The sequence below is a fragment of the Mesorhizobium sp. C432A genome (assembly GCF_030323145.1).
In the GTDB taxonomy this organism is placed as follows: Bacteria; Pseudomonadota; Alphaproteobacteria; order Rhizobiales; family Rhizobiaceae; genus Mesorhizobium.
Window position 1 is genome coordinate 2,922,530 of the sequence record NZ_CP100470.1, and the last position, 111,999, is coordinate 3,034,528.

General features: G+C 60.5%; 113 protein-coding genes and 1 pseudogene (2 of these 114 only partly in view). 44 read left to right on the forward strand and 70 right to left on the reverse strand.

Features of this window, described 5'->3' with window-relative positions; translation table 11 throughout:
* The 7 genes in view from NLY33_RS14145 to NLY33_RS14175 are tightly spaced (at most 14 nt apart) and all read right to left on the reverse strand, a layout consistent with a single transcriptional unit that may run on beyond the window.
* Positions 1-755, reverse strand: partial view of a glycosyltransferase gene (locus NLY33_RS14145; protein WP_023704590.1) — the 5' portion only. Its footprint begins 403 nt before the window's first position; 755 of the gene's 1,158 nt are visible here — the first part of the coding sequence; the start codon lies at positions 753-755; its stop codon lies beyond the left edge, outside the window.
* Positions 756-762: 7 nt separating this feature from the next.
* Positions 763-1,695, reverse strand: coding sequence for a glycoside hydrolase 5 family protein (locus tag NLY33_RS14150; protein ID WP_023704591.1), 933 nt, complete (start codon positions 1,693-1,695; stop codon positions 763-765).
* Positions 1,688-2,449 (reverse strand): TIGR04290 family methyltransferase, encoded by a 762-nt coding sequence (locus NLY33_RS14155; RefSeq protein ID WP_023667975.1) that lies wholly within the window; start codon positions 2,447-2,449, stop codon positions 1,688-1,690. Before NLY33_RS14155 ends, NLY33_RS14150 begins: the two co-directional genes overlap by 8 nt.
* 3 nt (positions 2,450-2,452) lie before the next feature.
* Positions 2,453-3,256, reverse strand: a complete 804-nt coding sequence (locus NLY33_RS14160; RefSeq protein WP_023704592.1) for a sugar phosphate nucleotidyltransferase — start codon at positions 3,254-3,256, stop codon at positions 2,453-2,455.
* Positions 3,256-4,356: a CgeB family protein gene (locus NLY33_RS14165; RefSeq protein WP_023699986.1), complete on the reverse strand. Its 1,101-nt coding sequence runs from the start codon at positions 4,354-4,356 to the stop codon at positions 3,256-3,258. Before NLY33_RS14165 ends, NLY33_RS14160 begins: the two co-directional genes overlap by 1 nt.
* Positions 4,357-4,370: 14 nt before the next feature.
* Complete coding sequence (locus NLY33_RS14170) at positions 4,371-4,967, reverse strand: histidine phosphatase family protein (RefSeq protein ID WP_023667978.1); 597 nt, start codon at positions 4,965-4,967, stop codon at positions 4,371-4,373.
* Positions 4,964-6,067 (reverse strand): inositol-3-phosphate synthase, encoded by a 1,104-nt coding sequence (locus tag NLY33_RS14175; RefSeq protein WP_023681094.1) that lies wholly within the window; start codon positions 6,065-6,067, stop codon positions 4,964-4,966. The genes NLY33_RS14170 and NLY33_RS14175 overlap by 4 nt, the downstream gene beginning before the upstream one ends.
* A gap of 85 nt (positions 6,068-6,152) precedes the next feature.
* Between NLY33_RS14175 and NLY33_RS14180 the strand changes: the two genes are divergently transcribed.
* A complete protein-coding gene (locus tag NLY33_RS14180) occupies positions 6,153-7,967 on the forward strand; it encodes a hypothetical protein (RefSeq protein ID WP_245260966.1) in 1,815 nt (604 codons plus the stop codon).
* 8 nt (positions 7,968-7,975) lie between these two features.
* On the opposite strand, the gene NLY33_RS14185 is transcribed toward NLY33_RS14180, so the two are convergent.
* From NLY33_RS14185 to NLY33_RS14225, 9 genes are all read right to left on the reverse strand, one after another.
* Positions 7,976-8,161, reverse strand: coding sequence for a hypothetical protein (locus tag NLY33_RS14185; protein WP_023667982.1), 186 nt, complete (start codon positions 8,159-8,161; stop codon positions 7,976-7,978).
* Between the two features lie 94 nt (positions 8,162-8,255).
* Positions 8,256-9,296 carry a UDP-glucuronic acid decarboxylase family protein gene (locus tag NLY33_RS14190; RefSeq protein ID WP_023681096.1) on the reverse strand — a complete coding sequence of 347 codons (1,041 nt, stop codon included), beginning with the start codon at positions 9,294-9,296 and terminating at the stop codon, positions 8,256-8,258.
* Positions 9,297-9,319: 23 nt separating this feature from the next.
* Complete coding sequence (locus tag NLY33_RS14195) at positions 9,320-10,423, reverse strand: CgeB family protein (RefSeq protein WP_023667984.1); 1,104 nt, start codon at positions 10,421-10,423, stop codon at positions 9,320-9,322.
* On the reverse strand, positions 10,420-11,514 hold the full coding sequence (locus tag NLY33_RS14200; RefSeq protein WP_023667985.1) for a CgeB family protein: 1,095 nt from the start codon (positions 11,512-11,514) through the stop codon (positions 10,420-10,422). The genes NLY33_RS14195 and NLY33_RS14200 overlap by 4 nt, the downstream gene beginning before the upstream one ends.
* Positions 11,511-12,641, reverse strand: a complete 1,131-nt coding sequence (locus tag NLY33_RS14205; RefSeq protein WP_023704594.1) for a CgeB family protein — start codon at positions 12,639-12,641, stop codon at positions 11,511-11,513. The genes NLY33_RS14200 and NLY33_RS14205 overlap by 4 nt, the downstream gene beginning before the upstream one ends.
* A gap of 2 nt (positions 12,642-12,643) precedes the next feature.
* Positions 12,644-13,744 (reverse strand): glycosyltransferase family 4 protein, encoded by a 1,101-nt coding sequence (locus NLY33_RS14210; protein WP_023704595.1) that lies wholly within the window; start codon positions 13,742-13,744, stop codon positions 12,644-12,646.
* Positions 13,729-15,021, reverse strand: a complete 1,293-nt coding sequence (locus NLY33_RS14215) for a TIGR04295 family B12-binding domain-containing radical SAM protein (protein ID WP_023704596.1) — start codon at positions 15,019-15,021, stop codon at positions 13,729-13,731. The genes NLY33_RS14210 and NLY33_RS14215 overlap by 16 nt, the downstream gene beginning before the upstream one ends.
* Positions 15,018-16,091 (reverse strand): GDP-mannose 4,6-dehydratase, encoded by a 1,074-nt coding sequence (locus NLY33_RS14220; RefSeq protein WP_023667989.1) that lies wholly within the window; start codon positions 16,089-16,091, stop codon positions 15,018-15,020. Before NLY33_RS14220 ends, NLY33_RS14215 begins: the two co-directional genes overlap by 4 nt.
* Entirely contained in the window at positions 16,088-17,194 is a 1,107-nt protein-coding gene (locus NLY33_RS14225) for an NAD-dependent epimerase/dehydratase family protein (protein ID WP_023707693.1), read from the reverse strand. The genes NLY33_RS14220 and NLY33_RS14225 overlap by 4 nt, the downstream gene beginning before the upstream one ends.
* A 216-nt stretch (positions 17,195-17,410) precedes the next feature.
* On the opposite strand from NLY33_RS14225, the gene NLY33_RS14230 reads away from it, so the two are divergent.
* Positions 17,411-17,686 carry a hypothetical protein gene (locus NLY33_RS14230; RefSeq protein WP_023667991.1) on the forward strand — a complete coding sequence of 92 codons (276 nt, stop codon included), beginning with the start codon at positions 17,411-17,413 and terminating at the stop codon, positions 17,684-17,686.
* 215 nt (positions 17,687-17,901) lie between these two features.
* Here the strand turns inward: NLY33_RS14230 and NLY33_RS14235 are convergent, their stop codons facing one another.
* From NLY33_RS14235 to NLY33_RS14250, 4 genes are all read right to left on the reverse strand, one after another.
* Positions 17,902-18,228: a low affinity iron permease family protein gene (locus tag NLY33_RS14235; RefSeq protein WP_023681103.1), complete on the reverse strand. Its 327-nt coding sequence runs from the start codon at positions 18,226-18,228 to the stop codon at positions 17,902-17,904.
* Positions 18,229-18,338: 110 nt separating this feature from the next.
* Positions 18,339-18,821, reverse strand: coding sequence for a DUF2269 family protein (locus tag NLY33_RS14240; RefSeq protein WP_023691442.1), 483 nt, complete (start codon positions 18,819-18,821; stop codon positions 18,339-18,341).
* A complete protein-coding gene (locus NLY33_RS14245; protein WP_023709601.1) occupies positions 18,821-20,107 on the reverse strand; it encodes an SDR family oxidoreductase in 1,287 nt (428 codons plus the stop codon). The genes NLY33_RS14240 and NLY33_RS14245 overlap by 1 nt, the downstream gene beginning before the upstream one ends.
* Before the next feature lie 165 nt (positions 20,108-20,272).
* The gene (locus tag NLY33_RS14250; RefSeq protein WP_031200197.1) at positions 20,273-21,229 is read right to left on the reverse strand and encodes an NAD(P)/FAD-dependent oxidoreductase; all 957 of its coding nucleotides are present in this window, start codon (positions 21,227-21,229) and stop codon (positions 20,273-20,275) included.
* Positions 21,230-21,416: 187 nt separating this feature from the next.
* On the opposite strand from NLY33_RS14250, the gene NLY33_RS14255 reads away from it, so the two are divergent.
* The 8 genes from NLY33_RS14255 to NLY33_RS14290 all read left to right on the forward strand — a co-directional run bounded on the left by NLY33_RS14255 (position 21,417) and on the right by NLY33_RS14290 (position 28,045).
* Positions 21,417-21,758, forward strand: coding sequence for a DUF768 domain-containing protein (locus tag NLY33_RS14255; protein ID WP_023667997.1), 342 nt, complete (start codon positions 21,417-21,419; stop codon positions 21,756-21,758).
* 156 nt (positions 21,759-21,914) lie between these two features.
* A complete protein-coding gene (locus NLY33_RS14260) occupies positions 21,915-22,949 on the forward strand; it encodes an ABC transporter substrate-binding protein (RefSeq protein WP_031195827.1) in 1,035 nt (344 codons plus the stop codon).
* 76 nt (positions 22,950-23,025) lie between these two features.
* Positions 23,026-23,727: an ABC transporter permease gene (locus tag NLY33_RS14265; protein ID WP_286439853.1), complete on the forward strand. Its 702-nt coding sequence runs from the start codon at positions 23,026-23,028 to the stop codon at positions 23,725-23,727.
* Entirely contained in the window at positions 23,727-24,398 is a 672-nt protein-coding gene (locus NLY33_RS14270) for an ABC transporter ATP-binding protein (RefSeq protein ID WP_031195825.1), read from the forward strand. The genes NLY33_RS14265 and NLY33_RS14270 overlap by 1 nt, the downstream gene beginning before the upstream one ends.
* On the forward strand, positions 24,395-25,570 hold the full coding sequence (locus NLY33_RS14275; protein WP_023704602.1) for a lanthanide ABC transporter ABC transporter substrate-binding protein PedA1: 1,176 nt from the start codon (positions 24,395-24,397) through the stop codon (positions 25,568-25,570). Before NLY33_RS14270 ends, NLY33_RS14275 begins: the two co-directional genes overlap by 4 nt.
* Positions 25,558-26,520, forward strand: a complete 963-nt coding sequence (locus NLY33_RS14280) for a PQQ-dependent catabolism-associated beta-propeller protein (RefSeq protein ID WP_023704603.1) — start codon at positions 25,558-25,560, stop codon at positions 26,518-26,520. The genes NLY33_RS14275 and NLY33_RS14280 overlap by 13 nt, the downstream gene beginning before the upstream one ends.
* Positions 26,517-27,242 (forward strand): lanthanide ABC transporter ATP-binding protein PedB/LutE, encoded by a 726-nt coding sequence (locus NLY33_RS14285; protein WP_023704604.1) that lies wholly within the window; start codon positions 26,517-26,519, stop codon positions 27,240-27,242. The genes NLY33_RS14280 and NLY33_RS14285 overlap by 4 nt, the downstream gene beginning before the upstream one ends.
* Positions 27,239-28,045 (forward strand): lanthanide ABC transporter permease protein PedC, encoded by an 807-nt coding sequence (locus NLY33_RS14290; RefSeq protein WP_023691435.1) that lies wholly within the window; start codon positions 27,239-27,241, stop codon positions 28,043-28,045. The genes NLY33_RS14285 and NLY33_RS14290 overlap by 4 nt, the downstream gene beginning before the upstream one ends.
* A gap of 1 nt (position 28,046) precedes the next feature.
* Here NLY33_RS14290 and NLY33_RS14295 read toward each other — a convergent pair whose 3' ends face one another.
* From NLY33_RS14295 to NLY33_RS14355, 13 genes and pseudogenes are all read right to left on the reverse strand, one after another.
* Entirely contained in the window at positions 28,047-28,463 is a 417-nt protein-coding gene (locus NLY33_RS14295) for a c-type cytochrome (protein WP_023704605.1), read from the reverse strand.
* Complete coding sequence (locus NLY33_RS14300; RefSeq protein WP_023704606.1) at positions 28,444-29,322, reverse strand: cytochrome c oxidase assembly protein; 879 nt, start codon at positions 29,320-29,322, stop codon at positions 28,444-28,446. Before NLY33_RS14300 ends, NLY33_RS14295 begins: the two co-directional genes overlap by 20 nt.
* Positions 29,319-29,660 (reverse strand): hypothetical protein, encoded by a 342-nt coding sequence (locus NLY33_RS14305; protein WP_023687807.1) that lies wholly within the window; start codon positions 29,658-29,660, stop codon positions 29,319-29,321. The genes NLY33_RS14300 and NLY33_RS14305 overlap by 4 nt, the downstream gene beginning before the upstream one ends.
* Complete coding sequence (locus tag NLY33_RS14310; RefSeq protein WP_023704607.1) at positions 29,660-30,265, reverse strand: cytochrome c oxidase subunit 3; 606 nt, start codon at positions 30,263-30,265, stop codon at positions 29,660-29,662. The genes NLY33_RS14305 and NLY33_RS14310 overlap by 1 nt, the downstream gene beginning before the upstream one ends.
* The gene (gene ctaD, locus NLY33_RS14315) at positions 30,262-32,232 is read right to left on the reverse strand and encodes a cytochrome c oxidase subunit I (protein ID WP_023704608.1); all 1,971 of its coding nucleotides are present in this window, start codon (positions 32,230-32,232) and stop codon (positions 30,262-30,264) included. The genes NLY33_RS14310 and ctaD overlap by 4 nt, the downstream gene beginning before the upstream one ends.
* Entirely contained in the window at positions 32,229-33,242 is a 1,014-nt protein-coding gene (coxB, locus tag NLY33_RS14320; protein WP_023668010.1) for a cytochrome c oxidase subunit II, read from the reverse strand. Before coxB ends, ctaD begins: the two co-directional genes overlap by 4 nt.
* Complete coding sequence (locus NLY33_RS14325; protein ID WP_023681119.1) at positions 33,239-33,772, reverse strand: c-type cytochrome; 534 nt, start codon at positions 33,770-33,772, stop codon at positions 33,239-33,241. Before NLY33_RS14325 ends, coxB begins: the two co-directional genes overlap by 4 nt.
* A complete protein-coding gene (locus tag NLY33_RS14330) occupies positions 33,769-34,638 on the reverse strand; it encodes a substrate-binding domain-containing protein (protein ID WP_023704609.1) in 870 nt (289 codons plus the stop codon). Before NLY33_RS14330 ends, NLY33_RS14325 begins: the two co-directional genes overlap by 4 nt.
* Positions 34,619-36,496, reverse strand: coding sequence for a methanol/ethanol family PQQ-dependent dehydrogenase (locus tag NLY33_RS14335; RefSeq protein WP_023704610.1), 1,878 nt, complete (start codon positions 36,494-36,496; stop codon positions 34,619-34,621). Before NLY33_RS14335 ends, NLY33_RS14330 begins: the two co-directional genes overlap by 20 nt.
* Positions 36,493-37,275: a heme-binding protein gene (locus tag NLY33_RS14340; RefSeq protein ID WP_031195823.1), complete on the reverse strand. Its 783-nt coding sequence runs from the start codon at positions 37,273-37,275 to the stop codon at positions 36,493-36,495. The genes NLY33_RS14335 and NLY33_RS14340 overlap by 4 nt, the downstream gene beginning before the upstream one ends.
* A gap of 273 nt (positions 37,276-37,548) precedes the next feature.
* Positions 37,549-38,598 (reverse strand): chemotaxis protein CheB, encoded by a 1,050-nt coding sequence (locus tag NLY33_RS14345; RefSeq protein ID WP_023704611.1) that lies wholly within the window; start codon positions 38,596-38,598, stop codon positions 37,549-37,551.
* A 141-nt stretch (positions 38,599-38,739) separates the two neighbouring features.
* A complete protein-coding gene (locus NLY33_RS14350) occupies positions 38,740-39,708 on the reverse strand; it encodes a manganese catalase family protein (RefSeq protein ID WP_023681124.1) in 969 nt (322 codons plus the stop codon).
* A gap of 367 nt (positions 39,709-40,075) precedes the next feature.
* Positions 40,076-43,227, reverse strand: a pseudogene (locus NLY33_RS14355) (GAF domain-containing protein).
* A gap of 218 nt (positions 43,228-43,445) precedes the next feature.
* On the opposite strand from NLY33_RS14355, the gene NLY33_RS14360 reads away from it, so the two are divergent.
* The 4 genes from NLY33_RS14360 (at position 43,446) to NLY33_RS14375 (ending at position 46,074) form a co-directional block, all read left to right on the forward strand.
* Positions 43,446-43,700, forward strand: a complete 255-nt coding sequence (locus NLY33_RS14360; protein WP_023681126.1) for a hypothetical protein — start codon at positions 43,446-43,448, stop codon at positions 43,698-43,700.
* 128 nt (positions 43,701-43,828) lie between these two features.
* Positions 43,829-44,887 (forward strand): alpha/beta fold hydrolase, encoded by a 1,059-nt coding sequence (locus tag NLY33_RS14365; protein ID WP_023704614.1) that lies wholly within the window; start codon positions 43,829-43,831, stop codon positions 44,885-44,887.
* Between the two features lie 20 nt (positions 44,888-44,907).
* A complete protein-coding gene (locus NLY33_RS14370) occupies positions 44,908-45,438 on the forward strand; it encodes a DUF1003 domain-containing protein (RefSeq protein ID WP_032995687.1) in 531 nt (176 codons plus the stop codon).
* A 243-nt stretch (positions 45,439-45,681) separates the two neighbouring features.
* Positions 45,682-46,074 (forward strand): response regulator, encoded by a 393-nt coding sequence (locus NLY33_RS14375; protein WP_023700015.1) that lies wholly within the window; start codon positions 45,682-45,684, stop codon positions 46,072-46,074.
* 186 nt (positions 46,075-46,260) lie between these two features.
* Here NLY33_RS14375 and NLY33_RS14380 read toward each other — a convergent pair whose 3' ends face one another.
* From NLY33_RS14380 to NLY33_RS14390, 3 genes are all read right to left on the reverse strand, one after another.
* Complete coding sequence (locus NLY33_RS14380) at positions 46,261-46,437, reverse strand: hypothetical protein (RefSeq protein ID WP_023700016.1); 177 nt, start codon at positions 46,435-46,437, stop codon at positions 46,261-46,263.
* A 192-nt stretch (positions 46,438-46,629) separates the two neighbouring features.
* Positions 46,630-46,866, reverse strand: coding sequence for a DUF6894 family protein (locus tag NLY33_RS14385; RefSeq protein ID WP_023668023.1), 237 nt, complete (start codon positions 46,864-46,866; stop codon positions 46,630-46,632).
* Positions 46,867-46,885: 19 nt separating this feature from the next.
* Complete coding sequence (locus tag NLY33_RS14390; protein ID WP_245260969.1) at positions 46,886-47,725, reverse strand: Crp/Fnr family transcriptional regulator; 840 nt, start codon at positions 47,723-47,725, stop codon at positions 46,886-46,888.
* Between the two features lie 268 nt (positions 47,726-47,993).
* Between NLY33_RS14390 and NLY33_RS14395 the strand changes: the two genes are divergently transcribed.
* Positions 47,994-51,365 (forward strand): DEAD/DEAH box helicase, encoded by a 3,372-nt coding sequence (locus NLY33_RS14395; protein ID WP_050590861.1) that lies wholly within the window; start codon positions 47,994-47,996, stop codon positions 51,363-51,365.
* Positions 51,366-51,435: 70 nt separating this feature from the next.
* On the opposite strand, the gene cyoD is transcribed toward NLY33_RS14395, so the two are convergent.
* The 5 genes from cyoD to NLY33_RS14420 all read right to left on the reverse strand — a co-directional run bounded on the left by cyoD (position 51,436) and on the right by NLY33_RS14420 (position 56,580).
* A complete protein-coding gene (cyoD, locus tag NLY33_RS14400) occupies positions 51,436-51,846 on the reverse strand; it encodes a cytochrome o ubiquinol oxidase subunit IV (RefSeq protein ID WP_023668026.1) in 411 nt (136 codons plus the stop codon).
* The gene (locus tag NLY33_RS14405) at positions 51,843-52,529 is read right to left on the reverse strand and encodes a cytochrome (ubi)quinol oxidase subunit III (RefSeq protein WP_023681134.1); all 687 of its coding nucleotides are present in this window, start codon (positions 52,527-52,529) and stop codon (positions 51,843-51,845) included. Before NLY33_RS14405 ends, cyoD begins: the two co-directional genes overlap by 4 nt.
* Positions 52,526-54,526: a cytochrome o ubiquinol oxidase subunit I gene (gene cyoB, locus NLY33_RS14410; protein ID WP_023704618.1), complete on the reverse strand. Its 2,001-nt coding sequence runs from the start codon at positions 54,524-54,526 to the stop codon at positions 52,526-52,528. Before cyoB ends, NLY33_RS14405 begins: the two co-directional genes overlap by 4 nt.
* A gap of 2 nt (positions 54,527-54,528) precedes the next feature.
* Complete coding sequence (gene cyoA / locus NLY33_RS14415) at positions 54,529-55,458, reverse strand: ubiquinol oxidase subunit II (RefSeq protein ID WP_245260970.1); 930 nt, start codon at positions 55,456-55,458, stop codon at positions 54,529-54,531.
* Between the two features lie 231 nt (positions 55,459-55,689).
* The gene (locus NLY33_RS14420) at positions 55,690-56,580 is read right to left on the reverse strand and encodes an MBL fold metallo-hydrolase (protein WP_023668030.1); all 891 of its coding nucleotides are present in this window, start codon (positions 56,578-56,580) and stop codon (positions 55,690-55,692) included.
* 299 nt (positions 56,581-56,879) lie between these two features.
* Here NLY33_RS14420 and NLY33_RS14425 point away from each other — a divergent pair, with 299 nt between their 5' ends.
* Complete coding sequence (locus tag NLY33_RS14425) at positions 56,880-58,037, forward strand: hypothetical protein (RefSeq protein ID WP_023704619.1); 1,158 nt, start codon at positions 56,880-56,882, stop codon at positions 58,035-58,037.
* A gap of 69 nt (positions 58,038-58,106) precedes the next feature.
* On the opposite strand, the gene NLY33_RS14430 is transcribed toward NLY33_RS14425, so the two are convergent.
* Genes NLY33_RS14430 through NLY33_RS14440 form a run of 3 tightly spaced genes read right to left on the reverse strand, consistent with a single transcriptional unit; the run spans position 58,107 to position 60,993 of the window.
* A complete protein-coding gene (locus NLY33_RS14430; protein WP_023704620.1) occupies positions 58,107-58,628 on the reverse strand; it encodes a ferritin-like domain-containing protein in 522 nt (173 codons plus the stop codon).
* Between the two features lie 47 nt (positions 58,629-58,675).
* Positions 58,676-59,818, reverse strand: a complete 1,143-nt coding sequence (gene glf, locus NLY33_RS14435; protein ID WP_023696341.1) for a UDP-galactopyranose mutase — start codon at positions 59,816-59,818, stop codon at positions 58,676-58,678.
* A 2-nt stretch (positions 59,819-59,820) separates the two neighbouring features.
* Positions 59,821-60,993: a glycosyltransferase family protein gene (locus NLY33_RS14440; protein WP_023704621.1), complete on the reverse strand. Its 1,173-nt coding sequence runs from the start codon at positions 60,991-60,993 to the stop codon at positions 59,821-59,823.
* Between the two features lie 353 nt (positions 60,994-61,346).
* On the opposite strand from NLY33_RS14440, the gene NLY33_RS14445 reads away from it, so the two are divergent.
* The gene (locus tag NLY33_RS14445; RefSeq protein ID WP_023668035.1) at positions 61,347-62,264 is read left to right on the forward strand and encodes a glycoside hydrolase family protein; all 918 of its coding nucleotides are present in this window, start codon (positions 61,347-61,349) and stop codon (positions 62,262-62,264) included.
* A gap of 290 nt (positions 62,265-62,554) precedes the next feature.
* Here the strand turns inward: NLY33_RS14445 and NLY33_RS14450 are convergent, their stop codons facing one another.
* Complete coding sequence (locus NLY33_RS14450; protein ID WP_155929678.1) at positions 62,555-62,857, reverse strand: hypothetical protein; 303 nt, start codon at positions 62,855-62,857, stop codon at positions 62,555-62,557.
* 17 nt (positions 62,858-62,874) lie between these two features.
* Between NLY33_RS14450 and NLY33_RS14455 the strand changes: the two genes are divergently transcribed.
* Positions 62,875-63,384, forward strand: a complete 510-nt coding sequence (locus NLY33_RS14455) for a pyridoxamine 5'-phosphate oxidase family protein (RefSeq protein WP_023704622.1) — start codon at positions 62,875-62,877, stop codon at positions 63,382-63,384.
* A 40-nt stretch (positions 63,385-63,424) separates the two neighbouring features.
* Entirely contained in the window at positions 63,425-64,024 is a 600-nt protein-coding gene (locus tag NLY33_RS14460) for a cupin (protein ID WP_023704623.1), read from the forward strand.
* Between the two features lie 100 nt (positions 64,025-64,124).
* On the opposite strand, the gene NLY33_RS14465 is transcribed toward NLY33_RS14460, so the two are convergent.
* The 6 genes from NLY33_RS14465 to NLY33_RS14490 all read right to left on the reverse strand — a co-directional run bounded on the left by NLY33_RS14465 (position 64,125) and on the right by NLY33_RS14490 (position 66,917).
* Complete coding sequence (locus NLY33_RS14465; RefSeq protein ID WP_023687830.1) at positions 64,125-64,421, reverse strand: SemiSWEET family sugar transporter; 297 nt, start codon at positions 64,419-64,421, stop codon at positions 64,125-64,127.
* Positions 64,422-64,436: 15 nt separating this feature from the next.
* Positions 64,437-65,003: a hypothetical protein gene (locus NLY33_RS14470; protein ID WP_023707697.1), complete on the reverse strand. Its 567-nt coding sequence runs from the start codon at positions 65,001-65,003 to the stop codon at positions 64,437-64,439.
* Between the two features lie 113 nt (positions 65,004-65,116).
* Entirely contained in the window at positions 65,117-65,893 is a 777-nt protein-coding gene (xth, locus tag NLY33_RS14475; RefSeq protein ID WP_023704625.1) for an exodeoxyribonuclease III, read from the reverse strand.
* Between the two features lie 68 nt (positions 65,894-65,961).
* A complete protein-coding gene (locus NLY33_RS14480; RefSeq protein WP_245259911.1) occupies positions 65,962-66,174 on the reverse strand; it encodes a hypothetical protein in 213 nt (70 codons plus the stop codon).
* The gene (locus tag NLY33_RS14485) at positions 66,171-66,326 is read right to left on the reverse strand and encodes a hypothetical protein (RefSeq protein WP_155923545.1); all 156 of its coding nucleotides are present in this window, start codon (positions 66,324-66,326) and stop codon (positions 66,171-66,173) included. Before NLY33_RS14485 ends, NLY33_RS14480 begins: the two co-directional genes overlap by 4 nt.
* A 63-nt stretch (positions 66,327-66,389) precedes the next feature.
* The gene (locus tag NLY33_RS14490; protein ID WP_023704627.1) at positions 66,390-66,917 is read right to left on the reverse strand and encodes a YciE/YciF ferroxidase family protein; all 528 of its coding nucleotides are present in this window, start codon (positions 66,915-66,917) and stop codon (positions 66,390-66,392) included.
* Positions 66,918-67,340: 423 nt separating this feature from the next.
* Here NLY33_RS14490 and NLY33_RS14495 point away from each other — a divergent pair, with 423 nt between their 5' ends.
* The gene (locus tag NLY33_RS14495) at positions 67,341-68,741 is read left to right on the forward strand and encodes a phospholipase D family protein (RefSeq protein ID WP_023704628.1); all 1,401 of its coding nucleotides are present in this window, start codon (positions 67,341-67,343) and stop codon (positions 68,739-68,741) included.
* A gap of 91 nt (positions 68,742-68,832) precedes the next feature.
* Here NLY33_RS14495 and NLY33_RS14500 read toward each other — a convergent pair whose 3' ends face one another.
* Positions 68,833-69,129, reverse strand: a complete 297-nt coding sequence (locus NLY33_RS14500) for a hypothetical protein (RefSeq protein ID WP_023704629.1) — start codon at positions 69,127-69,129, stop codon at positions 68,833-68,835.
* A gap of 73 nt (positions 69,130-69,202) precedes the next feature.
* Positions 69,203-70,195: a YihY/virulence factor BrkB family protein gene (locus NLY33_RS14505; RefSeq protein ID WP_023681152.1), complete on the reverse strand. Its 993-nt coding sequence runs from the start codon at positions 70,193-70,195 to the stop codon at positions 69,203-69,205.
* A 414-nt stretch (positions 70,196-70,609) separates the two neighbouring features.
* Between NLY33_RS14505 and NLY33_RS14510 the strand changes: the two genes are divergently transcribed.
* Together NLY33_RS14510 and ligD are read left to right on the forward strand one after the other, a co-directional pair.
* Complete coding sequence (locus NLY33_RS14510) at positions 70,610-70,903, forward strand: hypothetical protein (RefSeq protein WP_023687836.1); 294 nt, start codon at positions 70,610-70,612, stop codon at positions 70,901-70,903.
* A 165-nt stretch (positions 70,904-71,068) separates the two neighbouring features.
* Positions 71,069-73,711 carry a DNA ligase D gene (gene ligD, locus NLY33_RS14515; RefSeq protein WP_023687837.1) on the forward strand — a complete coding sequence of 881 codons (2,643 nt, stop codon included), beginning with the start codon at positions 71,069-71,071 and terminating at the stop codon, positions 73,709-73,711.
* Here the strand turns inward: ligD and NLY33_RS14520 are convergent.
* Positions 73,691-74,575 (reverse strand): alpha/beta fold hydrolase, encoded by an 885-nt coding sequence (locus tag NLY33_RS14520; RefSeq protein WP_023707698.1) that lies wholly within the window; start codon positions 74,573-74,575, stop codon positions 73,691-73,693. The genes ligD and NLY33_RS14520 overlap by 21 nt on opposite strands.
* A gap of 182 nt (positions 74,576-74,757) precedes the next feature.
* Positions 74,758-75,228 carry a GFA family protein gene (locus NLY33_RS14525; protein WP_023707699.1) on the reverse strand — a complete coding sequence of 157 codons (471 nt, stop codon included), beginning with the start codon at positions 75,226-75,228 and terminating at the stop codon, positions 74,758-74,760.
* Between the two features lie 192 nt (positions 75,229-75,420).
* On the opposite strand from NLY33_RS14525, the gene NLY33_RS14530 reads away from it, so the two are divergent.
* Positions 75,421-75,645, forward strand: a complete 225-nt coding sequence (locus NLY33_RS14530; RefSeq protein ID WP_023687840.1) for a hypothetical protein — start codon at positions 75,421-75,423, stop codon at positions 75,643-75,645.
* 286 nt (positions 75,646-75,931) lie between these two features.
* Positions 75,932-77,425 (forward strand): alpha,alpha-trehalose-phosphate synthase (UDP-forming), encoded by a 1,494-nt coding sequence (locus NLY33_RS14535; RefSeq protein WP_023704631.1) that lies wholly within the window; start codon positions 75,932-75,934, stop codon positions 77,423-77,425.
* A gap of 548 nt (positions 77,426-77,973) precedes the next feature.
* Here the strand turns inward: NLY33_RS14535 and NLY33_RS14540 are convergent.
* Positions 77,974-78,150 carry a hypothetical protein gene (locus NLY33_RS14540; RefSeq protein WP_023707700.1) on the reverse strand — a complete coding sequence of 59 codons (177 nt, stop codon included), beginning with the start codon at positions 78,148-78,150 and terminating at the stop codon, positions 77,974-77,976.
* Positions 78,151-78,174: 24 nt separating this feature from the next.
* Between NLY33_RS14540 and NLY33_RS14545 the strand changes: the two genes are divergently transcribed.
* Complete coding sequence (locus NLY33_RS14545) at positions 78,175-78,438, forward strand: hypothetical protein (RefSeq protein WP_023681159.1); 264 nt, start codon at positions 78,175-78,177, stop codon at positions 78,436-78,438.
* A 223-nt stretch (positions 78,439-78,661) separates the two neighbouring features.
* On the opposite strand, the gene NLY33_RS14550 is transcribed toward NLY33_RS14545, so the two are convergent.
* On the reverse strand, positions 78,662-78,952 hold the full coding sequence (locus tag NLY33_RS14550) for a hypothetical protein (protein ID WP_031197822.1): 291 nt from the start codon (positions 78,950-78,952) through the stop codon (positions 78,662-78,664).
* Between the two features lie 2 nt (positions 78,953-78,954).
* A complete protein-coding gene (locus NLY33_RS14555; protein ID WP_050588792.1) occupies positions 78,955-79,509 on the reverse strand; it encodes a response regulator in 555 nt (184 codons plus the stop codon).
* A gap of 158 nt (positions 79,510-79,667) precedes the next feature.
* On the opposite strand from NLY33_RS14555, the gene NLY33_RS14560 reads away from it, so the two are divergent.
* Together NLY33_RS14560 and NLY33_RS14565 are read left to right on the forward strand one after the other, a co-directional pair.
* Complete coding sequence (locus NLY33_RS14560) at positions 79,668-82,781, forward strand: CheR family methyltransferase (RefSeq protein ID WP_023704632.1); 3,114 nt, start codon at positions 79,668-79,670, stop codon at positions 82,779-82,781.
* Positions 82,778-83,194, forward strand: coding sequence for a response regulator (locus NLY33_RS14565; protein WP_023668061.1), 417 nt, complete (start codon positions 82,778-82,780; stop codon positions 83,192-83,194). Before NLY33_RS14560 ends, NLY33_RS14565 begins: the two co-directional genes overlap by 4 nt.
* Before the next feature lie 180 nt (positions 83,195-83,374).
* On the opposite strand, the gene NLY33_RS14570 is transcribed toward NLY33_RS14565, so the two are convergent.
* From NLY33_RS14570 to NLY33_RS14580, 3 genes are all read right to left on the reverse strand, one after another.
* Entirely contained in the window at positions 83,375-83,620 is a 246-nt protein-coding gene (locus NLY33_RS14570; protein ID WP_023687844.1) for a hypothetical protein, read from the reverse strand.
* 168 nt (positions 83,621-83,788) lie between these two features.
* Positions 83,789-84,472 carry an SDR family oxidoreductase gene (locus NLY33_RS14575; protein WP_280804108.1) on the reverse strand — a complete coding sequence of 228 codons (684 nt, stop codon included), beginning with the start codon at positions 84,470-84,472 and terminating at the stop codon, positions 83,789-83,791.
* Between the two features lie 250 nt (positions 84,473-84,722).
* Entirely contained in the window at positions 84,723-85,511 is a 789-nt protein-coding gene (locus NLY33_RS14580; protein WP_023704634.1) for an SDR family NAD(P)-dependent oxidoreductase, read from the reverse strand.
* Between the two features lie 532 nt (positions 85,512-86,043).
* Here NLY33_RS14580 and NLY33_RS14585 point away from each other — a divergent pair.
* Genes NLY33_RS14585 through NLY33_RS14600 form a run of 4 tightly spaced genes read left to right on the forward strand, consistent with a single transcriptional unit; the run spans position 86,044 to position 88,416 of the window.
* Positions 86,044-86,505, forward strand: a complete 462-nt coding sequence (locus NLY33_RS14585; RefSeq protein WP_245260972.1) for a hypothetical protein — start codon at positions 86,044-86,046, stop codon at positions 86,503-86,505.
* On the forward strand, positions 86,502-87,722 hold the full coding sequence (locus NLY33_RS14590; protein WP_023668066.1) for an NRAMP family divalent metal transporter: 1,221 nt from the start codon (positions 86,502-86,504) through the stop codon (positions 87,720-87,722). The genes NLY33_RS14585 and NLY33_RS14590 overlap by 4 nt, the downstream gene beginning before the upstream one ends.
* On the forward strand, positions 87,719-88,081 hold the full coding sequence (locus NLY33_RS14595) for a hypothetical protein (protein WP_245260609.1): 363 nt from the start codon (positions 87,719-87,721) through the stop codon (positions 88,079-88,081). Before NLY33_RS14590 ends, NLY33_RS14595 begins: the two co-directional genes overlap by 4 nt.
* Positions 88,081-88,416 carry a hypothetical protein gene (locus NLY33_RS14600; protein ID WP_286438738.1) on the forward strand — a complete coding sequence of 112 codons (336 nt, stop codon included), beginning with the start codon at positions 88,081-88,083 and terminating at the stop codon, positions 88,414-88,416. The genes NLY33_RS14595 and NLY33_RS14600 overlap by 1 nt, the downstream gene beginning before the upstream one ends.
* A 79-nt stretch (positions 88,417-88,495) precedes the next feature.
* On the opposite strand, the gene NLY33_RS14605 is transcribed toward NLY33_RS14600, so the two are convergent.
* Positions 88,496-88,666 (reverse strand): GNAT family N-acetyltransferase, encoded by a 171-nt coding sequence (locus NLY33_RS14605; protein ID WP_245260973.1) that lies wholly within the window; start codon positions 88,664-88,666, stop codon positions 88,496-88,498.
* 605 nt (positions 88,667-89,271) lie between these two features.
* Between NLY33_RS14605 and NLY33_RS14610 the strand changes: the two genes are divergently transcribed.
* The 5 genes from NLY33_RS14610 (at position 89,272) to NLY33_RS14630 (ending at position 93,109) form a co-directional block, all read left to right on the forward strand.
* The gene (locus tag NLY33_RS14610) at positions 89,272-89,592 is read left to right on the forward strand and encodes a hypothetical protein (RefSeq protein ID WP_031195797.1); all 321 of its coding nucleotides are present in this window, start codon (positions 89,272-89,274) and stop codon (positions 89,590-89,592) included.
* Between the two features lie 635 nt (positions 89,593-90,227).
* Positions 90,228-90,638, forward strand: a complete 411-nt coding sequence (locus NLY33_RS14615) for a DUF427 domain-containing protein (RefSeq protein ID WP_023704637.1) — start codon at positions 90,228-90,230, stop codon at positions 90,636-90,638.
* A 40-nt stretch (positions 90,639-90,678) separates the two neighbouring features.
* The gene (locus NLY33_RS14620) at positions 90,679-91,098 is read left to right on the forward strand and encodes an HD domain-containing protein (RefSeq protein ID WP_023704638.1); all 420 of its coding nucleotides are present in this window, start codon (positions 90,679-90,681) and stop codon (positions 91,096-91,098) included.
* Between the two features lie 330 nt (positions 91,099-91,428).
* Positions 91,429-91,935 carry a YciE/YciF ferroxidase family protein gene (locus NLY33_RS14625; protein WP_023668075.1) on the forward strand — a complete coding sequence of 169 codons (507 nt, stop codon included), beginning with the start codon at positions 91,429-91,431 and terminating at the stop codon, positions 91,933-91,935.
* A 127-nt stretch (positions 91,936-92,062) separates the two neighbouring features.
* Positions 92,063-93,109 carry an ATP-dependent DNA ligase gene (locus NLY33_RS14630; protein ID WP_023815880.1) on the forward strand — a complete coding sequence of 349 codons (1,047 nt, stop codon included), beginning with the start codon at positions 92,063-92,065 and terminating at the stop codon, positions 93,107-93,109.
* Positions 93,110-93,763: 654 nt separating this feature from the next.
* Here NLY33_RS14630 and ku read toward each other — a convergent pair.
* The gene (gene ku / locus NLY33_RS14635) at positions 93,764-94,753 is read right to left on the reverse strand and encodes a non-homologous end joining protein Ku (RefSeq protein ID WP_488473719.1); all 990 of its coding nucleotides are present in this window, start codon (positions 94,751-94,753) and stop codon (positions 93,764-93,766) included.
* A gap of 25 nt (positions 94,754-94,778) precedes the next feature.
* On the opposite strand from ku, the gene NLY33_RS14640 reads away from it, so the two are divergent.
* From NLY33_RS14640 to NLY33_RS14660, 6 genes are all read left to right on the forward strand, one after another.
* A complete protein-coding gene (locus NLY33_RS14640) occupies positions 94,779-95,288 on the forward strand; it encodes a DUF6894 family protein (protein WP_023696312.1) in 510 nt (169 codons plus the stop codon).
* Positions 95,289-95,311: 23 nt separating this feature from the next.
* Complete coding sequence (locus NLY33_RS14645) at positions 95,312-95,932, forward strand: cysteine hydrolase family protein (protein ID WP_023687850.1); 621 nt, start codon at positions 95,312-95,314, stop codon at positions 95,930-95,932.
* Positions 95,933-96,228: 296 nt separating this feature from the next.
* Positions 96,229-96,426, forward strand: coding sequence for a hypothetical protein (locus NLY33_RS29495; protein ID WP_156932536.1), 198 nt, complete (start codon positions 96,229-96,231; stop codon positions 96,424-96,426).
* 143 nt (positions 96,427-96,569) lie between these two features.
* Entirely contained in the window at positions 96,570-96,923 is a 354-nt protein-coding gene (locus tag NLY33_RS29500) for a response regulator (RefSeq protein ID WP_352447368.1), read from the forward strand.
* A 164-nt stretch (positions 96,924-97,087) separates the two neighbouring features.
* Positions 97,088-102,799, forward strand: coding sequence for a HAMP domain-containing protein (locus NLY33_RS14655; protein ID WP_031195793.1), 5,712 nt, complete (start codon positions 97,088-97,090; stop codon positions 102,797-102,799).
* Between the two features lie 10 nt (positions 102,800-102,809).
* Positions 102,810-104,885, forward strand: coding sequence for a PAS domain-containing hybrid sensor histidine kinase/response regulator (locus tag NLY33_RS14660; RefSeq protein WP_023704642.1), 2,076 nt, complete (start codon positions 102,810-102,812; stop codon positions 104,883-104,885).
* Positions 104,886-104,969: 84 nt separating this feature from the next.
* On the opposite strand, the gene NLY33_RS14665 is transcribed toward NLY33_RS14660, so the two are convergent.
* From NLY33_RS14665 to NLY33_RS14695, 7 genes are all read right to left on the reverse strand, one after another.
* Complete coding sequence (locus tag NLY33_RS14665; RefSeq protein WP_081839719.1) at positions 104,970-105,398, reverse strand: GFA family protein; 429 nt, start codon at positions 105,396-105,398, stop codon at positions 104,970-104,972.
* Entirely contained in the window at positions 105,391-105,567 is a 177-nt protein-coding gene (locus NLY33_RS14670; protein WP_023704643.1) for a PCC domain-containing protein, read from the reverse strand. Before NLY33_RS14670 ends, NLY33_RS14665 begins: the two co-directional genes overlap by 8 nt.
* Before the next feature lie 26 nt (positions 105,568-105,593).
* Entirely contained in the window at positions 105,594-105,911 is a 318-nt protein-coding gene (locus NLY33_RS14675; protein ID WP_023704644.1) for a hypothetical protein, read from the reverse strand.
* A gap of 269 nt (positions 105,912-106,180) precedes the next feature.
* The gene (locus NLY33_RS14680) at positions 106,181-107,152 is read right to left on the reverse strand and encodes an SDR family oxidoreductase (RefSeq protein ID WP_023668089.1); all 972 of its coding nucleotides are present in this window, start codon (positions 107,150-107,152) and stop codon (positions 106,181-106,183) included.
* Positions 107,153-107,335: 183 nt separating this feature from the next.
* A complete protein-coding gene (locus NLY33_RS14685; protein WP_023704645.1) occupies positions 107,336-107,977 on the reverse strand; it encodes a hypothetical protein in 642 nt (213 codons plus the stop codon).
* Between the two features lie 455 nt (positions 107,978-108,432).
* On the reverse strand, positions 108,433-109,413 hold the full coding sequence (ftsZ, locus tag NLY33_RS14690) for a cell division protein FtsZ (protein WP_023702103.1): 981 nt from the start codon (positions 109,411-109,413) through the stop codon (positions 108,433-108,435).
* A 318-nt stretch (positions 109,414-109,731) separates the two neighbouring features.
* On the reverse strand, positions 109,732-110,601 hold the full coding sequence (locus tag NLY33_RS14695; protein WP_023668092.1) for a LysR family transcriptional regulator: 870 nt from the start codon (positions 110,599-110,601) through the stop codon (positions 109,732-109,734).
* A 235-nt stretch (positions 110,602-110,836) separates the two neighbouring features.
* On the opposite strand from NLY33_RS14695, the gene NLY33_RS29505 reads away from it, so the two are divergent.
* Together NLY33_RS29505 and NLY33_RS14700 are read left to right on the forward strand one after the other, a co-directional pair.
* Positions 110,837-110,992, forward strand: coding sequence for a YjiS-like domain-containing protein (locus NLY33_RS29505; protein ID WP_023681184.1), 156 nt, complete (start codon positions 110,837-110,839; stop codon positions 110,990-110,992).
* Positions 110,993-111,133: 141 nt separating this feature from the next.
* Positions 111,134-111,999, forward strand: the 5' portion of a protein-coding gene (locus NLY33_RS14700) for a DUF930 domain-containing protein (RefSeq protein WP_023681185.1). The gene runs 205 nt beyond the window's last position; 866 of the gene's 1,071 nt are visible here — the first part of the coding sequence; its start codon is at positions 111,134-111,136; its stop codon lies off the right edge, out of view.

The window sequence follows — 111,999 nt, forward strand, 5'->3', positions numbered from 1 at the left end:
ACCTCGTCGCGAAAGTAGCGCGTATGTGTTTCGTAAGGATAGACCTTGCCGCCGATGACCAGGGGCACGCCCGCCTGTTTGGCCGCGTCCAGGGCCAGGTGAATGCCCTTTTCCGGGCAGACCCGGCTGAGAACCAGGGCAAAGTCTCGCTTCGGCTGCACCAGGCTCAGTGCTTCGATGTCAACGCCGTTGGGAATCGGCGCCACCAGTCTGGCCCCTGGTGGCGCCGTTTGCTGCTGGGTGGGCGAGACCGCATGGAGCCACAGGTCGTCGCGCGTCGGTCGCAGAGCCTCGGCCGGATACCAGTCCAAGGGCAGGTGGAGGCTCACCAGGGTCGGACCATCGTCGGGCAGATAGGCATGAAAATCGATGCCGTGCAGATGAACCACATCGATCGGCCATCGGGCGCGGGCAGCGGCGATCGCTTTGCGATGAGCCTGCTGCGCGCGGCTCTTCGCCGCCTCGTCGAGCACGCCGTTTTCAGCCGGTATTTCCACAAGGGTACCGCTCGCGCTGGAGCCGCGGCAGCCAATGACGATAGAGCGGTGGCCGGCGCGAACCAGCTCCCGATCGAGCATCGACAGAACCTGTTCGGCACCGCCGACAGCATCGGGTCCGACGGGTGCGAGAGGGTAGGCGACATTGAGGACAGTGAGCGCCGCGGCTGGTTGCGCCTCAGTCCCGTATGCCGCACCACCTGTCGATGATGCCGCTAATTCGTCCAATGTGTCAGGCGTCTGATGCATTGGCAGCATGACACTTTCACGCTGCCGAGGCCCGCCGCGTCGGGAGCGAAGCGGACGTCATGCCGGGCGCATAGCGGCGGATCATGGTTGCGCAGAATTCCGCGAACTCCTCCGGCGCCAGTGGCGGGCTGGTGTGGTGGGGCATCATTCCCCGATGCTGCGGTGTAAAGCAAAAGGTGACCGTCACGTCGAAATCGGCGAGTGCCTCCATCTGCCGGTCGAACCAGTCCAGCGCGTTCGGCCGGAAGCTGTCTGCCCAGGAAAGCCCCGTGCGCATATTGGTGACGCCCAGCCGCTTCATCCAGGCGACGGCATTGTCCAGCCGGGGGTCCTCGAAATGAAACCACTGCACCAGCCCCATTGCGGGCGTGTAGCGCAGGAACTCCTCCAGCGCAGGTTTTGGCGTACCGTCCTGGCGCAGCAGCCCCATGTGGAAATGTCGATAGTAAGAAGAGCCCTCCGCCTCGCGATGCCGCGTCGTTGCTTCCCATTCGCGCGGAAGATCGTAGAGGCTGTACCACTGGATGCGTGGTGCGTTGCCAATCAGCAACTCAGCGGTGCGCTTGAGCCCCCAAACCTGGATTTCTTCCGCGCCGAAGGTCGATACGCCGACTTCGCTGACCCAGATGGGAAGGTTGGTGACGGTCGCGATCTCGCCAATCTTCTGTGGCCATTCGTGGATCTGCCACAGGTTCCAGTCGAGCGGAAAGCCGTGCACGGCGACGGCATCGACATGGTCCAGCACGCCGAATTCCTTCATGCGGGTGATAAAGCCCGGATCTATCGGCGAGATGCCACCGAGTACTTTCGTCAAAGACGGGTTCTCCGACGCGATTGCGTCAGCCGACAAGATCGCCATCCTGGCAAAGCGGCTCCAATCGGGATCGAGCTCTGGGTCCCAATGCGATTTGTTGTTGGGCTCGTTCCAGATCATGGCGGCTTCAATCATGGAGCTGTCCTTTCGAGGGGTAGATGGCGCCGCCGCCGGCCGGGTCCCCGGCTGCGCGGCAGAAATAGACCTCCTGCTCGGGGTGTAAAACGATCTCGAAACCGGCGCTGCGCAGCATCGCTTCGGTGCAGGCGCGGTTTGGAATCCACCAGTTGGTGGGATCGTCGGCATAGCGGTGCTCGATAAAATGCAGCTTGGGAAACTGCGGCTGGTCGAACAGGTCATGCGTCCAGAAATGATAGTTTTCTTCCAACTCGGGCAGATCCGCGCTGCCGCGCTGCATGGACTGGAAGATCATCAGGTCACGGGCGACATGTTCGCGGATCAGGTCGAGCGCGAGCAAGGGGTGGCGCAAATGGTAAAGCACCCCCATGAACAGCACGACATCGAACGTCTCGCGCAGCGAGCCGACGTCGTAGACCGAAAGCTTCTGGAATTCGATCTCGCAATCGGCAACCTCGGCGGCAAAGCGAGCCTGCGCCAGGTAGGCGTCATCGAAATCGATGCCGAGGACACGGTCAGCACCTCGCCGTTTCATCTCGATGGAGTAAAATCCTGCATTGCAGCCGATATCGAGTACGGCCTTGCCCCTCAGATCAGCGGGAATGGCATTGGCAAATTTGCGCCATTTGATCAGCGGGTAGTTGCCCAGAAAATGGTTGGGAGCGGTTTGGACGCCGGCAAGTTCCATGTTGTGGAACCATGGGCCGAGCGCATCGATGCGGCGGCGGATTTCGGCATGGGAATGCAGCATGGCTCAGGCTCCTTCGCCAGGAACGACGGGTACATGCGACTGCGCGCCGGGCATGATCATGGTGGGCCGGCGCTGCGCGGATGAGGCGTCGTTTTCAAGCAACCGCAGAGCTGTTCGATAGCCGTTGAAAGTGCCGACATCGACATAGTCCGACCCAGCCCTGACACCAAAAGCTGTACCGCCGGCCGCAATATAGGCGTTGACCAATGTGCCGATATATTCGTCACTGCGCTCGCGCTCACGCCAGAGTGCCGCAAGCTGATGCAGGATATGGCCCGGCATCTTGAACGCACCCCAAACCCAGTTCGTGGTGGCATCCTGTCGTTTGACCTGGATTTCGATCACGCGCTCGTGGACGTCGGTGACGACGGCGTCGAAGAATTCCGGCTGATCCACCGGGAAAAGCAGAAATGAGAGCTGATCGTCGGGCAAATGGCGGAAACCGTCCTCGGGAAACCAGATCGTATCGGGAAGGCCGACCAGGACGACCTCGTCGGGCGCGACGAGGGGCGCCGCCCGGAAGATCGCATCGCACAGACCGACGGGGTTCGGCTGCACCACGAAGAGAGCCGCCGCGTCACCGTAGCCGGCGGCGTAGTATTCAAGGATGTCGGATTTGCCCGATCCGATGATGAAGCAAATCTTGTCGACGCCGGCCTGCACCATGCGCCGTACCAGATACTCGCTCACGGCGCATGGACGCTCGGTCTGTCCATCGATCCGGCTACCGACCGGCAGCAGCTCTTTCGAGAAGCCGAGCGGCTGAATGCGGCTGCCGCGCCCGGCAGCGGGTACGATGCCCAACATCAGACCGCTTCCCTCATCGGTTCGCCGGGAGATCTTTGAAAGGCCTCGTTCAGGATGCGATCCAGTTCCGCCGCGCGCCGTGCGGAAGTGTGTTCGCCCAAGACCCGGTCGCGGGCACGCCTTCGAATGCCGTCGAGCTCGCGCTCCGGCAATCGCAATGCGGCGACCACATCATCGGTGTCATGCGCCAACAAGATTTCGCGGCCGGGTTCGAAAAATTCGGCCAGGCCCGGCCATGCATCGGTGACGATGGCAGCCCCACACGCGGCCGCTTCGAAGAGCCGTCCCGACGGGCACCAGCCCTTTTGCGCCATCGCCTCTCGGGTGACGTTCAGTGTCAGGCGAGATGATGAGAAGAAAGCCGGATGGTCGGCTGGCGGAAGATGCCTGACAAAGAAGATGTTGTCGCTCCATGGGAATTCCTGCGGATATTGCGCGCCGCCAATGATGAAGCGGTGGTCAGGCAGGCGCGCGGCCGGGCGGACCAGCAGCTTTTCGACGCCGGCCTGGCGATCCGCCGCGTAAGTTCCGAGATAGGACAGATCACCGGCGAATTCGGCCCGCTTCTCTGCCGGCCGGTGTTGGTCGGGATCGACATGCCCATAGAGAGGTACCACGTGACGCGCGCCTAAAACCGACTTAAGCGCCTCGATCGCAGAGCCGCCGGTGTAACTCAAAACGAGGTCGAAATCCGCAAGACCCTCAGGTCCGAAATAGGGCGGACGCTCGCCTTGCTCGATGCGGGCAAGCGTGACCGGAGTGTCGAGATCGTAGAAGACACGCAATCCGCGACCTGTCTGCTGCGCCAGCCGTGAGGCCTCCACGGCGTCGGCACAGTAGGAGGTAACGACGACGACATCCGCTTGCTTCATTGCCCGCTCCGCAACGCGACGGATGTCTTCCCAGTCCGGATAAATGACGACGTTGCCGCCATCGAGCCGATCGAGATCACGCGTCCCGGCATAGTAGGGGGTATCGCGTTCGAAGAAGGTGATGGACCATCCCAGCCGACCCAGGGCGCGGATCAGTCCGCGCCAGAGCGTGGCATGGCCGTTGCCCCATGATGATGTAACGGTGAGACCGAAAATGACCATCTGCATCCGGAAAGTCCTCGTCAGGCAGCTTCGTTCATTCGCAGGAGCTTGGAGCCCCAGTCACCCGACACGATCGTCGTGATCGAGGCTGGATCGATGTCGAAGCGGAAGCAGTCGCCGACCGGCAAGCCAAGCACCTTGCAGACGGCGGCCTTGATGACGTCGGCGTGGCTGACCAGGGCGACACACTGGTTCGGATGCCGCTCGCGCACTGCGTTCATCAGTGCGACGATCCGCTCCTGGACATCCAGCATGGTCTCGCCGCTCGGTGTCCTGGCCTCCTGCCGCTGGTCGTTCCACGCCCGCCAGCCGGCATCGCCATTCAACTCGTCGAAAGTCTTTCCCGACCAATCGCCGAAATCGATCTCGTCGAGTTCGGCGCAGATCGCGATTTCGCCGACGCCGCAGGCAAGCGCGATCGGCACGGCCGTCTCTTGCGTACGCTCACGCGGGCTGCACAAGATGGCTTCAATCGGCTCCCGGGCCATGCGGCCACCAAGATGCGCGGCCTGCGCCTTCCCAGCCTCGCCAAGGCAAACGCCGTCCATCCGTCCTGCAAGATAGGAGCCGACATTGTCGTGCGCTGCATGACGGATCAAAAAGAACGTTGTCGTCATTCCGCGGCATCCAGCAAAGGCTCGTCCTTGCCGGCGATGAAAGCGAGCGTGCGCTGCCGCGCTTCGGCGTCGGTGAACTGTTCGGGAGGCGACTTCATGAAATAGCTGCAGGGGCCGGTCAGTGCTCCCGCTATGCCGCGATCGAGCGCAAGCTTGGCGCAGCGTATCGCATCGATCACCACGCCGGCTGAATTTGGAGAATCCCAGACTTCCAGCTTGAGCTCGGCGTTGAGCGGCACGCCGCCGAAGGTCGTCCCTTCCACCCGGATATAGGCCCATTTGCGATCGGTCAGCCACGGTACGTGGTCGCTGGGTCCGACATGAATATTGCCCGGCTCCAGGGGAACATCGAACTGGCTGGCCACGGACTGGGTCTTGGAAATCTTCTTTGATTCCAGCCGCTCGCGTTCCAGCATGTTGAGGAAGTCGGTGTTGCCGCCGAAATTCAGCTGATAAGTGCGATCGATGCGCACACCGCGCTCGCGGAAGAGATTTGCCAGCAGGCGGTGAACGATGGTCGCCCCGACCTGGCTCTTGATATCATCGCCGACCAGCGGCAGCCCTCGCTGCTCGAAGCGCCGGCGCCATTCCGGACGTGAGGCGATGAAAACGGGTATGCAGTTGACGAAGGCGCAGCCGGCCTCAAGCGCGCATTCGGCGTAGAAGCGCGTCGCCTCCTCGGAGCCCACCGGCAGGTAAGAGACCAGCACGTCGGCGCCGCTGTTGCGCAGGATTTCGCTGACGTCGGCAACCGGCTCCGGCGCCTCCTCGATTTCGTCGCGCAAGTATTTTCCGATGCCGTCAAGTGTCGGTCCGCGCTCGACGCGAACGCCGTTTGCCGCCGCATCGGCAAAGCGGAACGTGTTGTTCGGGGCGGCGTAGATTGCTTCAGCGACGTCGAGGCCAACCTTGCTCCTGGCGACGTCGAATGCGCAGACAATCTCGATGTCGTCGACATGGTAGCCGCCGAGGTCGGCATGCATCAGCCCTGGGATTGGTTCGTTGCTCTTTGCGTGACGATAATAAGAGAGGCCCTGCACCAGGGAGGATGCGCAATTGCCGACCCCGACGATACCGACACGAACCTTTTTCGATCCCACGAAACTGCCGCCCTATGCTGTTCAAAGGTAAGTTCCTGCCGCCGAACCACCAGCGTGCCGGAATGTTCCTTGGCCTGCCGAAAAATTGCGCAAGACAGCATGGATCGAAGCAGCGCTCGCTGCGTTGCCGCAAGGCAAAGCATTGGAAAACCGATCGATGATCGTTTACGGCGACCAGAAGCGGAGGCAGAGCGCAGAACGGCTTCGCGAAGCTGCCAGCGAGATTGCTCAAAGTCTGGACCGCATGGCTCGTGGCCTCCGACGCCATGCCGCGTTGGTCGGGCTATTCATCAGCGTATCGGAACTGGTTCGCGCGCTTGCCGATGTCGATTTCGAGACCAGCGGCATCGACATCTTTTCGCCGCGGCAACAGCAAGGCGCGAGATTGCTGGTTGGTCTTGCGGCCGAGGTGGCGAAGTCGTGGCGAAGCGGTTTCGCCGTGGGCGGTGGCATCGACCCAGGACTTCTCCAACTGCTGGACGGGTTGGATTGCGAGGCTGAGGTTCTGACCGGTTCTGCCGAGGGTTACGCGCATTACGCGCTTTATCCCGAAAGCTATTTGGGAGCGGCGCAGGAGTCAGGTCTCGATGCGAACACATGCGTGATCGGCATCCGCAGCATCGGCCTGGGGCTTGCCGCCATAGTGGCTGCCGCGATTGGCGCGCCGGCGCCGTTCAGCGTTCGTCCGGTCGGCCATCCTTTCCGCAGGCACATCAATGCCGATCCGCGCTCGATCGCTTCCTGGAAGAACAATCCATCGGCATGCTTCGCCGTTGTAGACGAGGGTCCCGGTCTGTCCGGCAGTTCGATGCACGCCGTCGTCGCGTGGCTGCGGGAACTGGGTATTGGTATGGACCGCATTCACCTGTTTCCCAGCCATCCTGGCGACCCGGGCATCGAAGCGTCACGGGAGGCCAGGGAGACATGGTCGCGCTGTCCGAAACATGTGGCGACGGCGCTCGAATGCACCTTCCCCGAAAGCTCGAACATTCCCACGCTGCGCGACTGGGTGGCCGAGGCGGTCGGCAGCCCCGAATTACGCCTGACCGAACTGTCTGGTGGCGAATGGAGGAGCGTCCACTACGTCGACGAAAAGCATTGGCCGCCGAGCCCGCGCGGCATCGAGCGGCGTAAATTCCTGGCGTCCGCGGGGTGTGGTCGCTGGCTCGTCAAATTCGCCGGCCTCGGCGAAACCGGACGGCGTAAGAGACGAGCCGCGGAAATGTTGGGGAAAGCCGGGTTGGGATCGCAAGTGGTCGGGCTTTGCCACGGCTTTCTGGTCGAACGGTGGATTGACGGCACCACGATGGACCAGGCGCCGCTGCCCAGAGGAAGGCTGGTCGCGGAGTTGACGCGCTATCTAACCTGGCGGGCGCTCAATCTCCGAACCTGCGAACCGGGTGCATCATTGCTCGCACTCGCGGAAATGGCTGCTTCCAATACATCTGAAGCCCTGGGCGAGAACCGAGCGGCGACGTTGCGCGGTTGGCTCTCGAAAAAAACCCCTGCGTATGTTCTGCAGCGGGTGGAAATCGACGGAAAGCTTCACGCGTGGGAGTTTCTCGTTTGTGCCGACGGCACGGTGCTCAAGACAGATGCCGTCGACCATTGCCGGGCACACGATTTGATTGGCTGCCAGCCGATAGAGTGGGACATTGCCGGCGCCCGTGTCGAATATGGACTATCCGACAGCGATGTGACGACATTGGTCGAGGGGATGGGGCTCGATATTGACAATGGCCACATCGATTTTTTCGAACCCTGCTATTTGGCGTTCCAAATCGGGCTCTGGAGCACGGCTGCGCAATCCGAAAATGGCCAGGAAAAAGCAAGGCTGGCCGCGACCGCAGACCGATACAGGGCGGGGCTGATACGATTCCTGGACGAATCTCAGGTGTAGCGTTTCGATCAATCCAGCCTTCGTAGCATGTCTGCTTCCTGCTCGAGAATAGCGGCCACTTCCTCGCGCTGCAGATGCGTCATCATCAGGCTGACGCAGCACTCGAGATAGGTGATCGAGGAGCGCCGCAGATAGGCAGCCGCCTCGCGTTCGGCAATCTTGTCGACATCCTTCGCGGGTCGCTTGGGTTGCATGAGGATGATCCTCCGTATCGGGTCCCTCCCGCCAAACTACAAGGTTGGATGGATGTTCCGCACGATCTCCGGGCAGGTCCGGCCGCGGCCCACGTCATGCAGGAAGGTTCTGCAGCCCGCCTGCGGGTCTCCTTTTGGCAAGGCCTGTCATCTGATCGCCGATGCCGGTGCCTTCGAGCGCCGCGAAATAATCGATCGTCAGCTTGAGCCCTTCGTTGAGCGGCACTCTCGGCGACCAGCCGAGCAGCGTTTTCGCACGCGAAATATCAGGCTGCCTGCGCCGAGGATCGTCTTGCGGCAGGGGCAGAAATTTCAGATCCGACTTGGTGCCGGTCATCGCCTTCACCAATGCCGCCAGTCGCACGATGGTGAATTCTCCGGGATTGCCCAGATTGACCGGCTTGCCCGGATTGGGGTCGATGTTCATCAGGCGCATCAATCCATCAATCAAGTCGGAGACATAGCAGAAGGATCGCGTTTGCTGGCCGTCGCCGAATATCGTCAGCGGACGCTTCTCGAGCGCCTGCATGATCAAATTCGAGACGATGCGACCGTCGGCCGGATCCATTCTCGGACCGTAGGTGTTGAAGATGCGCGCCACGCGGACGTCGGCCTTGCCGGCTCTTAGATAGTCGAAGCAAAGCGTTTCGGCGGTGCGCTTGCCCTCGTCGTAGCAGGCGCGTGGGCCGGTGCAGTTCACATGACCGACATAATCCTCCCTTTGCGGGTGTTGTTCCGGATCGCCATACACTTCGCTCGTCGAGGCCTGCAGCAGTCGCGCGTCATTGCGGACAGCGAGTTCGAGCAGGTTGAGGGTTCCGATCACGCAGGTACGCGTGGTGTGTATCGGGTCGGCCTGATAACGCGGCGGTGAGGCGGCGCAGGCCAGGTTGAAGATGTGATCCACGGGCTCGCCGAGATCCAGTGGCCGGCAGATGTCCTGCTCGATCAACCGGAAACCCGGCCGGTCCATGATCGAGATGATGTTTTCCATGCGCCCGGTCAGAAAATTGTCGACGCAGATCACGCGCCAGCCGTTGCGGAGCAATACTTCGCAAAGATGCGAACCGAGGAAACCCGCGCCGCCGGCAACAAGCACCGTCTTTGCCCTGTGCGCCTTTCTTGTCTGTCGCATCGCTGTTTTCTCCTGTCTGCCGTTCATGCTGCACTTCCAATGTCGAGATCGAGGGCCGTCGCCCTTGGTTGGGTCAGCGCCGCCACGAATTCGCGAGCCCTGGCCCCACCGGTGTGGGAAGCGAGGACGAGTTTGCGAGCCCGGCCGGCCATGGCCAGGCGTGCGCGCTCGGACTCGCCAACGAGGATATCGATGACTTCGTCCGTCTCCGCGGCGGTGTGGATCGCCGATGCGGGAAAGAAGCTGTCGAGCCCTGGCCAGCGGTCGCTGACGATGGGCGTGCCGCAAGCCGCCGCTTCGAACAGGCGCACGCTGGGCGACCATCCTGCGGTGATCATGGAACTGCGTGTGACATTCAGCGTGTAGCGCTGACGGCTATAGAACGCGGCGTGATCGGCTGGCGGCAAATGTTCGATGCGTTCGACATTGTCCGGCCAGATGATGTCGGATGGATATTGGGAGCCGGCCACGACGAAACGGAGGTTCGGCATATGCCGTGCGGGCTCGAGCAGCAGAGCGTTCAGCGTTGTCTGCCGGTCCATGCTGTAGGTGCCGAGATAGCCGAGATCCCAGCGGATCGGATCTCCTGTCGGGTGATGCCGTTCCGGATCGACCGAACAATAGAGAGGTTCGGCATGGCGCGCGCCGAAGTCTTGCGCCAGATGGCTGAGCGTTGGTCCGCCGGTGAAGGAGAAATAGACATCGAAATACGGAATTTGCCGCGAACTCAGATAATCGCAATCGTCGGCTGAAAGCTTGGCCAGGGTCACCGGGGTGTCGATGTCGTAAAAGCAGAGCTGCCCCTTGCAAAGCGAGGCGACGATGTCGATGACCTGGCGTCCTTCTGGAACAAAGGATCCGATGACGATGATGTCGGCCTGCTCCAGGCACTGTGCGTAGTCGCGTTGCAGCTCCGCAGTGGTTTCGTAGTAGCGCAAGGCGCAGAACTCCGGTTCGCGCAGATCGCGGTGATTGGCGTACCATGGCACGTTGCGCTCCAGAAAAGTCACGTGGTGACCGAGTCCGTGCAAGCCTTTCAAAAGACCTCGAAAAGTGGTGGCGTGACCGTTTCCCCACGATGAGGACAGCGACAGGCCGAGAAAGACGATGTCCAGTTTCTTGGTCATTCCGCTGCCTCCACGGCCCCGTGCTCGAAATGACGTTTGAAGACGGCATCCGCCACATCCGCCCGAAGCGCGTAGGTATGGTCCGCCAGCACGCGGTGAAGTGCGGCTTGGCCGATTGCCTTGGCCCGACCGGGGGTCAGCGAGCGCATTATTTCGGCGACATCGCCGCCGTCACGCGCGACCAGGATCTCCTCGCCTGGTTTCAGGAACAGTTCCACGCCCAGCCATGCATCCGTGATGAGACAGGCGCCGGCGCCAGCCGCCTCGAACACTCGCGTGGCCGGTGAAAAACCGTTGGCGGCCATGCTGTCGCGGCTGATGTTCAACACGGCTTTTGGGGTGACATTGAAGGCGTTGTGATCGCGGGTGCCGACATGGCCGAGCCAGCCTACATTGGTGGGGAGCGGCTTGTCGCCCCAACCCGAGCCTCCGAGCAGGAAACGCTGTTTCGGCAGCTGGCTGGCGGGATCGAGGAAAAACGACTCGACACGCGCTTCACGGTCCGGCAGCCGGTTTCCGAGGAACGCCAGGTCGCAGGCAAAACGCGCTTTGCTGGCGACCGGATGGTGCGTTTCGGGATCGAGCGCATTGTAGATGGGCACGCACTCCTTGGCGCCCATGGCACGATAGGCCCAGACAACGGGATCGCCGCCACCATAGGTCAGCACGAGGTCGATCTCCTGCAGTGCACGATGGAGCGGGTGGTCCGGCTCGTCGCGCAACTGGGCAAGCGTGGCTGGCGCATCCACGTCCCAGAATACGACAAGCGCGTCGCTGCGGGCGTGGTCGAGAACGGCGCGAAGCAGCGCCTCGTCTTCGAAACCGACGCCGCTCGCCTTGACGACGATGTCGGCGCCGGCGGCACGTGCCGCGACCTGCATCAGCGCATGCTGGGTCGCCTCATAAACGACGACAGTGCACCAGTCGGGAGCTTCGATGTCGCGGTTCTTCTGCCGGTCGTAGACATCGGGTTCGTAGAACGTGATCTCGTAACCCAATTGCGAAAGTGCCTTGAGCAAACCGCGATAGTACGTCGCGGCACCGTTCCAGTAGGACGACAAAAGGCTCGATCCATAGAATGCGATCTTCATGCGACGGCTTCCTTTGCGGCTGTCGGGACGGCGGTGTGTCGGTTCGCGCATTGCGTGAGCACGCCGAGCAACTCGTCGACGCGGTGGCGGCAGGTGTGCCGCGAGCGGATGGTCTCGAGACCCGAGGTCACCAGGGAGGCCGCAAAGTCCTCGTCGGACAACACCGTCCGAAGCTGTTGCCGCATTTGCGAGCCATTCTCGGCAAACAGGAAGTCGACACCGGGCCTGAAAAGCTGCTCGACATCGGACCATGGCGCTGAAATCAGCGGAATGCCGCAGGCGAGTGCCTCGAACATGCGGATCGTCGGGATTCCGGGCAACCTCTCGCGATAGGGGCGCCGTGGAACGTGAACGGTGACACGATGCGCGGCGAAGGCCTTCGGCACGTCGGCATTGGCGATCCACCCCTCATAGCGCAGTCCTGCGGTGGCCAGATCCGCAAGTGCGGTCTTGGGGTAGCGTACGCCGTGAACAGCGGCATCAAGGCCGAGATCGTGCACCGGCTCGATCAGAAACTCCTTGAGTTCGGCGGTCCGCTCATCATCGCCCCAGTTGCCGATCCAGACCAGATCGGAGGTGGGGTGGATCTCCGGGTGCGGCTTGAACAGGCGATCGTCGGCGGCTTCATGCCAGGTGAAGACGCGCTTGCCCCAGCCGGCGCGCAGATAGCTCTCGCGCAAGGTTTCGCCAAAGGCGAGAACGCCGTCATAGTGCTCCAGCCGGAGCGCCGAGAGTGCCTCGGTCGCCGACACGGCCCGGTGGTGAGTGTCGTGAAAAAGAAGGATGAAGTTGCCGCCGGCGGCCCGGGCACGGCCAACACGTGCGACAAGCTCCGGATCCGTCCACTCATGAACGATCACAACGTCGGCCTCGGCGATCCAGGCTTCATGATCAAATCCGGCATCGTAGGTCACCGGCATCAGTTCGGGGAAATCCTTGCGGAAGCGTTCGATGGCGAACGACCCCTTCTCAGCCAGCAGATTCGACCGGCTCCAGCCATCCGCCGGCTCCAGCGCAATCGCCTGATGCCGGCGCTGGACCAGCTCTCGCATGACGCCGCGCAGGAAATGGGCATTGCCATGGTTCCAGTCGGAAACGACCGAATGGGTGTAGAACACAAAGCGCATGATCAGCGCTCCGCCATCGCTAAGGCCGCTTTGTCGTAGACGCCGCGCATGGCCGCTGTCTGCTTTGTCAGCCTAAACCTGCGGCTGCGTCGGACGGCTGCCTGGCCAAGCTCTCGCCGGAGCTCGGCATCGCAGGAGAGACGGTTGAGGCAGGCAGCGAGATCGTGCGGATCGCGCGCGTCAAAGAATATCGCGGCCCCGTCCCATAGTTCGCGATAGGTGGCGATATCGGAAAGCACCAGGGGCGTAGCCGACATGGCGGCTTCCAGCGCGGCCAGGCCGAATGGCTCGTAGAGCGATGGCGATACGAAAACGCCGGCGCGAGCCATCAACGAACGCACCTCGTCGGACGGCACTGCTCCCAGAGGAACAGCATGGCTGAAGCTGACATGCTCGCCGTTTGGGCCGTTCGTCGACCCGGCGGCAAACAGAGGCCATCGCGTCAGGGACGCCGCCTGGTCGACCACCGCGGCATTTTTGCCCTCGTCCCACCAGCGGGCAGCAGCGAACACGAGCGGTTGATGCTTTTCGGCCTTCGGCAGAGGACGGGCACCATTTGTGACCACACTCAAGCGCGCGATCGGGCCGTAGCAGGTCTCTAGCATGTCGGCATGGCTGCGGCTCGGCGCGATGACCGCGTCGGCCCGATCCATGCCGCGTCTGTTGCGCTCCTTCTGCCAGGCCCATGCCCCATCCGCCGCCTGTCCTCTGACCGCATGGAACCAGGTCGTCACGCAGGAATGGGAGACCACCACGACCGGGCATGGCGCGTCGAATCCCGCCGCCTGCGAAGGCGCGTTGAAATGGACAAGGTCGATGGCGTGGTCGCGCATGGGCGCATGCAACTCCCGAGGCAGCGCGTCGAGATCACCGCCGTTCCGGGTCATCCAATCCGGCGGCGTGTTGAGCCAGATCAGCTTCGCGAAAGCCTCCGCCTCGTCGGCCTGCTGCCTGGACGGTGGCGGACCGAGGCCGGCAAGCACCACGCTATCGCCGCCGTTGACAAGTTCCCTGGCCAGGTCGAGCGCATAGCGCCACACGCCGCCCACGGCGTCGACCGTCATCAGGATGCGCCGCGAGCGCGGCGTCAGTGTCCGCAACATGTCGCCTCCAGTTCCGCCAGCGGACGCGGGCGCCTTTCCTGGATGTCGCTGAACTTCTGGAATGATGCGAGATAGTGATCATGGGCGCGCTCCCAGGCGAGGTCGTCGGGTTCGCCCCAAAGCTCGCGATAGCTTGGCGAACTCGGATATGGATAAAGCGGTACGGGTTCATTGGCCCACACGCCGTTGTCGATGAGGTGCGTTCGCCAGTAGTCCACAAGGGCAGGGTCATCCTCGACGACGCCGATCAGATTGGCCTGTACGAACGGAACGTGACGCCTGGCATTGACGAGCAGCGCGGCAAGTTCCTCGGTACCCAGCCGGCAGCGTTTCGCCAGCATCGCACGACCTTCCACGGTCAGGCTTTCGAGGCCGGCCTCGATGGAGACGCAGCCAGCCGCACCGAGCAGTTCCAGCAGCTCGGGTTTCCAAAGGTCGATGCGGGTCTGCACACCGAACTTCACGTCGCGATCGATCAACGCTTCCAGCAGCGCTTTTTGCGGCAGGAAGATTTCATCGATGAAATAAATGTAGCCGACGCCCTGGGCAATCAGCCCATCGATTTCCGCTATGACCGCCTCGTGGTTGCGGCGGCGATAGGCATCGCGGAAATCGATCTTGGCGCAGAAGCTGCAATTGTAGGGACAACCGCGCGATGCTTCGACCTCCGCGCCGAACCCAACCTGATTGTCATCGAACCTGTGATGGTGATGCGAATGGGCAGCGATCCAGTCTGATGGCCATTGGAGTGGCGGATGATCGACAAACGAGCTGGCGTGGACGCCGCCGGTCAAAACCACCTTGGCCTCGCGCAGGTAAGCGGTCGAGGGCACCGCGCTCCAGTCGTCACGCCGGGCAAGTTCCGCGACGATTTCCTCGCATTCGCCGCGCACAACAATGTCGACGCCAAGCTTGCGCAAGGTTGGCGCGGGCGTAGCCGAGCCATGCGGCCCGGCCGCGACTGTGCGTCCACCGCGCCCGGCGAGACGGTTGAGGAAATCGGCCGGCACGCGCAACTCGGGTGGTGCGCAGCGCCAGAACAGATAAGTCGGGGCGGTACTGACGACCGTCATTGCAGGCGCGAAATCAGCCACACGCTCGGAGAGGTCCGAGTTGTCGAGCTTCTGCAATTGCCCATCCAGCATCAACACCTCATGGCCGGCTGTTTCGAGCAGGGATTTCGAATAGCCGAGTTCCAGCGGGAGATGTGGTTGGCGGCAGCCGAAATAAATGCTGTCGTCATAGGTCCAGAACGGGTTTACCAGGGCAATTTTCATGCGACGTACCTCACGACTTCGGGGCGAGGCTGGAGCCGGTGTTGTTGCAGCCAGTCTGCGAGATCGCGAATGCCTTCGCGCCATGAAACACGAGCTTTCCAGCCAAGCATCGCTTTGATCTTGCGGGTGTCGGCGACGAAGAAGGGCTGATCGCCGGTGCGTTCGCCATCATGGCGGATCGAAAGCTCACGGCCGGTCAAGCTACGGATCTCGCCCAACAGCATGCGCAGGCTGATCGCATTATCGGGGCCGCCGCCAAGATTGAATGCCTGTCCTTTGGTCGTCTCGATACGATCGAGCGTGGCCCTGTAGGCGGCGACCGCATCGGAGACATGCAGTATGTCGCGCACTTGTCTGCCGTCGCCGTAAATGGTGATTGGACGTCCCGTCAGCGCACTCAGCAGGAAGTGCGCGACCCAGCCTTGATCCTCGGTTCCGAACTGGCGCGGCCCGTAAATGCAGCTCATCCGCAGCACCGCCGTCGGCATGCCGTAGGATTTGGCATAGTCGAGCACATATTGGTCCGCCGCGCCTTTGGAGCAGCCATAGGGCGTGCAGAAATCCAGGCCGTGGGTCTCGTCGATGCCATTCGCTTGGATGATGCCGTCGCAAGGCAGGTAACGATCGCCGTCCTCGCGCACCGCGACGTCGGGCAGGCTGCCATAGACCTTGTTGGTGCTGGCGAAGACCACCGGAACAAACTCACTGCTCAGCCGCGCCGCCTCGAGGACATTGAACGTTCCTCGAAGGTTGATGTCGAAATCCTCGTCCGGTTGGACCAGGCTCGTTGTGACGGCGGTTTGCGCGGCCAGGTGGAAGATCGCCTTGGAACTCCTCAGAACGGGCGCAAGCGCGTTGGCGTCGCGCACGTCAATCGTTTCGACCATGAGGCGGCTTCCGTGTTTCTGCGCCAGCCATTCAAGGTTCTGTTCGACGCCGGGGCGGCTGAGATTGTCGATCACCAGCACCGGCTCGCCATCCGACAACAGGCTGTCGGCCAGGTTCGATCCTATGAAGCCGCTGCCGCCGACAATGGCGACGGGCGCGTCGCGTCGATTGCGCGTATTCATGACACCAGCCCACGTTCTTCAAGCTCGCGTTTCATGTCGGCGCCGCGGTCGATGGCGGACGAGTTGCGCACCCAGGAAACGAAATCGGCGAGCGAATTCTCCAGTTGTTGCCTCGGCTCGAAACCGAGCAGCTCACGGGCCTTGGAAATATCGGCGAAGCAGTTGCGGATATCCCCGGAGCGCGCCTTGCCGAGCAACTCTGGCGAGCGGTCCGGCGTTCCCATGGCCTCGGCAAGTACCCGCGCGACGTCGCTGATAGCATAGGCTCGGCCGCTGCCGATGTTGATGACGTGACCCCTTGCCTGGCGTTGCTGCAGCGCAAGACGAAAGGCGCGGGCGACGTCATCCACATGGACGAAATCGCGTTTCTGTTCGCCATCCTCGAAGATCATTGGACGTTGGCCGTTGGCGAGACGCGAAGCAAAATTGGCCAACACGCCGGTATAGGGGTTCGATAACGCCTGGCCGGCGCCGAAGACGTTGAACAGGCGCAGCGCGACCGCATCGATGCCATAGGCTTCGCCGAAGATCAGCACGGCGCGTTCCTGGGCGTATTTCGTCAGTGCATAGATAGAGGCGAGATCGACCGGCTTTTCCTCGTCCGTCGGCAGGGGGGAGAGGGGTTCGCCTTCCGGCGACAGCGGATTCCACTGTCCGTTTTTGACGTCGCTCGCCTTGCGCCGGGCATTGTCGATGCGCCGGCCGTCCGATGTAGCATAGAGGCCCTCGCCATAGACACTCATCGATGAGGCGACGACAATGCGCTCGACCGGGTGTTTGATCAGCGCCTCGAGCAGCGTCGCGGTGCCGAGATCGTTGGTGCCGACATAGCGCGCGATCTCGTACATCGACTGTCCGACGCCGACTTCCGCGGCCAGATGAATGACCGCGTCAACGCCTTCCAGCGCCTTGGCGACCGCCTCCCGGTCCCGAATGTCGCCCTTGATCAGCTCGGCCCCGGCGGGAAGGGCGACTGTTTCGCCTGCGTGCACCTGCTCCAGCAGCACATCCAAAATGCGAACCGAATAATCCTGCTCGATGAGTTCCTGGGCGACATGCCGGCCAATGAAGCCGCAGCCCCCTGTAACCAATATCCGTTTCACGACCACTCCTCAGACAGGTAATCTTGGCGACCCGAACTTTTCGGCAAAAGGTTTGTTCCCTTGGCTTCAACAAAGTTCCTTTGGCCGGCTTCGTTCGGAAGCAGCCACATCGCGCTCGCCGCGCCGTGCCGGAACATTGCCGCCCTTGTGCTGTTAGGACGCCGGCAGCCCGACGATGCCCGATGTTGGCAACGCCGATGATCAAAGGAGATTTCAATGTCCCAGTCGCAAACGACCACCAATCACGACGAAATCCGCAAATGGGCCGAGGAGCGGGATGGACGGCCGGCAGTGGTTCGCACCAAAGGGGCGGGCGGCATCCTGCGGATCGACTTCGGCAAACCCGAGGAAGCATTCGAGCCGGTCGAATGGGACGAGTTCTTCCGCATATTCGACGAGAACGATCTGGCCTTTCTTTACCAGTCCAAGACTGGTGACGGACAAACCAGCCGTTTCAACAAGTTCGTCGAGCGCAACCAGAAAGGCGAATGACGCACTTCGAGCCGGCCGATTTGCCTGACCTGGTTCTCGGGCAAATTTTTCTGGATGCAGTGGAACAATAGAGGGCTCCGATCCTTCGGTCGCTGAACCACAGCCGCAGCAAGGATCGAAGGCCTGGGCCTGAGCGCAGGAGGCGGCGGGGCTGGATAGGCGTCAAAAGCTGGAAACCCGCTACTCGTCCTGCCGTGAAACCAAAACGCCGCTCATCAGTCGTCCTGCTGCCTGCGGTGGCGGTGTTTTTCGATTTCCTCGGGCTCTTCATCGTCGATCCGCGTGATGTTCGAGGCATTGTGGTCTGATCGCAGGATCTCATCCAGTTTGGCGTGAATGGCCTGAGTGTCGCGGTGCTCGGCACGCTGGATGAACAGCGTCATGGCCCACGTAAACAAGGTAGCCGCTCCATGCCAGTCCAGGGTTTGTCGCTCGAAGATCATCCAAAGGATTGCGTAGACCAACAGGATCAGGAATGCCGCGGGGCGGGAGGTTAATGTGCCGATTGAAGTAAGCACGCCGGTGACGGGATGATTGGCCATGCGAAAGAACTCGCGGCAGTGACCGTGGTTCCCGACCGCAGTGCATCGCGCCGGCACGAGCCAGCTAGGCGCGACGAATGAATTCACGGCGCAGTGCTTGCCGATCGCAGCTACAACGATGACCACTCGATTGCCGGGCGCGCAATCATCAGCCAGAAAATGGCGAGCACGGCGCCGAAAGCTGGGAAGCCGAAGACAAACCAGCGTCTGAACAGCTGATGGTAGCGCTCGGGAGGAGGTTGGTTGGAGAGTGCGGCCTGTGTGGCTAGATTCCGCATCTCGATCTGCATCCACACGACAGGCAGCCAGAACAGGCCCGTTAAGATGTAGAGCAGGATCGAGAGAACGATCCATCCTTCGGACAGCGAATACCCCGCAACCCTAGCGAGGCCCAGTCCGGTCAGAGGTTGTGCGACAACGGCCGTAGCCGTGAACAGGAAATCAGCCAGCACGACAATTCGGGCGACAGCTGCGATCGTCGCGGCATTCCCGGTCCGGTGTGCCAAAAGCATGAAAAAAGCAATGCCGGCACCAGTTCCGAGCAGCACAGCAGCGCCGATCACGTGCAGGTATTTAAGCACGAAGTACGTCATCAGCGTTCCTCCAGAATGGCCAGCGCTGCAAAATGCAGAACGAGGATCGGGAGGATTTTGATCAACGGCCCGAGTGGCTCAAGCCAAAGATCCGGCCGCAGAATGCTCCCAGCGATCGCATAGAAAAGCGATACCGCGATTGCGCCGAAAAGACCAAGCCGGCTGGTTGGGCGACAGGCGATAAGCGCCCCGACGGCGATGTCAGCCAGCGCGCCGGCGACTACCGCCGGTTCGGCCAAGGGGCCGGCAGCAGTGCCAATCAGCAAGTCAACTCCGCTGCGCCAGCCGGCGGTGAGGGAAATGATGCCGGTCATGATCCAGAAGAGCGGCAAGACGACAAAGAGCGCCGGCTTGACAAAGTAAAGACCGGCGAACCATCGCTCCTGCACGGTCGCAGGATTTAAACGCAGTGCAGATGCAAGACTTGATGGTTGAATGCCGGTCGCCGTCATCCACGGCTGGGGATCGCCGACAGCGCCACGGGCAATCTCTTTTGCTGCATTGCTGCGCATCGGCGGGCGCCAGCCCAGCTGAGCCGCGGCATCCCCGAACCTGTACAAGATAGCTGCGGCCCAATTCGGCAAGATGAACTCCCGAGCACTGCTCCATCCGAACCAGCGGCGATAGCGACCCACGACCTCGCTCATCGAAAGTGCCTCGGGCCCAGCCAGGTCCAGCTTGAGGTGCGATGGGCTGCCGGGTTTGAGGAAGAACAGGACGGTGGAGATCACGTCATCGAGTTGGACGACTTGGAGACGGCCCGTGTCGGGCATCAACGGCAAGAGCGGCAACGCCGCGAGGCCGCGAAAAAGTGCACTTGCGCCGAAGGCCGGCCTTCCCAGCACTACGGAGGGGCGCAGGATGACCCAGTCAAGGCTACGTGCCATCAGTGCCTCATCGCCGGCGAGCTTGCTGGCGGAAAAGGCGGACGGCTGCTGGCGATCGACCCCGATGGCAGAAAAGTGGATCACCTTGTTCACACCTGCGTGCTCACACGCGGTGAAGAGAGCCGAGGCGCCGGTAGAATGGACATGCCGGGTGTTTTCCCGGGCACTATCCTGCAGGACGCCGGCACAGTTTACGACGGCGTCCACACCGGCGAGGTAGGGGGTCCAGTCCTGAGGTCGCAAGCCCCGCGCCATATCCACGGAAACGGTTTGGATCTCCGGGTGGACGCCAGTGTCTGCGTGGTGAAGCACGCGAACCACTTCATGACTCTCGCCGGCCAAACGCGCGCAAAGCGCGGCTCCAATCAGACCTGACGCGCCGGTGACGAGAATTTTCATTCCTTCCTCCAGCCGTTCGCCAGCGCGTGCCCGTCCATCAACCCAGCGGCTGCGCCTGGGAGAACTCTAGCAAAGCCGAAGCCGGTAGTCTCACGCCGGGTGGAACAGGTTCCGGGCATCAACGCAGCCAAAGATGAGCCGGTAGGGTGCGTTCGCATCTGTAGGTCAACTTCGCCGGAATTTCGTCGCCGGCTCGGCGCAATCGCGGAGGTCGTTATGAATGTGAGTTGCAGCCTTGGCGGCGTCTCCGAACGCAACAGCAATTTGATTGAGCCCCTCGGCCACGTCGCCAATGGCATAGAGTCCTGGCGTTGAAGTCTCAAGGTGTCGGTTGACCAGGACATAGCCTTCTGCGTCACAGTTAGCCCCCAGAGCAACCGCGAGTTCGGAGCGTACGTCGCTGCCCATCGAAGGGTACACCACATCGATGTTGCGCATCGGGGCGCCCTCGGCCATGACGACATCGAACCCGGTTCGTCGAGGGATCAGGTCATCGACAGCGTCCCAGATTTCAACTCCGCCTGCCAAGGCGGCGCCGCGGGCAGCTTCGGAAACATCATCCTGGTTATTGGCGAGCAAGGCGACCTGACTGCCATATCCCTTCAGGAACAGAGCCTCCCTGACGGCGAGATGCTCCGGACCAACAACGCCGATGCGGCTACCCCGGGCCTCATATGCATCGCAAACCGGGCACAGTCTGACAATGCCGGTTGCGATCGCCTCCTCCAGTCTTTCAATGGGAGGTGCCTTGTCCACAATGCCCGTTGCCAGAATCACGCGCCTTGCTTGGACAATCCCGCAGGTGGTCGTCAGGACAAAAAAACCCTCGCGTTTTTCGGCGTGGCCTACGCAACCATGGACAAGGCTCGCGCCGTACAGCTGTGCCTGGGCTCGTAGGCGGCCGAGCAGTTCTTCCCCGCTGATGCCGTCGGGGAAGCCGGGACAGTTGCGGGATTTTGGGATGAGCTTGGCACGCGCATGCCCCGCATCGAGCGAGATCACCGAACGCAGAAACCTGGCTAAATACATGGCTGCAGCGAGCCCCGCGGGGCCGCCGCCGACGATGGCAACGTCAAAAACTTGTTCGCCCGAAAAACTTGGTTCGCCCGAAAAGCTTGGCATAGGGCCTAACTTCAACTCAACAAGCTTGTTCCACAGGGTCGAAATGGACGCAATCAGGATGCACACTGCGCGATAAGAGTGAACTCCAATCGAGTCGTGAAGAGAAAGGCCACTGCCTCATCAAGCTGCAAAAACCTCGTGGCTCCCAACGCTGTGAGTACAGCGCCACTGGGAAAGTGAATGCATCATGGAACTTCGGCTCATCGTCGCGCTTAGTTTGGCGAAAGGGTGGTCTGAGATGAGCGCGACCAGAGAGTTTTTTCAAAACTGGCTACAGGAGAATGTCGGCACACTTCCTGGTCGAGAGGAAGTCAGCGTCGCGGTGCTCGCTCAGCAATTCGAGCAAGATGCCGAGGTGGCTGGTTATGGGCGTGAAGTAAGGGAGGACGAACTCGGAAACATCGAAGATGCTATCGTGCAAGCGATCGAGAACGCCGGGTCCGGGGTGCAGAGCCCGAGCTCCGAAAAGAGCGATCCGGCACCTGTAATGGACGCGTTGGAGGTCGATGATGCCAAGAGCGGACCGTAGCCCCTGACACCTTCTTCTGTTCGCCTGAACAAGCCCCCCGGGCTGCTATACGAGCTGAAAAACGGACCTTAGGTGCTTCCCGTTAGTTCCATGCACCATTGAGGAACATTCCTGCCGCCACGGCGTTAGGAAAGTTCCTTCACACCCGGTGCGCCCGTGCTGACTGCTACCCTTCCAGGCGAATGGCTGACCCGGCATGATCAGGGTCACATCTCGCGGCGGGCCGCTCTTGCGGGTATTTGTTGCTGGCTATTGGGTGCTTCCGCAGAAGCCGCGCCACAGCCATCGCCGCTCGTGCGATTTGGCGTGCTGGGATTTGGCACCGCCGCCTGGGAAGTTGACGTCATGCGGCGACATGCGTTGGACACTGTGCACGGCGTATCAATCGAGGCTCAGCGGCTTGCCGGTACCGAAGCCGGTAAGGCCGCATTGCTGGCGGGCAGCGTCGACGTCATCGTTTCGGATTGGGTTTGGGTCATGCGCCAGCGCAGCGAAGGCGCCGATCTGGTCTTCTATCCCTATTCTCGTGCCGTCGGCGCGCTGGAACTGCCGCAAGGCTCGCCCATTCGAACTCTTGCGGACCTCAAGGGCAAAAGGCTGGGGATCGCAGGTGGTCCGCTGGACAAAAGCTGGATCCTGTTGCGCGCGCTCGGCCTCCGTCAGGTGAAGCGCGATCTTGCTGAAGAGGTGGAGCCAGTGTTCGGCGCGCCGCCCTTGTTGGAGCAGGAATTTCTGGCGGGGCGACTGGATGCACTGCTGACGTTCTGGAATTTCGCCGCCCGTCTCGAGTCAGAGGGGGCAAGGCCTCTGCTCAGTGTCGCTCAAATCCTGCAGGGGCTTGGCGTTTCCGTGGACTTGCCGATGCTCGGCTACGTCTTCCATGAAAGCTGGGCGCGGGCCAACCCGATCGCCCTCGAGCGATTCACGAGCGCCACTGCGGCAGCGAAGTCGCTGCTCGAGTCTTCGGACGACGAATGGCGGGTGCTCGCGCCTCAATTGGGCACGGACGATCCTCACCTCCAGGCGGCGCTACGCGCCGCCTATCGTGCCGGAATCCCTCGTCGGTTCGGCAAAGACGAACGTGATGGCGCGGCCCGGTTGTTTGCAATCCTGGCCGAATTGGGCGGCGAGGATCTGGTCGGCAAGGCGACGAGCCTCGATCCTGGTGTCTTCCGGGCCATACCGGCTTGAGCTCGCGCCAATGACCGATGTCCCAGCGTTCCCCATCACAATGCAGCGTTGGCAATCGACTGCGGCATTGCTGACCATGGTGCTCGTCTGGCAGATTGCATCATCGATCGCCGCCGATCGCCTGTTTCCTGGTCCGGTCCAGGTTGTTTCGGTTCTCCTGCACGAAGTGGTTCGGGGCGAGCTGCCATACCATTTGGGCATCTCGCTTGCGCGCGTCGTGGCAAGCCTCGGGTCGGCAATCGTCATCGGCGCGGCCCTTGGCTACGCGGCAGGCCGCTCGCACAGAGCCGACATATGGATGAGGCCTTGGATCGTGTTACTCCTCAACATGCCGGCGCTGATCACGGTCATTGTAATTTATATCTGGCTTGGTCTTGCCGAGACTGCGCTTGTCCTTGCGGTCGCGCTCAACAAGATCCCCAATGTCGTGGTGACTATTCGTGAAGGCGCCAGCCGGCTGGACAAGGACTTTGCCGAAATGGCTGAGCTCTATCGCTTCGGGCGTGCTGCAAAGCTGCGGCATGTCGTGCTGCCGCAATTGGCGCCGTTCTTTCTCGTCACCCTGCGCAGCGGGCTGGCATTGACGTGGAAGATCGTGTTGCTCGCCGAACTGCTCGGCCGCTCCAACGGCGTCGGGTTCCAGCTACAGGTCTATTTTCAGAACTTCGACGTCACCCACATCCTTGCCTATGCGATCAGCTTCGGCGTTGTGATGCTTGCCATAGAGTATGGACTGCTTGTGCCGTTGGAACGTCGTCTGTTCGCCTGGCGACGCTGATGCTGAGGATCAGGATCGAGGACAAGACTTTCCCCGGTGACGACGGCCAGCGCCGGACGATCTTTCGCGCGCTGTCGCTTGATATAGCCGACGGACAGGTCTGCGTCCTGACCGGCCCTTCCGGTGTCGGCAAGTCGACGCTGCTGTCGATCGTTTCGGGCGTCGACCGCGAATTTCGCGGCAGCGTGAGCGGACGACCGCTTCCGATAGGCATGCTGTTCCAGACACCGAGGCTGCTGCCCTGGCTCACCGCCTTGCGCAATGTAGAGCTGGCCATCCCGGATCGCGCGCCCGATGCGGCCCGGTGGCTTGCCGCTGTCGGTCTGAAAGGCAATGAGAAGAGCTATCCGCAGCGACTCTCGGGCGGTATGGCGCGGCGCGTAGCGCTTGCCCGGGCGCTCGCCATGGAGCCTGCGCTACTCCTCCTCGACGAGCCATTCGCTTCACTCGACGAGGCGACCGCGCAAGCCATGCGCTGCCTGCTGCAGGATTGTTTCGCCAGTCGGCGGACTACCACGCTGCTGGTTACGCATGATCTCGCATATGCCTCGTCGCTGGGTGATCGGGTTATTGTCCTGGAGGGATCGCCGGCGCGCATCGTGCGCGATGTCGCAATCTCTGGTGGCGATGAAGCGGGATCGTCGCGGTTTGGGCTGGGGGCGACACAATGAGACTGTTGCTGGGCCTTCTCTTTCTTTTGCTGATCACCGGCCCTGGCGCCACCGAGCAACAGACGATGGTGATCGGGTATATCGGCCAGGAGCGCAAACCGGCTCTGCCCCTTGGACCCCTTGATGAAGCCGTCACCGATGACGGCCTGCAAGGCGCAAGGCTCGGCATTGCCGACGACGAAAGCACCGGCCGGTTTCTTGGGCAGAAATTTCGGCTGGAGGAAAGAATATTGAAACCAACCGAAACGCCGGACGACGCGGTAAGACAATTCGCCGATGCCGGCATCGCCTTTGTCGTCGCCGATCTCGACGCCAGTCAGCTTCTACAGGCCAGTGCCGCGCCCGGTGCCGAGCAGATGACGTTGCTCAACAGCCGGGCGCCGGACGACGTGCTTCGCCAGCAGGACTGCCGTGGGAACGTGCTGCACACGATCCCGAGCCGCGCCATGCTCGCCGACGGGCTGGCGCAATATCTCGCCTGGAAGCGCTGGCAGCGTTGGTTCCTGCTTGTGGGGCCGCATTCGCAGGATCAGGCGATGGCTGCGGCCTTTCGACGGGCGGCGGCTCGCTTCGGAGCCGAGATCACGATCGACCAGCCGTGGACATTCAGGCCCGCCAACGGACGTGCCGATACAGGGCATGTCACGCTGCAGACCGAAATACCCGCGGTCACGCAGGTCAGCGACTATGATGTGCTCGTGGTCGCCGACGTGGCGGATGAATTCGGCGCCTATCTGGAGGGCCGCACCGCGCTGCCGAGAATCGTCGCCGGCACGCAAGGGCTGGTCGCCACAGGCTGGAGCGCTGTCAGCGAGGAATGGGGCGCCACGCAACTGCAGGACCGTTTCCACAGGCAGGCAGGGCGCTGGATGTTGCCCAGCGACTACGCGGCCTGGCTCGCTGTGCGCAGTATCGGCGAAGCGGCGACGCGCCTGCACAGTCTCGATCCCGCGGCAATCGGCAGATATATACGCGGCGACGCGTTTCTTCTCGCTGGCTTCAAGGGGCAGGGGCTTAGTTTCCGTCCCTGGGACGGACAGATGCGCCAGCCCATTTTGATCGCCGGGCCTCGCCTCTTGATTTCCAGCTCACCGCAACCGGGCTTCCTGCATCAGCGCACGCCGCTCGACACGCTGGGCATAGACCTGGAGGAGAGCACATGCAAGTTCTGATGACGCTGTTGTTGGCGGCGTTCGCTCTTGCTGCTCCCGCCGCCGCCGAGACCATCTACGTTTCCAATGAGCAGGATAATACCGTCGCGGTCGTCGACGGCGTGACAATGACTTTGCTGGCGACGATCGATGTCGGCCGCCGTCCGCGCGGGCTGGCACTGTCGATCGACAACAAGATGCTGTTCGTCGCGGAAGGCGACGACAACCGCATCGACGTGGTCGACGTCGCGAAGCGGCGGGTCGTCGGGGAATTGCCTTCGGGAGCCGATCCGGAATTCTTCGCAGTCCATCCCGATGGCAAGCGGCTGTTCGTCGCCAACGAGAATGACAATCTGGTGTCGGTGGTGGACATCGCCGCGGCCAAGGTCATCGGCACCGTGGATGTCGGCGTCGAACCGGAAGGAATGGCGGCCAGCGCCGACGGCCGCTATGTCGCCTGCACTTCGGAGACCACCAGCATGGTGCATCTGATCGACGCAGGCACGCTTGAACTCGTCGACAATCTGCTGGTCGATACCCGGCCGCGCGCGGCTTTATTCTCGCCGGACGGTAAGCAATTCTGGGTGTCCTCGGAGATCCGGGGCACCGTCACCGTCTTCGACACGGCAACGCGCGCGCAGACCGGCAAAGTCGAGTTCGAGGTGCCGGGTATACGACGCGAGGGTGTGCAGGCGGTCGGCATGGCGACGTCCCGCGATGGCACGACGGTCTATGTGGCGCTCGGCCCCGCCAACAGGATTGCGGAAGTCGATGTTAAAACGCTGACGGTCCGTCGGCTCTACCTTGTTGGTCAACGACCCTGGCACGTTGCGCTCTCCGGCGACCAGAAGCGCCTGGTCAGCGCAAACGGGAATTCCGGCGATATTTCGTTTATCGATCTGGAAAACCAGGAGGTGGTGAAATCGCTGCCGGTGGGGCGGGGACCGTGGGGCGTCGTGATCGGGCCATGAACGCCTTGTCGGTCGAGAATCTGGGCCATAGTTTCGGAAGCCGGCGGGTTCTCGACGGCGTCTCCTTCTCTGTGGCCCAAGGCAGGATGTGCATCTTGCTAGGCCGCAACGGCGCCGGCAAGACAACGCTGTTCTCGCTGATCACCGGTCTTTATCACGCCCGCTCCGGCTCGGTGCATGTCTTCGACCAGGCGATGGATGTCAACCCGTCCGCCGCGTTGGCGCAGATGGGCGTCGTCTTCCAGTTGCCGACCCTCGATCTCGATCTGACAGCCGGCGAGAACCTGCGTTACCACGCGGCCTTGCATGGCCTTAGCCAGGCCTTGAGCAAGGAGCGCTCCATCCACGAACTCGGCCGGCTGGATGTGCTGGACAGGATCGACGATCCTGCCCGAGCGCTTTCCGGGGGGCAGCGTCGCCGTGTCGAGATAGCACGCGCTCTGATGCATAGCCCACGCCTTTTGCTGCTGGACGAGCCGACCACCGGGCTCGACGTGCCGGGCCGCCACGCGCTCGAGCGGCACGTGCGGGAGCTTTGCCGCCAGCGCGGCATTGCCGTCCTGTGGGCAACACATTTTCTGGAGGAACTAACGGCGGATGACGATGTGGTGGTGCTGCATCGAGGCACAATCCGGTGGGCCGGCCGCGCCGATCGGCTGGCTGCCGATCTCGGTGTGGCGAGCACGGGCGAGGCCTTCGCGTCGCTGACGGAGTCCGAATGAAAACGTCTCACGCAGTGCGCGCGCTCAACGGCATCCTGCGCAGGGAGATGCTGCGCACGTTGCGGCAACGCGGCCGGCTGCTCTCGGCGATGGTACGGCCGCTGGTCTGGCTGGCAATCTTTGCCGCTGGCTTCCGCTCCGTTCTCGGTCTGTCGATCACGCCACCCTACCAGACCTATGTTCTCTATGACGTGTATGTGGTGCCTGGGCTAGCGGCCATGATGCTGCTCTTCCATGCCATGGCAAGTTCGCTGGCCATGGTCTACGATCGCGAGATGGGCAGCATGCGCCTGTTGCTGACCGCACCATTGCCGCGCTGGTACCTGCTTGCGGCGCGCCTGCTGGCCAGCGTGATCGTCGGCGTGCCGCTGGTCTACTTGTTTCTGTTGATCGCGCGTTTCTGGGATGTGCGGCCGCCCGTTTTCGGCTACGTCGCGGTATTTCCGGCGCTCGTGCTGGCGGGCCTCATGCTTGGCGCGTTCGGACTGCTTGTCTCCTCGGTTTCGACACAGATGGAGAACTTTGCCGGTGTCATGAATTTCGTCATCTTTCCGGTGTTCTTTGCCTCGACGGCGCTCTATCCGCTGTGGCGGCTTGCCGAGGCGGGACCGGTGCTGGCAACAATCGCCGCCTGGAACCCGTTCAGCTCGGCGGTCGAGCTGATACGCTTCGCGCTCTATCTGCGGTTCGATCCTGTCGCGGCGGTTGTGGTCCTTGGCTGCCTCATCGCCTTCTTCCTCGCGGCGGTCATCGGCTATGACCCCGGCCGGGGCTTGTGGTCCCGGCGCGGCGGCGAGGGATGAATTACCTCAACGCATAGAGATAAGCGGCGATGTCCCGCGCCTGTTCATCGGTGATCCTCGTCGACGGCATGGCCGTGTGCGGATTGACTTCCCTCGCCGAGCGTATCCAGCGGATCATGTTCTCCGGATTGTTTGCCAGCAGGCCACCGATAAAGACCCTGTCGGCAAGGCCACCGTCCAGGCGGGGTCCGACCTGGCCTTGCGCACCCGGCACGCCGGGTATCGTATGGCAGCCGGAGCAGCCATTCGCCGTCATGATCGGAATGGCGCGAGCGCCTACGCCCCCGGTCGCCGCATCCGACTCGTGCCGGACACGGTCGCGCCGGTCGGACCACAAGGTCGCCGCTGCTACAGCCGCGGTCAGCAGCAGGATTGCGGCAAGGGCGCCCCCGATCAGCCTACCCAGGTCGGAGCGCATGTGTTGCCTCCCTGGTTGCGCTGCTGCTTATCCACAGGCCGGCGAGCAGCAGGGCGGCGCCGCCATAGATCAAGCCGGCCGGAACCCACATTACCAATCCGGCAAGTTGCTGGTCCTCGATCGCGGTCAGGCCCCACAACGCGGCGCCGGCGCCATTCTCCGGATACCAGAGTTTGGGCGACATCAGCAGCAGGACACCGAGCAGGCCGGTATGAAGCGAGGTGAAGAAAAGATGCATGACGGAGCTGCCATAGGTCTGCTGTCGACCGGGGCGCGGAAGGAGCGCCCACCAGAACAGCAAGGCTGTGCCGAGGAAGCTCGCATGCTGGGCATAATGAAGGAAGCCCTGCTGGAGCGCTGCCTGGAACAACGCCGGAATGTGCCAGATCCAGATGGCGACGCCGTGAATGATCGTCGCGTTGAGGGGGCGGATCACCAGGGCCCAAACCGATTGCAGCGTCTTTGCGCGCGTGAGCTTGCCCGTTCCGCGGCGAAGTGAGGCCGGCAAGGACCAGAGCAGGACTGCGCCTGGGCAAGCGGCGACAAGGAGGGGCGCCGCCACCGCCATCAGCAGTTCATGCTCGATCATATGGGCGGCAAACACCCGCTCGCCGAGCGCGTGGATGGGGCTGACCAGTGCTGCCGTCAGCACGCCCCAACCGGCGGCGAAAAACAACGCCTGCCGCATCCGCTCGGGACGGCCTCGGCTGCTGCGGCGCCACAACCGAGTCGCTCCGATGGAATAAAGGAAGGCAATCGCGGCCAGCGGAAACGTGATGGGAAATGCGAGCGTCCATCCGGCCTCGGGCGCGCCGGCGCCGTAGCAGATCGAGGTCGAGAAGAACGCGTCGAAGCTCATCGCAGGCACTCGTCGAGAATGAGAGCCGCGCTGCCTTGCATGATGATGACGAGGGCAAACAGCAATGCCGCAAGCATGCCGAGATCGGCGACGAACTGCTCGGTGCTGCGCGTGCGCTCAGGCTTGAAGGCGGCGCCGCCCTGCCGCTTCGCCCGCCATGACAAGGCACCGCCGAGCAGCGAAAGCACGGCGAGCACCAGTGCCACGGGAAGCACCACCGGCACCTGGCGGTTGCACTGCCATGGTACGAGTGCGTAGTTCAGCTGCGTCGAGATTGCCCAAGCCATCGGCCCCGACAGAAGACCAGCCCAGGACGTTCCCATTTTCAACGCACGCATCAGCCTAGCCTCGGCATCCAGTAGATGAGCAGATAGATCGGGATCCAGGTCAGCACCACGAAATCCCAATAGAAGACATTGTCGCCGACATCGCCGAAGCGCCGGCCGCTATAGCCATGGCGTGTGAACATCAGCACCGTCAAAACGATGGTGTCGCCGACATCGGTGATCAGGTGTGTGGTGTGCAGCCCGAGCAGCACCCAGAGCATCGAGCCATAGGCGTTCGTGTCCCAGTAGATGTTCAGCGCCGGGAATTCGAACCAGCGCACGACAAGCGGGGCCAGACCGAGCAGCGACATCACCACCAGCCCGATCCGCACCGGCACGATCGCGCATTGCTTGGCGTAGCCGTGGAGGATGTGGTTCGGCACCACGCTGATGATAAACAGGATGGTGACGATCGTCCCGGGCCAATGGTTGGGTTCCGGGGCGCTTAGACGCCAATTGGGCCACAAGGTCGCGAGATAGAGATAAGCGCCGGCGGCCAACGCAAAGCCCATGCCTTCCAGCGCCATGAAGCCGAGCGTTCCCCACCAGGTCGGGCTGCGCGGACCATGTCCAAAGGTTGGGAGGTCCGAAAGATCCAAGCTGGGACGCTCACTCATCCCTCATCCTCCGGGTCGTCCTTGGGCCAGAACCAGCCGATCAAGGTGATGGCGATCGGCGCGGCGCCCCAGACGATCGCCCAGGGCGTGAAGATCGAATAGACAAACGTACCGCCGACAGCGATTGCCGCCAGCAGCGGCCAGATCGACGGTGTCGCCGATTTCTCGCGAATGTCGGGGTGGGCTTCCGCCACGGTTGAGATCAACAGCTCACGGACATCGACGCGGAGTCCGGTCGCCACAGGCGGCGCCTCGCGTTCGGCCCAGAGCGGCTCGACGTGTGTGACAATCGGTATCCGCGCGAAATTATAGCTTGGCGGCGGCGAAGACGTCGCCCATTCGAGCGTACCGGCATCCCAGGGATTGTTTCCGGCCAGTGCGCCCTTCAACGCGCCGTGTACAAGATTGAACGTGAACAGTACGAAGCTGAGGAAAAAGAGCACCGCGCCGGCGCTGATGAACAGGTTGATGTTGCCCCAGCCAAGCTCGGCCGGATAGGTGTAGACCCTTCGTGGCATGCCCCAGAGCCCGACGAGATGCATTGGGAAAAAAGCCGCGTTGAAGCCGATGAAAGCCAGCCAGAAATGCCAGCGCCCGAGACGCTCGCTCATCATGCGGCCGCTGATCTTGGGGAACCAGAAATAGGCGGCGCCCAGCAGCGGGAAGACCGAACCGCCGATCAGCACGTAATGGAAATGGGCGACGACGAAATAGGTGTCGTGCACCTGGAGGTCCAGCGGCACCGAAGCGAGCATGACGCCGGTGAGGCCGCCGATGACGAAGATGAAAAAGAAGCCGAACACGAACAGCAGCGGCGTGCGGATCACCGGCCTGCCGTCCCACAAGGTTGCCAGCCAGCAGAAGATCTGAACGCCATTGGGGATGGCGATCAGCATGCTCGACGCGGTGAAGAAGCTGGCGCCGAGCTTGGGTAGCCCCGTCGCGAACATGTGATGGACCCAGAGGCCGAACGAAAGGAAACCGACGGCAATCAGCGACAAGACCAGCCCGAGATGCCCGAACACGGGACGCCGGGCGAAGACCGGGATGATCGCGGAGACCATGCCGGTCGCCGGCAGGAAGATGATGTAGACCTCGGGATGGCCAAAGAACCAGAACAGATGCTGGAAGAGCAGTGCGTCGCCGCCCTCGGCGGGGTTGAAGATATGTGTGCCGACCAGCCGGTCGAGGATCAGGAAGGTCGAGGTGATCATCACCGCGGGCATGGCGAAGACGACGACGAAGGAGGTAACCAGCATTGCCCAGACGTAGAGCGGAATCCTGTCCAGCGACATGCCGGGGGCTCGCTGCTTGAACACGGTGACGATGGTTGCCACCGCGACGGCCAGTGAGGAAACTTCTGTGTAAGTGATCATCTGGGCCCAGACGTCGGCCCGCTTGCCCGGCGCGAATTCGGGGCCTGACAGCGGCACATAAGCAAACCAGCCGACGTCGGGCGCCATGTTGAGCGCGAAAGACACCCAGGCGAATATGCCGCCTGAAACATAGATCCAGTAGCTGAACGCGTTCAGGCGGGGAAAGGCGATGTTGCGGCTGCCGACCATCAGCGGCACGAGATAGATGCCTGTCGCCTGCACGATGGGCACGGCGAACAGGAACATCATGGTTACGCCATGCATCGTGAACAGCTGGTTGTAGAGGTCCGGGTCGATCAGACCGCGCTGCGGCCCTGAGAGCTGGATGCGCATGGCGACAGCGTTGAGCCCGCCCAGGCACAGAAACACGAAGGCGGTGATCAGATAGCGCCGTGCGACGACCTTGTGGTCGACGCTCGACAGCGCGCCGATGATGCCGGGAGGCGTGCGCCATGTCCGCGCCAGCCAGCGATCCAGGTTGGCATCGTCCATGCCGGTGTCGCGCGGTCCGTCATGCTCGGGTGCGACGTCGCCTGTGGCGGGCGTTTCGCGCGGCAGGTCGCGTTCGCTTGTGAGATCCGCGCTGCTCATTTAAGCGCCTCGAGATAGGCGACCATGGCGTTGAGTTCGTCGCCGCTGAGCTCCACCACCGGCATGTGGGATCCGGGCTTGATGCCCTGTGGGTCGGCTATCCAGGCGGCGAGGTTGCCGCGGCTCATCGTCAATGTCCCGGCGGCAAGCGTCTGCCGGCTGGCTATATGGGTGAGGTCGGGGGCGACCGTACCTCCGGCAGGCGTGCCGCCTATTCTGTGACACATCACGCAAGGGCGCTTCAGAAACAGATCCTGGCCGGCCTTGGCCTCGTCCCCCGTCGGAGTAGCGGCCGGCTGCAACTGGTCGTTCCACCAGGCGTCGAACTTCGCACGCGGCTCGGCGATGATGAAGGTGCCCATGTTTGCGTGCTGCGCCCCGCAGAACTCGGCGCATTGACCTCGGTAAACACCAGGCTTGTCTGCCTTGAGGTCGAGCACGTTCATGTGGCCGGGAATGAGGTCGAGCTTGCCCGAAAGGCTCGGGATCCAGAAGGAATGGATGACGTCGGTCGAGGTCAGAAGAAGCCGCACCGGCTCCCCGGCGGGGATATGGATCTCGTTCGCCGTGGTCAGGATGCGGCTTGGCGTGGCATCCTCATAGCGCACCTCCCACCACCATTGATGGCCGGTGACCCGAATGGTCAGTGCGGCATCCGAGCCGATCGCGGCGAGCGTCCTGTTGGCGAAGAAGCTCAGCAAGGTCAGTCCGATCAGGACAATGGCGGTCAACCCGACGGCGGTCATCACCGCGCGCAGCTTCCGGTCGTCGGCGCCGGCCTTGATCGCGAGCGGCTCCGCCTGCGCGCGCGACCGCATCATCAAGGGCACGACGAGGGCGATCATCACCAGCACCCACACCACGGCGCAGAGCGCGGTGAAGAACCAGATCAGCCATGCCAGTTCGCTCGCCGCAGGACCTTTCGGGTCGAGGGCGGATTGCCAGCCCGCGCATCCCTGGAGCAACAGAGCGCCGGCGGTGGCGAACGCCATCGAGACGAGACGTTTCACGGCGACTTCCCCAGCGTGGCCGCGTCGGGCATGCGGTTTTCCGACGGATGCGCCATCATGTCGTCATTGCGTTGCGGCGCGGCGGAAGACGGCGCGTTGCCGCTCAGCGAGCGCACGAAAGCCGCAAGCTCCCAGATCTGGTCGTCGGGAATCTTGTCGCGGAAGCTCGGCATGCCGTTTGGCCGACCGTCGCGGATCGTGGCATGGATGCTTTCGATCGAGCTGCCATAGAGCCACTTCTGGTCCATCAGGGCCGGCCCCATGCCGCCGCCGCCATTGGCGTGGCATCCCGAACAGTTGAACCAGCCGAAAAGCCGTTTCCCTTCGCTCATGTGGAAGGCGTTGGCCTCGAAGCTCGCCGCCTTGTTGTCGCTGGCGGGGGGGCGCTGTCCGCCGGGCTCCAGCGTGGTCACAGGCGTCGGCTGCTCGCCCGATCCGAGCGCCGATTGCGGGCGCGTGTCACGTTCCTCGCGCTGGCAGGCAGCGAGCGCCAGGACTGGAAACAGGAGCATGGCCACCGCGGCTCTCATCGCACCGGGCTCCCCGAGGGATCGAGGCGGGGCACGCCATACTGTGACAGCAAGGCATCTATCTCGCCCTTGTGCCTGGACAGGGCGCCATTGACATCGCCGCGCAGCGCATCGTCTTCGCGGCGGACGCCCATCGAGATGTCATAGATCATCGGCAGTTGCGGTCCATCGATGCGGGGCGCAACCGGCGTGATGCGGAGCGGCACCTTCTGCCTTGCGGCGAAGTAGCCGGCGAGGGGGCCCCAGACCACGGCAAGGTCGATCTCGCCACTCGCCACCGCTTCGACGATGCGCGCCGGCGGGTTGGGGGCGGAATAATCGCCATAGACCGGATAGCCAACGAGGTGCCCGACGATACCGCGGCGGCCAAGCGCCTGGACCGGAGGCGAATTGGCGCCATCGTCGCCGATGAGCTGAACACCGATCCGCATGTCGCGCAGCCGCGGATCATTGAACGATGCTACGTCGGGGCCGTCCCTGCGGGTGACGAAGACATAGGACGATCGGTAGTAGGGCGTGGTGGTGCGCAGCATTTCGAGGTTGCTCGGCGTGCCCGGCACGAGATCGCACAGGCCCGCCTTCAGCGTGTTGCGGATGAAGCCGCGACGCTGCGCCCACCAGGTATAGGTCAGCTTGGCGCCGAGATCGGACGCAACGATTTCGGCGATCCTGTTCTCGAAGCCCTGACCTGCCGCGTTGGAGAACGGCAGGTTGTTCGGATCGGCGCAGACCCTCAGCTCACGTGCGTCGGCTGTGGCCGTCAAGAACACGAAGGCGATCGCGGCCATGCCGATCGCCAGCCGTTGACACCCCTTTCGCGCCGGACCTACGGTCAAGTACAATCCATCAAGGCAGCCGGAACACATAAAGCGTGCCTCCCGAGGTTGTCGCGTTCTTCAGATCCTTCATGGCATTGACGAAACCGAGCGCGGCGGTGGCGTCACGCGGGTCAAGATCGCCCGATACAATGGCGCCGGCCCAGCCGCCGACGCCTGAGAGGATGGCGACATATTGGTGCCCGTCGGGACCGCGATAGGTGATGGGCTGGCCGATGATCCCGGACGAGGTCTTGAACTGCCAAAGCAGGTCTCCGGTCTTGGCGCTGACCGCCTTGAACCAGCCTTCCATCGTGCCATAGAAGACAACGTCGCCGGCGGTCACTACCGCGCCGCTCCACACCGGGAGATTCTCCTTGAGGCTCCAGGCCGGTTTCTCTGCGGCGATGTCCCAGGCGGTGAAGGCGCCGCGATTGCCGCCAGGCCCTGGTATCATGCGGACGTTCATGCCCACATAGGGCGTGCCGGCGATGTAGTTCACCTCGACGCCTTCTTCATCCATGCACAGATTGTTGTGCGGGATGTAGAGCAGGCCGGTCTTCGGCGAGAACGCGGAAGGCTGCCAGTCCTTGAGGCCAGACGCCGTCGGACAGATATCGCGAACGACCTTGCCGGTGCCGGTCTTCTTGTCCGGATTTACGATCAGCCGGCCGGTTTTCAGATCCACGCCTTTGCTGGAGTTGACCGGACCAAAGGGTTTTGCCGACAGCACCTCGCCGGTGGTCCGGTCGAGGATGTAGAGATAGCCGTTGCGCTCCGGCCGGATCAGCACCTTGCGCGGCTTGCCCTGCCAGGTCATGTCGAGCAGGATCTGCTCGTTGATGCCGTCATAATCGTGGAGGTCGTGCGGGCTCCACTGATAGAACCATTTCGCCGCGCCGGTGTCGGGATCGCGCGCGAAAATGCCAGACGTCCACTTGTTGTCGCCCGGCCGCAAATCCGGATTCCATGGTCCGGGATTGCCGGTGCCGTGGAAGATCAGGTTCAGATCGGGATCATAGGAAATCCAGCCCCACATGTTGCCGCCGCCGATCTTCCAGGCTTCCGGCGGCCACGTCGTGACGCCAAGATCCTTGCCTTTGTCCATGTCGTAGTGCGGCTTGAAGTCCGGTCCGATCAGCACGTCCTTGTCCGGCCCGGTGCTATAGGCGATCCAGACGACATGACCGTCGCCGGCGTCGAGCGCCTTTACCCAGCCGCGAACGCCCATCTCGCCGCCGGAATTGCCGACCAGCACTTTGCCCTTCACCACAAGCGGCGCCATGGTGATGGTCTCGCCGATGTTGATGTTGCCGACATGAGTGTTCCAGATCGGCTTGCCCGTGTTCGCATCAAGGGCAATCGTGTGGCCGTCCAGCGTATTGAAAAAGATGCGCCCGTCGGCGAATGCCACCCCGCGGTTGACGACGTCGCAGCAGGCCACTCCCTGTGCCGCCGGCTCGGGATTGGGTTCGTACTTCCACTTCATCGGGGCGCCGGGCTTGGAGAGATCGAGCGCATAGACGAAGTTGGGAAAGGGCGTCACGATATACATGGTGTTGCCGACGACCAGCGGCGCTGCTTCCTGGCCCTTGTTCACGCCTGTCGAGAACGTGAACGCGACCTGCAGGTTCTTGACGTTGCCTTCATTGATCTCGGAGAGGTCGCTGAAGCGCGTCGACGCGTAGTTCTTGGCCGGCATCGTCCATTGGCCGTCATCGGGTGGCGAAGCTGCGGCTGGCGGTACGATCGCTGGTGTTTTAGGAGGCTCGGACGCAGCGCCCAGAAGCAGCAGGCATGCGAGCAGCGTCACCAGAAGGATAGCGCCAAAGGAATTCCCGGCTGCCAATTTGCGGGTACGTCGTTCTACGTCAACGCGCGTTAATGCCAACTGCGGCATAGCTTTCATTTATTGATCGAGCCTCCCACGCCGGCGCCGAGTTCGGCGGCGATGTCGGCCTCCGTTCCGGCGCAAAGCGGATGGCCCCAGCCTGAAGCGCTTTTGCCGCCGGGGTCCAGATCGTAGACAATGGCATCCTTGCGATTTGGATTGACGCCTGCCGGGACCTTGTCGAAGCCGAGCGCCGCGCGGATACGCCAGGCGACATTGTGATCGGCGCATGAGGAATCGCCTGAAACGCCGAGGCCGCCGACAATGCTCTTGCCGTCGTAGAGGGCAAGCCCGCCGCCAAACACCACGACGCCTCCGATCGGCTTGCCGACGAGCGGGTCGCCGGCGCTTCCGAACGTTTTGGGATCGCCCGTATAGGCCGCGGCCTGGTTGACGGGATTGGTCTCCTGCAGGCCAAATAGCGGCCCGCCCGGCTGCACCCCCGCATAGAGATTGGCCGTAGAGAGGGCCATCTGAGCCAGGCTGAGACCGTTGGCCGTGTTGGCTTTCTCCGCTGCTATGAGCCGACTTCCCGGCCATTGCGAGTCGGGGGTGGGGCCGCTGAACGCAATCGCGCAGACAGTGCCGTCACGGGCAACGATGGCTGCCCATTCGTTGGTTTCAAAGCCGCCATTGGCTGGTCCGCCGCTTGCCTTCACGTTGGCTTTGAGGGCTGCAAGCAGCTTATCGTGATCGGCCGGACAGGGCTCCTGCGCCATGGCATCGTGCCCATGGAACAGGCCACCCATCAGCACCAGCAGGCCAAAAAGAGGTACGAAAAGCTGCGAGCGATACATTGTCCTGGCATTCGTTTACATAACAAGGACCACCCCGGCAGACCGCAGAATGCGAGGATACGTCCAGTGCGTCAGTGCCTAACTCGCGTAATGCTTCTATGTTCCTGCTTTGCATAAAATTCATGCAGTTGGATTTGGGTGCAGGTGTTCAATCAAAGCATGGGACCTGGATACCCGTGGCCACAGGCCAAGCGGTGAGGCAACGCGGCTGATCCAGGAAAATGCGATCGGGATGGCGCAGACGCACCCGCCCTGACAAACGCTGTTGCCTTGTCACGGCGTTCGACGATGGATGATCTCTTCAATAAGTTTCGCGTCGGCTTCGTACTCCGCGGCCCGCGCAGCCATTTGGCTGGCCAGGCTGTGTCTTTCCCGCGCGGCTTCGCGTTTTGCCGTACGTTTCGCCAACTCAGCCCGCTGCTGGTTCGCTCTTAAAAGGCTCCAAAGAGCCTGCTCCGCATCGTCAGCCTGGGCCTGCATCAAAACGTCTGCCCCGAACGCATGTCCGGTGTGGCAGCGGTAACGGGTAATCGGCCCGTCTTCTATCTCCCATAGGGGGCCATGACATTCGGGGCAGACAAATGTCGAGGGGGCGCCAAGCTGGCCTTCGGTCAGTTCCATTGTGCTGTGCTCCTGAGCTGCAATCGCTGCCTCAAGGCGGATGCCGGACGGGATTTCTGGTGTCGGTCCTGCGATTTCGGAAGCAAGCCTGTGCAACAGGCCAGCCATTTCGGACAGAGGGACGCAATGGTCGATTTCCACATTCTGCAAGGCGCTCAGCGGCATGTCGGGTACTGCAGCGTCGCCGGGGTCCTGGACTACGCTGACGCCTCCGCACATCTTGATTGCGTGCAGGCCGGCGGTGCCGTCGGAGAGGCTGCCTGTGAGCACGACGCCGATCACGCTGCCGCCAAAGCTGCAGGCCGCCGATCGAAACAGGGGGTCGATGGCGGGGCGCGCCAGGTTCTCGCGCGGCCCGCGCCGCAGCAGCATATGATCGTCATGTAACAGAAGGTGAGCTCCGGGCGGTGCAACGAAGATGTGCCCGTTTTTAACCTTCATGCCGTTGGAGGCATTTGCAACGGGCATGTTGGCAGCGCGACCGAGAATGTCGCCGAGGTAACTCGTGGGACCAACGTGCTGTACGACGAGGAGAGCCGCCGGAATGTCCGGCGAAAGATCGCGGACAAGTCTCTTCAGCGCGTCGACGCCGCCGGCCGATGCTCCGATTGTCACGATGCACCGGTTCTTGCAACCGTCGGGACGGACCTTGTCCGGCTGGCCCGCACGCTCCGAATCTGATCGTGGTGCGGCGGTGGCCATGGTTGCTTCACCCACATTCAGCACAGATGTCGATGCGAGCGCTCCGGCCAGTCCGTTGCTGGTCGGGCGCCCTGCCTTCGTCGGTGTTAGCTTCCGGCCGCATCGCGGAACATAAATGCCCGCAATGATGTCGGCTCTGTACTAACGCCTACGTGCGCGTTTGACAGCAGCCTCTGCCACGGCCGGGGCCTCCTGAATGCTTGCCGCGCCGCCGAAATCGGCGTTCTTGGTACGGCCAGCTCCCGGGCCCGCTCCTAGATCAGCGCCTGTTGTCGGATCGGAAGCCGGATCGGAAAGCGTACGGTCGGCCATCCTGGCCACCACCTTCATGTCTTTGGCCCCCAGCTTGACAGTTGCCAGGCCGTCTCCGCCGTCGACGGGCATCACCTCTTCAAGGTCATCGATCCGATCCCACTCTTCGCCGGAATTCCATGGGCCAGCGACATCGCCGTCGCCTTGAGAGGTGTTGACATACATGCTGGCGTACTTCTCTACGCCTGGGAGCTTGCCGGAAGGGAAATTGTTTTCGATCGCGTAGAGTGCTTTCTCAAACGACTTCTGGTGCGCGATCTCGCGGGTCATCAGGAAGCCGAGCGCGTCCTTGATTCCCGGGTCGTCGGTGATGTTGATGAGGCGTTCGTAAACGATCTTGGCGCGGGCTTCGGCGGCGATATTCGACCGCAAATCCACCGTAGGTTCACCGCGCGAGTCGACATAGGCCGCGGTCCAGGGAACGCCGGCTGAGTCGCACAGCGCGGGAGCGCCGCCGAACAGAATTGATTCCTTGGCTGTTGTGCCGCTGGCGCCGATCATCAGGTAAAGGTCGGCTTCCTTCATTTGGCCCTCGGCCAGCTGTGCCTTGAGCCCCTTGTTGAGCATGGTGACGATTGATCCCACCACTTCGAGATGGCTGAGTTCTTCGGTCGCAATATCGAGCAACATGTCGCGACGGCCAAGATCGTCCTCGCCAAGCCCTTGCGTGAAATAGCGCATGGCCGCTGCAAGCTCGCCATCGGCGCCGCCGAACTGTTCCATGATCATGCAGGCCAGGCGAGGATTCGGCTCCGAGACGCGAACGGTGTATTGCAGGCGCTTGTTGTGCATGAACATGGACATCTCTCCGGTTAGATCATCCGAACATCCCGGCAAGTTGATTGTTCCATCCGGCCATCGGCCAGCGAGCATTTTTACGGTAACTTCAGTGTTGAGCATCGCAGGGAGCCAGAGGCGGCATTTATTTCTCCGACCGGTGACCGGCGGCAACGAGACTTCGATCGTGCTGCGCCATCACAGCAATGAGCAAGGCCGCGGATGGGCAAGAGGTAGACAAAATCTGGAGGGATACTGGCTCGGAAAAGTGAAGCCGGGCCATATTAATACGATGTCGGTGTCGACACCTTCGGCCCGTTTCGCCGCACACCTTACGCGGCAAACGCCGGGTTCGGTCACACGGCGAGCGTCGCGGGCTGTTGCCCGTTCACTTTCGATCCAGCACCTTCCGGACTTTCTCTGCCAATTCGTCGATCGTGTAGGGCTTGGTCAAAAGTTCGGTTCCGAAATCGAGCGTGCCGTTGTGGACAATCGCATTTCGTGTGTAGCCGGTGGTGTAGAGCACTTTTAGCGACGGGTGCATTGTCTTGACCTGATCCACCAACTCCCGGCCCGACATCTCCGGCATCACCACGTCGGTGAACAGAAGCGACGGCACTTGCCCGCTTTCGACGGCCACCAGCGCTTCGCGTGGACCTTGCATTTCCAGCACGGAGTAGCCCAGTTCCCGCAGCGCTTCCGCGGCCATCAGCCGGACGCGATCTTCATCCTCGACAACCATGATGATCTCGTCTGCACAGCCGGGGTGCTCGCCTGCCACGACGTCGATTTGGCTGTCGAGCACGCCATGGTGCGAGCGCGGCAAATATATTTTCAAGGTGGTTCCGATGCCCTGCTCGGAATAGATCTTCACACTGCCGCCGGACTGGCGAACAAACCCATAGACTTGGCTGAGTCCCAGCCCGGTGCCTTTGCCGACCCCCTTGGTGGTGAAGAACGGATCGAAGGCTCTTGCGACAACATCAGCAGTCATGCCCGTTCCTGTATCGGTGACCGCTATCATCACATACTGGCCGGAGGGGATCGCGTTCTCCCTGGCATAGCGATCGTCGACGTGGGCGTTTGATGTCTCGATCGTCAGCTTGCCGCCAGCAGGCATGGCATCCCTTGCGTTGACGCAGAGGTTGAGCAGCGCGCTTTCCAATTGCCCTGCGTCGGCCTCGACATGCCATAGGCCCGCAGCGAGCACGGTCTCGATCTGGATGGTCTCGCCAAGCGTCCGGTTCAGCAATTCGCTCATGCCGGAGACGAGGCGATTTGGATTCAGCCGCTTCGGCGCCAGTGGTTGCTGGCGGGAAAAGGCGAGCAGTCGCCTGGTAAGTTCTGCGGCACGTTGTGCTCCATCGATCGCGCCGGTTACGAATTGGTGGACGTTGGTATCGCCGTTTCTGAGCTTGCGCTGCACAAGGTTCAGGCCGCCGATGATGACGGCCAGCATATTGTTGAAGTCGTGCGCGATGCCACCGGTGAGCTGTCCGACAGCTTCCATCTTCTGGGCTTGGCGCAGGTGCTCTTCTGCTCTGGCGCGTTCCGCAACTTCATCTTTGACACGTTGTTCGAGCGTGCCGTTGAGTGTCTGCAGCGCCTTGAACAGCCGGGAGTTGTCGATGGCTGTCGCGGCATGGCCGGCAAGCCCCAGCAAGGCCGCTTCTTGCTGTTCGGCGAACACGCCGGTCTCTGAATGACCAAGGAAGAGGCCGCCCAGGACCTCGCCCGAACGCGAGACGACCGGCACGGCGAGATAGGAACGCACCGGCAGATGGCCCTCCGGCATTCCCTTGCGGGGCCAGTTCTTTCCGTAACGCGGATCGGTGAGGATATCGTCGGAACGCACCACGTTTGTGCCGCGGAAAGTGGGCTCGAACACCGCGGTGTTGCGCGGCATCGGAAAGTTTTCGAAAGCAGAACGAGGTGCCCCGAAAGGGCGTAGAGCACATAGCTGTCGCCCTTGTCGTCGATCACATTGTAGAAGAAAGCTCCAAATTGTGCGCCCGACAGCACCACGCCGGCGTCGGTTACCGTCTGGACAATTCGCTCCACGTCAAGCTCGGCCGCCACGGCTGCCGCAGTGGCGTTCATCAACTGAAGCTGATGCTCCACCCGCTTTCGCGCGGTGACATCAACCACGGTGCCGATGAAGCGGATCGCACGGCCGGACTGGAAAAGCGCTTCCCCCGTTGCGGCAATCCAGCGCTCCTTGCCATCCCGAAGGCCGATCGTCCGGTATTCGATGTCGTAGCGGGAGGGGGTGCCCGGCGCGAGCGACTGGCGTACGGCCTCGTCGGCCCGTGCGCGATCTTCCGGGTGGAGGCCCGCCAGGAAGGCGCTTTCATATGTCACCTCCGCGTCCGGCGGCAAACCAAAAAGGGCTTTGCACCGGTCGTCCCAACGCAGCACTCCGCTGATGGGATCGTAATCCCAGGTGCCAATAGCGGCCGCGTCGGTGGCAAGCCTCAGCCTCTCCTCGCTGGCCCGTGCCGCCTGTTCCGAGCGAACGCGCTCGATGTGAGCCCAGGACCGCTCCGTCACCTCGGTCAGCAAGGACAGTTCGCGTTGCGACCAGACGCGGCGCTGCTTGTCGTGGATGGCCATCAGGGCAGTCAGTCGGCCTTGTTTGACCAAAGGCATACAGATGGTTGCCGTTATCCCGATATCCTGAAAGGTCTTCGCTTCCTCGGGAGCAATTTCCTCAAGGTTGTTGTTGATGATAAGCGGCTTGTTGGCGCTGAGGTTGGTGACAGCCAGGCGACCGAAATCGGCAAGACTGTAATATCCCCTGATGCTGGGCGAGCCAGGTGCGCTCCAATCACCGCGGATGGTGAAATGGTCTTGGTCCTGCTCCATGTCGGCATAGGCGCAAATCGAGACGCCAAGATGTTCGCCGAGGAGCCGAGTGGTGATCTGCATGACAGCATCGGCGTCGGCCGCGAGGGCTATCTCCCTGCCGAGGCGGTCGAGAAAAGCAAGGCGTTCGGCGTTCTCACGCAGGGCCAGTTCGGCGCGAAGGCGTTCTATCGCCGTACGCGTCCGGTCCGCGACTGCCGAAATGAGGGCTATTTCCTCCGTCGCCCAGCGTCTGGGCGCGGAGTGGTTCAGGTATAACAGCGCCACCAGCCCGCCATGCTCGGTAACGGGCATGTTGATGACGGATTGGGCGCTGATGGCTTTGAGTGCCTCCGCATGGCCGCTGGTTCGCGGATCTGTCTCGGCGTTTTCAAAGACAACGGTTTCGCCTCGCTTCAAATCCTCGACATACGTGCCGTAGTTCCTGAAATTCAACGTCCCAGCCAGGCTTTTGATTCCTGGCGCGTTCCAGTCCCTGTCGATGGTGATCGTTTCTTTCTCTAGATCGATCGTGCCGTATCCGGCTCGGCTGATGCCAAAATGGTTCCCTAGCAGTTCCGCGGCTGCGTAGGCCAGTTCTGCGGGATCCGTAATGTCGCGGATCCGGTCGCCCAGCGCTGCCAAAAGCTCGAAGCGCTGCAGTTCAGATCGCCGATTGCTCGAAGTGGCCCCCATATCGCCCCCGTTTGCCCGGACTTAAATGCAGTCTGCGGCCAAGAGTTCCCGCAGGACGGCAGTTTCTTGGCGGGCCGGTCAGCCGAACACGCCGCACCGGTCATAAGTTAATGACAGCTTGGCGCGCTGTGGCGGATAAAGGGGAAACCAGCGGGCACTTGACGAGCTCCCGCTGGCTGGGTGCCCGAACCGCACTTCACTCGTTTGGAGACGTTTTGATGCTTGACCGACCCATTCTTACGAATACGGACGCTCTCTATCCAGACGACCTGAAAACGCTTCGGTCGGTTTTCGACGCGCTGTGTGAGGAATTTGAGATTTCGTCGGACACTACCGCGGCAGAATCCATCGCGAGAGAGCTGGTCAGACTTTTCCAGACCGGGATGACGGAAGCGGCCATGCTGATCATTGCCGTGCGCGCACGTTGGCAGGGTGATTGGAAAATGGGAGGCAGCAGCGCTGCCCAGGCTTAACGGTCCCAACTCCATGGAGAAGGCCTACTTTAGCCGCTTGAGCCGGTTGTACAGCGTTGTCTTGTCTGGCGGAACAAGCTTTCGCCCCGAGAGTTGGGGTCGGCAGATAGTTTCCAACAGGCACGGGCATGGCGTTCGACAGAGATGGACCGAAACTCGCGACCGGGTTGCTCGCGGCCTCGTTGGCGGCGCTGGCGGCATACAACGCCATCCGCGCCAAACGTGCGATTGCCGGCCGGGCATGCGGACGTGTGATGGAGATCTATGGTGTGCGCCTGCATTTTATCGAAGCCGGAACCGGCATGCCGCTGCTTCTCCTGCATGGCAATGGATCCATGGCGGAGGATTTCAAGTCGAGCGGCATCTTCGATGAGGCGGCAAAGACCTACCGGGTGCTTGCATTTGATCGTCCCGGTTTTGGGCGAAGCTCACGGCCGCGCGGCCGGCGTTGGTCCGCTCGCGACCAAGCCGACCTTATACATGCCGCCGCCTGCGGGCTGGGTATAGAGAAATACCTCGTGCTTGGACATTCCTGGGGAGCTTGGATCGCCCTCGAATTGGCGCGCAGGCATTCTCAATCGGTCGCCGGCATCGTGCTGGTCTCGGGCTATTACTATCCGCCGCCGCGGCTGGATCTTGCACTGGCCGCACTCCCTGCACTGCCTGTGATCGGCACCGCGTTTCGTCACACCTTGCTGCCGCCGCTTGTAAGGCTTGCTTGGCATTGGGCAATGGAGAAGATCTTTAAACCCGCCGTCGTCGCCGGCGAGTTCGCCGCACTTGCCAAAGATGTCGCCAGCCGCCCTTCCCAACTGCGGGCGGTTTCTCTGGAGACAGCATCGATGCTGGCCGCGTCCCTGTTGGGAAAAGCCAACTATAGGGACATTGCCGTGCCCACCGGCATCATGGCGGGATCCGGGGACCGGTTGTTCGACGCGCAACGCGATGCACGACGCTTGCACGCGGAAGTCGGTGGGTCTCTCCTTGACGTGGTTCCGGGGGCCGGCCACATGGTTCATCAGAGCGCCCCGCAAGCGGTGGTTGGCATGGTGCACACTATTGCAGGCCGGCACGCCTTGTTCCAAGCGGGCCGCCGGCAGCGACCCAAGTCGCGTGCCGACGAGTTCAAGGCAGATTCGGCCTCGCGGGAGCCACCGGCGATAAGCGAGGCCGCTTGCACGGAATGATCTCCAAACGGGGCTTTCAAATGAGCGACCAAGGTCCAGCCGACATGCAGTCGGTGCTCCACCAGAACATACAGGCCCTGGTCGAGCACAGGCGGCAGCAAGAGGAGCACCAAGGCGTTCAAGCGTGGGTCGCCGGCGCTGTTTCGCGCTTCGCGGGAAGCATGACTTTCGTCTATCTGCACCTTGCAATTCTTGTCGTCTGGGTCCTCGCGAACCTTGGCGCGATACCAGCCGTCCCAGCCTGGGACCCGACTTTCGTGATCCTGGCCATGGTCGCCTCGGTTGAGGCAATCTTCCTGTCTACTTTCGTGCTGATCAATCAGAACAGAATGGCCGCCCACAGCGAGCGCCGAGCCGAACTGGATTTGCAGATCAGCCTTCTGAACGAACATGAAACCACGCGGCTGATCGAGATGGTGGCTGCCTTGACGGCGCGTCTGAATATCTCGACCCCGGCCGACAAAGAGCTGCCGGAACTCGCCGAGAATGTGGATCCCCAAAAGGTGATGACGCAGATCCAGCAAGCTTCTGGAGATCAGGAGAACGCTTGATCAAAGCGACCTCGTCGGCAACGGTTAAGCGTCGGCTACAACCTGTAATTCAGCCTCATTGTCCAAGGCTGTCGAAGCAGCTAAGCCGGTGTCGGCCTTTTCCAGGGTGGCTTCCCGACGTCACAAGTCCGCCGCGCAATCGAGGCAGCGTAGAGCTTCGATAACCAACAGGCTGCTGCGCGTCAGATGGAACCAAGTTGACGCCGAACTCGTATTAGCGGTGGCGGCTTGGGGAGATTCCGGATGAGCGAAGGTGCTGTTCTGATCGTCGAAGATGAGACAATGATCCTGCTCGACCTCGAGTCAGCTTTGGAGGAGGCCGGCTTCCAGGTCGTCGGCACTCGGAGTGCCGCCGACGCGCTGGCGGCTTTCGACCCCGATCCGACCAAGTTCAAGGCCGTGCTCACGGACATCCGTCTGGGAGCAGGACAGTCGGGGTGGGAGGTCGCTCGGCACTTGCGAAGGTCCAACTCGACCATCCCGGTTGTCTATATCAGTGGCGACAGCGCGGTACACTGGGGAGCGGAAGGCGTGCCCAACAGCATAATGATCACCAAGCCCTTTTTTCTGCCGCAGATCATAACTGCCGTTTCTCAACTTTTAAACGCGCAGCAAGGTGCAGAAACTCACCTCTAGGAATCCGACCGCGGCTCCACGAAACCACCGAACATTCTTTCTTCGGCCAATCGGCGCCGTCCCCGCGTAAAGCGTTCGCGTCTGCTTCGGTCAAATGTCGGCGGCCTCAACCAGATGTCGACCTCAGCTCCTTTCCCTCGCCACCGGCTCGCATCCACTCGGAAGCCCTCCCGAAAGCAGGGGCGCTCATTGGTTGAGCTTTCGGTCGAGTTCGTCAAGCAATGACCGATGCTCGCTGGGCATGTCCGTATCTGTCGGCAGATCCAGCAACTGGCGAAGCTGGCGACGATTGGCGTCCGATGAAATCCACTCCCGTATGAGGCGGGCTATGACCTTTTGTTGTGCCTTGCCGATTTCTTCCATGTTAGATTCCGAGCTTGTCCGTTGGACGAACTCGGCGGCTCTTTGATGGTTCCCCGTCCTGTACACAAATCGAGGCACAATCTATGGGTTAATGCATGTCGCTCAAAAGTGGCCCTGGTTTTGAGACACGACATGCCAGTGGATGTTTGCAGTCCCAGTCCGCTCGCCTAACGCTGCGCGTAGGGTGCAAATTTATACGTTCGATTTTACCCGAAGCGAGAGGCTTAGCCGCAAAATCTTGGCGCCATTTTCATCGCGCACTTCGATAAACAATTGCTGCCCGTCGACGCTCTTCAGTGACTCTCTCGTGAGGTCGACAAGGCCCTCGAATCCCGCGCGGCGGACCTCCTCGAGGCCAGCGCATTCGACACCTATTTCGTCCTCGAAGATGAGATCGCCATCGCCGCTGTCGAAGAAAAATCGTGCCATCGGAGAGCTTCCGTCACTGCTAATCTGCGGGGTTCCTTTGGTGCAGGTAGGTCGTGTCGAAATCTCCTGCGTGAGTGAGGCCAGCCCAGTCCAGTGCGTGAACTTTTGATCCCGAGGTGGCAATGAGACCTCTGCGTCGTAGTTCCTGGAGCATCCGGTTGACGTGGACCGTGGACAAACCCAGTGCATCGCCAAGGGCCGCCTGTGTAATGGGAATATCCGCCACGTGATCCTCAATGCGCCCCATAGAGCGCAAGCGAAAAATCAGTTCGCACAGGATGTGAGCCATGCGGGTGTATGCCTCGCGTCTTCCCACATTGATGACCCACTCCCTGTAAATCGCGGCATCTATCAACGTCGACCGCCAAAAAGCGGTGGCGATGCGAGGGTGCTGGTCGCAAACGGCACGCAGGGTGTCATGCCGCATGAAACCTATTCGCGCCGGCGTAAGGGTCGAGAAGTTACAATCCATGACCGACAGATGCAGCCCATGCAGATCAGGAATGTCGCCGGCGACGAAGAATGATGTGATTTGTCGCTTTCCTTCGCCCGTATGTTTGGTGGAACCGACCAAGCCATCAAGAACGACAAACGAGTAAACAGGACGGTCGCCCTCACGCACCAGATCGTGGTTGGCCGAATATTCCTTCTCCTGGATCGGAATGCCTTTCAGAACGCCGATGTCGGCCTCTCGAAGATCCGAGATGGTCTGAAGCTTGCGAATGAGTACATCCGAGGATGAGGTGGGGAACAAATTGACTACCTGGCTGATGTTGGTGATCGAACTATTATCCGCGCCAAAAGTTCCGACTGGCATGGGGACATATGCGCGGCGGCAGAAAGCGCCGCCGTGCGGCATGGTCCCATGCCTGGAGCGTTTTGCCAGCGTCGAGGGTGGTTGAAGATCCCGGAATGATCCAAGCACCAGTTTTTTAGGACAGCCATAGGTGAGCCAGGCAGCAATGCATTAACCTATGACATAGGCTCGGTTAGAAATTGTCCCGCTGGGCAGCCAGCCCCAGGAGTTCGCCGATCACGGCGCAGCTTTGACCCAGTCGCTCCCCCCAATTTCAAGGGCTGCACCCGCAGCCAGTCCTGGAACTCTTTGATGCGCCACCAGGAACGGGGTGGCTCCGCTGACGTTGTCTCAGTGGCAAGGTGAGATTTCAGTGAACAGGCATATTTCGCGGACGGATGTCGAACAAATCGATCACACGGATGACAGCGGGTTTGCGATAGGGCACGGCGGACCGCCATCCTCAGCAATCGCGGTAGCGCTGGCCCGTGGCCTGGAGACCAGTCGGGACAAACACATCATCCATATAGCTCCCTCGGAACGCAGTGCCGAGGAGATCGCCGGCGCCTTGCGTCAGTTCCTGCCTGACGCGGATATCATCTTGCTGCCGTCCTGGGATTGTCTGCCCTACGACAGGGTATGGCCCACACGCGCCAATATGGGGCGAAGGCTTCGCGCGTTGCGTGAGATCGCAACGAAGCCGGATCGCCCGCGCATCGCTGTGATGTCGCTCGAAGCCATTCTGCAGCGGGTGCCGCCTGCTCCGGTCATCGCTGGCGGTTTCACAATTCTGGAGGTGGGACAAAAGCTCGACCGTGACGATTTCAGAACCAGGTCCGAAGCCATTGGCTATGTCGTCGACGAGAGGGTCGACGAACCGGGTGAGATAGCCTTTCGGGGCGATCCCATCGATATTTTTCCTGCTGGCGCGGACGGCCCCGTTCGCATCATCGTTGGTCCCGATGCCTGCATCCGCCAGCTCAAGACCTACGACCCGCTCAGTCAGCTCAGCAATCAGGTTCGAGACTCGATTACGGTCGGACCGGCATCCGAGCTGATCTTTAAAGCTGGTGAGCATCCTGAGTTGACAGCGATGCGCGCGACGTCGATGGAGGAGCGCCTGGTCGCATCGTATGGCGCTATGCCATCCGTCTTCGATGCGGCATCCAGCGCTTCGATCTCCTTCCTTGAAGGGACCGACGGGCAGCCGCTCGGCAGAATTCTGGATCTGGTCGAGGATGCACGTCGTGCCAGGCAGGAGGCAGCCGGAACGAAAAAACCTTTGCCGGGACGATTTTACCTATCCCGTGAAGAGTGGGACGCTGCTCTGCTTAACCGCTGCTGCGTGAGACTTGCCGTTTCTGCCGTGGGAGTTCCCAAATTCTTCCGCCAGGCCCGACCCGGGCATGATTTCGCGGAATTCGTCACAAGGCAGACGAGCGCCGGAGTCAGAGTAGTGTTCACCGGCGATGCCTCTGAATTGCAGCGAGCAGATCGCCTGCTCGATAGGAGACTAGGCCGGCGGGCAGAGGAAGCGGCCGACTTGCCGCAAATCCTTTCGGCCGCAAGGGGCTCTCTTCTCAAGGCTGAATTCGTCCTCGACGAAGGGTTTGTCGACGCGCAATCCAATATCGCCGTGGTGGCCGCATCCGACCTGTTTGGTCCCGCGTTGAAGGCGAACGGGAGCGCGACCACGGGCATACTCGAACCCGAGTTGCGCATTGGCGATGTCGTCGTCCATGAAGACCATGGCCTGGGCGTGCTCGCCGCGGTCGAACAGGTCGAGTTGGCTGGCCAGCAACAGGATGTCGTCAGACTGGAATATCATGGCGGGGCTTCCTTGCTGGTTCCGGTCGACGACTTTGGACGAATATGGCGCTACGGCTCGGAACCGGAGGCAGTGTCCCTTGATCGCCTCAACGGCGAGGGCTGGCCGAAGCGACGCGAAGCTGCGTTGCGCGAGATCGACAGGCTGGCCAAACGCCTCTTGAGTCTTGCCAAAATCAGGTCCAGTCAGCCTGCCGAGATCATAAAGCCCTCCCGCACGGACTTGGCCCGTTTTGCGGCGAGATTTCCCTATACGGAGACGCCCGACCAAGCGGCCGCCATCCGCGCTGTGCTCGATGATCTTTCGTCGGGAAGAACAATGAACCGGCTCGTCTGCGGCGATGTCGGCTTCGGCAAGACAGAGGTCGCCCTGCGTGCTTGCGCCGCCGCCGCTCTCTGCGGGAAACAGGTTGCTATCATAGCACCGACAACGGTGTTGGCACGACAGCACTATGAGACGTTCAGCCGCCGCTTCGCAGGAACCAGCCTGCAGGTCGCCCACCTTTCTAGGATGGTCGGGGCAGCGGAGGCGAGAGCGGCAAAAGAGGGTCTGCGGAGCGGCCAGGTTGCGGTCGTTGTGGGTACTCAGGCCCTGACGTCCAGGAGCGTCACCTTCGCCAATCTTGGACTGCTGGTGATCGACGAGGAGCACCGGTTCGGGGTCAAGTTGAAGCGCGCGCTGCGGACCATGGCGCCTCGCCTCCATACGCTGAGCATGACCGCCACACCGATACCCCGGACGTTGCAATCGGCGTTGTCAGGCATCCAGGACGTCAGCGTTCTAAACTCTCCGCCCGCCAAAAGACGTCCCGTTCGCACGATCTTGGCAGCGTTCGATCCAGCATCGGTGCGCGCGGCCCTTCTGCGTGAATTTCACCGGGGTGGACAGAGCTTTTTCGTGGTCCCGCGGATCGAGGATATTGCCCAGGCCTGTGACCAACTGAACAGACTGGTGCCGGAACTCGGGGTCAAGACGGCGCATGGTGAAATGAAGGGGAGACAGCTGGACGAAGTCATGGTCGGATTCGCCGACGGTGATGGCGACATTTTGTTGAGCACCGACATCATCGAGAGCGGCCTCGATGTGCCGCGGGCCAACACCATCATCGTTTGGCGCCCCGACCGGTTCGGTCTGGCGCAGTTGCACCAGTTGCGGGGCCGGGTCGGAAGGGGGGCGGTGCAGGCCGTAGCGTTTCTTCTGACCCAACCTGGCGTTGAACTGGCCGAAGGCACCAAGGCCCGGCTTTCGACGATGCTTGCGCTCGATCGGCTCGGCTCCGGCCTGGCAATCAGTCAAAGAGACCTCGACCTGCGTGGCGCCGGAGATCTTTTCGGCGAAGACCAGGCCGGGCATATGAAGCTGATCGGAGTGGGCTTGTACGAGCACTTGCTGGAGCGGGCGGTCTCGGCGGCTGGCGGAGGGGCCGACTTCGGCAAGCAACTTGCCGAGATCAATGGCTCGGGAAAGGGGGCTTTTCCCGAGAGCTATGTCGACGAGCCTACGGTGCGCGTTGGCCTCTATGCGCGGCTCTCCCGCATCCGTTCGGAGCCGGACCTCGATACATTCAGCGAAGAGCTCGAGGACCGCTTTGGAGACATGCCTGGCGAAGTAGCCCTTTTGCTGGAATTTACCAGGTTGCGAATAGCAGCGTCGGAATTGGGCGTCGGCAAAGTCGATGTGGGTCCCGAGGCCATCGCGATCACCCCTCGGAACAAGCCGTCCGCGTCCCAATGGCGGAACAGCAAGGCGTTGGGCCTGGACTACCGGAACGGCCGCCTGATTTTCAGGCCGATCCAGCCCAGCGTCTCATGCATCGATGCGGTTCGCTTAGCGCTTGATGCCCTACGCGCAGCCCAGCCAAAGCACGAGATCTGACGAGCCTTTTGTCTCCTGGGGCCATCGGTGCGAATGGCGCTGCGGGCGGCCGTGCGTTCGCGGGTAGCGTTCAAGGCATGGTTCCGGCTTGATGGGGTGTCATGGCAGCCATGTTTTCATTCAGATGGGCCATGATCCAGATAGAGCCCAGAACCACCAGCGCGACGATCAGCACGCCGAAGGCCAGCGCCAGGATGTTGTTGGTGTTGTCCGGCCCGGTGGTCAGGTGCAGAAAGAAGACAAGATGCACGCCCATCTGCGCAACAGCGAGCACCACCAGGGCCGAGATGACCGCGGGCTGGTAAATCAGATCGGTTCGCGCCGCCAGGAATGACGCGATCGTGAGCAGGATGGCCAGCCCGAAGCCGAGCACATAGCCCGAGAGGCCCCCAGCCGTTTCGTGCTCGCTTATGTGTTCCTCGCCCGGCGCTGAATCGCGGCGGTCCTGCAACTCGCCGGTCTTGCTCTCGAACTCGGTCATGACGATGCTCCCAGCAGATAGACCAGGGTGAAGATGGCAACCCAGATGATGTCGAGGGCGTGCCAGAAGAGCCCGAAGCAGTGGAGCCGCCGCAAGATGTCGGGCCGAAAGCCCTTGACCCACAGCTGCGCCATCATCGTTCCCAGCCAGAGCAGGCCGAGACCGACGTGGGCACCGTGGCAGCCAACGAGCGCAAAGAAGGCAGAAAGAAATGCGCTGCGCGAGGGGCCTGCCTGCTCGCCGATCATTGCCGCGAACTCCTGTAGTTCCAGGAACAGGAACGCTGCCCCGAGCAACCCCGTGACGAGAAGCCAGAACTGCGTGGCAGCCATTGATCTGCGACGGGTGGCGAGTGTTGCCACGCCGCCGGTGAAGCTCGAAGTGAGCAGAAGGCCCGTCTGGACCGCAACCCGTGTCGGTTCGAACAGATCCTTGCCTGTCGGTCCGCCGGCGGTTGCCTTGGCGAGCACGGCGTAGGCGGCGAAAAATGCCGAGAACATGATGATGTCGGACAGGAGAAAGATCCAGAAGCCGTAGGTCACCGTGACGAACTTTGAGGCCGGGCCGCCTTCTCCGTGGCCCGTCGCAGAGCGCACCGCATGCCGACCGGTGTGATTAAGCCGATACGGGTCCCGTGCCTGGGTGCCGGCGCTGATGTCGCCGGAGAATGCGTGATCGCTCATGCCGGGCGCTCCCACCCGCGCAGCCAGGCAAACTGGGCTGCCTTGTGGTCATGGTCGATGCGGGCGACCTCGTCGACAGGGATCTCGTAGTCTCCATGATCGCGCCAGGCGAATACGACGAAGGTTGCGTAGGCGCCGATGAAGCCGACGATCGCCAGCCACCATATATGCCAGATCAGCGCGAAGCCGATCAGTGTGCTGAAGAAGGCGGTGACGAAGCCAGTCGGGCTGTTGCGAGGCATCTCGATCGGCTCATATGCCTTTTCCTCGTCCGAGCTCTGTTCGATCCCTCGTTGCTTGATGCTCCAGTAGGGCTCTTCGTCTTCCACGTGAGGCAGCCGTGCATAATTGAAGACAGGAGGAGGGGAAGATGTCGACCACTCCAGCGAACGCCCGTCCCACGGGTCGCCGGTTTCGTCGCGAAACTTGTCGCGATGCCGGATCGAAACGAAAAGCTGTGTGATCTGCAGCGCCGCGCCGGCGATCATCACCACCACGCCGAAAGCGGCCACCACCAGCCACGGTGCCCAAAGGTCCATATCGATATGTTGCAGGCGCCGCGTCATGCCGAGCAGACCGACGATATAGAGCGGTACGAAGACCAGCATGTAGCCGGCCAAGGTGACCCAAAATGCCGCCTTTCCCCAGCCTTCGTGCAAACGGAAGCCGAACGCCTTGGGGAACCAGTAGGTGAAGCCGGCGAATGCTCCAAACAACACGCCCGAGATGATGACGTTATGGAAATGCGCGACGAGGAAAAGGGAATTGTGTAGCACGAAGTCGGCCGGCGGGACGGCAAGCAGGACGCCAGTCATGCCGCCGACGGTGAAGGTGGTCACGAAAGCCAGTGCCCAAAGCATCGGCGTGTCGAAACGAACGCGCCCGCCATACATGGTGAAGAGCCAGTTGTAGATTTTCACACCGGTTCCCACGGCAATGACCGACGTGGCGATGCCGAAGGCGGCATTAACGTCCGCTCCGGCACCCATGGTGAAGAAGTGATGCAGCCAGACCATGAACGAGACGATGCAGATGAACATCGTGGCCGCGACCATCGAACGGTATCCGAACAGCGGCTTCGATGAAAAAGTCGAGAAAATCTCGGAAAAGATTCCGAAGGCGGGAAGCACCAGGATGTATACTTCGGGATGGCCCCACGCCCAGATCAGGTCGACGAACATCATCTGATTTCCACCGGCTTCGTTGGTGAAGAAGTGGAAGCCGAGGTACCGGTCCAGCGTCAGCATTGCGAGCGTGGCGGTAAGGATCGGGAAGGCTGCGACAATGAGCAGGTTGGACGCGAGCGAGGTCCAGCAGAACATCGGCATTCGCAGATAGCCCATTCCCGGCGCCCGCATCTTGAGGATGGTCGTCACCAGGTTGACACCGGTGAGCAGCGTGCCGACGCCGGAGATCTGGATCGCCCACAGATAATAATCGACACCGACGCCCGGCGAGTAGGTGGTTTCCGACAAAGGGGCATAGGGCAGCCAGCCGGTGCGCGCGAACTCGCCGATCACAAGCGAGATGTTGACCAGCAGGGCTCCGGAAGCCGTCAGCCAGAAGCTGACGGAATTGAGCGTCGGAAAAGCGACATCGCGTACGCCAAGCTGCAGCGGCACGACGAAATTCATCAGGCCGATCATGAACGGCATCGCGGCGAAGAAGATCATGATCGTGCCGTGCGCGGAAAAGATCTGGTCGTAATGCTCCGGCGGGAGGTAGCCCGGCCCGTGAATCGCCAGCACCTGTTGTGTGCGCATCATGATAGCATCGATAAAACCACGAAGAAGCATGAGCATCGCCAGCACAATGTACATCACGCCGATGCGCTTGTGGTCGACCGAGCTTATCCACTCGCTCCACAGATATGGCCAGTACCCCTTCACCGTTATCCAGCCAAGCACGGCGGCTGCTGCCAGAAAGACGCCAAGGGCTGCGCCGAGGGGGATGGGTTGATCGAAAGGAACGGCCGACCAGTCGAGCTTGCCCAGCATCGTCATTCTGCGCCTTGTGGATGATGGGTCATCGTTGCCGCCGCCGCGGGTAATGCCCTTGGGCTCACCTGTGGCTCGCCGCTGGCTGCGCTCTCAGCAGGCCCCGGACCCGGTGGGAGCGTCTGCTGAACGACCGCTTCGAACAGCCCAGGCTGGACATGACCGAAGGAAGCCGGCGCCACATTTGTGCTTTGCCGGGCGAGTTCGCGATAGGCGTTGGCGTTGAGCACGCCGCCCCCGCCACGCAGCGATGACGCCCAGCGGGTGAAGGCATCGGCTGAAACCGCGCTCACACTGAAATTCATATCCGAGAAGCCGTCGCCGCTGAAGTGCGCCGACTGGCCGAAAAAGCTGCCCTCGCGGTCGGCCTGCAGATGCAATTCGGTCTGCATGCCGTTCATGACGTAGACCATGCTGCCAAGCTGGGGCACGAAGAACGTGTTCATCACGCTGGCCGAGGTCAACTTGAAACGCACTGGAACACCGGCGGGGATAACCAGTTGATTGACAGCGCCCACGCCCTGCTCGGGATAGAGGAACAGCCATTTCCAGTCGAGCGCCACCACCTGAATGTCGAGCGGCGGCTGGCTAGAAGGGATCGGTTTGCGCGGATCGAGCTGATACGATCCGTAGTAGATCAGACCGCCAATGAACAGGATGGTGAGCGTCGGGATCGACCAGACGATCAACTCCACGCGTCCCGAATAGGTGAACTCCGGGTTATAGCGGGCGTTGCTGTTCGAGGCGCGGAACTTCCAGGCGAATGCCAGAAGCGCAACAAGCGTGGGAACAACGATCACCAGCATCACCGCCAGCGAGTTCAAAAGGATCGTGCGGTTGCCGACGCCAATTGGTCCTTGGGGATCGAGCACTCCCCCCGCGCAACCGGGGAAGAATGCGCCTCCGAGGATACAGAGCAGTTGGCGTGTCAACTTAGGGCTGGATGGCAACAACACCGGTTCTGCAATCTCTCTTTGCGGGAACGCGTGCTAGGGGCATGCGTTCATCGGGTTTCCATCTGAGCCTCCCCATGGCGCGGAACCTCGCGGCACTTCGCAGGGTGTCGCCCCTAAGCGAGTGCCCCAACTGTCGCCGGCTGGGTTTGTTCCGCTGGACGAGTTACTCTGTCCGATGTCCCGCGTTGGACCAATCCGACCATAATTTCAGAACGATGGCGGCTCGATTGGCCTAGCTATCGGCGACGCTGGCTCGCGCACGAATTTCAATTTCGGCGGGACGGCGAATACCCTGAACCGCTCAGCCAGGTTGTCGAGAGCCTGACGCATGCCCACTCCCGCAGCAGCCGCGCCGTGCCCACTGATGACCATCTGGGGGCCCAAGGCAGCCAGATGCTTCACGGACCTTTCCGCTGCATCCCAGTCTGGCGTGAAATAGCGCGGCGGACCGTGCATCTCGAGATCCTGAATGGCGACTTCATAGACCGACTCCTGACCGGTGGTGATGAAAGCGTCTCCTACGATGAGCGAGCGGTCTTGCTCGCGCCAGAGCGAGATATGCCCAGGGGCATGTCCGGGTGTGTGCAGCCATTGCCATCCGGGCATTCCGGGGATCGATCCATCGGCGGGCAAGGGTTGCAAACGGCTGCCAAGATCGATTGGCCCGCGTGGAAAAAGCGGTGAAAGCAGCGCCATCAGTCCACCCCCAACCCAGGGATCCGGTGGCGGATAGGATGTGGTTCCGTCCAAATAGGGGTGCTCGAGTGGATGGGCGAAGACAGGCACGTCCCAGCCATTTGCGAGTTCTAGAACCGTTCCCACATGGTCGAAATGGCCATGGGTCAGGATGATTGCAGCCGGCCGTGCGTTGACGCCGAACCGCTTTTCCGCGACCGCTAGAATGCTGCTGCGAGACGTCGGCAACCCGGTATCGATCAGCACCCAGTTCCGATCTCCGCTGCCCGGTGCGCCGAAGAACACGACATTGACGATTGCTAGCCGCAAGTAACCCAGGTCCGGTGCGATGCTCCAAGCGCCGTCGCCACGATCCTCGCGCCTGGCGTGGTCGATCTCGGAAAGTCGAATCTGAACGGTCATGTGATCCCATGCCTCTGTTGTTGCCGAGCAGCCGCTCGAGTGGATGATGGCGGCTGTACATCGCCCCGAACTTGGGACGGGCCTCCTTGTTCCTCATTTGCACGCGGCGCCCCGACAGTTCACCACCGGAACAAAGGCTCTACCAATGGGTTCGGCACTACCCGGCCACGCAAGGACGAGCTGGACTGAGCAACGAACATGGGGCGCGCCCGACTGAATTCGGTATTTCGCCAACGCGGTTCCCGGTCCGGACAAGGCGGCCGAGTTCGAAGCCGATTGCCCAAAGGAGACTTCGAAAAATGAGCGAAGTGGGACGCCAGACGGAGGCCTCGGTTCCGGAAGCTTCGCGCTTCGCCAGTTTTTTCATGGCAGGCTTTGAATGCTCCTCGCACCGGCGCAAGGACGGCGTTCGCCTCGATCTTATTCGTGCGACCTCGCATAATTTGCATGCCCTGGGCGACTACCGCGGCTGCGCCGAACTCGGCCTTCGCACCATCCGCGACGGCCTGCGTTGGCATTTGATCGAAACCGCTCCCGGAACCTATGACTGGTCAAGTTGGGCGCCAATGGTCGAGGCAGCCCGATCGGCAGGTGTTCAGGTAATCTGGGACATCTTTCACTACGGATCTCCGGACCATGTCGATCAGGGCTCGCTGCATTTCATCGACGCCTATGCCTCGTTCGCGGCAGAAGCCGTCAAGGTACACCGTTCGATCACCGGAACATCGCCTCTGTTGTGTCCCATCAACGAAATCTCCTTTTTCGCATGGGCTGTCGAGGTCGGCTATTTCCCGCGCGTGGGGCCGAACAAACGTGGATGGTTCAAGCGGCACCTCGTCAAGGCCGCCATCGCGGGTGTTCGTGCAATGCGGGAGATCGACCCCGCCTGCAGATTTGTCTGGGCCGAGCCGCTTATCCATATCGCCCCTCGCGACCGGACCCGCAGCGAACGGCGCCGGGCCGAAAACGCCCGACAGGGGCAGTTCGAAGCTTACGACATGTTGCTGGGCCGCGTCGAACCTGAGTTGGGCGGGAGCGAAGATGTTGTCGATGTCGTGGGCTTGAATTTTTACCCGCACAATCAATGGTACGTAAACGGGCCGACGATTCCGATGGGACACCACGAGTACCGCGCCCTGTCGGAAATGTTGCTAGAAGTTGCTCATCGATACGGCAAGCCGATGTTCATTGCGGAGACCGGTTCCGAGGGATCCGGCGGGCCGGCTTGGCTCCACTATGTCTGCGACGAGGTGCGTTCCGCAATCAGTCTCGGAGCGCCGGTCGAGGGTATTTGCCTGTACCCGATAACGGCCTACCCGGGCTGGGACAATTCGCGACATGCCGAGGTTGGTTTGTTTTCCGTCATCCAGGCTGATGGCAGGCGACACCTGCGCAAACCCACAGCAGATGAACTGGCCCGTCAGCAAGCTCTTCTCGTGGCGGACACGACGCCTTGAAGAGGCCTCAAACGAGGGAGGGGCGGGCGAGCGTCTGTTTCGAAACGCCGCCCGCGCCGGTGCGGTGCATCAGCTTTTTGCAGTCGCCCCGGCCTCGCGCAACCTGGCATACCGCATGGTAACGTCGCTCAGATTTTCCTTGAGCCAGTTGGCCATGGCTTCCTCTTCGTTCAGGTTCTGCTTGAGGGCCCTTTCAGCATCCTGGAAGCCCCCGGCGTCGGCCAGTACCAGCAGCGACTTGTAGGCAGCAATCTCGTAGTTCTCGAATGCGAAATTCGCCAGGCTGTTCTTGATGATCTCGTCGCCGGCCATCGAATGTCCAATGGCGGCCACGCTGCCAACCATCGACAAGGCGGTGTCCTTGAGGGTGGAGTGCTCCTCGCCAAGGCCCTCCAGGACGGACTCGAGTCTCGTGATCTGGCCTTCGGTTTCCTGAATGTGCCGGCGCAAGCGATCGGCCACCTCCGGATAGTTCTCTATACGCTCGACCTGAGGCTTCATGATCGACAGCGCTTGATTTTCCATGGCGTGCGCGTTGCGCAAGCCGACGATAAATATCTCACGGCTTTCCGAGTTGAAGTTTGTATCCATCGAGTTTCTCCTTCTGATACCCGCCCGATCTTCCGTCTTGAAAGAAACTATCTTCTCGGCTCGGCCAACAACGGCTCGTCCGTGCGCGCCCAGGCCGGGAGGCTTTTTTGGATGCGCGCGAAAGTGGCCAGAGCCTGTCCGACTACCTGGTCCATGTTGTAATAGCGGTAAGTTGCAAGCCGACCGACAAACCAGACGTCTGGGCAGCTTGCCGCGAGCGCTTCGTAGCGCTTGTAGAGCACTTCGTTTTCGGGCCGGGGCACGGGATAGTACGGGTCCCCGATGTCCGTGGGGTATTCGTAGGTCAGGCTGGTCCGCGAACTCTGCTGGCCGGTCAGATGTTTGTACTCGGTAATGCGCGTGTAATCTTCCGTCTGGGGATAATTGACCACGGCAACCGGCTGAAATTGCTCGCAATCCAGTGTAACGTGCTCGAAACGAAGCGAACGGTACGGAAGGTGCCCGAGCTGCCAGCCGAAATATTCATCGATCGGGCCGGTATAAACCATGCGCCTGAACGGTATCTTCTCACGAATTTCACGGAAATCGGTCTGCAGCATGATCTTGATATTCGGATGGTCGAGCATGCGCTCGAACATCCGCGTGTACCCGCCGGCCGGCATTTTCTGGAAGCTGTCGCTGAAATAGCGGTCGTCACGGTTGGTCCTGGTCGGCACTCGTGCCGTCACGGATTTGCTCAGCTGACTGGGATCGACGCCCCATTGCTTTCTTGTGTAGCCGCGGAAGAATTTTTCATAGAGCTCGCGCCCCACGGTGCTGACGACGACGTCCTCAGCCGTTCGGACATCCTCCACCGTTTCGCGTCGCGACGCGAAGAAATCCTCCAGCTGTGCCGAGGTCAGGTCTAGCCCGTAAAGCCGGTTGATGGTGTCGAGATTGATCGGGATGGGAACCAGTTGCCCGTCCACGGCCGCCAACACCCTGTGCTCGTACGGCCGCCATTGCGTGAACTGCGAAAGGTGGTCCACGATCGTTTGGCTGTTGGTGTGGAAGATGTGCGGGCCGTAGCGATGGATGAGGATGCCGGCTTCATTGTAGCAGTCGTAGGCGTTGCCTCCCACATGGCTGCGGCGATCGATCAGCAAAACGCTTTCCTGACGCTGCGACGCTATCCGTTCGGCAAGCACACTGCCGGCGAAACCCGCGCCGACGATCAGCCAATCGAACATGGCTATGCACTCCTGCGAAGGGGCACGACCTTCTTGCGTTGGTAGGCGCGCTCAATGTGAGCTGCCATGGCATTCCATGTCCGTTCCCAGGACATGTCCGCAAGATAGGCATCGACTTGCTGCAGGAGCATCTGACGCGGTCGCGAAAGGACGGAGCGCAGCTTGATTTCCAGATCGTCACAGTCGGCGATTTCCACCAGCCCGGCAGCACCGTAACTGCGCACCACGTCGACGATTGCCGTCGAGATCACCGGCAGACCCGCCGCGAGAAATTCCGGCGTCTTGGTCGGGCTGATGAAACGCGTCGCCTCGTTGAGGGCAAACGGCATCCATCCGGCGTCCCAATGGCGCAAATAGTCGGGCAGATCGCAGTAGGCTTTCGGGCCAAGCCAATGCAGGTTTTCGGCTTGCGGCAGGCTTGCAGGGTCGATCTTGACAACCGGACCGAGCATGACGAAATGCACGTCCGGCATTGTCTTTGCCGCTAGCGCCACGAGATCGACGTCCAGCCGCTCGTCGATGACGCCGAAATATCCAACCCTCGGGGAAGGAATGCCCGCCTGGTCGGCTGGGTCCCTTCCTGGCCGTCTTGCGGTGTGAAAGTGCCTCACATCGATGCTGCTCGGAAATGGAAAGATGGCGGGATGGAGGTGACGCTTGGTCTCGAACAAGCTTAGACCACCGGTGAAAACCAGATCCGCGCGGCGCAGAAGCGCCTTTTCCATCTGGCCCAGCTCGGGGGGCGCATTCCTGAACGCAGAGAGTTCGTCCATGCAGTCATAGACGCATATGTCTGGGTCGAGGAATTCCGTAAAGCGAAGAGCCATTGGGGTGTAGTACCAGGCGATCAGCCGGCTATGCGGCATAGAAGCGATGGTCTGCTGCACAAATCTCCGCTGGACGGCATCTGCTTTCGCGGCCGACGTGCCAAGCGGCAGCACTGGTGTGACAATCAGAATGTTTTCCGATGCCACGCTCGTCCGCATCAGCGGCTGCGGCAATTCTTCGAAAACGGGTTCTTCAAAGTAGACCACTCGCTGCTGAGCGGATGCGAGAGTGAGGAGATGCTGCGGACGCTGGTGAACAAAATTCCATCGTAAGTGGGAGAAGCAAACCAGTATATTTTCGCGACGAACATATTGACTGCCGGTTACCCCGCCAAAGGCCGCTTCCATTGACATACTCCCTCTGTGACACTATTTATGTTACGATTAACATTTGTTAATCGCGAATGGAGAGAACTACTTAGTTCCAGCTCCTAACTTTCGATCAGGTGAGTTGTTCCAACTGAAATGAAGAAGGCCCGGTCGCCCGCTTGGTCCACGCACGAAGCGGGATCTGGTTGCGGAGGCGAGGGCGGCTGTCGGGACCCGGCCGCCACTGAAAGCGTGGTTGAACGACGAATGCTGGTGGACAGCGGCATTGCCGTATTTGCGTTCAACTCGTTGGCTATAGAATGTGCCTAACATCAATGATTCGCCTGTATCTCTGCGCGTCTCCGACTGCCGAGGCGAATTCCGGGGCTGACATGAACATCAACTTTGAAACCAACGTTTTTCCACTGTTTCATCCGCAAAGCGTGGATGATCTCAAGGACCCGTGTCCTGTCTTCGATGGCCGTGTCTGGCACGTCTTCGGGTCAAGCGGCACGGTCACCACCGAGACGTGGAGAATCTTGCATGCCACGGCGCCCGATCTTTATGGGCCGTGGGCCGAGCATGATCCGATCGAACTTCCAATCAACGGCACTGGTGTTGCGGCTCCCGGTGTGACCCACGAGTGCGGCGTCTTCCACATGTTCATTCAGACGGAATTCATGAAGTCGGGTGGCCGTTGCGAGCATGCGGTTTCCAACGACGGGTTCCATTGGGTAGTCCTCAGTCCGGCCATTCTGGCCATCCCGGACACGGAAGAGGACGGCATTTACGATCCGCATCCAGCAGTCATTGGCGGTGGGCGCTACCTGGTTTATTCGGCTATGCCAAAATTCACCAGGGTGCCTCAGCCCGACATCTATCTGGCACGTAGCCAGTCCGACTCGTGGTTCGGTCCGTGGAAGCGGATCGGCAAAATCCTCGACCACAACGATGTTCCCCACCATAACACCAGAGATGATCCCGACTACGAATGGGGCATTGAGGGCGCGCAACTGATCGAGCTGCCGGACGGCCGGGTGCTTCTCAACGCCACTTGCTTTCTTCCGAATGGCCTTCGGGGAAACCGGCAACGGGTGTTTTTTGCCATCGCCGACGAGGTCAGCGGGCCTTACGTTTCGATCGGCCCGGTGCTGGAGCCAGGTCAACCGGGCGAGAACGGCCACTCGACAGTGATGATCGATGGCAGTCAGCTTTCACTGTTCTACCAGAGCCGGGTTGCCACAACCGATCACCGATGGCGCTATGGTTTAGCCAGATGCGACGTCGCTCTCTTTTCAAAGGTCGCGTAATTTCCAGGCTGCCATTAGCGCCTTCAGGCGGATGCGCGTCATGCGGCCATGAAACTCCTGAGGGTTGAAGGTGATCCGCGTCGGTGACGGCAAGTAAAGTGTCATCCGACGCAGTAGGAGACACGACATGGCCGATGCGGATTGACGATTGCCGCGATCGCACTTGGCGGGCGGCAAGTCGGGAAGGCCGGCCCTAACTCTGTCGCTTTTAGCGAAATGACTTGAGCCGTTCGTCAATTTTCTCCGTGGCATTGATGACACCGCCAGATGCCCTGCCAATGAGCTCATAGCTATTTCTTCGGTCCCTTGACAGGGAATGTCGCGTCGCCGTCTTTTTTGCCGGAGATCACCCGCGGATCGGCGCTGGCGACGCCATCGCTTCCGCCGCCCTTGTGGTCCTTTTCCGACTGACCCTTTGCGTCCTGCTCGGGTGTCCGTTTTGATGTTCGAAGCGTCTTGTCCGCCATCATGGCCTCGCGTTTGCCATCCAAACTTCCGGCAATTTCGAAAGTTCCACCGCCGCTTAGCAGGTCGAAGGAACCAGTGAGTTGGAACGTCGTGGCGGGACGTGAGTTGTCAGCAAGGATATTCACCCGCAGGAGGACATCTTATGGCTAACCCCCGAGAGCAGCAGACGGACCTCACGCCCGCCGAGGCAACAGACCGCATCTGGGAACTCGCCGAAAACATCGACGTCTGCATGTTCGTGACCTGGGACGGCGAGTACAATCGAGCCCGTCCGCTATCTGCGCGTGTGGTCCGTGAGGAAAACGCCATATACTTCCTCGTCAATGACGACAGCGCCAAGAGCAAGCAGCTGTCGACCTATCCAAAGGTCACATTGGCCTGGAGTGACAACAGCCACTACAAATACGTCACGATGTCAGGCCCGGCCACAGTGACAAATGACAGGGAAAAGATCGCCGAGCTCTGGGAGAAAACTGACTCAGCCTGGTGGGATAATGCCGATGATCCCGAGATTCGTCTGATAACGGTGAAACCCGAGGAAGGCGAATTGTGGGACAGCCCGGGGCTAATGATGGCTACCGCAACGATGGTGTTTGCGGCCGTTACCGGCGCCAAGCCGAATGTGGGCGACAACGCAAAGGTCGAGCTCTGAGCGAGCGGCTAAACTAACCTCTGCTTTAGAGGCAGCGTCGATGAGCATTTTGGAAACCAGCAAGAAATTGATCGAGAACGTCACCGGTTTCGCAAGACCGCGCAAGCAAGCTGTCGCCGGATTTGTGAGGCAGCGAAAGTCGAATGAGTTCTGGTTCAAGGATGATGGACTTGTACCCAATAATCCAGCATGGCCGCTCGTCGTTTATCGAGGCGCCGTCGAATTGCCCGAAGGACTTGATCCAGCAGCCGTCATGGAGGTGCTTTTCGATGCAAACGGATGGGGCGATAGCTGGCGAAACGGCATCTATGATTACGTTCACTATCATTCGCAAATACACGAGGTTCTGGGCATTGCCCGCGGAAATGCTGAAGTCCGGTTTGGGGGCAAGAAAGGACGAACGCTGTCGCTGAAGGCTGGCGACGTCGCGGTCCTCCCGGCAGGCACCGGGCACCAATGCCTCTCGGCATCCGATGATTTTTTGGTTGTCGGCGCGTATCCTCCGTTTGGGACTTATGACGAATGTAGGAGCAAGGATCAGCATAGCGATGCGCTCGCAACCATCCCCAAGGTGGGGCGTCCGCGCAAGGATCCTGCATATGGTAGCCAAGGTCCGCTTCTGAAAAGTTGGAAGCGCTAATGCATGTCGCTCAAAAGTGGCTCCGGTTTTGAGACGACGAGATGCATAAAACAAAGACCCAAAGCGCGCGTTTTCTGAGTCCGTTCAAACGCGACGCGCTTTAGTCGTCGGGGTCGAAAGCCTTGGCAACTGCGTCTTTCTCAGCCTGCGGCAGGACTGTCATTGTGAGAATGAAGGCTGACAGCAGGAGACAGACGCCATTCGTGATTATGATCGGCCACTCTGCCTTCATGATGCCGAAGGCCAGCCACAAGGCGAAGCCCAACACAGTGATGGCATACATCGGTGCGGAGATGCCGCTTGTCTCTCGTGTCCTGATGATTTTCCAGGCTTGCGGGGTGAAACTGCTCATCGAGCAGACGGTCGCGAGATAGCCGATGAGCGTGACTGTCTGCATTGAAGCGGCCCTGACCTACGTCGCAGATACGCGCTTGAGATCAGATACGCGGACCACGCCGTGCTGGCTGACAAAGGTCAGGGTGGAGTCCGTGCTCTGGCTCTGCGAAACACCGGATATGCGATGGTCGCCTGTGTCATAAATCTCCATCTTTCCATGATCGTCGATGACCAGGCGGCTTTGCTCAGGAAACGCTGCGTAGCGCATATTGTTTTGAGAACCAGCGGCAGACGGGCTCCCAAACTCCTCAGGCCACCATGAGCCGGCGTGGGCCATAGCTGCAGAACGATAGCTCGTGTCGTCGCGTTGTGGCTTGGCGGGATGATCGCGCAGGTAGGCCGAGAGCTCCGCCGCGATAGTGTTGAGCTTCGCCTTGAGGCTGTCATCGAACATGTCGCCGACCATCGTCAGGCCGGAGGACCATTGTGACATTCCTCCGAAGTCGACGTGGCTGAACTGGGCCATGGTTCCACCACCACGCCGCAACGCCTCAAGGACAGCCATGACAGCGCCATCAGTGACGCCATGCTGGCGTGCAAGGCGCGCAATCAGTTCAGCTTCCTTTTGAGTGTTTGTCATCATTGCGTCCTTTGAATCGCTTGGCGCCGGCAGTCCTCATTGTTGGCGATAGACATGCGGCCAAATCTAATCACGAAGGAGCGCCACCAGGTCTTCAGGCTCCTTGCCGAGGAAGCTCAATCAAGTTCTATCCAGGCTGGCGCATGATCGCTCGGCTTGTCCCATGCACGCGTTTCGGCATCTACTCCGGCATTCTTCAGGCGATCCAATAGGGATGAACTCAGCAAGAGATGGTCCATCCGGAGCCCGGAACTCCGATCGTACCCGCCGCGGTAGGAGAAGTTCCAATAGGTGTAAATTCCCTTTTCTGGATGAATGCGACGGACGGCATCGATCCAGCCCTGAGCAAGCATTTCGGCGTACGCGCTCCGGCTCTCGGGGAAGTAAACGGCATCGCCAACCCAGCGCCCCGGCATCGCCGCGTCGATCGAGCCTGGAACGACGTTATAGTCGCCGCACAGGATGGTCGGTGAGCTATCGCCCAGCAGCACCTGGCCATAGGTGATCAAACGTTGGAACCAGCGAAGTTTGTAGTCGAACTTCGGCCCCGGCGCTGGATTGCCATTAGGCAAATACAGGCAGCCGACAACAAGCCCATTCACATCTGCCTCGATGTAGCGGCTGTGCGAATCGTCGGGATCGCCCGGCAGACCTCGACGACGTTCCAGCGGCTCAATCCCGCGAGCGAGGATTGCCACGCCATTGTAGGACTTCTGTCCGTGCCAGATTGCGCCATAGCCGGTGTTTCTAATCGCATCGACGGGAAATTTTTCGTCAGAGGTCTTCAGTTCTTGAAGGCAGACGATGTCATAGCCGGTTTCGCCAAGCCACTTGAGAAGCACTGGCAGTCGGCCGTTGACGCCATTGACGTTGAAGGTTGCGATGCGGGTCATCTCGACGATTTAACGTCTTTGCGCCGCTTCGATGCGACATAGGGTCGGTAGCCAAATCTTGCCTTTTGTCATCGTCCATCTGCATTTTTGCTCGAAGCATTGGTGCTTTGACCGGAAGCAGCGGATGTCTTTGCATCTTTGGAATGCGCGGCAATCGCCGGACCCGCGCCGGTAGCTTTACGCATATCGCCGCTCCCCTTGCCGTCAGTCGATTTCTTGCTCAACAGTCCTGAGAAATATTTTCCAAAGAAGCCCATCCGACTCTCCATCTTGGCGCTCATTCGGCGACTTTGCGGGCCCTGAACTCATCTCTGCGCTGTTCTCGCAACTGCCGAGGATCGCTGCGCGAACCACCAAGGGCGCGGCGCCTGACCAGCGCGGCCGAACACTCAAGCAGGAAACATTCCAGTCCTTTGTAGATATGCGTGACCATGTCCTTCATCTCCCGCGACCGCCTCGGCACATGGGTCGCCGAGGCGGTTGGGTAGGCGATCAATCAAGCCGCTTTCCGTTCTGCCGCTCGTTCGTTGACGCCGGCTTCACCGAGGGCAGTCAGCGCCTCGTCGGTGGCCTTCTCCTCCTCAAGTGTCGCATTGAGGAGCGCAACCACGTCATCCTTGCCGAGCGTCGTAGCCCAGGCAATCAGGGTTCCATACCTGGCAATCTCATAGTGCTCCACGGCTTGCGCGGCACCGACGAGCCCTGCATCGAGCGAAGTCGAACCCTTGTACTCCTGAAGGATTTCAGATCCTTCCTCCAGGATGCCGTCGATCGCCGGGCAGGTTTTGCCGCGCGCGGCCGCGCCGAGAATCTCGAAGACCTCCTCCAGACGTTCGACCTGCCCCTCGGTTTCAGCGAGGTGCTTCTCGAATGCTGCCGCAACTTGCTGTTCGGATGCGCCTTTGGCCATCTTCGGCAAGGCTTTCAGAATTTTCTTCTCGGCATAGTAGATGTCTTTGAGGCCATCGAGGAAAAGGTCCTCCAGGTCCTTGTTGTTGCCATTGGCTTTCTTGGCAGTGGGCATTGTGCCGTCTCCTCTGTTGAAAATTGCCCGTCGCGAGCATTTTCTTAACTCGGAAACCCGAACCCGGTTCCGGGATAATGGAGATATCTAAATTTAAAGGGTCCTGCGCTTCACTGAGAACAACGACCACGTCATTCTCGTCGAAGAGCCGCGGCGGGGCGCACGCCATCGGGCTCCCGCCAACGGTCGTGCGGTCTGAGGGCCTGGGACTGCAGGAGACGCAAGTACCGCAGCGGCAGCAGAGCAGTCGGGGCAACGCCTCTCAAGCCTCCTGACCGCTCTGCAGCCGCTTGATTGCTGGCCCTGCTTGCATCCAGGAATTGGGTGATTGGACGCTGCGTATGCAACCAGAATACCTCAGAATGGTTCTAGCTATGATTTGAGCGGGATGGCAGCGAGCGCCGTCCAAAGGTGGCAATTTTTATGGACGTATCACTTTCGCGAACCGCAGACGACAACATCAAAACCGGCAAGAGCGGCTTGCTGCTTGTCTCGGACAATTATGACGCTTTCGCTGTGCGCGTGCTGGCGGCAAGGAGCGCTGAGGGCAGCCTCGACCTGATGTATTACCTTTGGCATGATGATCACACCGGCCGCTTGCTGCTTCGCGAGGTTTTTCGAGCTGCTGAGCGCGGTGTTCGGGTACGCATGCTCCTTGACGACGTCAATCCGCATAAAAATGATGCGGCATATCTGGCGCTGAACAACCATCCAAACATCGAATTGAAGTTGTTCAATCCGAGCGGTATCAGGCGCGGCCGGATCATGCGTGGTGTGGAAGTGCTGTTGCGGCTCTTTGCATTGACGCGACGGATGCACAACAAGGCTTGGATCGTCGACGACAAATTTGCCATTGTCGGCGGTCGGAATGTTGGCGATGCCTATTTCGATGCGGCAGAAACCAATTTCCGGGACCTTGACCTGCTGCTCCTGGGGCCTGCGGTACGGCAAACCGCGGCGATATTCGATGCCTTCTGGGCTTGCAATGAAGCCAAGCCAATCAAAACCCTGGGATCAGTGGCTGAGCATGAGCATGCCAAATGGCTTGAAGGAAGCGATACCGGCCCCGATCCCAAATTCCTGAACGGCATCGGCAACCGGGGCTCGATCACAGAGTTTATTGCGGCCAGCAACGACGTTCATTGGGTGGATGGCGTGCGGGTCATTTCCGATCCGCCGGAGAAGGTTCGTGGTTGGAGACGTCGCAGCTGGCTTATGAAAGAGCTGCGTCCGATCATCCAATCCACGCGCGGGTGTCTGGAAATTGTGTCGCCCTATTTCATCCCCGGCAAAAGGGGCACAGCGATCTTGCTGGACCTTGTCGGCGCCGGTGTTGACGTTTCGGTTCTGACCAATTCCTTGGCCGCCACGGACGTCGCCGCAGTCCATGGCGCTTACGCAAACTATCGCAAGCGGCTGCTGAGGAATGGCGTCAATATTTTCGAGCTTCAGCCGTTCAACCGGCGCTCCGCAATCTCGGTGTTTGGCTCGAAGGGCGCCAGTCTGCATACGAAAGCTTTCACCGTCGACGACAATATCGGCTTCGTCGGTTCCTTCAATTTCGATCCACGGTCAGTGTCCTTGAACTCGGAAATGGGCGTGCTGTTTGAGGATCCGAAATTGGTCGCCGAGCTGCGGCATCGATTCCAATCGGAAATATCTCCGGAAACAAGCTATCGGCTCGAACTGAAGCACAATGTTCTGCATTGGCATGGATGCGGCGAAGGCAAGATTCAGGACTATACGCATGAACCAGAAGCCGGATTTTTTCGCCGTATCCTGGCGGTCTTCGTCCGTCACCTCCCGATCGAATCTCAGCTCTAGCATCCGACGATGGCCGAGGACCTCGGGATCTCAGCAAATTGCCCTGCCGGGGATCGCGTGAGCGAAACGTGAAACCCTGATCTACCACGGGTCAGCCAGACCGCATCACACCCGGTTCTTCGACAATCGCGTCGCCAATCCCATGCTGTCCGGCGTCCGGATCACTCGGCAACACGTCGGAAAAATTGACTGTGGCGACCAGGTATCCGGCTTCATCGTAGACCTTGATAGTCGATCCCGATTGCTTGGTTCCTGACCCAGGATCCCCCGCCACCGCTACGCGCGCCATCTCTATTGCTCTCGGACTGGCCATCTCCGCACTCGCTAGCTCTTCCTCGAGAGCGGTAGTCTGGCCGGATACTGTCGTCTCAAAGCGGAATTTTGGCATGGGCAACCTCCTGTTCCTATGCAATTCCGGTGTCCGGGTTGCGTTCCAAAGAAACAGAATTGGTGGGAAGCAGCTAAGATCGCCGCGATGGCCAGACCCGTGTCGCCACGAAGGTCAGCAAACCCGTGATCACAATCCAGGCCTGCACCTCGCGTTGGATAGTTGGCCCAGGGTTCGATGTCTGTCGCGACGGGCTCTCTGCCTCCACTATCGGTTGAAGGTCGGACCGACTGCCGAGACGGACGGAATAGGCCCGCGTGAACTCGGCGCCGAGCAGGAATATCTCAGACGAATAGTAAACCCAAAGCAGCACGACCAGCAGTGCACCCGCCGCGCCATAGGAGGATGCGATCGCGCTGGTTCCGATATACCAGCCAATCAGCGACTTGCCGATGGTGAAGAGCAAAGCGGTCACTGCCGCGCCAATTGCGACATCGCGCCAAGCGAGCGACCGGTCCGGCAGGATCTTGAAGATCGCGGCAAACAGAGCGGAAATCAGCACGAATGATACAATGCCGTTTATCGACGCGAGAATGATGGTGCCGAACGGCAGATGGGCGTTGATGACAGCGCCAAGCGCGGAAATGGCGGCACTCGCCGCCAACGACACAAGCAGTAGAAATCCCAACGCTGCAACCAGACCCAGGCTGGCCGCCCGCGCCCGCACCAATCGCGACACAGACATGGGTGGTGGGTCAATCTTCCAGATTGTGTTGAGCGAAAGCTGCATTTCGCCAAACACCCCGGAGGCTGTCACGAAGAGGGTGACGATGCCCACCAAGGTGGCAAGAGTGCCGGCGGTTCTGTGAGAAGCGCTTTCGATGGTGCTGCGCAGAAGGTCGCCGGTTTGCGATCCCATCACGCCTGCGATTTCGGCCGACAGAGCGAGTTGAGCTGCTTCATGCCCAAAGACAAGTCCAGCAATCGCAACAACGATCAACAAGATCGGGGCCAGGGACGTAACGGCATAGAACGCCATCGCCGCACCGTGGCTGAGGGCATTGTCGTTGATGAATCCGAGGATGCTCTCCTTGCCAAGAACCCAGGCTTCGCGTGCCACCCGCATGGGGAATTCCTTTTACCTCAACGAGCAACCTAGTGCTGTCGGCAACGAAAGCGAGACCTGCCGCCAGTGCGCGAGGCGCGATTGCCGAGACACGCCCGCTTGTCTCTGCACCAACGGCCAGAAATGTTCCATGCGGCGCCGGAACTCGCCGGGCTCGTAATGGTTATCGGTCATCCGATTGGAGTGATCAAAAATGCCTGATAATGAAAACCGTCGCGAGACCGGCGCAACGAAGTACCCGGCTAGAACAGGTCCTGATCCTTCGGATGCGTTCTCTCAGGATGCGGCCGGCAACAAGAAACCCAAGAGTGGGGTCGGTCTGACGCGGCCAGTCAATGAGGTGGATGACAAGACGCACCAATCCGATGGCCAGAACGCCCCGGCGAGGCCGGGCAGCGGAAACACGGTCAAGCCATGAACGTTGCCAATCTTCAGCTTGAAGGGTTGATGATGGCGGTCGCGTCAATCAACAACCTGCTCGTTCACAAAGGTCTGCTGTCAATTGACGAGATCGATACCGCCCTGCGAAAGGCAGAGGCGTCCATGACAGGTGACGAGCGGACCTACGAAGACATGTCACCGGCCAACCGTGACGCGATCTGCTTCCCGATCAGGCTTCTGCAGATCGCAAACAACGCGCAAGGCGAACTGGACATCCCACCATTTTCAGAGCTTGCAAAAATGGTTGGGCAAACCAAGGAACCTTAACGTCAGCGGTGACGACATGACGTGTAATCTCCGTGAAGGCCTACATTTGACGGCGATGCCACTCTGAAGCGGAAAAGCAGCATCGGCGCCGTCTCGGCCATGAACCGAACCAAATCTCACCCACTGCGTTGAGTCCGGCGTTGCGTCATTAGTCGGGGCACTTCCATGAAAACGGGCGAGCTTTCAACCTACCGGGCCAAAAGGGACTTCGCGAAGACGAAAGAGCCCAGCGGCGAAAGCTCGATTGCGGGTTCGAATCGACTTCGGTTTGTCATCCAAAAACACGCGGCCACGCGGCTGCACTATGATCTTCGCCTCGAGCTTGGCGGGGTCTTCAAATCATGGGCTGTGACCAAAGGTCCATCACTGGATCCTCACGACAAACGACTTGCCGTGGAGGTTGAGGACCACCCGCTGGAGTACGGCGACTTCGAAGGCACAATTCCCAAAGGACAATATGGTGGCGGCACGGTGCAGTTGTGGGATCGCGGATATTGGGAACCGGAAGGCGCCATGTCTCCCGAAAAGGCGTTGGAAAAAGGCGACCTGAAATTCACGCTGCAGGGCAAGCGCCTGCATGGAAGCTTCGTCCTCGTGCGCATGAAGCATGACCGCAATGGCGGGAAGCGGACCAACTGGCTGCTGATCAAACACCGCGACAAATACGCGACAGAGGGCAATGGCGATGCGGTGCTGGCTCAGGATCGATCCGTCGCCTCGGGTCGGAGCATGGAGAGGATTGCAGCGGGGAAGGGGGCAGGTCCGAAGCCGTTCATGATGAAAGGTTCATCGTTGGCCGATGCGGATGCCGTTTGGGACAGCAAGCGCGGCCATGCCGACAAGCGCGCCGCCAGGTCGGCAAAGCCTGCTCCGCGGCCGAAGCGAGCCGCTGGTGCCTCAGCGGCGAAGATGCCCGACTTCATCCCACCACAGCTTTGCGCAACGCTTTCCCGGCCGCCGGCCGGGACGAACTGGGTTCACGAAATCAAGTTTGACGGTTATCGCGTCCAGTTGCGCGTGGAAGACAAGGACATCGCCCTTAAGACCCGCAAGGGTCTTGACTGGACGGAGAAATTTGGCGCCATCGCAAAGGAGGCCGCCAGCCTCCCCAACGTCATCATCGACGGCGAAATCGTAGCGCTTGGCGAGAACGGCGCGCCCGATTTTGCCGCACTGCAGGCGGCGCTGTCGGAGCGCCGGACGAAGGACCTGATCTACTTTGCTTTTGACCTGCTCTTCGCAAATGGCGTCGATCTGCGAAAGATGCCTCTCTCACAACGGAAGGAACGTCTGAGCGAGATGCTCGGCGAAGTCGATCGCGGCGCGCAAAATCTCATCCGCTATGTCGAGCACTTCAGCAATGGCGGCGACGCGGTGCTGCGTTCTGCCTGTCGCCTGTCGCTTGAGGGGATTGTCTCCAAAAAGGCCGATGCAACCTATGTTTCGGGGAGGACCGACACCTGGGCCAAATCGAAATGCCGCGCCGGGCATGAGGTGGTCATCGGCGGCTGGTCGACGACCAACGGCAAATTCCGGTCATTGCTCGTCGGCGTCAATCGCGGTGAACATTTCGCCTATATCGGCCGTGTGGGGACCGGATTCAGCGAGGCAAAGGTCAAGCAGCTGATGCCCAGGCTGCAGGAGATGAAAGCCGCGACGTCGCCGTTTACCGGCGACGGCGCACCGAAAAGGAATTCAACCGTCTTCTGGACGAAGCCGGAATTGGTCGCGGAAATCGAGTTCGCCGGCTGGACCGGGGGTGGCAATATCCGGCAGGCCGCCTTCAAAGGCCTGCGTGAAGACAAGCCCGCAAAAGACGTCGAGGCCGAGCGTCCAGCCGATCCTCAAGAGACGCCGATTGCCGACCCTGCCAAGGTGACTGGCAAGACAGGAAAAAGCCCGGTTGTCATGGGCGTCATCATTTCCAAGCCGGACAAGCCGCTTTGGCCGAATGCCGGCGACGGTCAGCCCGTCGACAAGCTCGATCTTGCAGAATATTTCGAGACCGTTGGCCCCTGGATGATCAGACATATCAAAGGTCGTCCCTGTTCACTCGTGCGCGCGCCGGATGGCTACGCTGGCGAGCAGTTTTTCCAGCGCCACGCAATGCCAGGCACATCCAATCTGCTGGAACTGGTGAAAGTCTTCGGCGATCACAAACCGTATCTGCAAATCGACCGCGTCGAGGGTCTGGCCGCGATCGCCCAGATAGGCGGCCTTGAGCTTCACCCCTGGAATTGCCAGCCGGGTCATCCCGAAATGCCTGGCCGACTTGTCTTCGACCTTGACCCTGGTCCGGAAGTCCCTTTTGCGAAGGTGGTCGCGGCTGCCAAGGAAATGCGCGATCGTCTCGAAGATCTGGGCTTGGTGAGCTTCTGCAAAACCACGGGCGGCAAAGGCTTGCATGTCGTGACGCCATTGGCGGCCCAACGCAGCAAGACGACATGGGCCGAGGCCAAGGCCTTCGCAAAGGCCGTCTGCATCCAGATGGCGGCAGACAGCCCGGATCTCTACCTCGTCAACATGGCCAAGAAGCTGCGGACATCCCGGATTTTTCTCGACTATCTCAGGAATGATCGCATGGCGACAGCCGTCGCCCCTCTCTCCCCTCGCGCCAGGGAAGGCGCGACTGTATCCATGCCGCTGACCTGGAGTCAGGTGAAGGCGGATCTCGATCCGAAAAAATACACCGTTCGCACGGTCCCGGGCCACCTGAAAAAGACCGTCGCCTGGGCTGACTACGACGATGGCGAACGGTCGATCAGCAGTGCCATCAAACGGATCGGTTCAGCCAAGCTCGCCGCATGACGACGTCGGTTCGCGCAAGAACGCCATGACGGCTGCGGCTACCGCCTCGGCTGCTTCTTCGGCCATATGATGTCCGCTTTCGATCGGTTGGCCCTTCAGTTCGGTGGTCCAGGGTCGCCAAACATCGAGCACGTTGCCGTAGAGTGCCTCAAGGTCATCGCGGGCGGACCAGAGCGCCAAGGTCGGGCACGCGACCCGGCGACCAGCTTTCCTGTCGTCGGTATCGTGCAATTGATCGATGGCCAGACCTGCCCGATAGTCTTCAAGCATGCCGTGAACAACATTCGGATCGTGGATTGCGTCCTTGTAGTCGACATAGGCCTCAGCCCCCATGGACTCGGCTGAGCCGCCATACCACGCGTCAGGATCGGCCATGATTGCGCGTTCGGGCTTGTCCGGCTGTGCAAAAAAGAACCAGTGCCACCAGAGCTTCGCAAAGCGGGCGTCGCAGCGTTCGAGGGCTTCCAGGATAGGGACGCTGTCCATGACGATCAGATGGCTGATCGCCGACGGGTGATCCATGGCTGTTCGGAACGCTGTGTAGCTGCCGCGGTCATGGCCTGCGATCGCAAACCGGCGAAAGCCGAGATGTCCCATGAGAGCAATGCAGTCCCTGGCCTTGGCACGCTTGGAGGATCCAGCATGGTCCACGGCGTCCGCCGGTACCGAGGACTGGCCAAAGCCCCTCAGATCGGGGCAGACAACTGTGTGGTCGGCGGCGAGAAGTGGGGCTACCCGGTGCCAGGTAACGTGCGTCCGAGGATGGCCATCCAGCAAAAGAAGCGGCGGGCCTGAACCTCCATACCTGACTCGCAGTGAGGACTCGGGCAGATCCACGGTCTCTAGCTTGAATCCTTCAAACATCCGCTTCTTTGTCGTCAGACTGTGAAAACAAGTCCCGCATGTCCATCTTCAACCCACGCCGGTGAAATTGGTTTCGGGCATTTGTCCGTTTGGAGATCTCTCTCATTCCAATGGTTCGGCCGCCGTTCCGCCAGCCCTGGCGCTGGCTTGCAGGTACGACGCCCGAGATCCAGCCTCCTGCCTCACCGGTCTCTGGGATTGCCCAGGGCGGGGTCGCGCGCCCGGGTGTAGCCCTCGACGCGAGGCAAACCGTCATCCATCCTGATAAACGGCAGCCGCATTTCCCAATAGGCCTGGGCTTGGGGATGGTACTTCTCGGGCGCGTCCATGAATCCGATCGAGATGTAGAACTCATTTGGCAAGCCTTCATCGGTGTACCCAATCGAGGTGCCACATTCCGAACAGAAGGAGCGCACGACGCCCCTGGTTTTCGAAAATGTTTTTGGTTTGGAGCCGAGCCAATCGACCTGATCTGGACGATAGCCAATCCAGATCGTCAGTGGGCTGCCGATCGCTCGTCGGCAGTCATCGTCGTGGTCGAAACAAATCCAAAAGGGATCGCCACTGAATTCAGCTGTGATGGCTCCGCAAAAGCAATGCCCTTGATCAATCCGGGCCGGTTTTCTGACCGTCGTTCGGGGTTTGTCGTCCATGGTAATCTTCCGGCCAGCGTGGTGGCGTAACGCCGCGGACGGCAAGCAGTTCCTTTGGACGTCACAGAGCCGCAGATGCGCGCAACCGGCGGGCTGCTGGTCAATATCATTTGAGGCAGATCAGGCCTTAATTTGTTGGGAACATTTTTTCAGGTCCGCACTTTGTTCGCCGTCTGACCAAAGGAGGCGACCTTGAAAACACGACGCGTCGACAGGGAAAAGATCGAGAGGGCGGATCGAGAAGCCAAGTTGCTGTTGGAAGCGGAGCGGCATGCCAGGGAAGCCAAGACGGCGCGGCTTAGAGAACAGCGACAGTTGTTGGAGGCATCGATAACGCAGACCCCGCCCGCGCCCGTAGCCGCAAAGCAGCCGCCCCGCCAACGAAAGCCGACGCGCAAGGTAATCGAGGTGGACTGACGGTTTGGTCACTTGGGGCTTTTGCCAAGGTGGGGAGTTGATATGACAGGGCAGGGGATCCGGCAGCATGAATACCAAAGCGGTAAGTCCGGCCGTCGCCAAAGCGGCTGCTCGGCGTGCTGGATCGGGGTCTCATCACCGGTGTGTCCGACGACGATCCTGCGAGAGCCGCTGAAAAAGGCGCCCGAGCGGGCCGAGAACCAGCGAATCCGGCTGGACACTTACGTCGGGAACAATCGCACGCGCGGACCGTTCCCCAAGCGATCTTCACGCTCAGGATTTGCTCTTGTTGCAGCGACCGGATGAAATTTTCAACGAGGCCTCGCAAACGGTTGGTGATCCCCTTGAGCGCGACGCCTTAGGTGGGGAGGCTGAGCTAACTGGCGATCGCGCCATCCCGCGTCGTCTGGTTGTCGTCTCGAACAGGCTGGGGAACATTCGCGATCTGTCGCAAGCCGGCGGACTTGCTGTAGGCATCGGGGATGCGTTGGCCGAGCGTGGAGGCCTGTGGCTAGGAGCAAGCGCCGAGTATCAGGACTACGCCGCGAGCGACGAACCGCTGATCCGCTTGGAACGGGTGGGAAAGATCGAGACGGCTGCGCTTACCCTGCCCTATGAGGAGTATTCGCTCTATTACAATGGCTATGCCAACAGCACGCTGTGGCCGCTTTTTCATTACCGACTCGACCTGGTGAACCACCGGGCAGAGTTTCTACACGCCTACCGGCAGATCAATGCGCGGTTCGCGAAGGCGCTCGCAGGACTGCTGTCGGGCAACGACGACCTGGTGTGGGTTCACGACTACCACCTTATCCCCTTGGCCGCCCAGTTGCGGCGGCTGGGAGTCCGGAATCGGATCGGGTTTTTTCTTCACATACCGTTCCCGCCGCCCGACCTGTTTGTAGCCACGCCCGACCATGAAGAACTCATCGATGATCTGCTTCAATATGACGTCGTGGGGTTCCAGACCGAAACGGACGTGGGGAATTTCCGGCGCTCAGTGCAGGCGGCCAACTCCACTACTTTTGATATCAATGGTTCGGCTGAGATGAACGGCCGCACGGTGTTATCGAGGTGTTTTCCGATAGGCATCGACGTCGATTCAATCGCACGCATGGCCAATGAGGCGGCGGAGGATGTGCAGATCGATTCCATGCGCCGCCAGATTCTGGGCCTCAAGCAAATCATCGGCGTCGATCGGCTGGACTACTCCAAGGGTCTCCCCGGCCGCATGCAGGCTTTCGCGCGTCTTTTGGAAAGGCATCCGGAACACGAGCGGGCGGCAACCTATTTGCAGATTGCGTCGCCGACGCGCGAGGAGGTCAGCGCCTATGCCGACATCCGGGCCCAGCTTGAAGCAACCGCCGGCGCGGTCAACGGAAGATACGCGGATTTGGCTTGGACCCCGATCCGCTACATCCACCGTGCCGTATCACGCTCTCGGCTTGCTGGCCTGTTGCGCGCTAGCCAGGTCGGATTGGTCACGCCCCTGCGTGACGGAATGAACCTCGTCGCCAAGGAATACATAGCCGCGCAGGACGAAGCCGACCCCGGAGTGCTGATTTTGTCGCGTTTTGCAGGTGCGGCTGAAGAACTTGCCGAATCCTTGATCGTGAACCCGTATGCGGTCGACGAGGTTGCCGATGCGATCGCAAAAGCGCTCGCGATGCCGCTTGAGGAAAGAATTGCAAGGCATAGTGCACTGCTCAAGCGCATCAGGCGCAATGACGCAGCAGAATGGCGGCGGTCATTTCTCGCCACGCTCGCGGGCGAGAACTAGCGCCTGGCATCGATGCCTGAATCCGTCCGTGTGTCACGCGTCCCACACGGTCATAGCCCGGCAATAACCCGGCTGGCCTAGCAGTTCGAAAGGCCTTGAAGCTGATCATGTACCTTGTCAGCCCGCATCAGAAACTTTTCGCTCGTTGCCGGAAGCGCGATAGCCCGCCTCAATCGGTGGACTATCGAAGGTTCCACGGAACACACCGCCGGTCCGGTCGTTTGGGCTCTGATAGGAGATCTGCGATGACAAGGAACCCCACGCGAAAGGACAGTGATCTCTCTGAAAAAGAGGCAATCAAGTTGGCCGAAGTCACCGACGTGTCACCCGGGCAGGCCAAAGAGCTTGCAGCCGAGCACGGCAAAGACGGCGCCAAGAAGGAAGCAAGAAATTACAAGGCGGAGGGCTGACTATGGCGGCCAGTGGATCCGCAAACGACAGAGACGCACGAGCCACCCTCTACGCACAAGGCGTAATGGAAGCCGAGCGCAAGGCGCGGGAAGAGAAAACGGCGCGATTGCGCAAAGCCCGTTTGGCGCACGAGGCGATCAATCCGCCTGCACCCGAGCGGAAACCGGCAGTGCCGAAAGCCCCAAAGCGGGCCGCCAAACCAGGCAGCCGAAAAGCTGGAGAAGATTAGCTTCAGCTTCTTCGGCTGTGCCGGCGGCACGCGTCGGGGAAGAGCAGACCGTGCGGTCGATCTGCACGATAAATTTGTACTTCATCGAATGACACAAAGGAGTCCAGTGATGACGGAGCATGTGTCCCGGAAGGAAGAACAGCGTGGCACCCGAAATGTACTCGGGTGGGGCGTCGTCATTGCGGCTGTGATCTTCGTCGCACTGCTAGCCTTCTTTGTGTTCATACCCCTTTCAGGCGGATCGTGGCAGACATCGCCAGTAAAGCGCACCCCGGAACAGAACCAAGGCGGCAATGCCCCCGCCGAGACATCACCCGCGCCCGGCGTTAAAAAGAACCCGCAAGAAAATACCGAGATGCCAGGGCAGCAGTGATCGACCTTGGGCTGCGACCCAAGTTGGCCTGATCTTCCTGGTCGTCTCATCGGCGTCATGATGGGATCAGGGCCTTCTGGGCGCAGGAACCGCTGAGCTATTGAGACTGGGTTTCGCCCACATCGAGCGCAGAAAGATTACCGCAGCAGCATCGGTCTGGCGAACGAGGCGATCACGCCATCGTGGAACTCGAGGCACATCAAGATGCCTAGCTGCAGGCCGTTCAGTTGGGATTTTTCAGCTGCTTTGACAACAGCAGTTGCTGCTGCAGCTCAAGGGCGAGCTTCAACAGCCGTTCAGGTGTTTCCTCTTCCGCGATTTCGTCGAGCAGCGCTGCGAGTGCGTCGCCCTCAACAGGATCGCGGAATGAGTCAGGTTTGGTTTGCGGAGGTTTGGCCACGAGGATTTCTAGCAGGAATGCGGCCGTATTTGCAAGACGAAGCGAAGCGCTCTTGGGGAGGGGTACCGTAGCGGGGGCGGTCGACAGGGCGGCCTGCGGCAAACTATCGGACAATCTTAATTCATGATGCCAGACCTGTCGTTGCGGAGCACCTCCTCCATGAGTGTATTGAGCCATTCGCTCAAGGGAAGGTCATGCCGCGTCGACAACCGCTCCTCCAGCGCCGCCTTCAATGTCCGTTCGACGAGGCGATCGGCCGCCTGTGGGTCGCCCAGCAGCAGCCGCGCGGACAGCCTCAGTTTTGGAAGAGCGCGGAAAACATTGTCTTCACCAAGCGCTGTTGATTGCGCGGCGAGGATCCCGGCAACCGTCCTGAACCCGGCCGGCTTGGAGAGGTTTTGGGTGTACCGGAACCGCTCCGGTAGGGTGATCTGATCGTTTCCGGAGAAGAATACGAACGGGATGCCTCTGTCCGTCAGCTCATCGGCGAGGGGAAAAACAGTCTCACCGTTAAGATCGATGTCCAGCACCGCCCCGTCCGCTGAATCGATATATCGTCGAGCCCGGCTGACTGACGACACCGGCCCCAAAACGGTCGCCCCACAATCGCTGAAATAAGAGGCAAGTTCGCTTGCCAGCAAGAATTCGTCCTCGACGAGCAGAATTCGCATGCCTAATAACATAGCAGCCCTCCGGGCTTTAAACGGCGGTCGCGTCCATCGGTTCCGTGGCTATCGGCGGTGCGGGATGGGAATTCGACCAGGAACGGTTTACACATTGGATCGAAATCAGCGCTGCCGCGTTGCATTTCACTGAAGCAGGACAATTGATGCAAAAGCTGCCGAGGTTCCCCATAGTCGGTATTGGCGCCTCTGCGGGCGGCATTGCCGCCATGGAGGGATTTTTTCGCGGGATGCCGTCTTCGAGCGGGATGGCGTTCGTGATCGTCACGCATCTCAGCCCGGAACGGGAAAGTCTGCTGCACGAAGTGATTGCGCTTTACACCGGAATTCCGGTTCGTGTCGCTGAAGATGCAATGGATATCCATCCTGACACCGTCTACGTGATGCCGCACAACGCGATCCTCACCATCGAAAATTCCAGCCTAAAGCTGCGCCAACCGAATTCGGTGTCCAGGGAGCGCAAGCCCATCGATATCTTTTTCAGCGCGCTGGCCGAGGATCAGGGCGAATACGCCGTCGGCGTCGTCCTGTCGGGCGGCGATTCCGACGGTACGTTGGGCATCAAGGCAATCAAGGAGCATGGCGGCCTGACGCTGGCGCAACTCTCCGACGAGTCGGGTCCGAGCAATCCCGACATGCCGCGCAGCGCGATCAGTTCCGGTCTGATCGATATCGCCATCCCCGCCGATGAGATGGGTGCGAAACTCATGGAATTTGCCCATAGCTTTGAACTGCTCGACGAGCTCGAAGCTGACGATGGCAAGGCCAGTGCTTTGAAACTCCGCAAGGGCCAGGAGGAAATCTACGCGATCCTGCGCAGCCATTCGGGACATGATTTCTCGGGCTACAAGGCCAAGACGTTCTTGCGCCGCGTCAGGCGACGCATGCAAATAACACAGAACACCGCGATCGATGCCTATATAGAGTTGCTTCGTTCAAATGCGGAGGAAGTGCGGTCGCTGTTTCGCGACCTGCTGATCAACGTGACAAATTTCTTCCGCGATACGGACGCTTTCAAGACCCTGGAAGAAACCGTCATCCCCAAACTTTTCGAAGGCAAGGACGCCAACGATACGATCCGCGTCTGGGTGCCCGGCTGCGCAACCGGCGAGGAAGTCTTCTCGATCGGAATGCTGATGCGCGAGCATATGGATACACTTTCGGCTGTGCCGCGCATCCAGATTTTCGCCACGGACATCGATGACGCGGCGTTGGGCATCGCACGTTCGGCGCGCTATCCGGAGTCATTGCTTGCGGGCGTTTCGCCTGAACGTCGCGAACGCTTCTTCAGCAATGACGGCACAAGTTTCATCTTGAGCAAGAGCGTACGTGATCTCTGCATCTTCTCGGCGCACAGCGTCATCCGTGATCCACCCTTCTCGCGCATGGACATGGTGTCGTGCCGGAACCTGCTGATCTATTTCGGCCCCGATGTGCAAAAGCAGGTTATTCCGACCTTCCACTATTCGCTGAAGCCCGGCGGCTATCTGTTCCTTGGCACCTCCGAGAGCATAAGCCAGCATGCCGATCTGTTTGCACCGGTCGACAAGAAACAACGGATATTCAAGGCACGAGAACATACGGCGCCGCCGCGGCTGCCGATCTTGTTGAATGCTGCGCCTGCAAGCAATTTTTCCAGCGCCAATGACACTCATGCCCGCCGCGGCTTGTCTTATTCCCTAAGGCAAACCGTTGAAGCGCAGGTTCTCGAACGCTTCGCTCCGGCTCACGTCGTCGTCAATGGTGATGGAGATGTCGTCTATTACTCGGTCCGAACCGGCAAATATCTCGAGCCGCCGCAAGGGGTGCCGAGCAGACAATTGCTCACAATGGCACGCAGCGGCCTGCGTCTGGAATTGCGCGGCGCTTTGCGGGAAGCCGCCGAGGGCCGGCGCACGGTTGTGCGCGAAGCGATAGCCATTGAAGAAGATGAAGATCGTGTCCAATTCGTCACATTGACGATCGAGCCCTTGACTGATCGCGGCAGCGGCGAGCCGCTGTTTCTCGTCCTGTTCGAGCCGGTGGGCCAGCCGCAGCCGCGGCTGGAGGCTCTAAAGGTTCGACAGCCGGTGGCATCTGGGATTGCTGATTTCGAACGCGAGCTCCGCGATACGCGCGAGCGCCTGCAATCGACGATCGAAGAATATGAGACCGCGTTGGAGGAGTTGAAATCTTCCAATGAGGAACTCGTCTCGGTCAACGAAGAAGCCCAGTCCTCCAATGAGGAGCTCGAGGCCTCCAAGGAAGAAATGCAGTCCCTCAATGAGGAATTGAACACCATCAATGCCGAACTGGTTTCCAAGATCGAGGATCTCGATCGTGCCAACAGCGATCTGAAGAACCTGTTCGAGAGCACACAGATCGCGACTGTTTTTCTCGATACCAAGCTGGTTATCCGCAGCTTCACGCCGGCGGCGTCTTCGTTCTTCAACTTGCTGCCGACCGACATCGGAAGACCGCTGACCGATCTTGCCAGCCGGCTCGATTATCCGCACCTGCGCGACCATATTGCCCAGGTTTTCAGGGCCGGCGAGATGATCGAGCACCAGCTGCCGCGCGATAGCAACGGCATCCACTATCTCGTGCGGCTGATCCCCTACCGCGACAGCGCGCGGAAAATCCAGGGCGTGGTGGTGACCTTTGTCGATGTGACGACCATGGCTGAAGCCGAAGCCCACCAGCGGGTATTGATCTCGGAACTCAACCATCGGGTCAAGAACATGCTGGCTGTTACGGTCAGCATTGCCAGTCAGACCCTGAAAAATGCTCCCTCTTCGGAGGCTTTCGCCGAAGCGCTCATCGGTCGCCTGCGCGCCATGGCCCGGGCCTACGGAGTGCTCTCGCGTGAAAGCTGGAAAGAGGTCTCGGTAGAGGAAATCGTGCGGCAGGAAGTCGAGCCGTTCGGGCTGGAACGCATCAACACCACAGGCGAGGACATTCGGCTCAAGCCTCAGCAGGGCCTGTCGCTTGGCATGGTGATCCATGAACTTGCCACGAATGCTGGAAAATATGGCGCCTTGTCCGTGCCAAACGGCGTGGTGTCCGTGACTTGGTCGGCGTCGGATCACGGTTTTCAGCTCGAATGGTTAGAAAGCGGCGGTCCCGCTGTCATTCCGCCTGAGAAGACGGGATTTGGTCTTTCGCTGGTGAAAGGCGAAATTGAGTATCGGCTTGGCGGAAATTTTGAAACATCTTTCGGTTCCGATGGTTTGAGCTTGCGGATTGAGTTTCCGTTTGATCATCGGGAGAGCGAAACGTGACTGCATCTCGTATCCTTATCGTCGAAGATGAATGGCTGGTCGCGGAGGAGCACCGCGCAATTCTGGAAGAGGCCGGCTTCGCCATCGCCGGGCCAGTGCCGTCCGTTGCTCGCGCGAAAAAGCTGATCGAGAGTGAAGTCATATCTGCCGCGGTCCTGGACATTGGTCTCGGCGGCGAGACCAGCGCTGCCCTTGTCCCTCTTCTAGCGCAACGCGGAATTCCGTTTGTTTTCGTCAGTGGGTACACAACATCCGACATTCCGCAGGATTTGCGTCATCACAAGATGCTGTCAAAACCCGTGTGGGCTGCCGCGCTGGTCGAGGCCGTGCGAAATATGCTCGGTGTTCAACCGACAGCTTTGGCAAGACACCAGGACAGCGGAACGGTGCCAACCCAACGAGAAGCCCGGTAACTGCACAAAGACACTGGTTTTTCATCAGATATGCGACGACATTCGGGTCCAGGCCCGAGACGGCGTCGCCGGCAAGTGCCTGCGATCCGGCCGGCACGATTGGCATGCTCCCGGTCTGGCGTACTCCAGCGCTGGGCGAAACTTCGCCACGGCGCGACGATTGGTCAGGCGATGAGCCTATCAAACAACGGGCAGTTCGCCCTCGGTTTGCCTCGCGTCGAATAGGACGCCAAGGCCGTAAGTGACGGCGCCAGCGGCAATCATCTCTGCCAACGCTGCGCTCGACACCGGGCAATGCGGCATGACCGCCTTGATCGCGAGTTCGGCATTCGCAATCGACACGAAATCGTGCCGTCGCTTACGGGTCTCCAGATATTGTTCGATCAACATCTGCAGTCGCCTTCTTTCTATTTCATCGCCAGCCATTGGTTCCTCCTGTAGACAGTCTGAAAGCCCACCACGCCTAAGGAGCGGTGGCCTTGGCGCCCCTTTTTGAGGACCGTGGACTCTAGTGAGGCGGGCAGCGTTGCTGACCAGGATGTCGAGACTGCCGAGGGGCGTTGCTGCTTCATCGGCCAGCTTTCTGCAAAGGCCTCATTGCGGATATCGCCGGCAAGCCTTTTGACCTGCCGCTTTTATTAGGTCCACCAGTTCGTCGGCGTCTTCCTGTTCTTCGGGGAGGTAGCCGAAAGCAACGTCCGCACGCTCGCGCGCGAATGCAATCGCCGCAGCACGACCAATACCGGAATCGCCGCCGGTTATCAGCGCTTTGCGGCCGGCAAGCCTGCCTGATCCTTTGTAGGTCGTTTCGCCGTGGTCCGGGCGCGGCACCATCTTGCTGGCCAAACCCGGCCACTTCTGTTCCTGTGGCTTGAACGGCGGCTGGTGATATTGCGTCACCGGATTCTGTTTGAGCATCGGGCTCGCAGGGCCTGCTTTAGCAGGCACTGTTCCCGTATCGGCTGACGCCGTGGAAGCATAAGCGGCGAGAATTCCTCCCGCCATGCTTCCGACGACAAGTCTACGCGCTGCGTCTGGTACATTGTCATGCTGGTCGTGGTTCATCATGGGCTCGCTTTGACGGCAGGTGACCGTTACGGAAGTGGCACCTAACCGGCCGTCGACGCGAATGTTCCCTTGTGATTGCAGTGAGTGTCGGTCGCCTTGCCCGTCTTTGCTGTGAGGCCGCGTCACGACTTTGATGCAGCCATCCTGCTTGTCGCGGAACGTCTTGTAGAGATCCGGCCCTGCTTTCAGATCGGCCCGGTGGGTAATCACAAGGAGGGATCGATTGCGCCGCTCTGGACCATGGCCAAAAGAGGTTCGAGGCAGCGTTGCGTATGCGTCTGGCCCATCCGGAAAGCCGGTCTCTTATTCATCGCCGCGCCAGACGGGATGTGATCGATCAGGCCAACACAGACGCCGTGGGGACCGAGATGGTGCCGTCCTTGCGGCAGCGATTGATTACGTCGCGCAGCACATGCGGTCTCTGCGAATGCCAGCCCGTTTGATGGCGCGAAATATTGGCTCAGTCGCTGGACGCCGGCCCCGGCTCGGCCATCCTACGGTGCTGTTCGGCCAAAGTGCCTGCCGGCGTGACATGCGCGGCGGCAACCTGCAGCTTGTTTTTCCAACCGCTGACGACCTGTTCATCACCGGCCATCATCGCCTCGTAACCCGTTTTGGCGACATCGGCCGGATTGTCCTTTTCATCGGTGCCGATCTTGGTATCCATCATTTCAGCGCGCTCGAAGAATCGCGTCTGCGTAGGGCCAGGCATCAGCACGGTGACCGTCACCCCGCTATCTTTCAGCTCATGGCGGAGCGCGATCGAGAAGGAATCGATGAACGCCTTCGTGCCGTTGTAGACGGCCTGGAATGTGCCGGGCATGAAGCCGGCGATCGATCCGGTGAACAGGATGCGTCCGCGACCTCGCCGGGCCATCTTGGCTCCGAGCTCATGCGCCAGATAGACCGTTCCGGTGACATTGGTGTCGATGATCCGGCGGACTTTTCGCCAGTCCTGGTCGACGAAGCCGTTGCCGAGCCCGCGTCCCGCATTGAGAAACAACAGGTCGATATCGCGATCGCCGATCTGGGAGATCAACCGATCGGCGCCCTCGACGGTCGCCAGATCGGCCTCAATGGCTTCGACCGTTACATTGTGGGTCTCAAGTGCCTCTGCCGCCTGCCGGATAGCCGGCTCGTCGGCGGCGATGATCAGGTCGTAGCCGTCTTTAGCGCACAGCTTTGCGAGTTCCCTTCCGATGCCACTCGAGGCGCCGGTCACCACAGCGAGTTTGGCGTCCGTCATCATATCCTCCATCTTCGTGCCATCGGAACCACGAGTGGGCACAATTGTTCCGCGGCGTTTGGGCTGGATTGATCGTGCGCTGTCATGACGGTCAGGCGACGGTCGTCGTCGCGGTCCTCGCGCGCATTCATGGATGGGCCGTTGCGACAAAAACCGTTCTACGCCATGAGAACTCGCCATGGCCTACCTTCAAAAGGCCCCAAACGCATGGATTGAGTACTCAGAACGGCAATGAGCCTAATCAGTTGAAGTTGGAACAAGTGGCCCAGTTGGAAGTTCGAACCGTGCAGCGTTGTTGCCCTCCCATGTTGATGCTGCGCGATCGGGTCATCCCCTCAGCCCGATCTCCCGCGCTTCTCCGCGCCAAAGAGAAGCGCGGGCCCCCCTCTTTTAACGGCTGTCCGGGATGGAGCGTTTTGTTACGTTGAACTAGCCGACCTCACAGGCTCGTCGTCGGTTTCGTTTGACGAGCTCTCCGAGCGCTCTAGATCATTGATGCCGGACGCAGTTGGTTCGGGCCGGGGAGGAAATCCGCGTGGCGCATCCAACGCGCGCTGTACCCCATAACGACCGTCATTTTCCGGTTGGCTGGCTGTGCTTGCTTCTGATGCTAGCCGGGGTGGCCGGATGCTCGTCTTCCAATCAGGTGGCGCAGCAATCACGAACAGCGGCTTCCGCGGCACAGACCGTATCGATGGTACTGGATGCCTGGGTGGAGGGAGCGGCACCGTCCGCCTATGCCACGGCCGCACTGCACTCGGTCGGAAAAACGCTGGCCGATGTCGAGGCGCAAATTCGATCGGCCGAGACCGCTGAACCAGCCGGGCGAGCAGGACTGACGGCAGCAGTCAACAGTTTGTCGGTGGCGGTGGCGCATGCCGAGGCGGGATTGCGGGTGAACAATCGCACTGAGGTGAAAAGCGCACAACAGGATCTTCGGGCGGCCATGCGCTCGCTCGCCGCCGCTTACACCAGCGCTTTCGGACCAAAGCCGTGAAGAAGCTTCTGGAAATATCGCTTGGCGTCGTCACCAGTGTCGGAGGTTTCCTCGAAGTCGGGTCGATGGCTACGGCGGCGCAGGCGGGTGCCGCCTTCGGATTCCAGCTAATCTGGGCCATAGTTCTCGGCACCATATGCATCATCTTTTTGGTTGAAATGGCCGGTCGGTTCGCCGCGATGAGCCATCACACGATCTCAGAGGGCATTCGTGAAAGATTTGGGTTCAACGTCTTTCTATGGCCGTTGCTCGTCGTCCTTCTCGTCAATTTCATGGTGCTGTCCGCTGAGATCGGCGGTGTGGCCATCGCACTCGAACTTGCCACCGGCATAGGCTTCCAGTGGTGGGCACTGCCGGTGGCGTTGCTGGCATGGTTGCTGCTGTGGAAAGGCACGTTTGGCTTTATCGAGAAAGGCGTTTCGGTCCTCGGCCTCGTGACGCTGTGCTTCGTGGTTGGTGCGGTGATGTTAAAGCCCGACTGGACAGCGGTCGCTGGCAGCGCCGTGCCTTCGCTGCCGGCTCACGATGCCATCAATTACTGGTTCATGGCGGCCAGCATTCTCGGCGCGTCGATATCGCCTTATCTTTTCATGTTCTATTCCTCGGGAGCTATCGAGGACAAATGGGATGAAAGCCACCTTGGGGCCAATCGTGCCATCGCCGGGCTGGGCATGACCTTCGGTGGGACCATTTCGATCGGCGTGTTGATCGTCGCTGCTCTCGTTCTCGCGACGCGCGGCATCGACCAGGTGGACGACTATCACCAACTGCCGTTGATGCTGATCCCTATATTCGGCTTCTGGGGGTTCGTTCTATTCGTTGCCTCGCTCGCCATTGCCTGTTTCGGCGCCGCACTCGAAGTAGGGTTGCAACAGGCATATCTGGTGGCACAGGGCTTTGGCTGGACCTGGGGCGAGGATCGCAAGCCGCGCGATGATCCGGGCTTCAGTGCCGTCTATACGGCATCATTGTTTTTGGCCGCCATTCCGATCATGCTTGGCCTCGACCCACTGAGGCTGACCATCTTTTCCATGGCGGTAACGGCGGCGAGCCTTCCGCTGACGGTAGTTCCATTTCTCTTCCTGCTGAATGACGAACGCTATGTCGGCGAACATCGCAACGGCATCATTTCGAATGCCGCCGTTGTCTTCATTATCGCGCTTGCCTTCGTGCTCGCCGTGGTGACGATTCCGCTGCAGATATTCGGAGGCACATGATGGAATTGATGCGTGATCTCCTGGACAAGCAGGTGTTCGACCGCCGGCGGGTCAAGATCGGCAAGGTCGACGGAGTGGTGGCCGAGTTGCGGCGGGGCAAACCACCAAGGATTGTCGCGATAGAACTCGGCTCCATCACTTTGGCGCGCCGCCTTGGCGCGCGGCCCGGGGAATGGATGGCGCAACTGGCGACGAGGGTGGGTGGCAAACGCCACGCCGTGCCACACAGGATTGCGTGGAAAAAGGTGCAGGACAACGGGCTCGACATCGAATGTGACATCGAGGTGGGCGAGACGTCGATTTTCGCCTGGCAGGACTGGTTGCGCGATCATGTCATCGGGCGCATCCCAGGAGCGTGATGATGAGGACAGTCAACCTCGAACATCTTGCCGGGCGACGCGTGCTCTCGCAGCGCGGAAAGAGCATCGGTCACATCGAAGAGATTCTCGCCGAACAGCGTGGCGACGAGCTCGTCGTTACTGAATTCCACGTTGGCATCTACGCCGCGTTCGAGCGTCTGTCGGCCTCGACCATCGGCATCGCGATGCTCGACCTGTTTCGGCTGCGCCGCCGCGACGGCCTGTACCGCATTCCCTGGGATAAACTCGATATCTCCGATCCGGCGCGACCGCGGCTGCTATGCCCGATGACCGAGCTTCCCGGATGGAAAGGGCAAAAGGACATTCGGGAGTAGATGGCTACGGCTGGGAGGGCTAAGGCGCCGGCGTTTTGCCGGCGAACAGCCGTTCGTGCAGATGGCGCCTCCGCAAAGATTACTGCAGGTTCTTGCGAAGGAAGATGCGGGCGTGTCCTGGAATAACGAATTCGACCTTGCCGAATTCCTCAAACCCATGATGCCGGTAAAATTGAGGCGCCTGGAAACTGCTCGTCTCGACGACGGCTCTCTTGCATCCACGCCTAATGGCTTTCTCCTCAATCGCCATAAGAAGCTGTGATCCATAGGATCGGCCAAGCAATTTTCAGGCAAGAAGAACATGTCGAGAAACAGGAGCCCCAGTTCCGTTCTGCCCCAAATTCCACCCCAGATCTTTCCCGAGGGGTCGGTAAGCTCCGCGCCGATCACTGCCCGGTCATCGATTCCGGTTTGTTCGATGTTGTGTCGATAGAGCGCAGCGGCCGCCTGCGTTCGTGCATCCCCGTTGTGAGCCAGAGCGATTGTAAATCCTTCGGATCGAGCCGGCATGCGTTCTGCTCCTGCGTCGGAATGGTCTTGAGATTCAACCGTCAGATTAACATCAAGGCGGCCGGTTCGCTCGCAGCTCTGATCGCCGCTTCTGTTGTAACCCGTCTTGCCCACATTCCGCATCGCGATCCGCGTCGGATGCATGCAGCCGCGCCCAACATATCGCTTTGGTGTTGAACAAAGCCCATCCTGCCCTTGTCAGGTCTCATCACAATTCGTGCGCCGTCAAGAGTGTCCACCTCGACGAAGCTGCTGCGGATCACAATCCATTACGCCGGGAACAATGAGAAAAACCTGTCGTTGGGAAAGCGATCGCAATTCGGCGATTCAAACACGGAGACTCCAATGTTGAAGAAAATTCTAGCCGCGTCGGTGCTAACTATTGCCTTGGCCGGTTCCGCCTTGGCGCAGACAAATGGAACGGGTGCTGGCGGCACGGCTGGCACGGGTAATGGAACTGGTACTGGAACTGTTGGCAGCGGCGGCGCCGCTGGCAATGGCACTGGCAGCGGGAATGCGGCCGTGCCAACCGATCCGAATTCCACAAACTCGACTACAAAATCGAACGGCATGACCGACCGTTGCAAGGACGCCGCAGGCAATGACATCGATAACAACACTGCAAGTGGCGCAACGACCTCGACCGTGCAAAATTGCAACAAGTAGCCGATGGACCTAGCGGCTTCGGCCGCCCGAAGGCCCGCCATCAAGACAATGGCGGGCCTCCGAATACGTGCCTCGCGTGCTGCCTGGATACATAGGAGCACATGTGTCCAAAGAGACCCGGCGGGCCAAACTCGATCGCTTAGCCGCCTCGATTCCGAAGCACGAATTCGAATTCCTAATGAAGATTGCAAAGCTAAGCCGTCATGACCTACTTGGCCTGATCGCTAAACACGATGGCGGCAGGGACAAGGTTTATAGGGACCTTGCGGCCCACTTGGCAGCAACTGAGGCCGCCCCGGAGCCCGTACATGAGGCGGCAGCTGACGACGGCCAAACAGCTGGAGCATCTCCAGCCACGAACTCGCCCGCCGGCAAGTGGCGGCGAAGATCATTTCGGTGCCAGCCCTGACGCTCCACGGAAGCGACGACCGTGTCGTCCTTCCAAAATCTTCGAATGGGTTGGACGTGCATTTTACCGCGCCTTACTGACGAGTACTGCTGGATACGGCAGGCGGTAGGCGCTTTAAAGCCGGCTGCCATTCAGCTTCATCGGACATGCCGGAACCTGAAGCGCCGCCGCGCATTTCGTCTCCAGGCATGACCGATCTTGCGGTAATCGCCAGGGAGAAATTCAGATGCAAACTTCAGGCGCAACTTCACAGCAAAACCTTGGCCGATTGGCCATAGAACCGTTTTCCGGCACGGTGACGGTGCGGTTTTCCGACGCCATCGTCGCAGCTACGGAGCGGGCGAAGGTCCTGCGTGAAGACGGGCACGAGCCCGTTTTCTATATCCCGTTCGAGGACATCTATTTCGATCTTTTCGAAAAGACCGACACCACCACCCGGTGCCCGCTCAAAGGCACCGCAAGCTACTGGCGTGTCCACGCCGTCGGCAGTTCTTCCGATGATTTCATGTGGGCCTACGAAACGCCCGATGCGGCTGCTCTGGCTATTGCAGGTCACGGCGCTTTCGATCCGGAAAAGGCCCGTATCGATGTCGATCCTGCCGAGGACAAGCGACACACGCCACATATCGTCGAATAGGTTTCATCAGGCAGAGACAATCACGGTAACGACAGGCGCGATGAGCATTTTCTACCAGGCGGCAAAGATTGCGGAGGAGGTTCACGCGTCTCAGCGCGATAAGACCGGGCGGCCCTACATCGAGCATTGCCGCCGTGTCGTCGACGCTGTCGAGACAATCGATCAGAAGACTGTTGCCTACCTTCATGACGTTCTGGAGAAAGGCGAGGGCTGGACCCGCGCCAAGCTCGAAGAAGCAGGCTTCGGACCGACAATTACCGCGGCGGTCGATGCCATGTCGCGCAGGCCGGATGAGGAGTATTTCGCCTTTGTCCGGCGGGCTGCGTCGAACCCAGTGGCGCTCCCCGTAAAACGCGCCGATCTGGAGGACAACATCTGGCAGTCGAGGCAGGTCGGAGCGTCGGCGGCCAAATATGAAGAGGGCCTTCGCATGCTTGACCAAGAGTTCTCCCGACAATAGTGCGCGCCCGACGCTGGCATTGCATCTGCCGAGGCAGCCATCGCCTGCGAGAGCTTGCGGCGCACAGCACGTTTCGGCTCTCCTGGCCGTCAGTTTTTCCGCGCCGGCGTGCGCCTGAGGGTCCTCGCTGGACCATGGAACGTGTGATCGGGTCAAAGCTCCTCCGGAGATGGACCGCAGCGTCTCCAAAAGGAGTAACGGCCGGCTCGGAATCAGGAACTCCTCCAGCACCGGTGCGTTGACCAGCAAGCCGGGACGAGTTCCCGGCCTCCGCGGGTGGCGGGCAAGTCGCCGCCGAACCCGAACTTCTGCACAATGAAAGGTAAGGCCATGGGCTTCTTTTCGAAGGACATCAAGACACTCGACGATCTCTTCGTGCACACGCTGCGCGACATCTATTACGCCGAAAAGCAGATCGAGAAAGCGCTGCCGAAGATGATCGGCAAGGCGACCGATCCGCAATTGAAGGCCGGATTCGAAAAACACCTCGAGCAGACCAAAGGCCATATCGAGCGCGTCGAACAGGTGTTCGAATTGCATGGCGTCAAGGCCAAGGAGGTCAACTGCCCGGCGATAGACGGCATTCTGGAGGAAGCCGACGATGTGAGCGGCGACGTCGACGACAAGGAGGTTCTAGACGCGGCGCTGATAGCGTCGGCGCAGGCGGTCGAACACTATGAGATGACCAGATATGGCACGCTCATCGCCTGGGCCAAGCAGCTTGGCCGCAGCGACTGCGCCAACGTATTGGCCAAGAACCTGAAAGAAGAGCAGGCGACCGATCGCAAGCTCACCGAAATGGCGGAAAGCAAGATCAACATGCAGGCTGCCGAGTAGACCGTCCCAGGTCATGATGAGATTGGTTGAAATCTCATCATGACCTAACCCTGTTGGAGCATGATTTTTCCAAAGCCGGCACCAGTGCTGCGTTGAGTCGATCTCCATCGTTGTCCACGGAACTTTCATGACGGGCGAATCTGCCATCTCTCGCGATCTGCCGACCAGTGTAAAATCGTCTTTCGGCGTGGCGTTGAGCACGGCGCCGATGGAAGCAAAGGCTGCCGACACGTTGCCGGCCGATGCTGGCCGATGGCAATACGAACCCAAATGGGACGGGTTCCGCTGCCTGGCCTTTAAATCCGGCGCGGCCGTGGAGTTGCGTGCAAAATCCGGCAAGCCGTTAGGGCGGTATTTCCCGGAAGTCGTCGCGATGTTGCATGAACTGAAAACAAAAGAGTTCGTGGTCGATGGTGAGATCGTCATCGAAATTGCAGGCTCTCTTTCTTTCGACGCCTTGCAGATGCGGCTGCATCCGGCGGAAAGCAGGATCCGGAAACTGTCGGTCGCGACGCCGGCAAAGCTGATCCTCTTTGACATGTTGGCGACCTCCGAGGGCGCCTTGATGCAGCAGCCGCTCTCGGTTCGGCGCGCTGCACTCGAACTGTTCGTAAAGTCGGCCGCGCGAAAGGATCTCGAACTGTCTCGGGCGACGCGTGATTTGGCGGCGGCAGGCAGATGGCTTGGCCAATCCGGACAAGGTTCGACCGACGGGGTCGTTGCCAAGCTTCTCGATGACGAATATCGACCCGGCGAGCGCGCCATGGTCAAAGTCAAGCGCCTGCGCACGGCCGATTGTGTCGTCGGAGGGTTCCGCTACCTGGCGAATTCGCGTGAAGTCGGCTCCCTGTTGCTTGGCCTGTACAATGACCAGGGGCAACTCGACCATGTCGGGTTCACTTCGACGATCGCCCGGGAGGACAGGGCCAAGCTTACGCGACAACTTGAAGCTTTGCGATCGGCTCCCGGCTTCACGGGAAAAGCGCCGGGCGGTCCCAGTCGGTGGAGCACGGAAAGAAGCGGACAATGGGAGCCATTGCGGCCCGAACTGGTGGCGGAGGTGCGGTTCGATCATGTCACCGGCGATCGTTTCCGTCATGGCACCAAATTTCTGCGATGGCGTCCTGACAAAAGCCCGAAGCAATGCACGTTCGAACAGATACTTGGAAAATGAGGCTTGGCGAGGCGTCGACAGGTCCACACCATCGAGACCAAATCCGTCAAGCATTCGGCGCAGCCAAATCCAGTCGCATTTCACTGGCGATCTTGAACCCGGCGGCGAGATAAACGCCTTTGCAGGAGGATGCCGGACCAAACTCGTTGTTCAGTCTGTCACCACGCCTCGCTTTGGCGGATCACGGTTCTCGTCCGGATTAGGAACTGGCACTTCGTCGGGAAGAAGATCCGGCTCAGGCTCGCGTATGTCCGGCGTCCACGTCGGCGCATCCACTGGCGGCTCTTCGGTTGGCTCTGGTTTGGGGGGCACATCTATTCTCCGGGTTTCGCTTGGGCGTGGGGTTCGGCCCGCCACCGGTCGCGCGTCGCCGCGTCTGGAGGCGAAAGGGTCTTTTCACACCCCATGTATTTTTACCGATGGCCAGCGGTCCTGGGGCTTGTCGGCGCCCGATCAGAGTCCTGCGTTCCGGCTCCTTTGAGCGCAATGTTGGCATCCGCTGCCTCTGGCTCTTTGAGGACTGCCCTGTCGACGTTCTTGATCTCGGCCATAAGGCATCGTCCTTGGTGGCCAACGGGCAACCGCGAGAATTGTTCCGAGCTATTAAGGGCGGCTGGAGCTGCTGTGCGGACCTTCTGGCTGGGCAGTTATCAACTATGCTGTCTTGCGTTTCGGTGAGGCTCTCTTTGTGGATCTCGCCAGCCCTTCCTGTTTGAGGCTCTTCTTCAGCACCTCAGCGAGGTTGATGACATTCTCCTGTGGCCTTGGTGCGGGCTTCGGCAGCTTCTTGCCTTTGCGCTTTGCATCGATCATGGCGATCAGCGCGTCTTCATAGGTGTCTTCAAATTTCGAGGGATCGAAGGTCGTCACTTTTTTGTCAATAAGCATGCCGGCGATTTCGAGCAGATCGGGGTCATATTTCTGCTTGGCCAATCCATCGAACACAGTGCTTTCCGAAACCATTTCGTTGTGGTTGCGAAGCTCGGTCATCACCATCCCCTTGCCATAGGGCTGAATCAGCACTTCGCGGCCGCGCTGGTAGAGCACCACGCAGGATCGAGCGGCCACGCCCTTGTTCTTCATGGCATCGCGGATCACTCCGTATGCTTCGATTGCGGCGCCGTCGGCCGGGATCAGATAGTAGGGCTTCTCGAGATAGCGCGTATCGATATCGTCAATCGATACGAATTCGCCGACTTCGAGCGTGTGCTTCGACGTCAGCTTCAACGCCTTTATGTCGTCAGGTTCGATCTGGAGAAATTCGTCCTTTGCGATCTCGAAACCCTTCACCTGATCCGCTGCATCCACCAGCTTTCCGGTCTCCTCGTCGGCGTAGACGCTCCTGACCGGCAGACCGTCCTTGCGGTTCAAAATCTTGAAATGGATCTTGGATGCTTCGCTGGTTGCGCCGACAATCTTCACGCCGCAAGTAACCGAACCAACCTTCAAGAAGCCCTTCCAGGCAGCACGTGGCGCGGCCATTTTGCGCTTATCCCGTTTCCAGCTAGGGCAACGCGTTTCCGTTCGAATTGTTCCTGCGGCGGGGGCTCGGTGCACCGTGAATGTCCGGTGGGGAAGTCCTGTCAGTCTCGACAGCCGGGCCGGCGCCTGCATCCGCAGGAACCGAAAGCGCACCATGAACATTGTCAGACACAGGCAGGAGAGTGTCATGCAAGTCGTTCGGACCGAAGTGGTGAATGCCAGGGCGCCAGACGGGCAGTCGGTTCGCCGGGTGATATTTTGCGGCGAGGGCGGCGACTGCGTTACGGTGGACATGGCAAACGTCGGGATACAAGCTGAAGATGACGTGCTTGCCCGCGCAAAGGCAATCCTGGTCCAGACAGCGACCTTTGATCTCGCAGCCAATGAATATGACGCGAGCAGCAACGGCAATTTCGACCAGGTCGAGATAACCTCTGCAAGCGACGGCGCCGGCGACGTATATGTCTTTGAGTATCGCGATGGCGAAACCAGCCGACGCATACCGCCGTCGAGGATGGCGAGCCTTGAGGCGGCCCGGTCCGAAGCTATCCGCTGCGCAATCGATCTTCTCGCCGACCTGCAGCCTGGCACGGACGCTCTGTCCGGCTGGCTTGTGAGGGTATCCAACGAAAACGGTGAATTGCTTTACACTGTTGATGTGGCTGAGGCCGATGCAGCGCGGCAGGCAGGCCAGTAACCCAAACCCGACGGAATCCACCAGTGGCCGCCCAAGGATTGATTCACGGACCAATAGGCGACGATGGCCTGCATCTGTGCGTCGACATGCAGCGCCTGTTTGCGCCGGGTGGACCTTGGCCCGTGCCGTGGGCTGAAAAGGTGGTCCCGGCGATCGAAGAACTGGTCGCCAGACATGCCAGCCGTACCCTGTTCACGCGCTTCATTCCTGCCGCCCGCCCGGGCGAGGCGCCGGGAATGTGGGCAAACTACTATCGTCGGTGGGCGGAGGTAACCCTTTCCAACATCGATCCGCGCCTGATCGAGCTGATGCCTCAACTTGCACGATTTGTACCGCCGGCGACGGTCGTCGACAAACATGTCTATTCGCCCTGGACCGAGGGGCGGCTCGACGCGCTGCTGAGTGGCTCCGGCGTGCGTGCGCTCGTGATCACCGGTGGCGAAACCGACGTTTGCGTTCTCGCGACCGTGCTTGGCGCCATCGATCGTGGCTTTCGCGTCATTCTCGTCACCGATGCCATCTGCAGCTCTGCCGACCAGACCCATGACGCACTGATGGAAGTATACCATTCCCGCTTCAGTGAGCAGATTGAGGCGGCCAGCATGGCGGAGGTTTTGGAGTGTTGGCCACAACTCACTCGCTGATCTGGGGGGCTTCAAGTGAAAGGGCCGACAATCGTCATTCTGGTCGGGCGGACTGTTTCAGTTGGCGGACGGCACTACAGTGAACCGGAAAACGTATATGAACGGCACGATTGCCTGATCTGGTCGCTCGCGTGAATCAGTGTCTGGAAGCGTACAAAGCCTTGCAGAGCTATCGACAGCGCGGCCAACCGTCATAGAATGAACAGGATACAGCGCCGAAGACTCGATGCCGGCATCTAGCAATCTTTGCGAGACATCCGGCGCCTCTGCCGTCGGCCTTCCGCAGGGAGGATGATGTGCTGAAAACCGAAGTCATTGACCTTGAAACCTATAGCGCAGTCTACGCGGTGATCTCTGGCTATCGCGCTGACGACATTATCTCGACGGCGTTTGCGGTCGATGAATCCGCGCAAGGTTTCCTGAGTGTCGCTGCGACGACGAGGAATTGGTCGGGCTTATGGTCCATGCCATGTCCGGCAAGAAAATTGCCGTGAGCTTCGACCACCGGGTGGAACCGGTCAGGCGGCGTGCTGCGCTGCCGATCGCTTCGGAGAGCAAAGGACCGCGATAATTGGACCACCATAGGTCCGTTGCGATTTTGGAAGACGAGGCGTTTAACGCGCTCGAACTTGAAGACATGTTGCGCGACGCGGGGTTCGACATCGCTGGGGTCTTTTCGTCCTGCGCCGACGCGCTGGAATGGTTCAGGGGCAGTTCTCCCGACATTGTTGTCATGGATATCGGCCTGGCGGACGGGGATTGCGTACGAATAGCTACGTTGCTTGACGCCCGAAACATCCCCTTTGTCGTCCATTCGGCAAGCTCCGCCAATTCGGGTTTTCACGATCCGATCTTCCTTCAAGGACATGGGTCGCAAAGCCTGCCTCGCCTTCCGAGTTGCGCAACGCAATTCATGCCTCTCTGGCAATGGCAAACGGCTATGACGTGTCGTGGTCGGCTGAAGCAGGATAAATCCACAACCGCATCATGAAAATCCGGCGTTCAAACCAAGGCGCAACCGTCGGCCTGGAATTCACGGCACGATGGAACAAAATTGAAGATGCCGCGTTTGGGGTCTTGCGGCGCGATCCACCATTGGCCGCGGGGGCAACTTTATCCGTATAAATCCATAGGGCTGGGAGTGGCGCTGTGACCGTGCAGGCATCCAAGAAGCAATTGGACCGTCGAAGCATCCTGAATTCTCTGAAAGCCTTCCGGCGCGGCGATTTCTCCGTCCGCATCGACAATGTTTATGAAGGCCTCGATTCCGAGATAGCTGAGACTTTCAATGAGATCGCTGACCTCAACGACCAAGTGACGCGCGAGTTCGAGCGCTTGAGCCGGGTCGTCGGCAAGGAAGGGCGGATAGGCGAGCGCGGCCGGGTTCGCAATGCCACCGGCAGTTGGGAATCCAGTGTCCGTTCAGTCAATGATCTCATAGAAGACATGGTTCAGCCAACGGCTGAGGTTGCGCGCGTTATCGGCGCCGTCGCCAAGGGCGACCTGTCGCAGACCATGATGGTCGAAATTGATGGCCGACCGCTGCGTGGCGAATTCCTGCGCATCGGCAAGATCGTCAACACCATGGTCGGCCAGTTGGCCTCCTTCGCCTCCGAGGTGACGCGCGTGGCGCGCGAGGTCGGTACGGAAGGCAAGCTCGGCGGCCAGGCCCGGGTCAAGGGCGTCGCCGGCACGTGGAAGGATCTGACCGACAACGTCAACGCGATGGCCACGAACCTGACCGGGCAAGTGCGCAACATCGCGGAGGTTACGACCGCGGTCGCGTCGGGCGACCTGTCGAAGAAGATCACAGTCGATGTCAAGGGCGAAATCCTAGAACTGAAGAACACCATCAACACGATGGTGGACCAGCTCAATTCCTTCGCTTCGGAAGTCACGCGCGTGGCGCGCGAGGTCGGCACTGAAGGCAAGCTTGGCGGCCAGGCGCGCGTTGAGGGTGTTGGTGGTACGTGGAAGGATCTGACCGACAATGTGAATTCCATGGCCGAGAACCTGACTGGCCAGGTGCGCAACATCGCCGAAGTGACGACCGCGGTGGCTTTGGGCGACCTGTCGAAGAAAATTACGGTGGACGTGAAGGGCGAGATTCTCGAGCTGAAATCCACGATAAACACGATGGTGGACCAGCTGAATTCATTCGCGGGCGAGGTCACGCGCGTGGCACGCGAGGTTGGCACCGAAGGCAAGCTTGGCGGCCAGGCGCAGGTGCGCGGCGTCGCCGGCACCTGGAAGGACCTCACCGACAACGTCAACTCGATGGCCGAGAACCTGACCGGTCAGGTGCGCAATATCGCCGAGGTGACCACGGCGGTCGCGTCGGGCGATCTGTCCAAGAAGATCACGGTCGCCGTGCAAGGCGAAATCCTGGAACTCAAGGACACCATCAACACGATGGTCGACCAACTGAACTCCTTTGCCTCGGAAGTGACGCGCGTGGCACGCGAGGTCGGCACCGAAGGCAAGCTGGGCGGCCAGGCAGAGGTGAGGGGCGTCGGCGGCACATGGAAGGATTTGACCGACAACGTCAATCTCATGGCCGCCAACCTGACTGGCCAGGTTCGAAACATCGCAGAAGTCACCACCGCCGTGGCGCGCGGCGACCTGTCGAAGAAGATCACCGTCGACGTCAAAGGCGAGATCCTGGAGCTCAAGGACACCGTCAACACGATGGTCGACCAACTGAACTCCTTCGCCTCTGAGGTCACGCGTGTGGCCCGCGAAGTGGGATCGGAAGGCAAGCTTGGTGGCCAGGCGCATGTCGAAGGCGTCGGTGGCACCTGGAAGGATCTGACCGACAACGTCAACGCCATGGCCGGCAATTTGACGGTGCAATTGCGCGACGTGTCGAAGGTGGCAACGGCCATTGCGACCGGCGACTTGACCCAGAAGATCACCGTCGACGCGCTGGGCGAGATCTTGCAGATCAAGGACGTCATCAACACGATGGTCGACCAGCTCAATTCCTTCGCTTCGGAAGTGACGCGTGTGGCGCGCGAGGTCGGCTCCGACGGCAAGCTTGGCGGCCAGGCGCAGGTGCGGGGCATAGGCGGCACGTGGAAGGATCTGACCGAAAACGTCAACGCCATGGCAGCCAACCTGACCGGCCAGGTGCGCAACATCGCCGAGGTGACCACCGCCGTGGCGCTCGGGGACCTTTCGAAGAAGATCACCGTCGATGTCCGCGGCGAGATCCTGGAGCTGAAGGACACCATCAACACAATGGTGGACCAGCTCAATTCCTTCGCTTCGGAAGTCACGCGCGTGGCACGCGAGGTCGGCACGGAAGGCAAGTTGGGAGGCCAGGCGCAGGTGCGCGGCGTTGCCGGCACGTGGAAGGATCTCACAGACAATGTGAACTCGATGGCCGAGAATCTGACCGGCCAGGTGCGCAACATCGCCGAAGTCACGACCGCCGTGGCGCGCGGCGACCTGTCGAAGAAGATCACCGTCGATGTGAAGGGCGAAATCCTGGAGCTCAAGTCGACCATCAACACCATGGTGGACCAGTTGAACTCCTTCGCCGGCGAGGTCACCCGAGTCGCGCGTGAGGTTGGCACCGAGGGCAAGCTTGGTGGCCAGGCGCGCGTCGAAGGTGTTGCCGGTACCTGGAAGGACCTGACCGACAACGTCAACCTGATGGCGACGAACTTGACCAATCAGGTGCGCGGCATCGCCGATGTCGTGACGGCGGTCGCGCAAGGCAATCTCAGGCGCAAACTGACGGTCGACGCGAAGGGAGAGATCGCCCTGCTGGCCGACACCATCAACGGCATGATCGAGACGCTTGCCACCTTTGCCGACCAGGTGACCAACGTCGCCCGTGAGGTGGGCATCGAGGGCAAGCTCGGTGGTCAGGCGCGTGTGCCAGGTGCCGCCGGCCTCTGGCGCGACCTCACCGACAATGTCAATCAACTCGCTGCCAATCTGACCACCCAGGTGCGTGCCATCGCCGAGGTTTCGACGGCGGTGACCAAGGGCGATCTTACCCGTTCGATCAGCGTCGAAGCCTCCGGCGAGGTCGCCGCGCTGAAAGACAACATCAACGAAATGATCCGCAATCTGAAGGATCAGACGCTGAAGAATGCCGAGCAGGACTGGTTGAAGACCAATCTCGCCCGGTTTTCGCGCATGCTGCAAGGCGAGCGCGACCTTGCCACCGTCTCGCGGCTCATCATGTCCGAACTCGCTCCTCTGGTGAACGCCCAGTATGGGGTGTTCTACGTCACCAATCGCGACGAGGAGGAATCCTATCTTGAGCTGGCGGCTTCCTATGGCGCCGAGAGCAAAGCTGCCATCAAGCAGCGGCTTGATCTGCGAGAGGGCCTGGTTGGGCAAAGTGCCGCCGACAAGCGCGCCATCATGCTGGACAATGTGCCGCCAGAATTCCTTCGGGTCACATCTGGTCTTGGCAGCGCCTCGCCAGCCAATGTCATCATCCTGCCTGCCCTGTTCGAGGATGAAGTCAAAGCCGTCATCGAGCTCGCCTCGTTCGGCGAGTTTCGTGACACACACCAGTCGTTCCTCAACCAGCTCATGGAATCCGTCGGCATCGTTCTCAACACCATCGCTGCGACGATGCGCACGGAGGGCCTGCTCAAGCAGTCGCAACTGCTGACGTCGGAGTTGCAAGCGCGTCAAACCGAGCTGACAAAAAAGCAGGAAGAGCTGCATGCGACGAACGAGGAGCTGCAGGAAAAGGCGCAGCTGCTCGAGAACGAAAAGAAGCAGGTCGAAAACAAGAATCTCGAAATCGAGATGGCGCGACGCGCGCTGGAGGAAAAAGCCGAGCAACTGGCGCTCACGTCGAAATACAAATCCGAATTCCTGGCCAATATGAGCCACGAACTGCGCACGCCGCTCAATTCGCTGCTCATTTTGTCAAACCTGCTGGCGACCAACCAGCACGGCAACCTCAACGAAAAACAGGTAGAGTTCGCCCGCACCATCAATTCGGCAGGAACCGATCTTCTCAGCCTCATCAACGATATCCTCGATCTGTCGAAGATCGAGTCGGGCACTGTTTCCATCGACATCAACGATATGCCGGTGACGCATCTTCGCCAGCATATGGAACGAACTTTTCGTCAGCTGGCAGCCGACAAGGGACTTGGCTTCACCATCAAGGTCGATCCGGCGCTTCCCGACACGGTCCGCACAGATGAGAAACGCTTGCAGCAGATTGTCCTCAACCTGCTTTCCAACGCATTCAAATTCACCTCGGAAGGCGAGGTCAGCCTGAACTTCCGGGTTGAAAAGGCCGGCCGCCGCAATGGCGCGACGCAGCCGGTGAAGGCTCTCGCGATCGCCGTCACCGACACCGGCATTGGCATTCCAGAAGACAAACAGAAGCTGATTTTCGAGGCCTTCCAGCAGGCCGACGGCACCACCAGCCGCAAGTATGGCGGCACCGGCCTTGGGCTCTCGATCAGCCGCGAGATCGCTCGCTTGCTTGGCGGCGAATTGCGGGTCGAAAGCACGCCGGGCAAGGGGTCGACATTTACCCTCATCATCCCGTTCGACGGCCCCCGCGTGACGACAGTACAGTCGACCTTGGCTCCGGCGGCGGAGGCGGTTGCTGCGACAGCTCTGCTCAGCAGTCCGCCCTCGGCAGAGCTGATCGACGACCGCGATTCAATCCTACCCACCGATCGGATCGTGTTGATCGTCGAAGACGATCCGACCTTTGGCGGGTTGCTGCTTGGCCTCGCCCGGTCGGCCGGGCTGAAAGGCGTTCTGTCGACTGCAGGTTCCGGCACGCTGGCATTGGCCCGCAAGCTCGTTCCCGACGCAATCACACTTGATCTCGGACTTTCGGATATCGATGGCTGGGTGCTTTTCGATCTGCTGCGGCATGACCAGAAGACGAGGGGAATTCCTATCCATGTCATCTCGGGTGCCGAAGACATCGACAGTCTCGCACGCAAGGGGGCGTCCAGCATTTCCACCAAGCCCGTTTCCTCGGACGAGCTGATGAAGGTGTTTCAGGATATCCACTCGAAGAAGCTCCGCGTTCAGCGCCGCGTTCTGGTCGTGGACCCTGACCCGGAGCGGCGTCTGGCTCTGGTCGAGGCAATCCGCGACGGCGTAACGTCGGTCACCGCGATCGGTCGTGTTGCGGCAAATGCAGAAGACGTTGGCCTCGCCTTCTATGATGCCGTCGTGCTCGGCTTTGGACGCTCCGCCAAGGACAACGCAAAGGCGCTGGACGAGATCACCGGCCAATTCGGCGAAGCCTTGCCGCAGCTGCTGTTCTTTACACCTCACCCGGACGCGCTTGAACAGGTACTGGCATTGAACCCGGCCTTGGCGGAAGCACCGCGGGCGGAGAACTTCGCTCAATTGGCGCTGCATATTTCGGCAACGCTGCCGGGAGAAGGTCGCCAAGAGGCCTGGGCAGGAACTGAACACAACGGCAAGTCCGATCTCGCCGGGGCGAAAGTTCTCATCGTCGACGACGACATTCGTAACATTTATTCGCTCACGAGTGTTCTGGAGACCTATGACATACAGGTTCTGCATGCCGAGCGGGGCCGTGATGGCATCGCGCTTCTTGAACAGGCGCCCGATGTCGACGTGGCATTGATCGATATCATGATGCCGGAGATGGACGGCTACGAGACGATGCGGCGGATTCGCGGCACACCGGCGATTGCTCATATCCCGCTGATTTCCGTCACCGCAAAGGCGATGAAGGGGGATCGGCAAAAATGTCTGGATGCCGGGGCTTCCGACTACATCGCCAAACCCGTCGATCTGGATCTCCTGCTGGCGCTGCTTCGTGTCTGGATCGGACGTGCCCGATCCCGTGTCGAGAGCCCGGAAAAAATTCTCCTGGCAGCGAACTGACGGCCGTTCGATGCAAAAGCTGGCAAGAAACAGGGTAAGGAAACTTGAGGTGGCAGCTCTTGCCGAAGGGCCGGCAAGAGCCCGTATCCTGGCGGTGGACGACGATGAGCGCAATCTGCTGGCGATCAGCGAAGTGCTCGCGACTATCGGAGAGGTCATCTGCGCCCAATCGGGCGAAGAGGCTCTGCGCTTTTTGCTGAAAGAGGAGTTCGCCGTCATTCTCCTGGATGTCCTCATGCCAGGGTTGGACGGGTATGAAACGGCCGCACTTATCCGCCAGCGCGAGCAATCCAAGCGCACCCCAATCATCTTCTTGACCGCCATCAACAAGGAGGATGCGCATATGCTGCGCGGCTATGATGCCGGCGCGGTCGACTATGTGTTCAAGCCATTCGATCCGATCATGCTGCGTTCGAAAGTCGCGGTTTTCGTCGAACTCCACGAGAAGACGCTCGAGATCCAGCGCAAGGCGGAGGTCGAGCAGGGACTATTGGCGCAGGCGTTGCAGGCGCACAAGGACAAGCTTCAGGCCGAACGCGCGCTGCGCAGCGCCGAGCAACGGCAGGATGCCATCCTGAATTCGTTGCCGGTCTGCTTTCATGCTCGGGCAGCCGAGCCACCCTTCGCGGCGCGCTTTGTTACGGAGGGCGTCGAGCGCTTGACCGGCTTTGCGCCTGAATACCTGACATCGGATCCGGAGTTCGGTCTCAACCGCGTTCATCCCGACGACCTGCCGCGATTGAAGCAAGCGCTGCTGGCGGCCAAAACCACCGGCTCCTATACGTGCGAGTTCCGCTGGCATTGCGCCAATGGCGAGTATCGCATTTTTCTCGACCAGGGCGTGATGTCGGACGGGTCAGATGGCCGTGAACCGGAAATTATCGGCACATTGCTTGACATCACGGAGCGGCGCGGTCTTGAGGATCAGCTGCTTCAATCCCAGCGCATCGACGCTATCGGCAAGCTAACCGGCGGCCTGGCGCATGATTTCAACAACCTGCTCGCCGCAATTCTCAGTGGGTTAGGGCTGCTTGAACGCCGGGCTACGTTGGATGATCAGGCGCAACAGGTACTCGACCTGACGCGGCGTTCTGCAAAACAAGGCGCTGACCTTGTCGCGCGAATGCTGGCATTCTCGCGGCGCCAGACCCTGAAGCCGGAAGCGGTGCGCCTTGCTGCGCTGGGCGACACGATGAACGGATTGGTGGCGCCCGTGCTGGGGGGGTTGATCCGTTTCGACTGGCAGATCGATGACACGATCTGGCCGGTGCATGTCGATGCAGGCCAACTTGAATTGGCCTTGATGAATCTGGTTTTCAACGCGCGTGACGCCATGCCCTCTGGCGGGACAATAACCGTGCATGCGCAGAATCGATCGATCGGGACGCCAACAGAGGATATTCCGCCGGGCGACTATGTCATGATCGCCGTCAAGGACACCGGATCCGGCATACCCCCCGATCTTGTCGCCAAGGTCGTCGAACCGTTCTTCACCACCAAGCCGGTCGGTAAGGGAACGGGCCTCGGCCTCAGCACGGTCTACGGCTTCATGAAGCAGTCAGGTGGGACACTTCGCATAGAAAGCGTCGTCAACCGCGGAACTACCATGCAACTCTGGCTGCCACGATCGACCGAACAGCCGGTCGATCCTGTGGTGGAACCCGACATTGAACGAGCGTTCGCCGATGCCGGGATGGAGCACCCATCAATCCTCCTGATCGACGACAGCCATGTTTTGCGGCAATTGACCGCCGAGTCCCTTCGCCAGCGTGGTTTCGAGGTGACCTGCGCGGGAGGAGGGGCGGAGGCGCTGGCCATGATGGAGCGCACTCCCGACGAGTTCGACGTCATTATCACCGATTTCGCCATGCCACTCGTATCCGGCGTCGACGTGATCCGCTTCGCGCGCAATTTGCGCTCGGACTGGCCAGCGGTCATGATCACGGGCTATGCCGATGCCCGGGAGATTGCCGATCGGCCAGCCGACGTGCCCTTGCTCGGCAAGCCCTTCCGGGACGAGGATCTGTTCGAAGCGATTTTCCTCGCGATAGAGAATGCGGCCCCCCAAAGGATCAAAACCGGCTAGCGCTTAGGGGTTGTCAACGGTCTGGCCACGTCGCAAAGGGCCGCATTCCTGATCGGCAATCTTGGTCATTCGCTACAGGCGGCGCTACCAGCGTTCCTCGGTGTCGCGGTCCGGTAGGTCTATTCCGCAGCACACCCAACCAAGGCGCTGCGCTGAACCATAGTTGTACCGAGGCTCCAGATGAGCCGGATCATCGAAGGTACCGACGTGCAGCGCGATCTCGGTTGGGGACGCGTCATAGCAAAGGCTGAGCGGCGACCCGCATTCTGGGCAGAAGCCTCTTTGCGCGATCGGCGAAGACCTTCGATATGTTGGCGTTCCGGAATTCCAGGTCAGGCTTTGGCAGGGCATCCAGGCAAGAACTGCAAACGCGCTGCCGGTCGCTCGTCTGCACATATCGCAGTGGCAGTAGTGAACCCTCGGTTCGATCCCGGCGCTGAATCGGATCCTGCCACAGAGACATCCGCCCTTGATGGCCAAGGAGCCGGGTAGGCGCTTGCCAACCTCACGCATTAAGATCGATCAAGGCGGCGCCGAACGCTCCGATCGCAGTCAAAGAGGCACTGCCGAGGTTTTGGTCGGTTGCGAAGGCTGTCAGCGCACCGAAGCCTTCGTCGCCGAGGTCGAGCACGACGACGAAAGTCCTTTGCCCGCTGACCTGATTGACGAGCTTGGGTTTCATGGCGTTCCGAACCTGTTGCGGGGCAGTTAATGGGCATGGTGCTCGGCATTCCGCTTGCGGGTTGCCGCTGCCTTCTTTGCCGATTCCGATCGGCTTTCGGCTGACCGTGAAGCCGATGCCTTGCCGCCGCTTTTCCCACCCTTGTGGGCCGCGGGGTGTCCGGTGTGTTTACCACGACCCGAGCCGCCTTCTTTCTTGCCGCCGCCATCGTCCTTGTTGACGGTCGCCCATGCCCGGCGCTCGGATTCCTTCTCGGAAACACCGCGCTTCTCATAGCCTGCGGCAATGTGGTCGGCTGTGCGTTCCTGTTTGTCGCTGTATTTCGATTTGTCGCCTCGTGGCATGGTCGTTCTCCTGGCTCAATGATGTTTGAACGGTATGCCGGCGGGAGAGTTCCAAGCGGAAATTCAGAAAATTGAAAACGCGAGCGAGGATTTCGACCAACACGGAGCGCTATTGCTCCGGAGCCGTGGCGGGTGCCGTGTAGCGGCGGCGCACGGCACCGATCACGCGTTTCTTGAAGCGATCGAGCGCGGCAAGCGTCTCCCTGGAGACGACGTCTCCGCGTGCCGTCTACTCGGTAGCCCAATGCAACGAAATACGTTCCGCGACCTCAGTAGCCACCGACCACCGGCAGGATCTCTCCCGTGATGTAACTCGAGCAATGCGACGAGGCGAGGAACACGTAAGCCGGGGCAAGTTCTTCCGGTTGCGCTGGCCGTTTCATCGGCGTATCCGCGCCGAATTTCGAGACGTCGTCGGCTTCCTTGTCCGAAGGGTTGAGCGGCGTCCACACCGGACCTGGCGCGACCGCGTTTACCCGGATGCCCTTGCCGACCAGATTGCCCGAAAGCGCTCGCGTGAAGGCATGAATGCCGCCCTTGGTCATCGAATAGTCAACCAGTTGCTTGGAACCGTCGATGCCGGTCACCGAACCGGTATTGATGATCGCGGAGCCCGGCTCCATGTGCGGCACGCTCTCCTGCGCCATATGAAAATAGCCGTAAAGATTGGTCTTCAGCGTCGTGTCGAAATGTTCCTCGGTCAGGTCGTTGAAGTCACTGGAATGGATTTGGAAAGCGGCGTTGTTGACCAGCACGTCGATCCTGCCGAATTTTTCGACCGTCAGCGCCACGGCGTTGCGGCAATGCTCGCGTTCACTGACATCGGCTTTTATCAGTATGCAACGCCGGCCTTCCTTTTCGACGGCGTTTTTGGTCGCTTCGGCGTCCCTGTCTTCACTCAAGTATACGATCGCAATGTCGGCGCCCTCGCGGGCGAACAAGACTGCCACCGAACGGCCGATGCCGGAATCACCACCCGTGATAAGCGCTACCTTGTCATCGAGTTTTTTCGATCCGAGGTAGTAAGGCGCATCGTAGAGCGGAGCGGGCTCGATCGCCCATTCATGCCCCGGTTTGGGTTGATGCTGCTCGGGAAAAGGTGGCTCGGGATATTTGCGGGCGCCGGCTTGCATCGCTTGTTGCATTTTGCCAATGCTCTTCGTCTCGTCTTTGGCGTCGATACCACGCTGGATATGGCGTTGCTTGGCGGCTTCGGCTGAAGTCTGCGACTTAGTCTGCATGGCTTTCTCCTGTGCTCGGAGAACGAACAACGCATGCCGGGCAAAAAAGTTTGCGCAAATATCTCGATCCCGAAAGGGCTCGCCATTGCGAACAGCCTGCGAGGGGCGTGGAGCATTGGTCGTCAATAAGATCGGAATTGCCATGCCGGTGCCGTTCACACAAACACCACATTCATTACCCGCTCAAAGCACGCTCTTTTCAGAGCCATAGGGTTTGGCAATGCGGACCATGCCTTTCGTCCGAAGGCGCTGGTATAAATAGAAAATCGTCATCAAGCCGATTGCTGCTCCAGCACCAAGACACAGCGCGAGCAATAGTTCTGCACCGACACCAAACGCAAGCAGAGTAACGCCCGCCGCAGCGACGATGGCATTTATGAATGCGATCATAGTAGCTGCAGTGGTCAGGTACGCCAGGAGAGGCCCAGTACGAAGAGAAGGTTCGGCGTCATTTTCGGGCCAGCGACCGAATTCCTTGGAAAACTGGAAGGCAGCCTCGTCGCCCAAAGTTCGATAGTAGGCTCTGATCCGGGCAATGCCGATATGGGCCTGCATGTTCTCAGCGGCGATGTCGACCAACCTCAAGACGGTAAAGGCACCCAGTAAAAAGACCGATGGCAGCACAACCGCGACAAACGGCAGGAAGAACTCGGAGGACTGCGTAACAAAGCCCGTTGCCACCAGAGCGCTCGACAGAGCCATAATGTAGATGGTCGTCCGCGACGCCATTTCACTTATGGACGTGCTGATCGCTGTCTGCTGCACGAAATGCTCTGTCGTCAGGGCCGCGAGAAACGAAGCATCGGGTGTCGGCGTGTCAGCCATGGAGTATGCTCCTGTCGGGTCGACCTGAGTTTTTCTTCGATATAGCGCTTGCGAGGCTGGCCGCCACTGGACGCTCCCGACGTCTGACCCATGCCGGTTTTATTGTGCCATATCCAGCGAGCCCGCATCACCGATCAGAAAGGGCCGATCATGTGGTCAGCAGACGCTGGCCATATCGCAGGCGAAATGTCTGCCGCGGTCAATCTGTATGGCCTCCTGTTGGGGATCCGGGTCGAAGCGCATTCGCGGCGCGGTTGCAGTTGGGAGCGGTTCCGCGGCGGCGCTGATGCGAGTTCGCGCATTCGTGGCAGCGGCCTCGAAACAAATTCGGTCTCTAGGCCGGCAACGCGAATTCACCGGCAAGTTCAATGGTGCGGGCTTGCGGGCCGACTTTTCGGTGGCGAAGCCCATGACCACGGTCCACCAGACTCATAAATCAGCAGCCCGGATCCTGCCTACTGCGGTATCTCCAGGCCCTGCCGCAATCCTGTCGCGACGACTGAGACCCTGAATTTTCCGGCGAGTGCCCGGTCGAATATGGCGCCGACGATGATGTCGGCGTCGGCGTCGACCTCCTCGCGGATGCGGGTGGCGGCCTCATCGACTTCGAACAGCGTCATGTCCATGCCGCCCGAGATCGAGACCAGGACGCCCTTGGCGCCGATCATCGAGGCTTCGTCGAGAAGCGGGTTTGCTATCGCCGCTTCGGCGGCCTTCCTGGCGCGGTCCTCGCCCGTGGCTTCCCCGGTACCCATCATTGCGCGACCCATGTCGCGCATCACCGACTTCACGTCGGCGAAGTCGAGATTGATCAGCCCCTCCTTGACGATGAGATCGGTTATGCAGCCGACGCCGGAATAAAGGACGCGATCAGCCATGGCGAAGGCGTCCGCGAAAGTCGTCTTTGCGTCGGCGATCCTGAAGAGGTTCTGGTTCGGAATAACGATCACGGTATCGGCGCATTCGCGAAGCTGCTCGATGCCCTCTTCGGCGGCTTGCATGCGGCGCTTCCCTTCGAAGGTGAACGGCTTGGTGACGACGGCCACGGTCAGGATGCCGGCTGCCCGTGCAGCGTTCGCTATGACGGGCGCGGCACCGGTTCCAGTTCCGCCTCCCATGCCGGCGGTCACGAAGCACATATGGGTTCCCGCAAGGTGGTCCCTGATCTCGTCGATCGATTCCTCGGCTGCCGCGCGGCCGACCGCGGGCAGCGACCCGGCGCCCAGGCCTTCCGTGACATGGGCACCCAGCTGGATCAGCCGCGATGCTTTCGACATGGTCAGTGCCTGGGCATCGGTGTTGGCGACGATGAACTCCGCACCCTGCAGATTTTCGGCAATCATGTTGTTGACCGCGTTGCCGCCGCCACCGCCCACACCAATGACGGTTATCTTCGGCCGCATTTCCGAGATGACGGGCCTTGCCGCGGTGCTCATCGTCTTGTCTCCTTGGAATTGATCGACAAAAAAGTTCCCGGAACGCGCCGCTTGAACACGCCAGGTGCAAGAATCAGGTTCTATCGCCTTGGCACAGGGAATCAGAGGGTGAACTTTGCGGCAAGACAAGATGTGGGACTTGTACCATATACGCCTGAACGAGCCGACCTTTTGGACGAGTCTCCAGCCAATTTCCGGAATTGGCCCGGCTTCTGGCCAGCGAAAATCCACAATCCGGGATCCAACCCCTTCAAGCTTCACGCGCCCGCCTCACGCGCCAGAACCTTGAGAATCTGGCGGCCGATCGACGCCTGACGCTTAGCGGATCGGCATCTTGCCGCGAAACAACGGCTGATGGGCCCGCATCAGAGCGGCAATCCGGTCGGCAATCTTTCGTACCGGCGGGGAGTGGCGTTCCTCATGGTGGGTGACGATCCACTGGTCGGTTTCGAGTTCTGGGATAGGATGAGCGACGCGAACCAGCCGCGGATCGCTGTCACCGACGAAGCACGGAAAGATCGAAAGGCCGGCGCCTGCGGCCACCAATTCGCGCACTGAATGGGTGTTGTTGCCGCGCACGGCGATGCGATCGCCGTGATGGGCTTGCAGCCAGCGCGCCGAGGCAATGTTTGCCCCTTCGCCGGTGACGCCGACGAACAACCCGGCGGCGATGCCGTTGATCAGGTGGCGTCCGGAATAGATGGCATACGCGACCTTGCCGCTCTGACGGCCGGCCAGCCACTGTTCGGTCGGGCGCTCGCTGCGGATGCCGATATCGGCGGCGCGGCGACCGATGTCGACCCGGTCGGTGGTGGTGACGAGTTCCACCCTGATGCCGTCATCGACGGTCCAGATTTCGCCGATATGGGTGGAAACGAAGGCCGAGGTCCATGGCCCGGCCGAGACGCGGACAATGCGGTCGGGCAGGTTTCCCTCGCGCCAGCGGGTTAGCGACTGCATTGCTGCTTCGACGTCTTCGGCGCGCCGCAGCAGTTCTTCACCGACCGGGGTTAGTCGGTAGCCGGTCTGCTGACGTACGAACAGCGCTTCGCCGATCTGCTTTTCGAGCGCGGTGACGCGTCGTCCGAGTGTGGCTGCGCTGAGGCGCGTGGTTGCCGTCGCCGCGCTCAGGCCACCCAGCCGCGCAACGTCGAGAAACAACCTCAGATCGTCCCAGCCAATATCCATTTTGCAGAAATGAAAAACTCCTTGCGACCGTGGCTGTAGCGCGAAGCGGCCATCACGCGCAAGTATATAGGCATTGGAAGCGCTTGATAATTCTGCCCTGGCGGGAAAATGACAGGCACCTCGGTTGGCCAGGCAGTCAGCGCAATCCGTTCGATCGTGCATACGCTTTGCGCGATTGCTTTGCGTTTTCGACCAATCCAAGAGCGTGGGTATCCCGCTCGCCAAGGAGACGATCATGTTGCATGAACTTCGACACCGTTTCGCCCGCTGGCTTGCCTATCGCCAGACGCTTGCGAGCTTGAGGCGGCTTCCAGACAGCATATTGGCGGATGCGGGCCTTTCTCGCGAAGAGCTCCGCGAGCGTGCCCGCGACGCCAGCCTGCGTCGCTGAGATTGGAGGCGGGCATGCAGAGAATGGAGCCGGCGGCGAGAAGCAATCATGCGTCGTCTCCTCACTGCTGAGCTGCGGCTGAATGCGCCAATACGGTTGCCACGCTTGATGCCGCCGCAGTTTCGCTCCACATCGTGAGGGATGAAGACCGAGACATCCGAGCGGCGGCGGACTTTGCTGTGGGCCTTGCCCGCATCGCTGGTCCTGCATGCGCTCATCACCGCGTTCCTGGTCTATGGCCTGCCCGTTCCTGCCCAGCAGCCGCAGGAGGAGCAACCTATCAATGTCGCACTCGTGCCGCCGCCCGAACCACCAAAGCCGAAACCCGAAGCCAAAAGTCAGCCTGAAAAGAAGGTCGAAAAGTCGGTACCGGACAACCTGCCGTCAGAGAAAGTCCTGAAGCCTGCATTCCAGTTCGGTGACAAAGACACCGGCCCCAGGAAATCGCTGGATGGGAGAAGCGCTCAGGACCAAGCGTCGTCCACCGCCAAGGACAGCGAGCCCAAGCCGGCTGCCACGCCAACCGATGCGGAGAGCAGATCTGAACCGACGCCCGACGCTGCAAAGCCGGCGGAGCCAGCCAGCATCGATGAGAAGCCGGAAGCTGACAAACAGGAGGCGGGAGCTCCTGACGCCGACAGGCACGAATCGGCCGCTGCAACACCTTCGGCTGATGATGGCGGTGAGATCGAGCTTCCTGCGTCGGCTCAGGCGCCTGAGGCCAGACCCGACACTGCACCGAAACCCAGCCCGGCGAAGGCCGCGAAGCCGCCGCGCGCAAAGGCCGCAGAGCCAAACCCCACGGCCAACTCACTAGCGTATGCGGGGCTTCCGGGTGTTCGCAAGCTTTTTTCAAAAGGCGCTACCGGCGATCCCTTCGCAACGAACTCGATGGCCGACGTGCCACGGGGGCAACGCGTAGCCGACCTTTGCTCCAATCTTCTGGGTCAGCAACTGAACGACGCCGCTTATCGCCCCGTATTGCTCCCAAGCATTCCACTAGAGGT

Excerpts from the sequence above, each read along its gene's own strand:
- NLY33_RS14625 (WP_023668075.1), top strand. The coding sequence starts at position 91,429 with ATGGGCTTCTTTTCGAAGGACATCAAGACACTCGACGATCTCTTCGTG.
- NLY33_RS14420 (WP_023668030.1), bottom strand. The coding sequence starts at position 56,580 with ATGACCGTTCAGATTCGACTTTCCGAGATCGACCACGCCAGGCGCGAG.
- NLY33_RS14485 (WP_155923545.1), bottom strand. The coding sequence starts at position 66,326 with ATGGTCACGCATATCTACAAAGGACTGGAATGTTTCCTGCTTGAGTGT.
- NLY33_RS14605 (WP_245260973.1), bottom strand. The coding sequence starts at position 88,666 with ATGGCGATTGAGGAGAAAGCCATTAGGCGTGGATGCAAGAGAGCCGTC.
- NLY33_RS14405 (WP_023681134.1), bottom strand. The coding sequence starts at position 52,529 with ATGAGCGATCACGCATTCTCCGGCGACATCAGCGCCGGCACCCAGGCA.
- NLY33_RS14185 (WP_023667982.1), bottom strand. The coding sequence starts at position 8,161 with ATGCAACCCAAGCGACCCGCGAAGGATGTCGACAAGATTGCCGAACGC.
- ku (WP_488473719.1), bottom strand. The coding sequence starts at position 94,753 with ATGTTCATGGTGCGCTTTCGGTTCCTGCGGATGCAGGCGCCGGCCCGG.
- NLY33_RS14215 (WP_023704596.1), bottom strand. The coding sequence starts at position 15,021 with ATGAAAATTGCCCTGGTAAACCCGTTCTGGACCTATGACGACAGCATT.
- NLY33_RS14480 (WP_245259911.1), bottom strand. The coding sequence starts at position 66,174 with ATGAGCGCCAAGATGGAGAGTCGGATGGGCTTCTTTGGAAAATATTTC.
- ftsZ (WP_023702103.1), bottom strand. The coding sequence starts at position 109,413 with ATGAGCACCGCGGCAAGGCCCGTCATCTCGGAAATGCGGCCGAAGATA.
- NLY33_RS14610 (WP_031195797.1), top strand. The coding sequence starts at position 89,272 with ATGTTGAAGAAAATTCTAGCCGCGTCGGTGCTAACTATTGCCTTGGCC.
- NLY33_RS14210 (WP_023704595.1), bottom strand. The coding sequence starts at position 13,744 with ATGTTGCGGACACTGACGCCGCGCTCGCGGCGCATCCTGATGACGGTC.
- NLY33_RS14160 (WP_023704592.1), bottom strand. The coding sequence starts at position 3,256 with ATGTTGGGCATCGTACCCGCTGCCGGGCGCGGCAGCCGCATTCAGCCG.
- NLY33_RS14305 (WP_023687807.1), bottom strand. The coding sequence starts at position 29,660 with ATGCGTGCGTTGAAAATGGGAACGTCCTGGGCTGGTCTTCTGTCGGGG.
- NLY33_RS14255 (WP_023667997.1), top strand. The coding sequence starts at position 21,417 with ATGGAACTTCGGCTCATCGTCGCGCTTAGTTTGGCGAAAGGGTGGTCT.
- NLY33_RS14190 (WP_023681096.1), bottom strand. The coding sequence starts at position 9,296 with ATGCGACAGACAAGAAAGGCGCACAGGGCAAAGACGGTGCTTGTTGCC.
- NLY33_RS14150 (WP_023704591.1), bottom strand. The coding sequence starts at position 1,695 with ATGATTGAAGCCGCCATGATCTGGAACGAGCCCAACAACAAATCGCAT.
- NLY33_RS14390 (WP_245260969.1), bottom strand. The coding sequence starts at position 47,725 with ATGCCGCACGGCGGCGCTTTCTGCCGCCGCGCATATGTCCCCATGCCA.
- NLY33_RS14360 (WP_023681126.1), top strand. The coding sequence starts at position 43,446 with ATGCTTGACCGACCCATTCTTACGAATACGGACGCTCTCTATCCAGAC.
- NLY33_RS14325 (WP_023681119.1), bottom strand. The coding sequence starts at position 33,772 with ATGAGAGCCGCGGTGGCCATGCTCCTGTTTCCAGTCCTGGCGCTCGCT.
- NLY33_RS14340 (WP_031195823.1), bottom strand. The coding sequence starts at position 37,275 with ATGTATCGCTCGCAGCTTTTCGTACCTCTTTTTGGCCTGCTGGTGCTG.
- NLY33_RS14230 (WP_023667991.1), top strand. The coding sequence starts at position 17,411 with ATGTCCCAGTCGCAAACGACCACCAATCACGACGAAATCCGCAAATGG.
- NLY33_RS14525 (WP_023707699.1), bottom strand. The coding sequence starts at position 75,228 with ATGGACGACAAACCCCGAACGACGGTCAGAAAACCGGCCCGGATTGAT.
- cyoB (WP_023704618.1), bottom strand. The coding sequence starts at position 54,526 with ATGCTGGGCAAGCTCGACTGGTCGGCCGTTCCTTTCGATCAACCCATC.
- NLY33_RS14350 (WP_023681124.1), bottom strand. The coding sequence starts at position 39,708 with ATGTTCATGCACAACAAGCGCCTGCAATACACCGTTCGCGTCTCGGAG.
- NLY33_RS14155 (WP_023667975.1), bottom strand. The coding sequence starts at position 2,449 with ATGCTGCATTCCCATGCCGAAATCCGCCGCCGCATCGATGCGCTCGGC.
- NLY33_RS14520 (WP_023707698.1), bottom strand. The coding sequence starts at position 74,575 with ATGTTTGAAGGATTCAAGCTAGAGACCGTGGATCTGCCCGAGTCCTCA.
- NLY33_RS14640 (WP_023696312.1), top strand. The coding sequence starts at position 94,779 with ATGCAAGTCGTTCGGACCGAAGTGGTGAATGCCAGGGCGCCAGACGGG.
- NLY33_RS14620 (WP_023704638.1), top strand. The coding sequence starts at position 90,679 with ATGAGCATTTTCTACCAGGCGGCAAAGATTGCGGAGGAGGTTCACGCG.
- NLY33_RS14295 (WP_023704605.1), bottom strand. The coding sequence starts at position 28,463 with ATGCGCTCCGACCTGGGTAGGCTGATCGGGGGCGCCCTTGCCGCAATC.
- NLY33_RS14630 (WP_023815880.1), top strand. The coding sequence starts at position 92,063 with ATGACGGGCGAATCTGCCATCTCTCGCGATCTGCCGACCAGTGTAAAA.
- NLY33_RS14240 (WP_023691442.1), bottom strand. The coding sequence starts at position 18,821 with ATGACGTACTTCGTGCTTAAATACCTGCACGTGATCGGCGCTGCTGTG.
- NLY33_RS14595 (WP_245260609.1), top strand. The coding sequence starts at position 87,719 with ATGATGGAATTGATGCGTGATCTCCTGGACAAGCAGGTGTTCGACCGC.
- NLY33_RS14310 (WP_023704607.1), bottom strand. The coding sequence starts at position 30,265 with ATGAGTGAGCGTCCCAGCTTGGATCTTTCGGACCTCCCAACCTTTGGA.
- NLY33_RS14685 (WP_023704645.1), bottom strand. The coding sequence starts at position 107,977 with ATGGCTGACACGCCGACACCCGATGCTTCGTTTCTCGCGGCCCTGACG.
- NLY33_RS14660 (WP_023704642.1), top strand. The coding sequence starts at position 102,810 with ATGCAAAAGCTGGCAAGAAACAGGGTAAGGAAACTTGAGGTGGCAGCT.
- NLY33_RS14280 (WP_023704603.1), top strand. The coding sequence starts at position 25,558 with ATGCAAGTTCTGATGACGCTGTTGTTGGCGGCGTTCGCTCTTGCTGCT.
- NLY33_RS14385 (WP_023668023.1), bottom strand. The coding sequence starts at position 46,866 with ATGGCACGATTTTTCTTCGACAGCGGCGATGGCGATCTCATCTTCGAG.
- NLY33_RS14455 (WP_023704622.1), top strand. The coding sequence starts at position 62,875 with ATGGCTAACCCCCGAGAGCAGCAGACGGACCTCACGCCCGCCGAGGCA.
- NLY33_RS14495 (WP_023704628.1), top strand. The coding sequence starts at position 67,341 with ATGGACGTATCACTTTCGCGAACCGCAGACGACAACATCAAAACCGGC.
- NLY33_RS14445 (WP_023668035.1), top strand. The coding sequence starts at position 61,347 with ATGAACATCAACTTTGAAACCAACGTTTTTCCACTGTTTCATCCGCAA.
- NLY33_RS14290 (WP_023691435.1), top strand. The coding sequence starts at position 27,239 with ATGAAAACGTCTCACGCAGTGCGCGCGCTCAACGGCATCCTGCGCAGG.
- xth (WP_023704625.1), bottom strand. The coding sequence starts at position 65,893 with ATGACCCGCATCGCAACCTTCAACGTCAATGGCGTCAACGGCCGACTG.
- NLY33_RS14205 (WP_023704594.1), bottom strand. The coding sequence starts at position 12,641 with ATGCGCTTTGTGTTCTACACCCATTCGGTCGTTTCCGACTGGAACCAT.
- NLY33_RS14440 (WP_023704621.1), bottom strand. The coding sequence starts at position 60,993 with ATGGAAGCGGCCTTTGGCGGGGTAACCGGCAGTCAATATGTTCGTCGC.
- NLY33_RS14570 (WP_023687844.1), bottom strand. The coding sequence starts at position 83,620 with ATGGCTGGCGATGAAATAGAAAGAAGGCGACTGCAGATGTTGATCGAA.
- NLY33_RS14220 (WP_023667989.1), bottom strand. The coding sequence starts at position 16,091 with ATGAATACGCGCAATCGACGCGACGCGCCCGTCGCCATTGTCGGCGGC.
- NLY33_RS14430 (WP_023704620.1), bottom strand. The coding sequence starts at position 58,628 with ATGGATACAAACTTCAACTCGGAAAGCCGTGAGATATTTATCGTCGGC.
- NLY33_RS14425 (WP_023704619.1), top strand. The coding sequence starts at position 56,880 with ATGAGCGAAGTGGGACGCCAGACGGAGGCCTCGGTTCCGGAAGCTTCG.
- NLY33_RS29500 (WP_352447368.1), top strand. The coding sequence starts at position 96,570 with ATGTTGCGCGACGCGGGGTTCGACATCGCTGGGGTCTTTTCGTCCTGC.
- NLY33_RS14245 (WP_023709601.1), bottom strand. The coding sequence starts at position 20,107 with ATGAAAATTCTCGTCACCGGCGCGTCAGGTCTGATTGGAGCCGCGCTT.
- NLY33_RS14465 (WP_023687830.1), bottom strand. The coding sequence starts at position 64,421 with ATGCAGACAGTCACGCTCATCGGCTATCTCGCGACCGTCTGCTCGATG.
- NLY33_RS29505 (WP_023681184.1), top strand. The coding sequence starts at position 110,837 with ATGTTGCATGAACTTCGACACCGTTTCGCCCGCTGGCTTGCCTATCGC.
- NLY33_RS14615 (WP_023704637.1), top strand. The coding sequence starts at position 90,228 with ATGCAAACTTCAGGCGCAACTTCACAGCAAAACCTTGGCCGATTGGCC.
- glf (WP_023696341.1), bottom strand. The coding sequence starts at position 59,818 with ATGTTCGATTGGCTGATCGTCGGCGCGGGTTTCGCCGGCAGTGTGCTT.
- cyoD (WP_023668026.1), bottom strand. The coding sequence starts at position 51,846 with ATGACCGAGTTCGAGAGCAAGACCGGCGAGTTGCAGGACCGCCGCGAT.
- NLY33_RS14670 (WP_023704643.1), bottom strand. The coding sequence starts at position 105,567 with ATGAAACCCAAGCTCGTCAATCAGGTCAGCGGGCAAAGGACTTTCGTC.
- NLY33_RS14580 (WP_023704634.1), bottom strand. The coding sequence starts at position 85,511 with ATGATGACGGACGCCAAACTCGCTGTGGTGACCGGCGCCTCGAGTGGC.
- NLY33_RS14370 (WP_032995687.1), top strand. The coding sequence starts at position 44,908 with ATGAGCGACCAAGGTCCAGCCGACATGCAGTCGGTGCTCCACCAGAAC.
- NLY33_RS14375 (WP_023700015.1), top strand. The coding sequence starts at position 45,682 with ATGAGCGAAGGTGCTGTTCTGATCGTCGAAGATGAGACAATGATCCTG.
- NLY33_RS14470 (WP_023707697.1), bottom strand. The coding sequence starts at position 65,003 with ATGATGACAAACACTCAAAAGGAAGCTGAACTGATTGCGCGCCTTGCA.
- NLY33_RS14330 (WP_023704609.1), bottom strand. The coding sequence starts at position 34,638 with ATGTGTTCCGGCTGCCTTGATGGATTGTACTTGACCGTAGGTCCGGCG.
- NLY33_RS14510 (WP_023687836.1), top strand. The coding sequence starts at position 70,610 with ATGAACGTTGCCAATCTTCAGCTTGAAGGGTTGATGATGGCGGTCGCG.
- ligD (WP_023687837.1), top strand. The coding sequence starts at position 71,069 with ATGAAAACGGGCGAGCTTTCAACCTACCGGGCCAAAAGGGACTTCGCG.
- NLY33_RS14345 (WP_023704611.1), bottom strand. The coding sequence starts at position 38,598 with ATGGCCACCGCCGCACCACGATCAGATTCGGAGCGTGCGGGCCAGCCG.
- NLY33_RS14275 (WP_023704602.1), top strand. The coding sequence starts at position 24,395 with ATGAGACTGTTGCTGGGCCTTCTCTTTCTTTTGCTGATCACCGGCCCT.
- NLY33_RS14200 (WP_023667985.1), bottom strand. The coding sequence starts at position 11,514 with ATGAAGATCGCATTCTATGGATCGAGCCTTTTGTCGTCCTACTGGAAC.
- NLY33_RS14555 (WP_050588792.1), bottom strand. The coding sequence starts at position 79,509 with ATGCGAATTCTGCTCGTCGAGGACGAATTCTTGCTGGCAAGCGAACTT.
- NLY33_RS14695 (WP_023668092.1), bottom strand. The coding sequence starts at position 110,601 with ATGGATATTGGCTGGGACGATCTGAGGTTGTTTCTCGACGTTGCGCGG.
- NLY33_RS14285 (WP_023704604.1), top strand. The coding sequence starts at position 26,517 with ATGAACGCCTTGTCGGTCGAGAATCTGGGCCATAGTTTCGGAAGCCGG.
- NLY33_RS14490 (WP_023704627.1), bottom strand. The coding sequence starts at position 66,917 with ATGCCCACTGCCAAGAAAGCCAATGGCAACAACAAGGACCTGGAGGAC.
- NLY33_RS14265 (WP_286439853.1), top strand. The coding sequence starts at position 23,026 with ATGGTGCTCGTCTGGCAGATTGCATCATCGATCGCCGCCGATCGCCTG.
- NLY33_RS14560 (WP_023704632.1), top strand. The coding sequence starts at position 79,668 with ATGCAAAAGCTGCCGAGGTTCCCCATAGTCGGTATTGGCGCCTCTGCG.
- NLY33_RS14665 (WP_081839719.1), bottom strand. The coding sequence starts at position 105,398 with ATGCGTGAGGTTGGCAAGCGCCTACCCGGCTCCTTGGCCATCAAGGGC.
- NLY33_RS14170 (WP_023667978.1), bottom strand. The coding sequence starts at position 4,967 with ATGACGACAACGTTCTTTTTGATCCGTCATGCAGCGCACGACAATGTC.
- NLY33_RS14505 (WP_023681152.1), bottom strand. The coding sequence starts at position 70,195 with ATGCGGGTGGCACGCGAAGCCTGGGTTCTTGGCAAGGAGAGCATCCTC.
- NLY33_RS14165 (WP_023699986.1), bottom strand. The coding sequence starts at position 4,356 with ATGCAGATGGTCATTTTCGGTCTCACCGTTACATCATCATGGGGCAAC.
- NLY33_RS14500 (WP_023704629.1), bottom strand. The coding sequence starts at position 69,129 with ATGCCAAAATTCCGCTTTGAGACGACAGTATCCGGCCAGACTACCGCT.
- NLY33_RS14380 (WP_023700016.1), bottom strand. The coding sequence starts at position 46,437 with ATGGAAGAAATCGGCAAGGCACAACAAAAGGTCATAGCCCGCCTCATA.
- ctaD (WP_023704608.1), bottom strand. The coding sequence starts at position 32,232 with ATGAGCAGCGCGGATCTCACAAGCGAACGCGACCTGCCGCGCGAAACG.
- NLY33_RS14460 (WP_023704623.1), top strand. The coding sequence starts at position 63,425 with ATGAGCATTTTGGAAACCAGCAAGAAATTGATCGAGAACGTCACCGGT.
- NLY33_RS14250 (WP_031200197.1), bottom strand. The coding sequence starts at position 21,229 with ATGCCAAGCTTTTCGGGCGAACCAAGTTTTTCGGGCGAACAAGTTTTT.
- NLY33_RS14300 (WP_023704606.1), bottom strand. The coding sequence starts at position 29,322 with ATGAGCTTCGACGCGTTCTTCTCGACCTCGATCTGCTACGGCGCCGGC.
- NLY33_RS14235 (WP_023681103.1), bottom strand. The coding sequence starts at position 18,228 with ATGGCCAATCATCCCGTCACCGGCGTGCTTACTTCAATCGGCACATTA.
- NLY33_RS14675 (WP_023704644.1), bottom strand. The coding sequence starts at position 105,911 with ATGCCACGAGGCGACAAATCGAAATACAGCGACAAACAGGAACGCACA.
- NLY33_RS14195 (WP_023667984.1), bottom strand. The coding sequence starts at position 10,423 with ATGACCAAGAAACTGGACATCGTCTTTCTCGGCCTGTCGCTGTCCTCA.
- NLY33_RS14335 (WP_023704610.1), bottom strand. The coding sequence starts at position 36,496 with ATGAAAGCTATGCCGCAGTTGGCATTAACGCGCGTTGACGTAGAACGA.
- NLY33_RS14270 (WP_031195825.1), top strand. The coding sequence starts at position 23,727 with ATGCTGAGGATCAGGATCGAGGACAAGACTTTCCCCGGTGACGACGGC.
- NLY33_RS14680 (WP_023668089.1), bottom strand. The coding sequence starts at position 107,152 with ATGCAGACTAAGTCGCAGACTTCAGCCGAAGCCGCCAAGCAACGCCAT.
- NLY33_RS14365 (WP_023704614.1), top strand. The coding sequence starts at position 43,829 with ATGGCGTTCGACAGAGATGGACCGAAACTCGCGACCGGGTTGCTCGCG.
- NLY33_RS14545 (WP_023681159.1), top strand. The coding sequence starts at position 78,175 with ATGACGGAGCATGTGTCCCGGAAGGAAGAACAGCGTGGCACCCGAAAT.
- NLY33_RS14600 (WP_286438738.1), top strand. The coding sequence starts at position 88,081 with ATGATGAGGACAGTCAACCTCGAACATCTTGCCGGGCGACGCGTGCTC.
- NLY33_RS14540 (WP_023707700.1), bottom strand. The coding sequence starts at position 78,150 with ATGAAGTACAAATTTATCGTGCAGATCGACCGCACGGTCTGCTCTTCC.